This window comes from Enterobacter adelaidei, assembly GCF_041937165.1.
GTDB lineage: Bacteria > Pseudomonadota > Gammaproteobacteria > Enterobacterales > Enterobacteriaceae > Enterobacter > Enterobacter adelaidei.
The window spans coordinates 2,634,088-2,749,430 of the sequence record NZ_CP154353.1 but is presented as its reverse complement, the minus strand read 5'-3'; the positions used below and the strand labels follow the sequence as shown (position 1 = coordinate 2,749,430).

At 54.2% G+C, this 115,343-nt stretch carries 110 protein-coding genes, 2 pseudogenes and 1 riboswitch (2 of these 113 only partly in view); of the genes and pseudogenes, 68 read left to right on the top strand and 44 right to left on the bottom strand.

The features are described from left to right. The 4 genes in view from motA to cheW are tightly spaced (at most 19 nt apart) and all read left to right on the top strand, a layout consistent with a single transcriptional unit that may run on beyond the window. Nucleotides 1-761, top strand: partial view of a flagellar motor stator protein MotA gene (motA, locus tag AAHF05_RS13375; RefSeq protein ID WP_008500417.1) — the 3' portion only. It extends 127 nt beyond the left edge of the window; 761 of the gene's 888 nt are visible here — the last part of the coding sequence; its start codon lies beyond the left edge, outside the window; its stop codon occupies nt 759-761. After that, nucleotides 758-1,687, top strand: a complete 930-nt coding sequence (gene motB, locus AAHF05_RS13370; protein ID WP_028018604.1) for a flagellar motor protein MotB — start codon at nt 758-760, stop codon at nt 1,685-1,687. Before motA ends, motB begins: the two co-directional genes overlap by 4 nt. A 4-nt stretch (nt 1,688-1,691) precedes the next feature. After that, nucleotides 1,692-3,722 (top strand): chemotaxis protein CheA, encoded by a 2,031-nt coding sequence (gene cheA / locus AAHF05_RS13365; protein WP_028018605.1) that lies wholly within the window; start codon nt 1,692-1,694, stop codon nt 3,720-3,722. 19 nt (nt 3,723-3,741) lie between these two features. Beyond that, nucleotides 3,742-4,245 carry a chemotaxis protein CheW gene (cheW, locus tag AAHF05_RS13360; RefSeq protein ID WP_008500420.1) on the top strand — a complete coding sequence of 168 codons (504 nt, stop codon included), beginning with the start codon at nt 3,742-3,744 and terminating at the stop codon, nt 4,243-4,245. 96 nt (nt 4,246-4,341) lie between these two features. Here cheW and AAHF05_RS13355 read toward each other — a convergent pair whose 3' ends face one another. Beyond that, nucleotides 4,342-5,601, bottom strand: a complete 1,260-nt coding sequence (locus AAHF05_RS13355) for a dicarboxylate/amino acid:cation symporter (protein WP_028018606.1) — start codon at nt 5,599-5,601, stop codon at nt 4,342-4,344. A 429-nt stretch (nt 5,602-6,030) separates the two neighbouring features. Between AAHF05_RS13355 and AAHF05_RS13350 the strand changes: the two genes are divergently transcribed. From AAHF05_RS13350 to AAHF05_RS13285, 14 genes are all read left to right on the top strand, one after another. Beyond that, nucleotides 6,031-6,603, top strand: a complete 573-nt coding sequence (locus AAHF05_RS13350; RefSeq protein WP_028018607.1) for a spore coat protein U domain-containing protein — start codon at nt 6,031-6,033, stop codon at nt 6,601-6,603. Between the two features lie 12 nt (nt 6,604-6,615). Then, the gene (locus tag AAHF05_RS13345; RefSeq protein WP_129323363.1) at nt 6,616-7,164 is read left to right on the top strand and encodes a spore coat U domain-containing protein; all 549 of its coding nucleotides are present in this window, start codon (nt 6,616-6,618) and stop codon (nt 7,162-7,164) included. A gap of 16 nt (nt 7,165-7,180) precedes the next feature. After that, entirely contained in the window at nt 7,181-7,939 is a 759-nt protein-coding gene (locus tag AAHF05_RS13340) for a molecular chaperone (RefSeq protein ID WP_129323364.1), read from the top strand. Continuing rightward, the gene (locus tag AAHF05_RS13335; protein ID WP_028018610.1) at nt 7,915-10,299 is read left to right on the top strand and encodes a fimbria/pilus outer membrane usher protein; all 2,385 of its coding nucleotides are present in this window, start codon (nt 7,915-7,917) and stop codon (nt 10,297-10,299) included. The genes AAHF05_RS13340 and AAHF05_RS13335 overlap by 25 nt, the downstream gene beginning before the upstream one ends. After that, nucleotides 10,296-11,258, top strand: a complete 963-nt coding sequence (locus AAHF05_RS13330; RefSeq protein ID WP_049006620.1) for a spore coat U domain-containing protein — start codon at nt 10,296-10,298, stop codon at nt 11,256-11,258. The genes AAHF05_RS13335 and AAHF05_RS13330 overlap by 4 nt, the downstream gene beginning before the upstream one ends. An 84-nt stretch (nt 11,259-11,342) precedes the next feature. Next, a complete protein-coding gene (gene tar / locus AAHF05_RS13325; protein WP_129323365.1) occupies nt 11,343-13,010 on the top strand; it encodes a methyl-accepting chemotaxis protein II in 1,668 nt (555 codons plus the stop codon). A 44-nt stretch (nt 13,011-13,054) separates the two neighbouring features. Then, the gene (gene tap / locus AAHF05_RS13320) at nt 13,055-14,656 is read left to right on the top strand and encodes a methyl-accepting chemotaxis protein IV (RefSeq protein WP_129323366.1); all 1,602 of its coding nucleotides are present in this window, start codon (nt 13,055-13,057) and stop codon (nt 14,654-14,656) included. 19 nt (nt 14,657-14,675) lie between these two features. Continuing rightward, nucleotides 14,676-15,590, top strand: a complete 915-nt coding sequence (cheR, locus tag AAHF05_RS13315; RefSeq protein ID WP_374936340.1) for a protein-glutamate O-methyltransferase CheR — start codon at nt 14,676-14,678, stop codon at nt 15,588-15,590. Further along, on the top strand, nt 15,587-16,636 hold the full coding sequence (locus AAHF05_RS13310) for a chemotaxis response regulator protein-glutamate methylesterase (RefSeq protein WP_108089675.1): 1,050 nt from the start codon (nt 15,587-15,589) through the stop codon (nt 16,634-16,636). Before cheR ends, AAHF05_RS13310 begins: the two co-directional genes overlap by 4 nt. 17 nt (nt 16,637-16,653) lie before the next feature. Beyond that, complete coding sequence (gene cheY, locus AAHF05_RS13305; RefSeq protein ID WP_000763862.1) at nt 16,654-17,043, top strand: chemotaxis response regulator CheY; 390 nt, start codon at nt 16,654-16,656, stop codon at nt 17,041-17,043. Nucleotides 17,044-17,053: 10 nt separating this feature from the next. Beyond that, nucleotides 17,054-17,698: a protein phosphatase CheZ gene (gene cheZ / locus AAHF05_RS13300; RefSeq protein WP_008500432.1), complete on the top strand. Its 645-nt coding sequence runs from the start codon at nt 17,054-17,056 to the stop codon at nt 17,696-17,698. A gap of 148 nt (nt 17,699-17,846) precedes the next feature. After that, on the top strand, nt 17,847-18,995 hold the full coding sequence (flhB, locus tag AAHF05_RS13295; protein WP_028018616.1) for a flagellar biosynthesis protein FlhB: 1,149 nt from the start codon (nt 17,847-17,849) through the stop codon (nt 18,993-18,995). Continuing rightward, nucleotides 18,988-21,066, top strand: coding sequence for a flagellar biosynthesis protein FlhA (gene flhA / locus AAHF05_RS13290; RefSeq protein ID WP_028018617.1), 2,079 nt, complete (start codon nt 18,988-18,990; stop codon nt 21,064-21,066). Before flhB ends, flhA begins: the two co-directional genes overlap by 8 nt. After that, complete coding sequence (locus AAHF05_RS13285; protein ID WP_129323368.1) at nt 21,066-21,458, top strand: flagellar protein FlhE; 393 nt, start codon at nt 21,066-21,068, stop codon at nt 21,456-21,458. The genes flhA and AAHF05_RS13285 overlap by 1 nt, the downstream gene beginning before the upstream one ends. 42 nt (nt 21,459-21,500) lie before the next feature. On the opposite strand, the gene argS is transcribed toward AAHF05_RS13285, so the two are convergent. Then, the gene (gene argS, locus AAHF05_RS13280; RefSeq protein WP_129323369.1) at nt 21,501-23,234 is read right to left on the bottom strand and encodes an arginine--tRNA ligase; all 1,734 of its coding nucleotides are present in this window, start codon (nt 23,232-23,234) and stop codon (nt 21,501-21,503) included. 239 nt (nt 23,235-23,473) lie between these two features. Between argS and AAHF05_RS13275 the strand changes: the two genes are divergently transcribed. Together AAHF05_RS13275 and cutC are read left to right on the top strand one after the other, a co-directional pair. Beyond that, entirely contained in the window at nt 23,474-24,034 is a 561-nt protein-coding gene (locus AAHF05_RS13275) for a VOC family protein (RefSeq protein WP_129323370.1), read from the top strand. Nucleotides 24,035-24,112: 78 nt separating this feature from the next. Continuing rightward, nucleotides 24,113-24,856 (top strand): copper homeostasis protein CutC, encoded by a 744-nt coding sequence (cutC, locus tag AAHF05_RS13270; protein ID WP_049006637.1) that lies wholly within the window; start codon nt 24,113-24,115, stop codon nt 24,854-24,856. Between the two features lie 140 nt (nt 24,857-24,996). On the opposite strand, the gene cmoB is transcribed toward cutC, so the two are convergent. The 5 genes from cmoB to AAHF05_RS13245 are packed head-to-tail and all read right to left on the bottom strand — an operon-like array spanning nt 24,997 to nt 28,579. Further along, nucleotides 24,997-25,968, bottom strand: coding sequence for a tRNA 5-methoxyuridine(34)/uridine 5-oxyacetic acid(34) synthase CmoB (gene cmoB, locus AAHF05_RS13265; protein WP_028018622.1), 972 nt, complete (start codon nt 25,966-25,968; stop codon nt 24,997-24,999). Next, on the bottom strand, nt 25,965-26,708 hold the full coding sequence (gene cmoA, locus AAHF05_RS13260) for a carboxy-S-adenosyl-L-methionine synthase CmoA (protein WP_129323371.1): 744 nt from the start codon (nt 26,706-26,708) through the stop codon (nt 25,965-25,967). The genes cmoB and cmoA overlap by 4 nt, the downstream gene beginning before the upstream one ends. Before the next feature lie 41 nt (nt 26,709-26,749). Next, nucleotides 26,750-27,145 carry an MAPEG family protein gene (locus AAHF05_RS13255; protein ID WP_028018624.1) on the bottom strand — a complete coding sequence of 132 codons (396 nt, stop codon included), beginning with the start codon at nt 27,143-27,145 and terminating at the stop codon, nt 26,750-26,752. Nucleotides 27,146-27,197: 52 nt separating this feature from the next. Then, complete coding sequence (locus tag AAHF05_RS13250; protein WP_129323372.1) at nt 27,198-28,016, bottom strand: DUF72 domain-containing protein; 819 nt, start codon at nt 28,014-28,016, stop codon at nt 27,198-27,200. Beyond that, nucleotides 28,013-28,579, bottom strand: coding sequence for a hydrolase (locus tag AAHF05_RS13245; RefSeq protein WP_129323373.1), 567 nt, complete (start codon nt 28,577-28,579; stop codon nt 28,013-28,015). The genes AAHF05_RS13250 and AAHF05_RS13245 overlap by 4 nt, the downstream gene beginning before the upstream one ends. 264 nt (nt 28,580-28,843) lie before the next feature. Here AAHF05_RS13245 and aspS point away from each other — a divergent pair, with 264 nt between their 5' ends. From aspS to ruvB, 6 genes are all read left to right on the top strand, one after another. Beyond that, nucleotides 28,844-30,616, top strand: coding sequence for an aspartate--tRNA ligase (gene aspS, locus AAHF05_RS13240; protein ID WP_374936339.1), 1,773 nt, complete (start codon nt 28,844-28,846; stop codon nt 30,614-30,616). Nucleotide 30,617: 1 nt separating this feature from the next. Continuing rightward, on the top strand, nt 30,618-31,061 hold the full coding sequence (gene nudB / locus AAHF05_RS13235) for a dihydroneopterin triphosphate diphosphatase (protein ID WP_028018628.1): 444 nt from the start codon (nt 30,618-30,620) through the stop codon (nt 31,059-31,061). A gap of 27 nt (nt 31,062-31,088) precedes the next feature. Beyond that, on the top strand, nt 31,089-31,829 hold the full coding sequence (locus AAHF05_RS13230) for a YebC/PmpR family DNA-binding transcriptional regulator (RefSeq protein WP_028018629.1): 741 nt from the start codon (nt 31,089-31,091) through the stop codon (nt 31,827-31,829). Nucleotides 31,830-31,863: 34 nt separating this feature from the next. Continuing rightward, nucleotides 31,864-32,385, top strand: coding sequence for a crossover junction endodeoxyribonuclease RuvC (gene ruvC, locus AAHF05_RS13225; RefSeq protein WP_014832404.1), 522 nt, complete (start codon nt 31,864-31,866; stop codon nt 32,383-32,385). A 79-nt stretch (nt 32,386-32,464) separates the two neighbouring features. Further along, nucleotides 32,465-33,079, top strand: coding sequence for a Holliday junction branch migration protein RuvA (gene ruvA, locus AAHF05_RS13220; protein ID WP_048223742.1), 615 nt, complete (start codon nt 32,465-32,467; stop codon nt 33,077-33,079). 8 nt (nt 33,080-33,087) lie between these two features. Next, complete coding sequence (gene ruvB / locus AAHF05_RS13215; RefSeq protein WP_028018631.1) at nt 33,088-34,098, top strand: Holliday junction branch migration DNA helicase RuvB; 1,011 nt, start codon at nt 33,088-33,090, stop codon at nt 34,096-34,098. Nucleotides 34,099-34,145: 47 nt separating this feature from the next. Here the strand turns inward: ruvB and znuB are convergent, their stop codons facing one another. Next, nucleotides 34,146-34,931 (bottom strand): zinc ABC transporter permease subunit ZnuB, encoded by a 786-nt coding sequence (gene znuB, locus AAHF05_RS13210; protein WP_129323374.1) that lies wholly within the window; start codon nt 34,929-34,931, stop codon nt 34,146-34,148. Further along, nucleotides 34,928-35,683, bottom strand: a complete 756-nt coding sequence (gene znuC, locus AAHF05_RS13205; RefSeq protein WP_023312233.1) for a zinc ABC transporter ATP-binding protein ZnuC — start codon at nt 35,681-35,683, stop codon at nt 34,928-34,930. Before znuC ends, znuB begins: the two co-directional genes overlap by 4 nt. A 77-nt stretch (nt 35,684-35,760) precedes the next feature. On the opposite strand from znuC, the gene znuA reads away from it, so the two are divergent. The 3 genes from znuA (at nt 35,761) to lpxM (ending at nt 39,132) form a co-directional block, all read left to right on the top strand. Beyond that, a complete protein-coding gene (znuA, locus tag AAHF05_RS13200) occupies nt 35,761-36,705 on the top strand; it encodes a zinc ABC transporter substrate-binding protein ZnuA (protein WP_028018634.1) in 945 nt (314 codons plus the stop codon). A 15-nt stretch (nt 36,706-36,720) separates the two neighbouring features. Further along, complete coding sequence (gene mepM / locus AAHF05_RS13195) at nt 36,721-38,040, top strand: murein DD-endopeptidase MepM (RefSeq protein WP_028018635.1); 1,320 nt, start codon at nt 36,721-36,723, stop codon at nt 38,038-38,040. Nucleotides 38,041-38,160: 120 nt separating this feature from the next. Further along, on the top strand, nt 38,161-39,132 hold the full coding sequence (gene lpxM / locus AAHF05_RS13190) for a lauroyl-Kdo(2)-lipid IV(A) myristoyltransferase (protein WP_028018636.1): 972 nt from the start codon (nt 38,161-38,163) through the stop codon (nt 39,130-39,132). 45 nt (nt 39,133-39,177) lie between these two features. Here the strand turns inward: lpxM and pyk are convergent, their stop codons facing one another. Next, nucleotides 39,178-40,620, bottom strand: coding sequence for a pyruvate kinase (gene pyk / locus AAHF05_RS13185; protein ID WP_008500455.1), 1,443 nt, complete (start codon nt 40,618-40,620; stop codon nt 39,178-39,180). Nucleotides 40,621-40,759: 139 nt separating this feature from the next. After that, entirely contained in the window at nt 40,760-41,629 is an 870-nt protein-coding gene (locus AAHF05_RS13180; RefSeq protein WP_028018637.1) for a MurR/RpiR family transcriptional regulator, read from the bottom strand. A 357-nt stretch (nt 41,630-41,986) separates the two neighbouring features. Between AAHF05_RS13180 and zwf the strand changes: the two genes are divergently transcribed. The 3 genes from zwf to kdgA all read left to right on the top strand — a co-directional run bounded on the left by zwf (nt 41,987) and on the right by kdgA (nt 46,189). Continuing rightward, nucleotides 41,987-43,462 carry a glucose-6-phosphate dehydrogenase gene (gene zwf / locus AAHF05_RS13175; protein WP_028018638.1) on the top strand — a complete coding sequence of 492 codons (1,476 nt, stop codon included), beginning with the start codon at nt 41,987-41,989 and terminating at the stop codon, nt 43,460-43,462. Nucleotides 43,463-43,696: 234 nt separating this feature from the next. Next, on the top strand, nt 43,697-45,508 hold the full coding sequence (gene edd, locus AAHF05_RS13170) for a phosphogluconate dehydratase (RefSeq protein WP_028018639.1): 1,812 nt from the start codon (nt 43,697-43,699) through the stop codon (nt 45,506-45,508). A gap of 39 nt (nt 45,509-45,547) precedes the next feature. After that, a complete protein-coding gene (gene kdgA / locus AAHF05_RS13165; protein ID WP_108089680.1) occupies nt 45,548-46,189 on the top strand; it encodes a bifunctional 4-hydroxy-2-oxoglutarate aldolase/2-dehydro-3-deoxy-phosphogluconate aldolase in 642 nt (213 codons plus the stop codon). 41 nt (nt 46,190-46,230) lie between these two features. Here the strand turns inward: kdgA and purT are convergent, their stop codons facing one another. Continuing rightward, nucleotides 46,231-47,409, bottom strand: a complete 1,179-nt coding sequence (purT, locus tag AAHF05_RS13160) for a formate-dependent phosphoribosylglycinamide formyltransferase (protein WP_129323375.1) — start codon at nt 47,407-47,409, stop codon at nt 46,231-46,233. Between the two features lie 170 nt (nt 47,410-47,579). Here purT and AAHF05_RS13155 point away from each other — a divergent pair, with 170 nt between their 5' ends. Beyond that, the gene (locus AAHF05_RS13155) at nt 47,580-48,230 is read left to right on the top strand and encodes a tellurite resistance TerB family protein (RefSeq protein ID WP_128347524.1); all 651 of its coding nucleotides are present in this window, start codon (nt 47,580-47,582) and stop codon (nt 48,228-48,230) included. Nucleotides 48,231-48,314: 84 nt separating this feature from the next. Beyond that, nucleotides 48,315-50,375, top strand: a complete 2,061-nt coding sequence (gene ptrB / locus AAHF05_RS13150; protein WP_129323376.1) for an oligopeptidase B — start codon at nt 48,315-48,317, stop codon at nt 50,373-50,375. Here the strand turns inward: ptrB and exoX are convergent. The 3 genes from exoX to AAHF05_RS13135 form a co-directional block, all read right to left on the bottom strand. Next, nucleotides 50,372-51,034 (bottom strand): exodeoxyribonuclease X, encoded by a 663-nt coding sequence (gene exoX, locus AAHF05_RS13145; protein ID WP_028018644.1) that lies wholly within the window; start codon nt 51,032-51,034, stop codon nt 50,372-50,374. The two genes, ptrB and exoX, sit on opposite strands and share 4 nt — an antisense overlap. A 24-nt stretch (nt 51,035-51,058) precedes the next feature. Continuing rightward, entirely contained in the window at nt 51,059-51,709 is a 651-nt protein-coding gene (locus AAHF05_RS13140; protein ID WP_129323377.1) for a carbon-nitrogen hydrolase family protein, read from the bottom strand. A 111-nt stretch (nt 51,710-51,820) separates the two neighbouring features. Beyond that, nucleotides 51,821-52,051 (bottom strand): DNA polymerase III subunit theta, encoded by a 231-nt coding sequence (locus tag AAHF05_RS13135; RefSeq protein WP_028018646.1) that lies wholly within the window; start codon nt 52,049-52,051, stop codon nt 51,821-51,823. Between the two features lie 137 nt (nt 52,052-52,188). Here AAHF05_RS13135 and yobA point away from each other — a divergent pair, with 137 nt between their 5' ends. From yobA to AAHF05_RS13120, 3 genes and pseudogenes are all read left to right on the top strand, one after another. Further along, nucleotides 52,189-52,560: a CopC domain-containing protein YobA gene (gene yobA / locus AAHF05_RS13130; protein WP_129323378.1), complete on the top strand. Its 372-nt coding sequence runs from the start codon at nt 52,189-52,191 to the stop codon at nt 52,558-52,560. A 1-nt stretch (nt 52,561) separates the two neighbouring features. Next, nucleotides 52,562-53,431, top strand: a pseudogene (copD, locus tag AAHF05_RS13125) (copper homeostasis membrane protein CopD). A gap of 16 nt (nt 53,432-53,447) precedes the next feature. Then, the gene (locus AAHF05_RS13120) at nt 53,448-53,786 is read left to right on the top strand and encodes a YebY family protein (RefSeq protein ID WP_129323379.1); all 339 of its coding nucleotides are present in this window, start codon (nt 53,448-53,450) and stop codon (nt 53,784-53,786) included. A 407-nt stretch (nt 53,787-54,193) separates the two neighbouring features. Here AAHF05_RS13120 and AAHF05_RS13115 read toward each other — a convergent pair whose 3' ends face one another. After that, nucleotides 54,194-55,135, bottom strand: coding sequence for a VirK/YbjX family protein (locus tag AAHF05_RS13115; RefSeq protein ID WP_049008507.1), 942 nt, complete (start codon nt 55,133-55,135; stop codon nt 54,194-54,196). A 176-nt stretch (nt 55,136-55,311) separates the two neighbouring features. Here AAHF05_RS13115 and pphA point away from each other — a divergent pair, with 176 nt between their 5' ends. Further along, nucleotides 55,312-55,956 carry a protein-serine/threonine phosphatase gene (gene pphA, locus AAHF05_RS13110; protein WP_129323380.1) on the top strand — a complete coding sequence of 215 codons (645 nt, stop codon included), beginning with the start codon at nt 55,312-55,314 and terminating at the stop codon, nt 55,954-55,956. A gap of 34 nt (nt 55,957-55,990) precedes the next feature. Here pphA and AAHF05_RS13105 read toward each other — a convergent pair whose 3' ends face one another. The 4 genes from AAHF05_RS13105 to yebS all read right to left on the bottom strand — a co-directional run bounded on the left by AAHF05_RS13105 (nt 55,991) and on the right by yebS (nt 61,741). Then, a complete protein-coding gene (locus AAHF05_RS13105; RefSeq protein WP_028018652.1) occupies nt 55,991-56,230 on the bottom strand; it encodes a YebV family protein in 240 nt (79 codons plus the stop codon). Nucleotides 56,231-56,336: 106 nt separating this feature from the next. Next, nucleotides 56,337-57,779, bottom strand: coding sequence for a 16S rRNA (cytosine(1407)-C(5))-methyltransferase RsmF (gene rsmF / locus AAHF05_RS13100; protein WP_129323381.1), 1,443 nt, complete (start codon nt 57,777-57,779; stop codon nt 56,337-56,339). 76 nt (nt 57,780-57,855) lie between these two features. Beyond that, nucleotides 57,856-60,489: a PqiB family protein gene (locus AAHF05_RS13095; protein ID WP_049008513.1), complete on the bottom strand. Its 2,634-nt coding sequence runs from the start codon at nt 60,487-60,489 to the stop codon at nt 57,856-57,858. Then, nucleotides 60,458-61,741: a membrane integrity lipid transport subunit YebS gene (yebS, locus tag AAHF05_RS13090; RefSeq protein WP_014832380.1), complete on the bottom strand. Its 1,284-nt coding sequence runs from the start codon at nt 61,739-61,741 to the stop codon at nt 60,458-60,460. Before yebS ends, AAHF05_RS13095 begins: the two co-directional genes overlap by 32 nt. A gap of 132 nt (nt 61,742-61,873) precedes the next feature. Between yebS and AAHF05_RS13085 the strand changes: the two genes are divergently transcribed. From AAHF05_RS13085 to htpX, 4 genes are all read left to right on the top strand, one after another. Further along, nucleotides 61,874-62,371: a GAF domain-containing protein gene (locus AAHF05_RS13085; protein ID WP_028018655.1), complete on the top strand. Its 498-nt coding sequence runs from the start codon at nt 61,874-61,876 to the stop codon at nt 62,369-62,371. A gap of 96 nt (nt 62,372-62,467) precedes the next feature. Further along, a complete protein-coding gene (gene proQ / locus AAHF05_RS13080) occupies nt 62,468-63,154 on the top strand; it encodes an RNA chaperone ProQ (protein WP_028018656.1) in 687 nt (228 codons plus the stop codon). A 19-nt stretch (nt 63,155-63,173) separates the two neighbouring features. After that, on the top strand, nt 63,174-65,222 hold the full coding sequence (gene prc, locus AAHF05_RS13075; RefSeq protein WP_129323382.1) for a carboxy terminal-processing peptidase: 2,049 nt from the start codon (nt 63,174-63,176) through the stop codon (nt 65,220-65,222). Between the two features lie 193 nt (nt 65,223-65,415). Beyond that, nucleotides 65,416-66,297: a protease HtpX gene (gene htpX, locus AAHF05_RS13070; protein WP_028018658.1), complete on the top strand. Its 882-nt coding sequence runs from the start codon at nt 65,416-65,418 to the stop codon at nt 66,295-66,297. Between the two features lie 50 nt (nt 66,298-66,347). On the opposite strand, the gene AAHF05_RS13065 is transcribed toward htpX, so the two are convergent. Beyond that, nucleotides 66,348-67,721 (bottom strand): MFS transporter, encoded by a 1,374-nt coding sequence (locus tag AAHF05_RS13065; RefSeq protein ID WP_129323383.1) that lies wholly within the window; start codon nt 67,719-67,721, stop codon nt 66,348-66,350. Nucleotides 67,722-67,900: 179 nt separating this feature from the next. Between AAHF05_RS13065 and kdgR the strand changes: the two genes are divergently transcribed. After that, complete coding sequence (gene kdgR, locus AAHF05_RS13060; protein WP_129323384.1) at nt 67,901-68,692, top strand: DNA-binding transcriptional regulator KdgR; 792 nt, start codon at nt 67,901-67,903, stop codon at nt 68,690-68,692. Between the two features lie 60 nt (nt 68,693-68,752). On the opposite strand, the gene AAHF05_RS13055 is transcribed toward kdgR, so the two are convergent. Next, on the bottom strand, nt 68,753-68,992 hold the full coding sequence (locus AAHF05_RS13055) for a YobH family protein (protein WP_049008652.1): 240 nt from the start codon (nt 68,990-68,992) through the stop codon (nt 68,753-68,755). A gap of 169 nt (nt 68,993-69,161) precedes the next feature. On the opposite strand from AAHF05_RS13055, the gene mgrB reads away from it, so the two are divergent. The 7 genes and pseudogenes from mgrB (at nt 69,162) to rlmA (ending at nt 74,386) form a co-directional block, all read left to right on the top strand. Beyond that, nucleotides 69,162-69,296: a PhoP/PhoQ regulator MgrB gene (gene mgrB / locus AAHF05_RS13050; protein WP_374936470.1), complete on the top strand. Its 135-nt coding sequence runs from the start codon at nt 69,162-69,164 to the stop codon at nt 69,294-69,296. 74 nt (nt 69,297-69,370) lie between these two features. Beyond that, nucleotides 69,371-69,661 (top strand): YebO family protein, encoded by a 291-nt coding sequence (locus AAHF05_RS13045; RefSeq protein WP_028018662.1) that lies wholly within the window; start codon nt 69,371-69,373, stop codon nt 69,659-69,661. 23 nt (nt 69,662-69,684) lie between these two features. After that, nucleotides 69,685-70,674 carry an MBL fold metallo-hydrolase gene (locus tag AAHF05_RS13040; RefSeq protein WP_129323385.1) on the top strand — a complete coding sequence of 330 codons (990 nt, stop codon included), beginning with the start codon at nt 69,685-69,687 and terminating at the stop codon, nt 70,672-70,674. A 525-nt stretch (nt 70,675-71,199) separates the two neighbouring features. Then, nucleotides 71,200-71,344, top strand: a pseudogene (locus AAHF05_RS13035) (DUF2627 domain-containing protein). 12 nt (nt 71,345-71,356) lie between these two features. Continuing rightward, complete coding sequence (gene cspE / locus AAHF05_RS13030) at nt 71,357-71,566, top strand: transcription antiterminator/RNA stability regulator CspE (RefSeq protein ID WP_001062678.1); 210 nt, start codon at nt 71,357-71,359, stop codon at nt 71,564-71,566. A gap of 219 nt (nt 71,567-71,785) precedes the next feature. Then, on the top strand, nt 71,786-73,504 hold the full coding sequence (gene ftsI, locus AAHF05_RS13025) for a peptidoglycan glycosyltransferase FtsI (protein WP_129323386.1): 1,719 nt from the start codon (nt 71,786-71,788) through the stop codon (nt 73,502-73,504). Between the two features lie 66 nt (nt 73,505-73,570). Continuing rightward, complete coding sequence (gene rlmA, locus AAHF05_RS13020) at nt 73,571-74,386, top strand: 23S rRNA (guanine(745)-N(1))-methyltransferase (RefSeq protein WP_129323387.1); 816 nt, start codon at nt 73,571-73,573, stop codon at nt 74,384-74,386. On the opposite strand, the gene mntP is transcribed toward rlmA, so the two are convergent. The 5 genes from mntP to manX form a co-directional block, all read right to left on the bottom strand. Further along, nucleotides 74,383-74,949 carry a manganese efflux pump MntP gene (gene mntP, locus AAHF05_RS13015; RefSeq protein WP_126303775.1) on the bottom strand — a complete coding sequence of 189 codons (567 nt, stop codon included), beginning with the start codon at nt 74,947-74,949 and terminating at the stop codon, nt 74,383-74,385. The two genes, rlmA and mntP, sit on opposite strands and share 4 nt — an antisense overlap. Before the next feature lie 10 nt (nt 74,950-74,959). Further along, nucleotides 74,960-75,150: riboswitch (yybP-ykoY riboswitch) on the bottom strand. Between the two features lie 198 nt (nt 75,151-75,348). Then, complete coding sequence (locus AAHF05_RS13010) at nt 75,349-75,807, bottom strand: DUF986 family protein (RefSeq protein WP_028021357.1); 459 nt, start codon at nt 75,805-75,807, stop codon at nt 75,349-75,351. A gap of 62 nt (nt 75,808-75,869) precedes the next feature. Then, the gene (locus AAHF05_RS13005; RefSeq protein WP_028018668.1) at nt 75,870-76,721 is read right to left on the bottom strand and encodes a PTS mannose transporter subunit IID; all 852 of its coding nucleotides are present in this window, start codon (nt 76,719-76,721) and stop codon (nt 75,870-75,872) included. 12 nt (nt 76,722-76,733) lie between these two features. Next, nucleotides 76,734-77,534: a PTS mannose/fructose/sorbose transporter subunit IIC gene (locus AAHF05_RS13000; protein ID WP_028018669.1), complete on the bottom strand. Its 801-nt coding sequence runs from the start codon at nt 77,532-77,534 to the stop codon at nt 76,734-76,736. Between the two features lie 46 nt (nt 77,535-77,580). Beyond that, nucleotides 77,581-78,543 carry a PTS mannose transporter subunit IIAB gene (gene manX, locus AAHF05_RS12995; RefSeq protein ID WP_028018670.1) on the bottom strand — a complete coding sequence of 321 codons (963 nt, stop codon included), beginning with the start codon at nt 78,541-78,543 and terminating at the stop codon, nt 77,581-77,583. 264 nt (nt 78,544-78,807) lie between these two features. On the opposite strand from manX, the gene AAHF05_RS12990 reads away from it, so the two are divergent. Together AAHF05_RS12990 and yoaE are read left to right on the top strand one after the other, a co-directional pair. Beyond that, nucleotides 78,808-79,017, top strand: coding sequence for a hypothetical protein (locus tag AAHF05_RS12990; protein WP_374936338.1), 210 nt, complete (start codon nt 78,808-78,810; stop codon nt 79,015-79,017). Further along, the gene (yoaE, locus tag AAHF05_RS12985; protein WP_028018671.1) at nt 79,005-80,564 is read left to right on the top strand and encodes a CNNM family cation transport protein YoaE; all 1,560 of its coding nucleotides are present in this window, start codon (nt 79,005-79,007) and stop codon (nt 80,562-80,564) included. Before AAHF05_RS12990 ends, yoaE begins: the two co-directional genes overlap by 13 nt. Nucleotides 80,565-80,570: 6 nt before the next feature. Here the strand turns inward: yoaE and AAHF05_RS12980 are convergent, their stop codons facing one another. The 4 genes from AAHF05_RS12980 to pabB all read right to left on the bottom strand — a co-directional run bounded on the left by AAHF05_RS12980 (nt 80,571) and on the right by pabB (nt 85,761). Continuing rightward, the gene (locus AAHF05_RS12980; RefSeq protein WP_128347534.1) at nt 80,571-82,169 is read right to left on the bottom strand and encodes a cyclic diguanylate phosphodiesterase; all 1,599 of its coding nucleotides are present in this window, start codon (nt 82,167-82,169) and stop codon (nt 80,571-80,573) included. A gap of 131 nt (nt 82,170-82,300) precedes the next feature. Then, nucleotides 82,301-83,665 (bottom strand): L-serine ammonia-lyase, encoded by a 1,365-nt coding sequence (gene sdaA, locus AAHF05_RS12975; RefSeq protein ID WP_023336071.1) that lies wholly within the window; start codon nt 83,663-83,665, stop codon nt 82,301-82,303. Between the two features lie 185 nt (nt 83,666-83,850). Beyond that, entirely contained in the window at nt 83,851-84,429 is a 579-nt protein-coding gene (locus tag AAHF05_RS12970) for a CoA pyrophosphatase (RefSeq protein ID WP_129323388.1), read from the bottom strand. 6 nt (nt 84,430-84,435) lie between these two features. Further along, complete coding sequence (pabB, locus tag AAHF05_RS12965; RefSeq protein ID WP_129323389.1) at nt 84,436-85,761, bottom strand: aminodeoxychorismate synthase component 1; 1,326 nt, start codon at nt 85,759-85,761, stop codon at nt 84,436-84,438. Nucleotides 85,762-85,822: 61 nt separating this feature from the next. Between pabB and AAHF05_RS12960 the strand changes: the two genes are divergently transcribed. Beyond that, complete coding sequence (locus AAHF05_RS12960) at nt 85,823-86,005, top strand: YoaH family protein (protein WP_010432696.1); 183 nt, start codon at nt 85,823-85,825, stop codon at nt 86,003-86,005. A gap of 5 nt (nt 86,006-86,010) precedes the next feature. On the opposite strand, the gene AAHF05_RS12955 is transcribed toward AAHF05_RS12960, so the two are convergent. Beyond that, entirely contained in the window at nt 86,011-86,355 is a 345-nt protein-coding gene (locus AAHF05_RS12955) for a RidA family protein (RefSeq protein WP_008500498.1), read from the bottom strand. Nucleotides 86,356-86,488: 133 nt separating this feature from the next. On the opposite strand from AAHF05_RS12955, the gene AAHF05_RS12950 reads away from it, so the two are divergent. The 5 genes from AAHF05_RS12950 (at nt 86,489) to rnd (ending at nt 92,868) form a co-directional block, all read left to right on the top strand. After that, nucleotides 86,489-88,399: an ATP-dependent DNA helicase gene (locus tag AAHF05_RS12950; protein ID WP_129323390.1), complete on the top strand. Its 1,911-nt coding sequence runs from the start codon at nt 86,489-86,491 to the stop codon at nt 88,397-88,399. A gap of 66 nt (nt 88,400-88,465) precedes the next feature. Beyond that, entirely contained in the window at nt 88,466-89,161 is a 696-nt protein-coding gene (gene tsaB, locus AAHF05_RS12945) for a tRNA (adenosine(37)-N6)-threonylcarbamoyltransferase complex dimerization subunit type 1 TsaB (RefSeq protein WP_129323391.1), read from the top strand. Between the two features lie 37 nt (nt 89,162-89,198). Further along, the gene (locus AAHF05_RS12940) at nt 89,199-89,780 is read left to right on the top strand and encodes a Slp family lipoprotein (protein WP_028018678.1); all 582 of its coding nucleotides are present in this window, start codon (nt 89,199-89,201) and stop codon (nt 89,778-89,780) included. Between the two features lie 203 nt (nt 89,781-89,983). Continuing rightward, the gene (gene fadD / locus AAHF05_RS12935) at nt 89,984-91,669 is read left to right on the top strand and encodes a long-chain-fatty-acid--CoA ligase FadD (RefSeq protein ID WP_129323392.1); all 1,686 of its coding nucleotides are present in this window, start codon (nt 89,984-89,986) and stop codon (nt 91,667-91,669) included. 71 nt (nt 91,670-91,740) lie between these two features. After that, nucleotides 91,741-92,868, top strand: coding sequence for a ribonuclease D (gene rnd, locus AAHF05_RS12930; protein WP_129323472.1), 1,128 nt, complete (start codon nt 91,741-91,743; stop codon nt 92,866-92,868). A gap of 73 nt (nt 92,869-92,941) precedes the next feature. Here rnd and minE read toward each other — a convergent pair whose 3' ends face one another. From minE to minC, 3 genes are read right to left on the bottom strand one after another with little or no spacing between them, the layout of a single operon-like run. Continuing rightward, nucleotides 92,942-93,211, bottom strand: a complete 270-nt coding sequence (gene minE / locus AAHF05_RS12925) for a cell division topological specificity factor MinE (protein ID WP_008500504.1) — start codon at nt 93,209-93,211, stop codon at nt 92,942-92,944. Between the two features lie 3 nt (nt 93,212-93,214). Continuing rightward, the gene (minD, locus tag AAHF05_RS12920) at nt 93,215-94,027 is read right to left on the bottom strand and encodes a septum site-determining protein MinD (protein WP_023312187.1); all 813 of its coding nucleotides are present in this window, start codon (nt 94,025-94,027) and stop codon (nt 93,215-93,217) included. 23 nt (nt 94,028-94,050) lie between these two features. Then, complete coding sequence (gene minC / locus AAHF05_RS12915) at nt 94,051-94,758, bottom strand: septum site-determining protein MinC (RefSeq protein ID WP_049008555.1); 708 nt, start codon at nt 94,756-94,758, stop codon at nt 94,051-94,053. Between the two features lie 123 nt (nt 94,759-94,881). Between minC and AAHF05_RS12910 the strand changes: the two genes are divergently transcribed. The 3 genes from AAHF05_RS12910 (at nt 94,882) to AAHF05_RS12900 (ending at nt 96,398) form a co-directional block, all read left to right on the top strand. Further along, nucleotides 94,882-95,157, top strand: coding sequence for a YcgL domain-containing protein (locus AAHF05_RS12910; protein ID WP_028018682.1), 276 nt, complete (start codon nt 94,882-94,884; stop codon nt 95,155-95,157). A gap of 47 nt (nt 95,158-95,204) precedes the next feature. Next, nucleotides 95,205-95,864 (top strand): fumarylacetoacetate hydrolase family protein, encoded by a 660-nt coding sequence (locus tag AAHF05_RS12905; RefSeq protein ID WP_028018683.1) that lies wholly within the window; start codon nt 95,205-95,207, stop codon nt 95,862-95,864. 93 nt (nt 95,865-95,957) lie between these two features. Continuing rightward, nucleotides 95,958-96,398, top strand: a complete 441-nt coding sequence (locus AAHF05_RS12900) for a YcgN family cysteine cluster protein (RefSeq protein ID WP_049008556.1) — start codon at nt 95,958-95,960, stop codon at nt 96,396-96,398. A gap of 65 nt (nt 96,399-96,463) precedes the next feature. Here AAHF05_RS12900 and dsbB read toward each other — a convergent pair whose 3' ends face one another. Together dsbB and nhaB are read right to left on the bottom strand one after the other, a co-directional pair. Further along, on the bottom strand, nt 96,464-96,994 hold the full coding sequence (dsbB, locus tag AAHF05_RS12895; protein WP_028018685.1) for a disulfide bond formation protein DsbB: 531 nt from the start codon (nt 96,992-96,994) through the stop codon (nt 96,464-96,466). A gap of 143 nt (nt 96,995-97,137) precedes the next feature. After that, nucleotides 97,138-98,676, bottom strand: a complete 1,539-nt coding sequence (gene nhaB / locus AAHF05_RS12890; RefSeq protein WP_129323393.1) for a Na(+)/H(+) antiporter NhaB — start codon at nt 98,674-98,676, stop codon at nt 97,138-97,140. 201 nt (nt 98,677-98,877) lie between these two features. Between nhaB and fadR the strand changes: the two genes are divergently transcribed. Then, complete coding sequence (gene fadR, locus AAHF05_RS12885) at nt 98,878-99,597, top strand: fatty acid metabolism transcriptional regulator FadR (protein ID WP_028018687.1); 720 nt, start codon at nt 98,878-98,880, stop codon at nt 99,595-99,597. A gap of 115 nt (nt 99,598-99,712) precedes the next feature. Here the strand turns inward: fadR and AAHF05_RS12880 are convergent, their stop codons facing one another. Further along, complete coding sequence (locus tag AAHF05_RS12880) at nt 99,713-101,245, bottom strand: SpoVR family protein (RefSeq protein WP_024909810.1); 1,533 nt, start codon at nt 101,243-101,245, stop codon at nt 99,713-99,715. A 321-nt stretch (nt 101,246-101,566) separates the two neighbouring features. Between AAHF05_RS12880 and AAHF05_RS12875 the strand changes: the two genes are divergently transcribed. Next, a complete protein-coding gene (locus AAHF05_RS12875) occupies nt 101,567-102,865 on the top strand; it encodes a D-amino acid dehydrogenase (RefSeq protein WP_028018688.1) in 1,299 nt (432 codons plus the stop codon). 9 nt (nt 102,866-102,874) lie between these two features. Next, on the top strand, nt 102,875-103,945 hold the full coding sequence (gene dadX / locus AAHF05_RS12870; RefSeq protein WP_108089702.1) for a catabolic alanine racemase DadX: 1,071 nt from the start codon (nt 102,875-102,877) through the stop codon (nt 103,943-103,945). A 46-nt stretch (nt 103,946-103,991) separates the two neighbouring features. On the opposite strand, the gene AAHF05_RS12865 is transcribed toward dadX, so the two are convergent. Beyond that, entirely contained in the window at nt 103,992-105,725 is a 1,734-nt protein-coding gene (locus AAHF05_RS12865; RefSeq protein ID WP_129323394.1) for a potassium/proton antiporter, read from the bottom strand. A gap of 97 nt (nt 105,726-105,822) precedes the next feature. Beyond that, entirely contained in the window at nt 105,823-106,737 is a 915-nt protein-coding gene (gene ldcA, locus AAHF05_RS12860) for a muramoyltetrapeptide carboxypeptidase (protein ID WP_129323395.1), read from the bottom strand. A gap of 107 nt (nt 106,738-106,844) precedes the next feature. Between ldcA and emtA the strand changes: the two genes are divergently transcribed. Next, on the top strand, nt 106,845-107,456 hold the full coding sequence (gene emtA / locus AAHF05_RS12855) for a membrane-bound lytic murein transglycosylase EmtA (RefSeq protein WP_028018692.1): 612 nt from the start codon (nt 106,845-106,847) through the stop codon (nt 107,454-107,456). 38 nt (nt 107,457-107,494) lie between these two features. Here the strand turns inward: emtA and AAHF05_RS12850 are convergent, their stop codons facing one another. Continuing rightward, the gene (locus AAHF05_RS12850; RefSeq protein ID WP_028018693.1) at nt 107,495-108,226 is read right to left on the bottom strand and encodes a flagellar brake protein; all 732 of its coding nucleotides are present in this window, start codon (nt 108,224-108,226) and stop codon (nt 107,495-107,497) included. 208 nt (nt 108,227-108,434) lie between these two features. Here AAHF05_RS12850 and AAHF05_RS12845 point away from each other — a divergent pair, with 208 nt between their 5' ends. Both AAHF05_RS12845 and AAHF05_RS12840 read left to right on the top strand, forming a co-directional pair. Then, nucleotides 108,435-108,689, top strand: a complete 255-nt coding sequence (locus tag AAHF05_RS12845) for a GlsB/YeaQ/YmgE family stress response membrane protein (protein WP_049008565.1) — start codon at nt 108,435-108,437, stop codon at nt 108,687-108,689. Between the two features lie 112 nt (nt 108,690-108,801). Continuing rightward, nucleotides 108,802-110,904 carry a TonB-dependent siderophore receptor gene (locus AAHF05_RS12840; RefSeq protein ID WP_129323396.1) on the top strand — a complete coding sequence of 701 codons (2,103 nt, stop codon included), beginning with the start codon at nt 108,802-108,804 and terminating at the stop codon, nt 110,902-110,904. Between the two features lie 64 nt (nt 110,905-110,968). Here the strand turns inward: AAHF05_RS12840 and AAHF05_RS12835 are convergent, their stop codons facing one another. Next, nucleotides 110,969-112,654 carry an alpha,alpha-trehalase gene (locus AAHF05_RS12835; protein WP_129323397.1) on the bottom strand — a complete coding sequence of 562 codons (1,686 nt, stop codon included), beginning with the start codon at nt 112,652-112,654 and terminating at the stop codon, nt 110,969-110,971. Between the two features lie 102 nt (nt 112,655-112,756). Continuing rightward, entirely contained in the window at nt 112,757-113,713 is a 957-nt protein-coding gene (locus tag AAHF05_RS12830) for an AraC family transcriptional regulator (protein WP_129323398.1), read from the bottom strand. 115 nt (nt 113,714-113,828) lie between these two features. On the opposite strand from AAHF05_RS12830, the gene AAHF05_RS12825 reads away from it, so the two are divergent. Next, nucleotides 113,829-115,016 carry an MFS transporter gene (locus AAHF05_RS12825; RefSeq protein ID WP_129323399.1) on the top strand — a complete coding sequence of 396 codons (1,188 nt, stop codon included), beginning with the start codon at nt 113,829-113,831 and terminating at the stop codon, nt 115,014-115,016. Nucleotides 115,017-115,064: 48 nt separating this feature from the next. Here the strand turns inward: AAHF05_RS12825 and AAHF05_RS12820 are convergent, their stop codons facing one another. After that, nucleotides 115,065-115,343, bottom strand: the 3' portion of a protein-coding gene (locus tag AAHF05_RS12820) for a type VI secretion system tube protein TssD (protein ID WP_129323400.1). 201 nt of this gene lie beyond the right edge of the window; the window shows 279 of its 480 coding nt (coding positions 202-480); its start codon lies beyond the right edge, outside the window; the stop codon is at nt 115,065-115,067.

Genomic DNA, 115,343 nt, shown 5'->3' with positions numbered 1-115,343 from the left:
GGGCTTTTATCGTTGGTAACAACGGTAAATCGATCAAGGGCACGCTGAAAGCGATTCCATTGCTGTTCCGTCGCTCGAAATACACCAAAAGCATGTATATGGACCTGCTGGCGCTGCTTTATCGCCTGATGGCGAAGTCACGTCAACAGGGGATGTTCTCTCTTGAACGCGATATCGAAAACCCGAAAGAGAGTGAAATTTTTGCCAGCTATCCGCGCATTCTTGCCGACGCCATGATGCTGGATTTCATCGTCGACTACCTGCGACTCATCATCAGCGGCAATATGAACACCTTCGAAATTGAAGCGCTGATGGACGAAGAGATCGAAACCCACGAAAGTGAATCCGAAGTGCCGGCCAACAGCCTGGCGCTGGTGGGCGACTCCCTTCCTGCGTTCGGTATCGTTGCCGCTGTCATGGGGGTTGTTCACGCCCTGGCCTCGGCGGATCGTCCTGCCGCTGAGCTGGGCGCACTGATCGCCCATGCGATGGTGGGTACTTTCCTCGGTATTTTGCTGGCGTATGGCTTCATCTCTCCGCTGGCAAGCGTTCTGCGCCAGAAGAGCGCGGAAACGACTAAAATGATGCAGTGCGTGAAGATCACGCTGCTCTCTAACCTCAACGGTTATGCGCCACCGATCGCGGTTGAGTTTGGCCGTAAAACGCTTTACTCCAGCGAGCGTCCGTCGTTTATCGAGCTTGAAGAACACGTGCGTGCGGTGAAAAACCCAAACCAACAGACGACAACTGAGGACGCATGAAAAACCAGTCCCATCCGATCGTCATCGTAAAAAAACGCAAGCATAAGGGCGGCGGGCATGGCGCACACGGCTCGTGGAAAATTGCGTACGCCGATTTTATGACTGCAATGATGGCGTTCTTTCTGGTGATGTGGCTTATCTCCATCTCCAGCCCGAAAGAACTGATCCAGATTGCGGAATATTTCCGAACGCCGCTGGCGACGGCGGTGGCCGGTGGGCCGCGCATCTCTAACAGCGACAGCCCAATTCCGGGCGGTGGCGATGATTACACCCAGCAGAAGGGTGAGGTGAAAAAAGAGCCAAACATCGACGAGCTGAAAAGAAAGATGGAGCAGGCGCGCCTGAAGAAACTGCGTGGCGATCTCGATCAGCTGATTGAAGCAGATCCAAAACTGCGCGCGCTGCGTCCGCATCTGAAAATCGATCTGGTACAGGAAGGGTTACGTATCCAGATTATTGATAGCCAGAACCGCCCAATGTTTAAGACCGGGAGTGCGGAAGTTGAGCCGTACATGCGCGATATTTTGCGTGCTATTGCGCCGGTGCTGAACGGCATTCCTAACCGAATCAGCCTGTCAGGACACACGGATGATTTCCCGTATGCCAGTGGAGAGAAGGGATACAGCAACTGGGAGCTTTCTGCCGATCGTGCCAACGCCTCGCGTCGCGAGCTGGTGGCCGGTGGGCTTGATGATGGCAAGGTACTGCGCGTGGTCGGCATGGCAGCAACCATGCGTGTCTCCGACCGCGGGCCGGATGACGCCATCAACCGTCGTATCAGTCTTTTAGTGCTGAACCAGCAGGCGGAGCAGGCCATCCTGCATGAAAACGCCGAAAGTCAGAATGAGTCACTGGACGATTTAAAACAGCCTGGGGCCGTTCCTTCGGCTGCCGTTCCAACATCGCCACCAGCCAATCCGAGGTGATAGCGTGAGCATGGATATTAGCGATTTTTACCAGACATTCTTTGATGAAGCCGACGAGTTGTTGGCCGATATGGAGCAACACTTGCTCGATTTGGTGCCTGAAGCACCAGACTCTGAGCAGCTTAATGCCATCTTCCGTGCGGCGCACTCCATTAAAGGCGGAGCCGGAACGTTTGGATTTACCATCCTGCAGGAAACGACCCATTTGATGGAAAACCTGCTTGATGAAGCACGACGCGGTGAGATGCAGCTCAATACCGATATTATCAACCTGTTTTTGGAAACCAAAGATATTATGCAGGAACAGCTCGACGCCTATAAAAGCTCAGCAGAGCCTGATGCCGCCAGCTTTGAATACATCTGCAATGCGCTGCGCCAGCTCGCGCTGGAAGCAAAAGGTGAGGTTGCCGCAGCCGTTGTTCCGGCCGCAAAACTGAGCGTTGTCGATGCCGTTGCCGCCCAGGAGTCTGCCCCAGCCGAAGCACAAGCGGGCAAATTGCGCGTTGTGCTGTCACGCCTGAAAGAGAATGAAGTTAACCTGCTGGAAGAAGAGCTGGGTAATCTGGCGACATTAAGCAATGTGGTAAAAGGCAAAGACAGTCTTGCTGCGACGCTTGATGACGGCATTGGCCAGGACGATATCGTGGCGGTGTTGTGCTTCGTCATTGAAGCCGATCAGATTGCCTTCGAAACCGAAACGGCCGTTGTCGAAACGCCAGCAGAAGAGGTCGCTGTTGTTGCTCAGACTACTGCACCGGCCGTTGTGCCTGCGGCTCCGGCGCTGAAAGCCGTGCCAAAAGAGGCTGCGGCGCCCGGCCGTGGTGAAAAACCGGCTGCGCGTTCCAGTGAATCCACCAGCATCCGTGTTGCTGTTGAGAAGGTTGACCAGCTGATTAACCTGGTGGGCGAACTGGTGATCACTCAGTCAATGCTGGCACAACGTTCAAACGAACTGGACCCGGTCACGCACGGCGATCTGATTACCAGCATGGGGCAATTACAGCGTAATGCCCGCGATCTGCAGGAATCGGTCATGTCCATCCGAATGATGCCGATGGAATATGTCTTCAGCCGATTCCCGCGTCTGGTCCGCGACCTTGCCAGCAAACTGAATAAACAGATTGAACTGACCCTGATGGGCAGCTCAACCGAACTGGATAAGAGCCTGATCGAGCGCATCATTGACCCGTTAACGCACCTGGTGCGTAACAGCCTCGACCACGGTATCGAACTGCCGGAAAACCGCATTGCCGCCGGGAAATCTCCGGTCGGCAACCTGATCCTCTCTGCGGAACACCAGGGTGGGAACATCTGCATCGAAGTGACCGATGACGGTGCGGGCCTTAACCGTGAACGCATCCTGGCAAAAGCGATTTCGCAGGGGATGGCGGTCAATGAAAACATGACCGACGAAGAAGTGGGCATGTTGATCTTTGCGCCAGGCTTCTCGACTGCGGAACAAGTGACCGACGTGTCCGGGCGCGGTGTGGGCATGGACGTGGTGAAACGTAACATCCAGGAGATGGGCGGCCACGTTGAGATCCAGTCTAAGCAGGGCTCTGGCACCACCATTCGCATCCTGCTGCCGCTGACGCTGGCAATTCTGGACGGTATGTCAGTCAAAGTGGCAGACGAAGTCTTTATTCTGCCGCTGAACGCCGTGATGGAATCGCTGCAGCCGCGTGAGGAAGATCTGCATCCGCTGGCGGGTGGCGAGCGTGTTCTCGAAGTGCGCGGTGAGTATCTGCCGCTGGTGGAACTGTGGAAAGTGTTTGAAGTGGACGGGGCGAAGACAGAGGCCACGCAGGGTATCGTTGTGATCCTGCAAAGTGCGGGCCGTCGCTACGCGCTGCTGGTTGATCAGCTGATTGGTCAGCACCAGGTGGTGGTGAAAAACCTCGAAAGCAACTACCGCAAGGTACCTGGTATTTCTGCCGCGACCATTCTGGGTGATGGTAGCGTGGCGCTGATCGTCGACGTATCGGCGCTTCAGGGATTAAATCGTGAACAACGTGTGGCGTACACAGCCGCCTGATTAAGTAGAAGGTAATAACATGACCGGTATGAGTAATGTAACGAAACTGGCGGGCGAGCCATCAGGGCAGGAATTCCTGGTTTTCACTTTAGGTGACGAAGAGTACGGTATCGACATTCTGAAAGTGCAGGAAATCCGTGGTTACGACCAGGTTACCCGCATCGCTAATACGCCTGCTTTTATTAAAGGTGTCACCAACCTGCGCGGTGTGATTGTGCCAATCGTTGACCTGCGCGTGAAGTTCAGCCAGGGCGACGTTGACTACAACGATAACACCGTGGTGATTGTTCTGAACCTGGGGCAGCGCGTGGTGGGCATCGTGGTGGATGGCGTGTCTGATGTGCTTTCCCTGACCTCTGACCAAATCCGTCCTGCACCGGAGTTTGCCGTCACCCTGTCGACGGAATACCTGACCGGTCTGGGCGCGCTCGGCGAGCGAATGCTGATTCTGGTGAACATTGAGAAGCTGCTGAACAGCGATGAGATGGCTCTGCTGGATATCGCCGCGAGTCACGTAGCATAAAACAAAGCCGGGTAGCACTGACGCTTACCCGGCCTACGTGTTCGAACCATTAGTAGGCCGGGTAAGGCGAAGCCGCCACCCGGCTTTTTCATACCCTTATGCTTCCTGCTCCACCAGCTCAGCTTCCGCTTCCCGCGCCCCTTCATTCTGCGACAGCATCGCGGTCGCGATACCATTCCCCAGAACGTTAATTGCAGAGCGACCCATATCCAGGAAGTGATCAATTCCCATCAGCAGCAGAATACCGGCCACCGGAATATTGAAGCTTGGAATAGTTGCCGCCAGAACGACCAGCGATGAACGCGGTACGCCCGCAATCCCTTTTGAAGCGAGCATCAGGGTCAGCATCAATACCGTCACTTCAGAGAAGCTCAGGTGAATGTTGTACGCCTGGGCGATAAACATCGAGGCGAAAGAGCAGTACACCATCGAACCTACCAGGTTGAAGGAGTAGCCAATCGGCAGGACGAAAGAGGCAATGTTGCGCGAGCAGCCAAAACGCTCCAGCTGTTCCAGCGTTTTTGGATAGGCCGCTTCAGAGCTGCTGGTGGTAAACGCTACCAGTACCGGGTCTTTCAGCATACTGACCAGGCGAAACACCTCTTTTTTCAGCACCATGTAACCCACGGCCAGCAGCACCATGCAGGTGAGAAGAATGGCAACATAGTAGCCACCAATAAAGGAGGCGTAGTTCAACAGAATGCCCAGACCCTGAGTGGCAATAACGGATGAAATCGCCGCGAAAATGGCCAGTGGCGCAACGTACATCACGTAACCCGTCACCTTCAGCATGATATGGGAAACCACATCCAGCGCAGCTACCAGAGGCGCGTTGAATTTCTGTCCCAGCGACGCGCCGCCGATGCCGAAGAACATCGAGAACACCACAATCTGCAGGATCTCATTGTTCGACATCGCCCCTGCGATACTGGTTGGAATGGTGTGAGACAGGAAGGCTTTCAGCGTCATGCCACCAACGGCCAGACCGGTATCGACGGCTTCGGTTGGGATCGTCAGGTTCAGACCGCTTCCCGGATGCTCGAGCGTGACGATAAACAGCCCCACCAGAATAGACAGCACGGATGAGCTGATAAACCACACCATCGCTTTGCCGCCAACGCGGCCAATGGTGGAGGTTTCACCCAGTTTCATGATGCCGACGGTTAACGTGCTGAAGACCAAAGGTGCAATCACCATTTTGATCAGGCGAAGGAAGATATCGGTCAGAAGGGTAATATTATCCGACCAGGCTTTAATAGCATCCGCGGATGCGTACTCATGAATTGCTGCCCCTGAAAGAATACCCGCCAGCATGAAAATCACGATGAAGAGTGTGAGTTTGTTTGCACTTGCCACGAAAAAAGACCCTCTATGCGCTTTAGATGTAGCCCGAGTCGATACATATAAATTTTTTATTACGACGCGGGAAATTATTCGGCACATAAATTGACGCAAAGTGTAGGGGGATACAACTCCTTTTTAAGTTTTATTAATTTTGTTGTTAATTCACTGACGATATATTGTGATCGATATCACATTATTGCGGATATATTCTCTGTGGATAAAATAAAATCTCTGCTTTTTAGAGTTCAACTGACTGTTATTTATAGAAATACATCGTCAATAAGACATTCGGCTTATGCGTCATGGGGCAGGTGGTAGAAGCGATATCCATAAACTAAATTCTCAATAACCCCCTCAAAGGAACCTTAAGCGGGGCTAACATCTTGAACGACAAAAATAAAATGCGGCAAGGGAACGGAGACGTCTTCTGGAGGGTGGTAAATGAAAAGAAAACTCCTTTTGATCTGCGCAGGCAGCTTACTGACTGCAACAACGGCCCATCAGGCGCTGGCCGTTACCAGCAGCGGCACCATCGGCGCGACGCTGACGCTGACAAACGGTTGTTTGATAAACGGATCGCCCGCGCAAAGTGGCATTAACTTCGGTACGCTCGATTTCGGTACCCATCCGGCTACCTTTTCCACTCTTACGACGCAGCTGAGCGGCGCCAGCGGCGGAAACACCTTCACCATTCAATGTACGACCGCAAGCTATACGGTCGCGATCACCGGTAATACCCACTCCACCGCGCCCGGCTCCGTTGTCGGTTCGCCGGGTACGCCTGAACGCTATCTGGTTAATACAGCCAACGCGGCACAGGGCGTGGCTTATAGCCTGTACAGCGACAGCGGGTTTAACACCGTGATTGCCAATAACGCCGCGTTGCCGATCGCCTCTACGGCCGGAGGCGTGGATAGCTACACCCTCTACGGGCGTATTACCGGCGGTGGTAACAGCGTGACGGTCGTCCCGGGAACCTACACCGACACGATTAACGTCAGCGTCACCTATTAGTCCCGAACCGCCATGAAGGCAACTCTCACAGGTCTGCGCAAACGCGCAGAGGGACGCGTGCAGCCTTTTTTCGCGCTGATTGTCGGATTGCTCGTGATGCCCTCTGCGGACGCGGTGACATCACAGTCCTTTAAGGTCAGCGCGACGATAGTACCGGGATGTGCGGTGGCCGCCAGTAGCGGAGGGCTTCTCGGTACGCTGGATTTTGGCACCCATAACGGCGTCGAGAGCGCGCCGGTCAGCACCAGCTTTGTGCCAAACGGGGCGTTGTCTATCGCCTGTACGCCGGGCGTGGCGCTGAGCATGAGCATTAATGGCGGTCAAAATTATTCATCCGTGCGTCGGATGAAGCGGTCCGGTGGAACAGAACTGGTGCCGTACCGGCTCTACAGCAGCAGCTCGCTGGCCGCGAACAGCGAAATTGGCGTAAACCAGGCGATACCGGTGACGTATACCAACAGCAATAACATCGCGCTGCCGCTTTTTGGCGTGGCGCTACTGACCGGATTTAGCCCGGCAGGAACCTATTCCGATCAGCTCACCGTGACCTTGTCATGGTAATAAAGGGAGAGTGTTGATGAAGCCATTTTTCAGACCAGTATGTCTGGCGGGTGCGTTGGGTATGGCTGCGGTAACCGGCCAGGTGCAGGCGGCGGCGACTATTCTGCTCTGGCCGATCGATCCGTGGCTTGCTGCAGACGCCAACGCCACGGAACTGTGGATCCAGAATCAGGGAAACAGCGCCACGACGATGCAGGTCCGCATCGTGCGCTGGAAGCAGGAGGACGGACACGAGCGTTATACCTCGCAGCAGGATGTGGTCGCCAGCCCGCCCATCGTCACGATTGGTACTGGCAGCAAGCAGCTTATTCGCCTTATCAAACAGGCTTCCGTTCCCGCTGGTGTCGAACAGGCTTACCGCATTATCGTAGATGAAATCCCTCAGCCTGATACCAAAGCCGAACCTGCCATCGGCCTCAAATTGCAGATGCGTTACTCCATCCCTTTGTTTGTGTATGGACAGGGGATCCCGACCATCAAAGAAGGCGCGCATCACGCGCTGGCGGAAACCCAAAACCTGAGCTGGCGGGTGACGCGCGCGGAGGGGCAGCCTGCGCTGGAGGTCAGAAATCGGGGTGATGTCCATGTCAGGCTGAGCCAGGTGGCGCTGGAGCAGGGAGGTCGGAAACACACGATAGCGGATGGACTACTGGGTTACGTTCTCCCCGGCAGCACCCGCAGTTGGCCAATACCCGCCGGGGTTCGCCAGCCAGACCGGATGAGTGCGCAAATTAATGCCAGGGACGCACAATGGCAGTCGACGCCCGTCAACTGAAACCGGCGATGATGATACTGCTTTGCGTCAGTACCACTTCCTGGGCTGAAACCGGCGACGACAGTTTACCGCCGCCCCCCCAGGCTCAGGCGATCAATGATGAGGCGGTCTTCCAGCTCGCCCTCGTGCTGAACCACTACGATACCGGTCTGGTGGTGCCTGTGACGCAACGTAAAGGCGCTTTCTATATCTCCAGCGCAGATTTGTTACGCGCAGGGCTTCCCCCTGAGCATGTACCAACCGGGGACGTTAATCTCTCTTCGCTTTCTCAGGTTAGGGTGGAGTATGACAGCGCTGCGCAACGGTTATTGCTGACCGTTCCCCGCGACTGGGTCACGACCCGCGTGACGCCGTTCAGCACACAAACGGCGCAGAGCAAACCGCACTTCGGACGCGGGGCATTGCTGAATTATGATCTCTACACCAACCACACGGAACATCTTGGTGGTCAGGCGTCGCTCTGGCACGAATTCCGCTACTTTAACGAGAACGGCTCGTTTTCCTCTACCGGCTACGCCCGGGAAAATTTCACCGGGAATAATGGTCAGCAGGAAGGATATGTCCGCTATGACACCACTCTGCTGTTCACCAATGAGGATGAGGCGATTTCCTGGAGTGCCGGGGATGTGATCAGCGACGCCCTGAGCTGGAGTACCAGCGTACGTATGGGCGGGATAAGTTACGGACGGGATTTCTCCCTGCGTCCGGACCTGGTCACATGGCCGCTACCCGAATTTTCGGGAGAAGCCGCGGTACCCACCTCGGTTGATCTCTTTATTAATGGCTATCGGTCCGGCTCAACTCAGCTCCAGCCGGGGCCATTTACGCTGACTAATCTGCCCTATATCAACGGTGCTGGGGATGCGGTGCTGGTCACCACCGATGCATTGGGTCGTCAGGTAAGTACCACGCTACCGTTTTATGTCACCAGTGATTTGTTAAAACAAGGCCTGAGCGACGGGGCCGTGACGCTCGGAAGCCTGCGGCGTAATTATGGCATCAGGAATTTTGACTACGGCCCTGCGGCAGGCAGCGGTTCATATCGCTATGGTTTGACGGACTGGCTCACGCTGGAGGGGCATGCGGAAGGGGCACAAGAGCTGGCGTTAGGGGGAGCTGGCACTGTGGTTAAACTCGGACAGTTTGGCGTGGTGAATACCTCTTACTCGCAAAGCCGCATGCGCGGTGATGCAGGCGGGCAAATCAACTGGGGTTACCAGTACAGCACCAGCGAGTTTAGCGTGGCAACCCAGCACACGCGGCGCGATCGCGGCTTTGGCAATCTGGCTCTCTACGACCAGCCGACGGTCTATGACGAAAATGACAAACCCATCGCCAGTTTTAGTCGCAATACGGATCAGTATTCTCTCACCTTTAATCTGGGGCAGTACGGCAATATTGGCGCAGCCTGGATCGGCGTAGAGAGCTTCGACAGTCAAAAAACCGAGCTGCTGAATCTCTCCTGGAGCCGTAATCTGTGGGGTGCGAGCAGTATTTATCTGGCGGCAAGCCGGGATCAGCAGCGGGGAGACTGGACGGTGGCGCTGTCGCTGCAGGTGCCGCTGGGGGCGCGTGACAGCGCCGCCGTCACTTTCGAAAACACCCCGGATGCGGGCAGCACGCAGCGCATCAACTATAACCACTCGATGCCTTCCGACGGCGGGTTTAGCTGGAACATGGCATGGGCTAACCAGTCGAAAGCCAGTGACTATCAGCAGGGAACGCTGGGCTGGCGCAATAACAACATTGAGCTACAGGGAGGCGGTTATGGTGAAAAGGACAACATGACCTGGTGGGGCGAGGCGATGGGGGCGATTGTTCTGATGGACGGCGAGCTGTTTGCGGCCAACAAGATCAACGATGCCTTTGTGGTCATCAGTACCGATGGTCACCCGGATGTCCCGGTCAGCTACGAGAACCAGCCCGTCGGTAAAACCAATAACAACGGTTATCTGCTGGTGAGCGGGGTGTCGGCGTATTATCCGGCCAGTTACCGGATTGATACGCTGAATTTGCCTGCGGATACCCGGCTGAAAGAGACCGAACGCCGGATTGCGATCCGCCGCCATAGCGGCTACCTGGTCGATTTCCCGATGGAACAGGAGCGGGTGGCGAGCGTTATTCTGCATGATGCGCAGGGACAGGCTATTCCGGTGGGAAGCCAGGTCCGACGCGCATCGCGTAGTAATGCGGTGGTAGGGTATGACGGTATCGCCTGGCTGGAAAATCTCAGTGATGTGAACCCGCTCGACGTTATCACCCCTGACGGAAAGCACTGCTCGGTCACGCTGACGGTGAGTGCCAATCCGCAACACAAACTGCAAACCTACGGTCCTCTGGTTTGTCGGGAGGGACAGTGAAACGCTTGCTGCTGTTGATGTTGCTGCTGTTCTCTGGCAGCGGCTGGGCGGCGTGTAACATCAGCACGGTCAATGCGTCGTTTGGTAGCGTTACCTCGTTCGCACTCAGCGGAAGCGGAGAGGTCGAAACCACGGGCACGCTGGTGGTGGCGTGCGATGCCATACTGAATCTGTTGACCAGCGACTCCGTGACGCTGACCTATAGCTCGGCATCGGTCTCGGGCAGCAGTCGGGCCACCATGAAACGGACGGATAATGCGACCATTACGGACGTGATCCCCACGCGATTGTGCGGTCTATCGGGGTGCGCAAGCAGCAGCGAGGTACAGATAAGTAAATCGTATACCTGGAGTGGGAATACCTTGCTGGGGCTGCTGGGGTCAAAGCAGTACAACATTCCGCTCTATTTTCGCACCGTCGCCGGGCAAAACGTCACTGCCGGGCCATATCAGGTGCAGTTAACCTTCAGCATTAACTACAGCGTGTGCTCCGTGGGCGCGCTCGGCATTTGCACAATCAATCAGACGGGAACCTCGACAACCACCATCCTGTTAGATATGACCGTCACCAATGACTGCAGCGCGATGACCACGCCGGACGTGAGCTTCAACAGCGCGCCGCTGGTACAAAGTTTCCCCACCGTCTCACAGGCGATTGCCGTCACCTGTACCAAAGGAAGTTCGTATACCATCGGCATCAATAACGGTGCCAACGCGCTGAACAACGTGCGGCGTATGGTGAATGGTAGCAACTTTATGAGCTACGACATCTATAAAGAAGCCACCAGTAACCGCTGGGGGGGAAGCGGCAGCGAGCGCTGGTCCAGCGCGGTATCGTCGCAGGTCAGTACTGATGGTTTACTGCGCACCTACAACTACACCGCGAAAGTCCTGACCAATCAGGCCACGCCCCCCGCCGGAACCTACACCGATACGCTGATTGTCGACGTGGCGTTTTAACCCCGCGCTTTTCCCTTTCTCAAATGTAAAGTTCCTGTGGGCAGTGCCGATAACACCGTTAATAAATCTATGAGAAGGTGTTGTATGTTGAACCGTATCCGCGTTGTCACAATGCTCATGATGGTGCTGGTCATTTTCGCACTTCTTCAGCTCATCTCCGGCGGGCTTTTTTTCTCGTCATTAAAACAGAACCAGGACAGTTTCGCGGCCTCGAACGATCTCCGCCTGCAGCAGAGTGAACTCACGTCGACGTGGGATCTGATGCTGCAAACGCGTATCAATCTGAGCCGCTCGTCCGCGCGCATGATGATGGATCCGAATAATCAGCAGAGCAGCGCGAAAACCGATCTGTTGAAAAATGCCCGTGCTACTCTCGCTGACGCCGCAAAACATTACGACGCCTTCAAAAAGATCACCCCGCAGCCTGCTATGGAGCAGGTGAGCCAGAATATTGACGAAAAATACAACGCCTACAATGCCGGTCTGACGGAGCTGATTCAGTTCCTGGAAAGCGGCAACATGGACGCCTATTTCGCACAGCCAACGCAAGGGATGCAAAACGCACTCGGCGCGGCGCTGGGGGAATATGCGAAGGTCAGTAGCGATCTGTATCACTCGGCCTTTACCGAAAGCCAGAATGACTATCGCTTTGCGAAATGGCAGATGGCCGTGATGGCGCTGGCGCTGGTCATTGTGCTGGTCGCGGTATGGTATGGCATTCGCCATATCCTGCTTAATCCTCTTGGTCGCGTCATTGGTCATATCCGTGAAATTGCCGGTGGTGACCTGACCAAAACGCTGACCGTAACCGGGCGCAATGAGATAACCGAACTGGCCAACAGCGTCGACCATATGCAGCGTTCGTTGATCGAGACTGTCGCCAACGTACGTAATGGATCAGAGGCCATCTATACCGGCACCAGCGAAATTGCGCTGGGTAATAACGATCTCTCTTCCCGTACTGAAGAGCAGGCATCCGCCCTGGAAGAGACGGCCGCCAGCATGGAACAACTTACTGCGACCGTGAAGCAGAACGCCGATAACGCCCGTCAGGCCTCTCAACTGGCTGAAAGTGCCTCTGAGACGGCGCAACGTGGTGGTCGCGTGGTGGATGGCGTGGTGAAAACCATGCACGAAATTGCCGACAGCTCGAAGAAAATCGCCGACATCATTAGCGTCATCGATGGCATTGCTTTCCAGACCAACATCCTTGCGCTGAACGCCGCCGTGGAAGCGGCACGTGCGGGCGAGCAGGGGCGTGGGTTTGCCGTGGTCGCGGGTGAAGTACGTAACCTCGCCAGTCGCAGTGCCAACGCGGCGAAAGAGATCAAAGCGTTGATTGAAGATTCCGTTTCCCGCGTGGATACCGGCTCCGTGCTGGTAGAAAGTGCCGGGGAAACCATGAATGACATCGTGAATGCTGTTACTCGCGTAACGGACATCATGGGTGAAATCGCCTCTGCATCTGACGAGCAGAGTCGTGGTATCGACCAGGTTGCTCTGGCGGTATCGGAAATGGATCGCGTGACACAACAAAACGCCGCGCTGGTGCAGGAGTCCGCTGCGGCGGCCGCTGCCCTGGAAGACCAGGCGAGCCGTCTGAAGATGGCCGTCTCGGCGTTTCGTCTCGCTTCACTCGCTGGAAACACGGTCACCCCGCAAGCCACCTATCGTGTGCCCGCTGCAGAATCAGCGGCAACCCGTACCCGTGCTGCGACGACCGGACAAGATGAAAACTGGGAAACATTTTGACTGACAATTAAACCGCGGCTGCTTGCCGCTTGATGGGAGCGTGGATGTTAAATCGTATTCGTATCTCGACCACACTGTTTTTGATTCTGATCCTTTGCGGTGTGTTGCAGGTTGGCAGTAACGGGTTGTCTTTTTGGGCGTTTCGCGATGGCTATCAGAATTTGCAGGAAGTTGAGGCGAGTAATCAGCAGCGCTCCGCACTGGCACAAACACGTGCCGTGCTGTTGCAGGCAAGCACTGCGCTGAACAAGGCGGGAACCTTAACCGCGCTAAGTTATCCGCCGGATGACATCAAAGCGCTGATGGCGACCGCGCGTGACAGTCTGAAACAGGCAGACGGGCAGTTTAAAGCCTTTACGGCGCAGGAAGCCGTTAGCGAGAAAGAGAAAACGCTAAAGGCTGCCATGAAAAAGAACTTTGAACAGTGGTACAGCGATCTGGACCACCAGGCAACCTGGCTTGAGAACAACCAGCTGTCAGATTTTATGACCGCACCGGTTCAGGCGTCTCAGGCGGCGTTTGATGGCAGCTTTAACGCGTGGCAGCAGGATATTAACCAGTTTGTTCAACGTGCAGAGGAAGACAGCAAAATGAGCTACCACATGTCCGGCGTGATTTTTGCCGTGGTGGTGATTTTGGCGGCGCTTCTGACCGGCGGGGCACTGATCTGGTCTCGCAAAATGATTGTGCAGCCGCTGGCGATTATCAGCAGCCACTTCGACAGTATTGCGAAGGGGAATCTGGCGCGTCCGGTGGCGGTTTATGGCAAGAACGAAATTTCGGCGATCTTTGCCAGCCTGAAGGCGATGCAGGGATCGCTGCGGGAAACGGTATCCGATGTGCGTCAGGGCAGTTATGCCATGCACACCGGGATTTCAGAGATTGCGGCAGGTAATAACGATCTCTCGTCCCGTACCGAGCAGCAGGCGGCCTCGCTGGCGCAGACGGCAGCCAGTATGGAGCAACTGACTGCGACGGTAAGTCAGAACGCCGATAACGCGCGTCAGGCGTCTGACCTGTCGAAACAGGCAGCAATGACGGCGAAAAAGGGTGGGGATCAGGCGTCTCATGTTGCGAGCACCATGCAGGAGATTGCCACCAGTTCGCAGAAAATTGGTGACATCATCAGCGTGATCGACGGTATCGCGTTCCAGACCAACATTCTGGCGCTCAATGCCGCTGTCGAAGCGGCGCGCGCCGGTGAACAGGGTCGTGGTTTTGCGGTGGTGGCGGGTGAAGTGCGTAACCTGGCAAGCCGAAGTGCCAACGCGGCGAAAGAGATTAAGGTGCTGATAGAAGAGTCGGTTTCACGCGTCCAGCAGGGCTCTACGCTGGTCGATACGGCGGCACAAACCATGCACGAGATCGTCACCTCTGTCACGCGGGTGAACGACATCATGGGCGAAATTGCCTCGGCGTCGGACGAACAGCGTCGCGGGATTGAGCAGGTTGCTCAGGCAGTCAGTCAGATGGATCAGGTCACGCAACAGAACGCCTCGTTAGTTGAGGAAGCGGCAGCGGCAACCGATCAGCTGGCCAGCCAGGCGGATCATCTCACCGGACTGGTCGCGGTATTTAATGTGAAAGAGCACGTTGAAGCAGTAACAGAAGTCGGGCGGTCGCAGGCCGTGCCAGTTGTATCCTGAATGTAATTAAGAAGGCGCTATGACATCACCAATGCCCTCCGGGCAAACGTCATTATTGTTGCAGATGACACAGCGCCTCGCGCTGTCCGACGCGCATTTCCGTCGGATATGTCAGTTAATCTACCAGCGTGCGGGGATCGTGCTTGCGGATCATAAGCGAGACATGGTTTACAACCGTCTGGTGCGGCGCTTGCGTACGCTGGGGCTGGATGACTTTGGTCGCTATCTGAGCATGCTCGAAGCGAACCAGAACAGCGCCGAGAGGCAGGCTTTTATTAACTCATTAACCACGAACCTGACGGCGTTTTTCCGTGAAGCGCACCACTTCCCGGTCCTGGCAGAGCACGCGCGTCGCCGCACCGGGGAGTATCGCGTCTGGAGCGCGGCAGCCTCGACGGGTGAAGAGCCTTACTCGCTGGCAATCACCCTTGCCGATACCCTGGGCATGGCACCCGGACGCTGGAAAGTCTACGCCAGCGATATCGACACCGAGGTACTGGAGAAGGCGCGTAACGGTGTTTATCGCCAGGATGAGTTGAAAACGCTGTCACCGCAACAGCTGCAGCGTTATTTCATGCGTGGAACCGGTCCACATGAAGGCCTGGTACGCGTACGCCAGGAACTGGCGAACTGCGTCGAATTTGCGCCCGTTAACCTGCTGGATAAGCAGTACAACGTGCCGGGACCTTTTGACGCTATTTTTTGCCGTAACGTCATGATCTATTTTGATAAAACGACGCAACAGGACATTCTGCGTCGGTTTGTTCCGTTGCTCAAGCCTGACGGTTTACTGTTTGCCGGGCACTCGGAAAACTTCAGCAACCTCGTGCGTGAGTTTAGCCTGCGTGGGCACTCGGAAAACTTCAGCAACCTCGTGCGTGAGTTTAGCCTGCGTGGGCAAACGGTATATGCGCTGAGTAAGGAAAAAGCATGAGTAAAATCAGGGTATTGTCTGTCGATGATTCGGCGCTGATGCGCCAGATCATGACTGAAATCATCAATAGCCACAGCGACATGGAGATGGTGGCAACAGCGCCGGATCCGCTGGTAGCGCGGGATTTAATTAAAAAATATAACCCCGATGTGCTAACGCTGGATGTCGAGATGCCGCGCATGGATGGCATAGATTTCCTGGAAAAATTAATGCGACTGCGCCCGATGCCGGTGGTGATGGTCTCCTCCCTGACGGGAAAAGGATCGGAAATCACGCTGCGCGCGCTGGAGTTAGGGGCGGTGGATTTTGTCACCAAACCGCAGCTCGGCATTCGTGAAGGAATGCTGGCCTACAGCGAGATGATCGCTGAGAAGATCCGTACCGCATCGCGAGCGAAACTCGCCGCTCACAAACCGATGGTTGCACCGACAACGTTGAAGGCGGGTCCATTACTCAGCTCGGAAAAACTGCTGGTGATTGGGGCGTCAACCGGGGGAACAGAGGCAATTCGTCATGTACTCCAGCCATTGCCGCTTTCAAGTCCGGGTATTCTGATCACTCAGCATATGCCGCCTGGCTTTACCCGCTCGTTCGCTGAACGTCTGAACAAGCTGTGTCAGATCAGCGTGAAAGAGGCGGAAGACGGCGAACGCGTGCTCCCGGGGCATGCGTATATTGCGCCGGGTGACAAACATATGGAGCTGGCGCGCAGCGGCGCTAACTATCAAATCAAAATTCATGACGGGCCGCCGGTCAACCGGCACCGTCCGTCGGTGGATGTGCTGTTTCATTCGGTGGCGAAACATGCGGGGCGCAACGCCGTTGGGGTGATCCTGACGGGGATGGGCAACGATGGTGCCGCCGGAATGCTTGCAATGCACCAGGCTGGCGCCTGGACGATTGCGCAGAATGAAGCAAGTTGTGTGGTGTTCGGCATGCCGCGCGAGGCCATCAATATGGGTGGCGTGAGCGAAGTGGTCGATCTTAGCCAGGTAAGCCAGCAGATGTTGGCGAAAATCAGTGCCGGACAGGCAATACGTATTTGACTCAGGAGTAGAATTAGATGGCGGATAAAGAGCTTAAGTTTTTGGTTGTGGATGACTTTTCCACCATGCGTCGCATTGTACGCAACCTGCTGAAGGAGCTGGGCTTCAACAACGTTGAAGAAGCAGAAGATGGCGTTGATGCGCTGAACAAGCTGCAGGCGGGTGGGTTTGGTTTTGTTATCTCCGACTGGAACATGCCAAACATGGATGGTCTGGAACTGCTGAAAACCATTCGTGCAGATGCGGGCATGGCGTCTCTGCCGGTTCTGATGGTCACTGCAGAAGCGAAAAAAGAGAACATCATTGCCGCTGCACAGGCGGGCGCAAGCGGCTACGTGGTGAAGCCATTCACTGCTGCGACCCTGGAAGAGAAGCTCGGCAAGATCTTCGAGAAACTCGGCATGTGAGGTGTTGGTTATGATGCAACCTGCTATGAAACCCGTTGAAGAACACTCGCCGAGCGATATCATCGTACGCATCGGCAGCCTGACGCGCATGCTGCGTGACAGCCTGCGTGAACTGGGGCTGGATCAGGCGATTGCCGAAGCGGCGGAAGCCATTCCTGATGCGCGCGATCGCCTGGACTATGTCGTGCAGATGACTGCTCAGGCGGCTGAACGTGCGCTGAACAGCGTTGAAGCGTCACAACCGCACCAGGACGCGATGGAAAAGGGCGCGAAAGCGCTGACAAAACGCTGGGATGAGTGGTTTGAGAATCCGATCGAACTGGCGGACGCCCGTGAACTGGTTACCGATACCCGTCAGTTCCTGGGGGATGTTCCTGGCCATACCAGCTTCACCAACGCACAACTGCTGGACATCATGATGGCGCAGGATTTCCAGGACCTGACCGGTCAGGTTATCAAGCGCATGATGGATGTTATCCAGGAGATTGAACGTCAGTTGCTGATGGTGCTGCTGGAGAATATTCCAGAGCCTGCAGCCCGCCCAAAACGCGAGAACGAAAGCCTGCTCAATGGTCCACAGCTCGACGCCAGCAAAGCGGGCGTGGTAGCAAGCCAGGACCAGGTGGACGATCTGCTCGACAGCCTCGGCTTCTGATTGTCCATTCCGCCTCAGAGGGTTAACACCGTCTGAGGCGGTTTACGACAAAATCACTGAAAAGAGCCCGAATAAACGGGCTTTTCCCGCCATTGGATTTTCGCTGCACTGGCATGATACCCGTGACTTAATAGGTTGGGCATGCACTGTGGCAGAAGAGAACGACGACAAAACGGAAGCCCCCACACCCCACCGACTAGAAAAGGCGCGTGAGGAAGGGCAGATACCCCGATCCCGAGAACTGACTTCCCTGCTGATCCTTATCGTAGGGGTGTGCATTATCTGGTGGGGTGGGGAGTCGCTCGCCCGCAAGCTGGCGGGAATGTTGTCTACTGGCTTACGTTTTGACCACAGCATGGTCAATGACCCGAATCTGATCCTCAGCCAGATTATCCAGCTAATAAAAGGGGCGATGGTTGCACTGCTGCCGCTGATTACAGGGGTTGTGCTGGTCGCGCTGGTTTCGCCGGTGATGCTGGGTGGTCTGGTCTTTAGTGCCAAATCGCTGCAGCCGAAATTTTCCAAACTGAACCCGCTGCCGGGCATTGCGAAAATGTTCTCTGCGCAGACCGGGGCGGAGTTGCTCAAAGCCATTCTCAAATCGGTGCTGATGGGGAGTTCAGCGGGGTTTTACCTCTGGTACCACTGGCCGGAAATGATGCGTCTTATCAGTGAATCCCCCCTCACCGCAATGAGCAATGCGCTGAACCTGGTCGGGCTCTGTGCGCTGCTGGTGGTGCTCAGCATTATTCCGATGGTGGGTTTTGACGTGATCTTCCAGCTTTATACCCACTTCAAGAAACTGCGCATGTCACGCCAGGATATCCGTGACGAATACAAACAGATGGAAGGTGACCCGCATGTCAAAGGGCGTATCCGCCAGATGCAGCGCGCCGCTGCCCGTCGACGCATGATGGAAGACGTGCCAAAAGCTGACGTAATCGTCACCAACCCGACACACTATTCCGTTGCGCTGCGCTATGACGAAAACAAAATGAGCGCGCCGAAAGTGGTGGCGAAAGGGGCGGGTCTGATAGCACTTCGCATTCGTGAGATTGGTACTGAACACCGTGTACCTATCCTGGAAGCCCCTCCGCTGGCGCGTGCCTTATACCGCCATGCGGAAATTGGACAACAGATCCCCGGACAACTCTACGCCGCCGTGGCGGAAGTGTTGGCCTGGGTATGGCAGTTGAAGCGCTGGCGTCTGGCTGGCGGACAACGACCTGTGAAACCTGAGAACCTTCCGGTGCCTGAAGCGCTGGATTTTTTGAACGAGAAGGACACTGATGGCTAATCTGGTGGCAATGTTGCGCCTGCCCGGCAACCTGAAATCGACCCAATGGCAGATCCTTGCCGGGCCGATTCTCATCCTGCTAATTCTGTCGATGATGGTACTGCCGCTCCCGGCATTCATCCTCGATTTGCTTTTCACATTCAACATTGCGTTGTCCATCATGGTGCTGCTGGTGGCGATGTTCACCCAGCGTACCCTTGAGTTCGCGGCGTTCCCGACCATTCTGCTGTTTACCACCTTGCTGCGACTGGCGCTGAACGTGGCCTCCACGCGTATCATTCTGATGGAAGGTCATACGGGTGCGGCTGCGGCGGGTAAAGTGGTTGAGGCCTTCGGCCACTTCCTGGTAGGCGGTAATTTCGCCATCGGTATCGTGGTGTTTGTGATCCTCGTAATCATCAACTTTATGGTTATCACCAAGGGTGCAGGGCGTATCGCGGAAGTGGGCGCGCGCTTTGTGCTGGACGGGATGCCAGGCAAGCAGATGGCGATCGACGCCGACCTGAACGCCGGTCTTATCGCGGAAGATGAAGCGAAAAAACGCCGTGCGGAAGTGACGCAGGAAGCGGACTTCTACGGCTCCATGGACGGTGCGAGTAAGTTTGTGCGCGGTGACGCCATCGCGGGCATTCTGATCATGGTGATCAACGTGGTGGGGGGCCTGCTGGTCGGTGTTCTGCAACATGGCATGGACATGGGCCACGCGGCAGAAAGTTATACGCTGCTGACCATCGGTGACGGTCTGGTCGCGCAGATCCCGGCGCTGGTTATCTCTACGGCGGCGGGCGTGATTGTGACCCGCGTGAGTACCGATCAGGACGTTGGCGAGCAGATGGTCGGCCAGCTCTTCAGTAACCCGCGCGTCATGCTATTGGCCGCTGCGGTACTGGGGTTACTCGGTCTGGTCCCAGGTATGCCAAACCTCGTGTTCCTGCTGTTCACTGCGGCACTGCTGGGTCTTGCCTGGTGGATGCGAGGGCGTGAAACCCAACCGGCAGCCGAGCCTGTTGCGGTTAAAATGCCGGAGAACACCCAGGCTGTCGAAGCGACCTGGAACGACGTTCAGCTGGAAGATTCGCTGGGTATGGAAGTTGGGTATCGCCTGATCCCGATGGTCGATTTCCAGCAGGATGGCGAACTGCTTGGCCGCATCCGCAGTATCCGTAAAAAATTCGCCCAGGACATGGGCTTCCTGCCTCCGGTGGTACACATCCGCGACAATATGGACCTGCCGCCCGCGCGCTATCGCATCCTGATGAAAGGCGTTGAAATCGGCAGCGGCGATGCCTATCCGGGACGCTGGCTGGCGATTAACCCCGGCACCGCCGCAGGCACATTGCCAGGCGAGCAAACCATCGATCCGGCATTTGGTCTGGCCGCGATCTGGATTGAAAGTGCGCTAAAAGAGCAGGCGCAAATTCAGGGGTATACGGTAGTCGAAGCCAGTACCGTGGTGGCAACCCATCTTAATCACCTGATTGGCCAATTCTCGGCAGAGCTGTTTGGGCGTCAGGAAGCGCAGCAGCTCCTTGACCGCGTCACGCAGGAGATGCCGAAGCTGACGGAAGATCTGGTGCCGGGCGTGCTGACGTTGACTACCCTGCACAAAGTGTTGCAAAACCTGCTCGACGAGAAAGTACCGATCCGCGATATGCGTACCATTCTGGAAACCCTTGCCGAACATGCGCCGTTACAAAACGATCCGCATGAGCTCACCGCGGTGGTGCGCGTGGCGCTGGGGCGCGCGATTACCCAGCAGTGGTTCCCTGGAACCGGAGAAGTGCAGGTTATTGGTCTCGATACGCCGCTTGAACGTCTGCTGCTGCAAGCCTTGCAGGGTGGCGGCGGGCTGGAACCGGGTCTGGCGGACCGCCTGCTGGCGCAAACGCAGGAGGCGCTGGCACGTCAGGAGATGCTGGGGGCGCCGCCAGTGCTGCTGGTTAACCATGCGCTGCGTCCGCTGCTGTCGCGCTTCCTGCGTCGTAGCCTGAACCAACTGGTCGTGCTGTCAAATATGGAGCTGTCGGATAACCGTCATATCCGCATGACCGCGACGATTGGAGGAAAATAATGCGTAAGTGGTTATGGTTCTTATTCTTCCCGCTGGTGGCGCAGGCTGCCGGGGAAGGGACCTGGCAGGCGAGCAGCATGGGCGTGACCCTCAGCAATCGCGGGGTTGCCATGTCATCAAACCCGTTATCGCCCTCTGAGCCGGTTTCCGGCCAGATGGGGCTTGTGGTGTGGAACTATAGGCTGATTGGCCCAACGCCAGCAGGGTTGCGGGTACGTCTCTGCTCTCAGACTCGCTGCACGGAAATTGACGGAGAGAACGGCACCACACAGGCATTTAATGGCGTGCCGGCCATCGAACCTTTGCGTTTTATCTGGGAAGTGCCGGGTGGAGGGCGTTTGATCCCGGCGCTGAAAGTTCAGAGTAACGCTGTCATCGTTAACTATCGTTAACGGTGTGAAAAAAGAAACCCGGCGCTTGCCGGGTTTTTTGTATTACATGCGTTCTACGGTTTCGATACCCAGGGTATCCAGACCCAGCTTCAGGGTCTTCGCCGTGAGCTGCGCCAGCTTCAGGCGGCTGTTACGTACCGCGTCACTTTCCGCAGACAGGATAGGGCAGTGCTCGTAGAAGCCGGAGAACAGGCCTGCCAAATCGTACAGGTAAGCACACATCACGTGCGGTGTTCCGTCTCGCGCCACAACCGTCAGTGTCTCTTCAAACTGCAGCAGACGCGCTGCCAGCTGCGCTTCGCGATCTTCAGTGATGGTCACGGCAGCATTCGCCAGTACGCTTTCGTCGATATTGGCTTTACGGAATACAGAGAGCACACGGGTGTAGGCATACTGCATGTACGGCGCGGTGTTGCCTTCAAACGCCAGCATGTTATCCCAGTCGAAGATATAGTCGGTGGTACGGTTCTTGGAAAGATCCGCGTATTTAACCGCACCGATACCCACGGCATTCGCCAGTTTTTCCAGTTCATCGGCAGGCATATCCGGGTTCTTCTCCGCCACCAGGCGACGGGCGCGTTCCAGCGCTTCGTCCAGCAGGTCGGACAGCTTCACGGTACCGCCCGCACGGGTTTTGAACGGCTTGCCGTCTTTACCGAGCATCATGCCGAACATATGGTGTTCCAGCGGAACGCAATCCGGCACGTAACCGGCTTTACGCACGATGGTCCACGCCTGCATCAGGTGCTGGTGCTGACGGGAGTCGATGTAGTACAGCACGCGATCGGCATGCAGCGTTTCGTAACGGTATTTTGCACAGGCGATATCGGTAGTGGTGTAGAGATAGCCGCCATCCTTTTTCTGGATGATCACGCCCATCGGTTCACCTTCCTTGTTTTTATACTCATCAAGGAACACGACCGTTGCGCCTTCGCTCTCAACTGCCAGATTTTTGGCCTTCAGGTCAGCCACAATGCCCGGCAGCATTGGGTTATAGAGACTTTCACCCATCACATCGTCACGGGTGAGGGTGACGTTCAGACGGTTATAGGTGAGTTGGTTCTGAGACATCGTAATGTCAACCAGCTTGCGCCACATCTCAAGGAAGTATTGATCGCCGCCCTGCAGTTTAACCACGTAGCTGCGCGCGCGCTCGGCAAAAGCTTCGTCTTCGTCGTAGTGTTTTTTGGCTTCGCGGTAGAACCCTTCGAGATCGGCCAGCGCCATTTCACCCGCGTTTTCCTGCTGCTGTTTTTCCAGGTAAGCAATCAGCATACCGAATTGAGTACCCCAATCGCCCACGTGGTTTGCGCGGATCACCTTGTGACCGAGGAATTCGAGGGTACGTACGGCAGCATCACCAATGATGGTGGAGCGCAGGTGACCCACGTGCATCTCTTTCGCCACGTTCGGGGCAGAGTAGTCGATCACAATGGTCTGCGCTTCCGGCTGGGAGACACCCAGACGGTCAGATTTCAGCGCCGCGTCAACGTGGCTTGCCAGGAAAGCAGGTTCCAGGAAGATGTTGATAAAGCCCGGACCGGCGATTTCGGTTTTGCTGGCGATACCGGTGAGATCCAGATGCGTCAGTACCTGCTCAGCGAGTTGTCGCGGCGGCATGCCCAGTTTTTTAGCCACTGCCATCACGCCATTAGCCTGATAGTCGCCAAACTGTACTTTTGCTGACTGACGAACCTGCGGTTCGCAATCCGCAGGTGCACCTGCGGCAATCAGTGCCTGACTGACTTTTTCGGAGAGAAGAGCCTGAATATTCACCTGGATACCTTACTTTTTTGATGCGGGCTCACAACCACCCGCGCCAGTTATAGAATTTAGGGCGGGAGTATACTGCAAATGCCCTCTGGCGTCAGCATTGCGCGGGCCGAAGATTGTTCAGAATCCAGGCTAAGAAGGCGTGCATAATCATGCAGTCATAAAAAGCCGTATTCTGCGGTTGGTCAAAACTGGGCAACAGAGTAAATTAGCGGCTTTGCGACATGAAAAGAGACTGACTTATGGCGAACTGGCATTTCATTGACGAACTGCATGATATTTCCGCAGATTTACCGCGCTTCACCCAGGCGTTCACAGAACTTGCCACCCGCCTTGGTCTGGATATCGCACCGCTTGAAGCGGATCACATCTCTTTGCGCTGTCATCAAAATGCGACCGCCGAGCGCTGGCGTCGAGGTTTTGAACAGTGCGGTGAGCTGCTCTCTGAGAACATCATTAACGGTCGCCCAATATGCCTGTTTAAACTGCATGAACCCGTGAAGGTAGCGCACTGGCAATTCACCGTTGTCGAACTGCCGTGGCCGGGGGAAAAACGTTATCCGCACGAAGGCTGGGAGCATATCGAAATTGTTCTGCCGGGTGAGCCAGAAACACTGAACGCGCGCGCACTGGCCTTGTTATCTGATGAAGGCTTAAGCAAGCCGGGGATTTTTGTCAAAACGAGTTCACCCAAAGGCGAACGCGAGCGTTTACCTAACCCGACGCTGGCCGTCACGGACGGACAGGTCACCGTGAAGTTTCACCCGTGGACCATTGAGCAGATTGTTGCCAGTGAAGCGTGAGAGTTGTGAGTTAACGCCGGGACTAAAAACGGGCGGCGTGTCATGATGATTTGTTTAGTGGGATTTCAGGAGGATTAAATGGCACTGCTGGAGATTTGTTGTTACAGCGTGGAGTGTGCCGTGACTGCGCAAAAACACGGTGCTGATCGCATCGAACTGTGCGCGGCACCCAAAGAGGGTGGGCTGACGCCATCCTACGGCATGTTGAAGTCTGCCCGTCAGGCCGTCACCATTCCCGTTCACCCGATTATTCGTCCTCGCGGCGGTGATTTTTGTTACACGTCGGGCGAGTTCAGTGCCATGCTTGAAGATATCACTCTGGTTCGTGAACTGGGATTTCCCGGGTTGGTTATCGGGTTGCTTGATGAAGACGGTCAGGTCGATATGCCACGTATGCGCCAGGTCATGGATGCCGCGAAAGGGATGGCAGTGACTTTCCATCGCGCATTTGATATGTGCAAAGACCCCCTGCAAGCATTTGATTCGCTTGCTGAACTGGGCGTGGCACGCATTCTGACATCGGGGCAGCAGTCCTCTGCGGAAAAAGGTCTGCAATTAATTACGGAACTAAAAGCCCATTCTGGTGTTCCAATAATAATGGCGGGTGCGGGTGTCCGTGCCAGCAATCTGGAACGGTTTTTAAACGCCGGGGTAGAGGAGCTTCACAGCTCGGCAGGCAAGTGGATGCCGTCTCCCATGCGTTATCGCAATACAGGGTTGTCAATGTCGACAGATGCTGAAGCGGATGAGTATTCACGCTACGGTGTAGAGGGAGAGTCGGTTGCGGAAATGAAGTCGCTGATTGAGCGTCATCACGTGTAGCAACGTACCGATTTTTACCGCGCATCATGTCGCCCAATATGATGCTTGCTTGTACCAGGCCCCTGCAATTTCAACAGGGGCCTTTTTTTATCCTTCATATTTCAAGCCGCAGCTGCGTTGGTCACCACCCGGCTAAAAGGCTACGGCTTCGTGGCAATCAACACCGCACGCATCGGTGCAGGATAGCCTTCAACGGTTTTGCTGTGATCGGCCGGGTCAAGGAATTGCTCCAGCGATTCGGTAATCATCCAGTCGGTGCGGCGCTGTTCTTCGATTGACGTCACGCAGACATCTGCAATGCGTACATCCACAAACCCGCACTTCTCAAGCCAGTTTTTCAGTGCCAGCGCGGAAGGGATGAAGTAGACATTTCGCATTTGCGCGTAACGGTCACCCGGCACCAGAACCGCATTCTCATCACCTTCGATAACCAGCGTTTCCAGCACCAGTTCGCCACCGCTAACCAGCTGATCTTTAAGCTGCCATAGATGCTCCAGCGGGGAACGGCGGTGGTACAGCACGCCCATGGAAAACACGGTATCAAAGGCTTTAAGGGCTGGCAGTTGCTCAATACCCAGCGGCAGCAGGTGTGCGCGCTGGTCGTTACCCAGCAATTTACGCACTGCCTCAAACTGGCACAGGAACAGCTGCATCGGATCAATGCCCACTGCCAGATGCGCACCTGCGCCAATCATGCGCCACATGTGGTAACCGCTGCCGCAGCCGACATCCAGAATGGTACGTCCGGTCAGATCGGACAGATGCGGCAAAACGCGATCCCATTTCCAGTCTGAGCGCCATTCGGTATTGATGTTCACACCGTAAAGTGAAAACGGTCCTTTGCGCCATGGCATCAGGTTTCGCATCAACGTTTCGATGCGGTTAGTCTGCCCGGCGGAAAGAGGCTCTGCGCTTTCTGCGGTCACGCTATGCAGCAGATCCAGACGGTGAGGTGTCAGTTCAGGCAGAAACTCCACTGCATTTGACCACTGCTTTAACAGGCCGTGCTGCTGATCGCGCTGCCAGGTGGCAATCTGCGCCGGCAGGGTTTCCAGCCAGTGGGAAAGGTGGTTTTTCGCAATCAGCTGATAGAAGTTGCCGAACTCAATCATGCAGGAACCCCCGCTTTCAGTGCCACCAGGGAGCCAAAGTTGAAACACTGGAACCACAGTTCGCTATGCTCAAATCCTGCCTGACGCAGACGCGCTTTATGGGTCTCCACGGAGTCCGTGAGCATCACGTTTTCGAGCATGCTGCGCTTCTGACTGATCTCCAGCTCGCTGTAACCGTTCGCACGTTTGAAATCGTGGTGCATATTGAACAGCAGTTCGCCAACCTCGGCGTCTTCAAAGCTGAATTTTTCGGAAAGGACCAGCGCACCGCCAGGGTTCAGCCCTTTATAAATTTTGTCCAGCAGTCGCTGACGGTCTTCAGGCACCAGGAACTGCAGGGTAAAATTCAGCACCACCATCGACGCGTTATTGATCTCAATCTCACGGATATCACCTTCTACGACGTCCACCGGGGTAGGGGCTTTGTAAGCATCAATATGGCGACGGCAGCGTTCAACCATTGCCGGGGAATTATCCACGGCAATGATCCGGCAGCCTTCGTGGTGAACGTTACGACGTACCGACAGCGTTGCCGCGCCAAGCGAACAGCCCAGGTCATAGACCTTTGTGCCGGGTTGAACGAAGCGCTCAGCCAGCATGCCGATCATAGAGACAATATTGGAATAACCGGGAACAGAGCGCTGGATCATATCCGGGAAGACTTCGGCTACCCGTTCATCGAAGGTCCAGTCGCCCAGGCTGGCGATAGGCGCGGAAAAAAGCGTGTCGCGATCTGACATAACGTAAAAAATCCGGGAAAAATAAAGTGGCGTATTGTGCGCTAATGGAAGGAGAAAACCAACTCCCACGGCATATACCAAAGGTTAGCCAGCACCATCAGCAAAAGTGAACACCACGTCGCACTCATGCCGGAACGACGCCAGCGAAACAGGCGGTGGTGAAAACCGTAATAATGCATTAGTCGGCCGGCAAGCAGAAGCAGGCCACAGATGTGCACCATCCAGGTTTCTGCGCCATTCATCTCCATAAACAGCAGCAAAATTAACGCCACCGGGATGTATTCGACCGCATTGCCGTGAACGCGGATAGCGCTTTGTAGCTCGGAAAATCCGCCGTCACCGTAAGAGACGCGGTACTGCATTCTGAGGCGCACAACATCAAATGAAAATTTAATCAGTAGCAATGCACCTAATACCGCATACAGCGCGCTGACCATACAAACTCCCTGTTTTTTGGCAGATGGCACTTTACTATGATAGGGGGTGATATCAGAAAAGAGAAGATTGTTGTGGGATGACGGGGGCGCTGCCCACGGACGGTACCGCAGCCTGCAAGGCCTGCCAGAGAGCATCGACCAGTTCAGGTGCCTGCGCGATATCCGGGGTGTGCAGGAAGAGATATGGCGTGGTGGTCTGTTCCCACGTCGCTAATTTTTGCAGCCAGACGGCGAACATCTCCTGATTTTGCTTCATGTTATCGCTGCCGATAAACCTGACCATAGGGTGATGAGCCGTCACGATGGCATGAACAGGCACTTTGGGCTTTTTGCGTTGCGCATCAATGATGGCTTCGCTATGCGGAATGGCGCTATGCACCGGACGGCTGTCGAGGATCACACGGTTGACAGAGCGCTCAAGCAGACCGCGATTGAGCGCTTTCTCTTCTTCACCTTTGGCAAAAAATGCAGGATGCCTGACTTCTACGCCATAGGTAAATTCCCGGGGTAGTGTATCCAGAAACTGCCAAAGCGCGGGCAGATCGCGTGGGCCAAAGACGGCGGGAAGCTGCAGCCAGTACTGACCTATGCGGTTTGCCAGAGGCGACATTCTGTTCAAGAACTCGGCGGTCAAATCATCGCAGTGACGCAGGGCCGCGTTATGGGAGATGGTTGCCGGAAACTTAAAGCAGAAGCGGAAATCATCGGTTGTTTGCTCACGCCAGCGTTCAACAATCTCTGCTTTGGGTAGTGCATACAGCGTGGTGTTACCCTCGACGCAATTGAAGTGTCGGGCATACTCCTCAAGGCTGGTGATGCCAAGGCGCACCCATTTCGGGTGCGACCATTGGGGCAGACCCACATACATCATAACGCGTTTAAGATCTCGTCAGTGCTGCGCACACGGCCAATGCGCGGGAAGATGTGAGTCATACTACCCTGGTGCTGTTCTGCGGAGGCCGCGCTGCAGGCATCTTCGGCAATCACAAGGTTAAAGCCCAGTTCCCACGCGTTGCGGGCGGTAGATTCCACGCCGATGTTGGTGGAAATGCCACAAAGAATGATGGTGTCGATTCCGCGACGGCGCAGCTGCAGCTCCAGATCGGTACCGTAAAACGCGCCCCACTGGCGTTTAGTCACTTCGATATCACTGTCACGTTTGCCGAGTGAGACCGGATACGTCCACCAGTTTTCCGGTAGCGAATGCGCCGCAATCTGCGCATCGACGGGCTGTTTTAAGGCTTCGGCAAAATCGGCGGACCAGCCGACGCGCACCATGACAACAGGCGCTCCGCTTGTGCGGCATTTTTCCGCCAGGCGAGCGGCGCGGCTGACCACATCATTTGCGGTGTGGGGGCCTCCGGCAAAGGGCAGGATGCCTTCCTGTAAATCAATGACGATAAGCGCGGTTTTGCTGGTATCGAGTGTTAACATAGTCACTCCAGTTAAATTAATCACTTCCGCTACACCATACGACGTGATGGCCTGTTACCGGTCGGATAATTTTGTTAATTTTTGTGAGAATGCGCAATAAGAGTGCAGCAAACGACCGTCAGGCCGTGGTTCGCTCTTATCGTCCGGCGGAATTTCCAGTATAATAGCCGCCTTTTTTCATCCAGTTGTGACATACAGAAAGCTGCGACATAGTAGCCTGCATACCAGGCGACATTTAGCCTGCGGCTAATTAAGGGATATCTCATGCGTACAGAATATTGCGGGCAGCTGCGTCAGTCCCACGTTGGACAGCAGGTAACCCTGTGTGGTTGGGTCAACCGCCGTCGTGATCTTGGTAGCCTTATCTTCATTGATATGCGTGACCGCGAAGGTATCGTTCAGGTGTTCTTCGATCCGGATCGCGCAGATGCGTTGAAACTGGCTTCTGAGCTGCGTAATGAGTTCTGCATTCAGGTCACCGGCACTGTTCGTGCGCGTGACGAGAAAAACGTCAACGCAGACATGGCGACCGGCGCAATTGAAGTGCTGGCGTCCGATCTGGTGATCATTAACCGTGCTGAAGCGCTGCCGCTGGACTCTAACCACGTCAACACTGAAGAAGCGCGTCTGAAGTACCGCTATCTGGATCTGCGTCGCCCGGAAATGGCACAGCGCCTGAAAACCCGCGCGAAAATCACCAGTCTGGTGCGTCGCTTTATGGATGACCACGGTTTCCTGGATATCGAAACCCCGATGCTGACCAAAGCCACGCCGGAAGGCGCGCGCGATTACCTGGTCCCATCCCGCGTGCATAAAGGTAAATTCTACGCACTGCCACAGTCTCCACAGCTGTTCAAACAGTTGCTGATGATGTCCGGCTTCGATCGCTACTATCAGATCGTAAAATGCTTCCGTGACGAAGACCTGCGTGCTGACCGCCAGCCAGAATTTACCCAGATTGATGTGGAAACCTCCTTCATGACCGCTGAACAGGTGCGTGAAGTGATGGAAGCTCTGGTGCGTAGCCTGTGGAACGACGTGAAAGGCGTTGAACTGGGCGATTTCCCAATTATGACCTTCGCTGAAGCTGAGCGTCGCTACGGTTCTGACAAACCTGACCTGCGTAACCCGATGGAGCTGGTGGACGTTGCTGATCTGGTTAAATCCGTTGAGTTCGTGGTATTTGCTGGCCCGGCTAACGATGCTAAAGGCCGCGTAGCTGCGCTGCGTGTACCTGGCGGTGCGGCACTGAGCCGTAAGCAGATTGACGACTACGGTAACTTCATCAAGATCTACGGCGCGAAAGGTCTGGCCTATATTAAAGTCACCGAGCGTGCAAAAGGTCTGGAAGGTATCACCAGCCCGGTCGCGAAATTCCTGAACGCGGACATCGTGGAAGCGATCCTTGAGCGCACTGGCGCGCAGGACGGCGACATGATCTTCTTCGGCGCGGACAACAAGAAAGTGGTTGCCGATGCGATGGGCGCCCTGCGTCTGAAACTCGGTAAAGACCTGAACCTGACCGACGAGAACAAATGGGCACCGCTGTGGGTTATCGACTTCCCAATGTTTGAAGACGACGGTGAAGGTGGTCTGACCGCAATGCACCACCCGTTCACCTCGCCGAAAGACATGACGGCCGCAGAGTTGAAAGCTGCACCGGAAGACGCGGTGGCGAACGCCTACGATATGGTCATCAACGGCTACGAAGTGGGCGGTGGTTCCGTGCGTATTCACAGTGGTGACATGCAGCAGACCGTGTTCGGCATTCTGGGCATCAATGAGCAGGAGCAGCGCGAGAAATTCGGCTTCCTGCTGGACGCCCTGAAATACGGTACGCCTCCTCACGCGGGTCTGGCCTTCGGTCTTGACCGTCTGACCATGCTGCTGACCGGTACCGATAACATTCGTGATGTTATTGCCTTCCCGAAAACCACTGCCGCGGCGTGTCTGATGACCGAAGCACCAAGTTTTGCTAACCCGGCCTCTCTGGCCGAGCTGGGCATTGAAGTGGTGAAGAAGGAAGAGAAAAACTGATATGACATATAAGCTGCCCGTTTCGGTCCTGGTGGTCATCTATGCAGAAGACACGAAGCGGGTGCTGATGTTGCAGCGGCGCGATGACCCTGATTTCTGGCAGTCGGTAACTGGCAGTCTGGAAGAGGGGGAGACCGCGCTGCAGGCCGCCGCGCGTGAAGTAAAGGAAGAGGTCACCATTGATGTTGCCCGCGAGCAACTGACCCTGAAGGACTGTCAGCGCACGGTGGAGTTTGAAATTTTTAGCCATTTACGTCATCGCTATGCGCCGGGTACCGAGCGGAATACGGAATCGTGGTTCTGTCTTGCACTCCCCCACGAACGTGAGGTTGTGTTTACCGAACACCTGACCTACCGCTGGGTAAGTGCGGCGGATGCCGCCGCTCTGACCAAGTCGTGGAGCAACCGGCAGGCGATTGAAGAATTTGTAATTAACGCAGCCTGAGAAGGCGCGATTTTTGGAGAACTTTTTATGGCAGGTCATAGTAAGTGGGCCAACACCAAACACCGTAAAGCGGCACAGGATGCCAAACGCGGTAAAATCTTTACCAAAATCATTCGTGAACTGGTAACAGCGGCACGTCTGGGCGGCGGCGATCCGGCTTCTAACCCGCGCTTGCGCGCGGCGGTTGATAAAGCGCTGTCTAATAACATGACGCGTGACACCCTGAACCGTGCAATCGCACGTGGCGTGGGCGGTGATGAAGACGCGAACATGGAAACCATCATTTATGAAGGTTACGGCCCTGGCGGTACTGCGGTCATGGTTGAGTGTCTGTCCGACAACCGTAACCGTACCGTAGCCGAAGTGCGTCACGCGTTTACCAAAACCGGTGGTAACCTTGGAACTGATGGTTCCGTTTCTTATCTGTTCAGCAAGAAAGGCGTGATCTCCTTCGAGAAAGGCGACGAAGATGTGATCATGGAAGCGGCACTGGAAGCCGGTGCAGAAGACGTTGTGACCTTCGATGATGGCGCAATCGACGTCTACACCGCGTGGGAAGAGATGGGTGCGGTACGTGACGCGCTGGAAGCGGCGGGTCTGAAAGCAGACAACGCTGAAGTGTCTATGATCCCATCAACCAAAGCGGACATGGATGCGGAAACTGCACCGAAACTTCTGCGCCTGATCGATATGCTCGAAGACTGCGACGACGTGCAGGAAGTGTATCACAACGGTGAAATCTCTGATGAGGTTGCAGCGACTCTCTGATGAGAGCGTGTAAACCGTTAACGGGAGACGCGTGATGTCGATTATCCTTGGGATTGACCCCGGCTCACGCGTCACCGGCTATGGCGTTATCCGTCAGGTGGGACGCCAGCTAACCTACCTCGGCAGCGGGTGTATTCGCACCAAAGTGGACGATCTGCCGTCACGCCTGAAACTGATCTACGCAGGTGTGACAGAAATTATCACCCAGTTCCAGCCAGACTATTTCGCCATCGAACAGGTCTTTATGGCCAAAAACGCTGATTCGGCATTAAAGCTCGGTCAGGCGCGCGGTGTGGCCATTGTTGCAGCCGTAAACCAGGATTTACCTGTGTTCGAATATGCGGCAAGGCAGGTCAAGCAGACGGTGGTGGGGATTGGCAGCGCGGAGAAAAGCCAGGTACAACATATGGTGCGCACCTTGTTGAAGCTCCCCGCGAACCCCCAGGCGGACGCCGCGGATGCGCTGGCTATCGCGATTACCCACTGTCACGTCAGCCAGAACGCGATGCAAATGAGCGAGTCGCGGCTCAATCTGGCGCGAGGCAGGTTACGATAATGAAAAATCAGGCTGGATGTTTATCCAGCCTTTTTTTATTATGTCGGCAGTTAATTTTTCCAGAACGCAGGAGCGTCACGTGATAGGCAGACTCAGAGGCATCATCATTGAAAAACAACCCCCGTTAGTGCTGCTGGAAGTGGGTGGCGTGGGCTATGAAGTCCATATGCCGATGACCTGCTTCTACGAGCTGCCGGACGCGGGTAAAGAGGCGATTGTCTTTACTCAGTTTGTGGTGCGTGAAGATGCTCAACTGCTGTACGGCTTCAACAACAAACAGGAACGTACCCTGTTCCGCGAGCTGATTAAAACTAATGGTGTCGGGCCGAAGCTGGCGCTGGCAATTCTCTCCGGTATGTCAGCTCCACAGTTTGTGAATGCTGTTGAGCGCGAAGATCCCGCAGCGCTGATTAAGCTTCCGGGTATCGGCAAGAAAACCGCCGAGCGTCTGATTGTCGAAATGAAAGATCGCTTCAAAGGGCTGCATGGCGATCTCTTTACCCCTGCGACCGATCTGGTGCTGACCTCGCCTGGCGCGCCAGCGACGGATGATGACGCCGAGCAGGAAGCGGTTGCTGCGCTGGTGGCACTGGGCTATAAACCTCAGGAGGCCAGCCGTATGGTGAGTAAAATCGCCAAACCGGATGCCAGCAGTGAAACTCTGATTCGTGAAGCGCTGCGCGCTGCATTGTGAGGTAAAGGATGATTGAAGCAGATCGCCTGGTATCGGCAGGCTCCCTTCAGGCTGAAGACGTGGTGGATCGTGCGATCCGACCGAAGCTGCTTGATGAGTACATTGGCCAGCCGCAGGTACGTTCCCAGATGGAGATTTTCATCCAGGCGGCAAAACTGCGCGGCGATGCACTCGATCACCTGCTGATTTTTGGTCCTCCGGGGCTGGGGAAAACCACGCTGGCGAATATCGTCGCCAATGAAATGGGGGTCAACCTGCGTACTACCTCCGGTCCGGTGTTGGAGAAAGCAGGCGATCTGGCGGCGATGCTGACCAACCTTGAACCCCATGACGTGCTGTTTATCGATGAGATTCACCGCCTGTCGCCGGTGGTGGAAGAGGTGCTCTATCCGGCGATGGAAGATTACCAGCTGGATATCATGATCGGTGAAGGCCCGGCTGCGCGCTCTATCAAGATCGATCTGCCACCGTTTACCCTGATTGGCGCAACAACCCGCGCCGGGTCGTTGACCTCTCCACTGCGCGACCGTTTCGGTATCGTACAGCGTCTTGAGTTTTACCAGGTGGCGGACCTCCAGCACATCGTTGGCCGTAGCGCCCGCTATATGGGGCTGGAGATGAGCGAAGAGGGCGCGTTTGAAGTGGCGAAGCGATCTCGCGGTACACCGCGTATTGCCAACCGCCTGCTGCGCCGCGTGCGTGACTTTGCCGAAGTGAAGCATGATGGTTCCATTTCCGCCGAGATTGCTGCTCAGGCGCTGGATATGCTGAATGTCGATGCTGAAGGTTTTGACTACATGGACCGCAAGCTGCTACTGGCGGTGCTGGACAAATTCTTTGGCGGGCCAGTCGGGCTGGATAACCTGGCGGCGGCAATTGGGGAAGAGCGCGAGACAATTGAAGATGTGCTCGAACCGTATTTGATCCAGCAGGGCTTCCTGCAACGTACTCCGCGTGGACGCATGGCCACGGTGCGGGCGTGGAATCACTTCGGGATTACCCCACCGGCAATGCCATAATGTTTAATTCCCTCTCCCACAGGGAGAGGGCATCAGCGCCCTCGATGTCAACTTGCCGTCTTCTTCATCATACTGAAAATAAACAGCACCGCTGCACACAGCACCACAGACGGCCCTGCAGGCGTGTCATAAAACGCCGAGAAGGTTAACCCACCTGTTACCGCAACCATCCCAATGAGAACGGCCACACCGGCCATCTGTTCTGGCGTGCGGGCAAAGCGGCGCGCTGTTGCTGCAGGAATGATCAGCAGGGAGGTAATAATCAGCGCTCCAACAAACTTCATCGCCACACCAATGGTCAACGCTGTTACCAGCATCAGCAGCAACTTCACGCGCTGCAATTTCACGCCGTCAACAAACGCCAGATCCGGACTTACGGTCATCGCCAGCAAATTACGCCACTGCCAGAGCAGAATGCAGAGCACCACGACGACACCAATGGCGATAGAGATCAGATCTTCTGGTGTCACGGCCAGCAGGTCGCCGAACAGGTAGGCCATCAGGTCGACGCGAATGTTCGACATCAGGCTCACGACGACCAGACCCAGCGACAGGGCACTGTGCGCCATGATGCCAAGCAGTGTATCAATGGCCAGGTGTGGGCGTTTTTCCAGCCAGACCAGACCCCCGGCAAGGAGCAGCGTGACCACAATCACCGCATAGAAAGGGTTGACGTTCAGTAACAGACCAAAAGCGACGCCCAGCAGAGAGGCATGCGCCAGGGTATCGCCAAAATAGGACATTCTGCGCCAGACAACAAACGAGCCGAGTGGGCCCGCGGCGCAGGCAAGCATAATCCCGGCTAACCAGCCGGGCAGTAACAGTTCAATCATGAGTGTCCATTTCCCCGGCGCAGGACAATTCGTCCCTGTAAATCATGGCGATGATTATGATGATGGCGATAAATGCCCAGTTGCTCAGCACCGCGAGGGCCAAACATGGAGATAAACTCCGGATGCATTGACACCACTTCAGGCGTGCCGGAGCAGCAAATATGGTGGTTGAGACACAGCACTTCGTCAGTTTTTGCCATGACCAGATGCAGGTCATGGGACACCATCAGCACTGCGCAATCAAGCTCTCGACGTAGCTGGTCGATCAAATCATAAAGCGCAACCTGACCATTCACATCCACACCCTGAGTCGGCTCATCCAGTACCAGCAGCTGCGGGCTGCTCAGCAGCGCGCGGGCGAGTAAAACTCGCTGCGTTTCACCGCCGGACAGTTTTTGCAGAGGCGCATCGACAAGATGACCCGCCTGCACGCGTTTCAGTGCCGGGAGAATATCGGCTTTACGGGTGCCGGGGCGCAGACGCAGGAAACGGCTGACCGTCAGCGGCAGCGTGGCGTCGAGGTGAAGTTTTTGCGGCACATAGCCAATACGCAATTTTTCCTCGCGCTTGATCACGCCTTCATCGGGTGCGACCAGACCCAGCACCACGCGCACCAGGGTTGATTTGCCGGCGCCATTGGGACCGAGCAGCGTCAGAATTTTGCCGGGCTTCAGATCCAGCGACACGTCAGAGAGGACGCGGCGTTGCCCGAATGAGACCGAAATATTTTCAAGAGAAACCAATGTCGTCATGTCATTTTAAGCTTGAAGAAGTCAACGAATGTTATAATATCACATTCCACGCATTCACTACGATGATTAGTCGCATTATGTTACATAAAAATACGCTTCTTTTCGCAGCATTATCCGCTGCCCTTTGGGGTACAACCGCACAAGATGTTAACGCTGCGGTTGTCGCTTCGCTTAAACCGCTTGGATTCATCGCATCTGCCATTGCCGACGGGGTAACGGAAACCCAGGTTCTGCTCCCTGATGGTGCATCCGAGCATGACTATTCCCTGCGCCCGTCAGATGTAAAGCGCTTACAAAACGCGGACTTAGTCGTCTGGATTGGTCCGGAAATGGAAGCGTTTATGCAGAAGTCAGCGAAACAGATTGTTGACGAAAAACAGGTCGCGATTGCCGAACTCCCTGGCGTGAAACCGTTGCTCATGAAAGGGTCGGATGACGACGGCGACGAACATGACCATCATGCTGCAGACGGCGAAAAAGGTGATGGAGATCACCATCACGGCGAGTACAACATGCATCTTTGGTTATCCCCAGAGATAGCGCGGCTTTCAGCGGTTGCAATCCATGACAAATTAGTGGAACTTATGCCGCAAAGTCGAGCCAAACTAGACGCCAACCTGAAGGATTTTGAGGCACAATTAGCCGCAACCGATAAGCAGGTAGGTACTGAGCTCGCACCGTTGAAAGGAAAAGGGTATTTCGTTTTTCATGACGCCTATGGCTATTACGAAAAACACTACGGCCTGACCCCTCTGGGTCATTTTACCGTCAACCCTGAAATTCAACCTGGTGCGCAGCGTTTACATGAAATCAGAACACAGTTGGTTGAGCAAAAAGCGACATGCGTTTTTGCTGAGCCACAGTTCAGGCCAGCGGTCGTAGAAGCCGTGGCCAGGGGGACATCCGTGCGCATGGGGACCCTTGACCCGCTAGGAACGAATATCCAGTTGAGCAAAGCGAGCTATTCGCAGTTTCTCAGCCAACTGGCGAACCAGTATGCGAGCTGCCTGAAAGGAGATTAACGAGGAAGTGAATACGTGCAACAGATAGCCCGCTCTGTCGCCCTGGCATTTAACAATCTGCCTCGACCCCATCGCGTTATGCTGGGGTCGCTTACAGTTCTCACTTTAGCGGTCGCCGTCTGGCGGCCCTATGTTTACCACCCGAGTTCTGCCCCTATCATCAAAACCATCGAGCTCGAAAAGAGCGAAATCCGTTCTTTGCTGCCTGAAGCCAGTGAGCCTATCGATCAGGCGGCTCAGGAAGATGAAGCTATCCCACAAGATGAACTGGACGATAAAACCGAGAGCGACGCAGGGACCCACGAATACGTTGTTTCTACCGGTGATACGCTGAGTAGCGTACTGAACCAGTACGGCATCGACATGGGCAATATCAGCCAGCTGGCGGCTGCAGATAAAGATCTCCGTAATTTGAAAATAGGGCAACAGCTCTCATGGACATTAACGGCCGATGGCGATCTGCAGAGTTTGACCTGGGAAATGTCTCGCCGCGAAACCCGCACCTACGAACGCACTGCAAACGGTTTCAAAATGACCAGCGAAATGCAGAAGGGCGACTGGGTCAATAGCGTTATGAAAGGGACTGTGGGCGCAAGCTTTGTTTCCAGTGCCCGAGATGCAGGGTTGACCAGCGCTGAAATCAGTTCTGTCATCAAAGCCATGCAGTGGCAGATGGATTTCCGCAAGCTGAAGAAAGGTGATGAGTTTTCCGTTCTGATGTCCCGCGAAATGCTGGAGGGTAAGCGCGAGCAGAGCCAACTGCTGGGCGTGCGTTTGCGCTCAGAGGGCAAAGATTACTACGCGATTCGTGCTGAAGACGGCAAGTTCTATGACCGCAGCGGTACAGGTCTTGCGAAAGGCTTCATGCGCTTCCCGACGGCGAAACAGTTCCGCGTTTCCTCTAACTTCAATCCGCGCCGTCTGAACCCGGTCACCGGGCGTGTTGCACCGCATCGTGGCGTTGATTTCGCTATGCCGCAGGGTACACCGGTACTGGCTGTGGGTGATGGTGAAGTGGTCATGGCCAAACGCAGCGGAGCAGCCGGATATTATGTTGCTGTGCGCCATGGTCGTACTTACACGACTCGCTATATGCACCTGCGCAAGTTGTTGGTCAAACCGGGTCAGAAAGTGAAACGTGGTGACCGTATCGCGCTGTCAGGCAATACCGGACGTTCTACCGGCCCGCACCTGCACTATGAAGTATGGATCAACCAGCAAGCCGTGAACCCGCTGACGGCGAAACTGCCGCGCACCGAAGGCCTGACAGGTAAAGATCGTTCGGATTACCTGGCGCAGGTGAAAGAGGTGGTGCCGCAGCTGAGCTTAGACTAAGCCTTCTGTGTTGTTTAATAAGCCGGTGTCAGTGTGCGCCGGCTTTTTCTTTTGTGCGTGGGCGACTGCCTCGCTACACTATCTGAATAAAATTTTGCGTCATCAGACCCTGGATCCAGCATGGAAACCCAAAAAAACAATATTGAATACATTCCCGAGTTTGAAAAATCTTTCCGTCACCCGCGTAACTGGGGTGCCTGGCTTGGCGTTTATGCATTTGCGGGTATTGCGATGTTACCAGCTTCTGTACGCGATCCTGTGCTGGGCAAAATAGGTCGCCTGGCCGGACGCTTAGGTAAAAGTGCCCGTCGCCGCGCGCAGATTAATCTTTACTACTGTTTCCCGGAAAAGAGCGACGCAGAGCGGGAGGCCATTATTGATGCCATGTATACCACTGCGCCACAGGCGATGGCGATGATGGCTGAACTGGCGCTGAAAGGGCCGGAAAAAGTCATGGATCGCGTTGACTGGAAAGGTCTGGAAATCATTGATGAGATGCGTCGCAACAACGAGAAGGTCATTTTTCTCGTTCCGCACGGCTGGGGCGTTGATATTCCAGCTATGCTGATGGCGTCGCAGGGACAAAAAATGGCGGCAATGTTCCATAATCAGGGTAACAAGATCTTTGATTACGTGTGGAATACGGTACGTCGCCGTTTTGGTGGTCGCCTTCATGCGCGTAATGATGGTATCAAGCCGTTTATTCAGTCCGTACGTCAGGGCTACTGGGGCTACTATTTGCCGGATCAGGATCACGGCCCGGAACACAGTGAGTTTGTGGATTTCTTCGCGACTTACAAAGCGACACTACCTGCGATTGGCCGTCTGATGAAGGTGTGCCGTGCCCGTGTTATTCCGCTTTTCCCGGTCTACGACGGTAATACCCATCGTCTGAGCATTGAAGTTCGCCCGCCGATGGATGATCTGCTCACTGCAGACGATAACACCATTGCGCGTCGAATGAACGAAGAGGTGGAAATACTGGTGGGACCGCATGCGGAGCAGTATACGTGGATACTGAAACTGCTTAAAACGCGTAAGCCAGGCGAAAAAGAGCCGTATAAACGCAAAGAGCTTTTTCCAACGAAATAAAAAAAGCCCTCTCTGAAAGGAGAGGGCTTTTTAACAGAGACTGACTTACTCGACTGTCATAACGCGAGTGGTGTTGGTTGAGCCGATGGTGCTCATCACATCACCCTGGGTCACGATGACGATATCACCGGATACCAGATAGCCTTTGTCACGCAGAAGGTTTACGGCGTCGTGTGCCGCAGCCACGCCGTCATTGGTGCTATCGAAGTGAACAGGGGTAACACCGCGATACAGCGCCGTCAGGTTCAGCGTACGCTCGTGCCGGGACATGGCGAAGATAGGTAAGCCGGAACTGATACGGGAGGTCATCAGCGCGGTACGGCCAGATTCGGTCATGGTGATGATTGCGGTTACGCCCTTCAGGTGGTTGGCAGCGTACATGGCGGACATCGCAATCGCTTCTTCCACATTGTCGAACTGAACGTCCAGACGGTGTTTAGAGACGTTAATGCTTGGGATCTTCTCAGCACCCAGACAAACGCGCGCCATGGCGGCCACGGTTTCTGCAGGATACTGGCCTGCCGCGGTTTCCGCTGAAAGCATTACCGCATCGGTACCGTCCAGCACGGCGTTGGCCACGTCCATGACTTCCGCACGGGTAGGCATTGGGTTGGTGATCATGGATTCCATCATCTGAGTGGCGGTGATCACCGCGCGGTTCAGCTGACGTGCGCGGCGAATCAGCGCTTTCTGGATACCCACCAGCTCAGGGTCGCCGATTTCCACGCCCAGGTCGCCACGGGCAACCATCACCACGTCAGAGGCGAGAATCACGTCGTCCATGGCGTCCTGATCGCAAACGGCTTCCGCGCGTTCAACTTTAGCGACGATTTTGGCATCACAGCCAGCATCACGTGCCAGTCGGCGCGCATAGTTCAGGTCTTCACCGCAGCGTGGGAAGGAGACGGCCAGGTAGTCAACGCCGATCAGCGCAGCGGTAACGATATCCGCTTTGTCTTTATCGGTAAGCGCTTCTGCAGAGAGGCCGCCACCCAGTTTGTTAATACCTTTGTTGTTGGAGAGCGGGCCGCCGACGGTGACTTCGGTGAACACTTTCATGCCCTGAACTTCCAGCACTTTCAGCTGTACGCGACCGTCGTCGAGCAGCAGGATATCGCCAGGTACCACGTCAGCCGGCAGGCCTTTATAGTCAATCCCGACCTTCTCTTTATCGCCTTCACCTTTGCCGAGATTGGCATCAAGCAGGAATTTGTCGCCGATATTGAGGAAAACTTTTCCCTCTTTAAAGGTCGATACACGAATTTTAGGACCTTGCAGATCGCCGAGGATGGCAACATGGCGCCCCAGTTTTGCTGCGATTTCACGCACTTTATCGGCACGTAATTTATGATCTTCTGGCGTACCGTGAGAGAAGTTCATACGCACCACGTTGGCACCTGCGGCGATAATCTTTTCGAGATTATTATCGCGATCGGTGGCCGGGCCTAAGGTGGTTACGATCTTGGTTCTGCGAAGCCTTCTGGACATGTATTACTCCGTTGACTGAAACAACTTTGGTGTTGCGTGAACATTGAATCGGCCTTCATTTGCCGCAAGGCGGCAGAGAGTGGACCGAATGCCGTAAATCGTTACATCGTAATTATTCGTTACGTCTTGTTATCAACTATCAGGGAACATCGCTCTTTATAAGCAATTCTTTATCAAAACGCGATTCCTTAAGCGCTTCCTTGACACGCTTCAAGTTATCTCTGAATTTTGCTCCCCTTCGTAAGGTAAAACCGGTCGCCAGCACGTCAATCACCGTGAGCTGCGCCAGACGGGAGACCATCGGCATATAGATATCGGTGTCTTCCGGTACGTCGAGGGTAATAGCCAGCGTCGCTTCACGGGCCAGAGGTGTACCCGCCGTCGTAAGAGCGATCACCATGGCATCGTTTTCACGCGCCAGCTGGGCCAGTTCCACCTGGCTTTTGGTGCGTCCGGTGTGCGAAATCAGTACCACGACATCATCTTCACTGCAATTCATACAGCTCATGCGTTGCAACACAATGTCATCTGAATAAATAACAGGTACGTTGAAGCGGAAGAATTTGTTCATAGCATCGTGCGCCACAGCTGCCGATGAGCCAAGACCAAAGAATGCAATCCGCTTGGCCTGGGTGAGTAAATCCACCGCTCGATTCACCGAACTCATATCCAGACTCTGGCGGACATGGTCAAGTGTGGCCATGGCTGACTCAAATATTTTCGCTGTGTAGGCATCAACACTGTCGTCTTCATCCACATTACGATTAACATAAGGTGTGCCGTTAGCCAGACTTTGTGCCAGATGCAGTTTAAAATCAGGAAAGCCGCGCGTTTCCAGGCTACGGCAGAAGCGATTTACCGTTGGCTCGCTGACACTCGCTTCCTGCGCCAGAGCGGCGATGCTTGAATGAATCGCCTGAGCGGGAGACGCGAGAATAACTTCGGCCACTTTTCGCTCGGATTTGCTAAGGTGTTCCAGTTGAAACTGGATTTTTTCCAGCATGTTCATTGTTAACATGACGCTCATGGGTGTAAACGATTTCATAAATGGGTGAAATCGTGATTCGATTTAGCCGATATTACCCCTGTGGCTTCCATAAAGGGTAACAGTCGACAAGATAATGTTGTTGTTTTTTTTCATTACTTGATCGGCGTCGGGTTTTGCCGGGCCCTTGTTGCGCAAAGAATCGACGGTTGTTGCGTCATTGCACCTCCGAAAGCACCGGAATGGCGAAAAATCGCGGTAAAGCACGTGGCGATAAGCGCTAATGGTTTCGGGAATGACGTAAAAGCAGTACAGTGCATTGTAATAAAATTACAACGATACCTGGCAGAAGTACCAGGTGATCCAACTGAGGAGAATGACATGGCGGTAACGCAAACAGCCCAGGCATGTGACCTGGTCATTTTCGGCGCGAAAGGCGATCTTGCACGCCGGAAATTGCTGCCTTCCCTGTATCAACTGGAAAAAGCAGGCCAACTTCATCCAGATACCCGTATCCTGGGTGTAGGGCGCGCCGAATGGGACAAGGACGCTTATACCAAAGTCGTTCGTGAAGCGCTCGAAACGTTCATGAAAGAGAAAATCGATGAAAGTTTGTGGGATACGCTGAGCGGACGCCTTGATTTCTGTAACCTGGACGTGAACGACATCAGTGCGTTTTCCCGCCTGGGCGATATGCTGGATCAGAAAAATCGTGTCACCATTAACTATTTCGCCATGCCGCCAAGCACCTTTGGTGCCATCTGCAAAGGTCTGGGTGAAGCCAAACTGAACGCCAAGCCGGCGCGCGTGGTGATGGAGAAGCCGCTGGGTACGTCGCTGGCAACCTCCCGCGAAATTAACGATCAGGTAGGCGAGTTCTTTGAAGAGTGCCAGGTTTACCGTATTGACCACTATCTTGGTAAAGAGACGGTCCTGAACCTGCTGGCGCTGCGTTTTGCTAACTCCCTGTTTGTGAACAACTGGGACAACCGCACTATCGACCACGTGGAAATCACCGTGGCGGAAGAGGTGGGGATTGAAGGGCGCTGGGGTTACTTTGACCAGGCCGGTCAGATGCGCGACATGATCCAGAACCACCTGCTGCAAATTCTGTGCATGATTGCTATGTCTCCACCGTCTGACCTGACGGCTGACAGCATCCGTGACGCAAAAGTGAAAGTACTGAAGTCACTGCGCCGTATCGACCGCTCTAACGTACGTGAGAAGACCGTTCGTGGTCAGTACACCGCCGGGTTTGCGCAAGGCAAAAAAGTGCCTGGGTACCTGGAGGAAGAGGGCGCGAACAAGTCCAGCAACACCGAGACGTTTGTGGCGATCCGCGTGGATATCGACGACTGGCGCTGGGCGGGGGTTCCGTTCTATCTGCGTACCGGTAAACGTCTGCCAGCCAAATGCTCCGAAGTGGTTGTCTACTTCAAAAACCCGGAACTGAACCTGTTCAAAGAGTCCTGGCAGGAACTGCCTCAGAACAAACTCACCATTCGCCTGCAGCCGGACGAAGGGGTTGATATTCAGATCCTGAACAAAGTGCCGGGTCTTGACCACAAACACAACCTGCAGACCACCAAACTGGATCTGAGTTACTCCGAAACCTTCAACCAGACGCATCTTGCAGACGCGTATGAGCGCCTGCTGCTGGAAACCATGCGCGGTATCCAGGCGCTGTTTGTGCGCCGCGACGAAGTGGAGGAGGCCTGGAAATGGGTTGACTCCATTACCGAAGCCTGGGCAGCCGATCAGGATGCGCCTAAACCGTATCAGGCAGGCACCTGGGGGCCAGTCGCGTCGGTTGCGATGATCACCCGCGATGGCCGCTCCTGGAACGAGTTTGAGTAAGATCATCCTCTAGCTCGAAAGTGTTATTTTACCGGTAACATGATCTAACACAGCTAGTGGCATAATTTTTAAACTTTTAAGCTCCGTGTGGATTCACCCGCGGAGCTTTTTTTATTACACTGCCGGAAGTGATTTTGCCCCTGAGCTCCGGACAGCAAGCGTTTCAGCGTTGTTAACAACTGCCAGCGACTTTGTAAACTCCTGAGCACGGACAGATAAATTAGAGGAGCATTTATGAATCCGACATTGTTACGCGTAACACAACGCATTATTGAACGCTCGAAAGAGACCCGTTCGGCCTACCTCGCCCGGATTGAACAAGCTAAAAGTAACACCGTCCACCGCTCTCAGCTGGCATGCGGTAACCTGGCACACGGTTTCGCCGCCTGCCAACCCGATGATAAAGCCTCGCTGAAAAGCATGTTGCGTAACAACATCGCCATCATTACTTCCTATAACGATATGCTTTCCGCGCACCAGCCGTATGAGGTATATCCCAATATCATCCGTAAAGCGCTGCACAGCGTGAATGCCGTGGGCCAGGTGGCGGGCGGTGTTCCGGCGATGTGCGACGGCGTGACGCAGGGTCAGGACGGAATGGAGCTTTCCCTGCTGAGCCGCGAAGTGATTGCGATGTCTGCAGCGGTTGGCTTGTCACACAACATGTTCGATGGCGCGTTGTATCTCGGCGTGTGCGACAAGATTGTGCCGGGCCTAGTAATGGCTGCGCTGTCGTTTGGTCATCTGCCTGCGATCTTCGTGCCATCCGGCCCGATGGCAAGCGGCCTGCCAAACAAAGAGAAAGTGCGTATCCGTCAGCTGTATGCAGAAGGGAAAGCAGATCGTCAGGCGCTGCTGGAGGCAGAAGCCGCGTCCTACCATGCGCCGGGAACCTGTACTTTCTACGGTACGGCTAACACTAACCAGATGGTCGTAGAGTTCATGGGGATGCAGCTTCCGGGCTCGTCCTTTATCCAGCCGGATGCACCACTGCGCCAGGCGCTGACCGAAGCTGCTGCCCGTCAGGTGACGCGTTTGACCGGTAATGGCAACGAATGGATGCCAATGGGCAAAATGGTTGACGAGAAAGTCATCGTTAACGGTATCGTCGCGTTACTGGCAACGGGGGGGTCAACCAACCACACCATGCACCTGGTGGCCATGGCGCGTGCGGCGGGCATTCTGATTAACTGGGATGATTTCTCCGAGATCTCTTCTGTGGTGCCGCTGATGGCGCGCCTGTACCCGAACGGCCCGGCTGACATTAACCACTTCCAGGCCGCAGGTGGTGTGCCGCTGCTGATGCGCGAGCTGCTGAAAGGCGGTCTGCTGCATGAAGATGTAAATACCGTGGCGGGCTTTGGTCTGCAACGCTACACCCAGGAGCCGTGGCTGAATAACGGCGAGCTGGACTGGCGCGAAGGGGCGAATGCCTCTCTTGATGCACAGGTTATCGCCACCATCGACAAACCGTTCTCTCCTCATGGCGGTACCAAAGTGCTCAGCGGCAACCTCGGACGCGCGGTGATGAAGACATCTGCCGTACCGGAAGAGAATCAGATTATCGAAGCACCGGCGGTAGTGTTCGAAAGCCAGCACGACGTATTACCTGCCTTTGACGCCGGTCTTCTGGATAAAGACTGCGTGGTGGTCGTTCGCCATCAGGGGCCAAAGGCCAACGGGATGCCAGAATTACATAAACTTATGCCACCACTTGGTGTATTATTGGACCGCCGTTTCAAAATTGCTTTGGTGACGGATGGACGCCTCTCTGGCGCATCCGGTAAAGTGCCTTCAGCCATCCACGTGACACCTGAAGCTTACGACGGTGGTTTGCTGGCGAAAGTGCGTGACGGCGACATGATCCGCGTAAACGGTCAGACAGGTGAGTTAACCCTGCTGGTGGATGACGCAGAGCTCGCGGCACGTAAGCCACATATTCCTGACCTGAGCGCATCGCGCGTGGGGACAGGGCGCGAAATGTTTGGTGCGCTGCGTGAGAAACTCTCTGGTGCTGAGCAGGGCGCAACCTGTATTACGTTTTAAGACGACTTGATTTTAACGATCTGGCGAGAGAAGACACTGATGAAAAACTGGAAAACAAGTGCAGAAGCAATCATGACCACTGGCCCTGTCGTGCCGGTTATCGTGGTAAATAAACTGGAGCATGCGGTACCGATGGCGAAAGCGCTGGTTGCCGGTGGCGTTCGTGTTCTGGAAGTCACCCTGCGCACCGCCTGCGCTATGGATGCCATTCGCGCAATCGCTAAAGAAGTGCCGGACGCCATCGTCGGTGCGGGTACCGTTCTGAATGCACAGCAGCTGGCGGAAGTGACTGAAGCGGGCGCACAGTTTGCGATCAGCCCGGGCCTGACGGAGTCTCTGCTGAAAGCGGCAACCGAAGGTACCATTCCGCTGATCCCTGGCATTAGCACCGTATCTGAACTGATGTTGGGTATGGACTACGGTCTGAAAGAGTTCAAATTCTTCCCGGCAGAAGCGAACGGCGGCACCAAAGCGCTGCAGGCGATTGCGGGTCCATTCGCTCAGGTTCGTTTCTGCCCGACGGGTGGCATCTCTCCTGCTAACTACCGTGACTACCTGGCACTGAAAAGCGTGCTGTGCATCGGTGGTTCATGGCTGGTTCCGGCGGATGCGCTGGAAGCGGGCGACTGGGATCGCATTACTAAACTGGCTCGTGAAGCGGTTGAAGGTGCGCAGCAGTAAGTTATTCGCAGCATGAAAAGCGGGCCTTTCGGCCCGTTTTTTTATCCTGTTACGCTAACTGCTGCGGAGGCTGTTTTCGCTCTCGCCACGGCGTCTTCTACGTTATCCCCGGTGGCTAATGCTACGCCAAGACGACGCGTGCCGTCGATCTCCGGTTTACCGAACAAACGCACCTGTAACCCTGCACCTACTGCGCCGTCGACGTTATCAAACGTGACATTCTGGCTGGTTAATTGCGGCAGGATCACTGCGGAAGCGGCCGGGCCGTACTGACGGATGCCACCAACAGGCAATCCGAGGAACGCGCGCACGTGCAGGGCGAATTCGGAAAGATCCTGCGAAATGAGCGTGACCATGCCGGTGTCATGCGGGCGAGGTGAGACTTCGCTGAAAATAACCTCATCTCCGCAGACGAAAAGCTCTACGCCAAACAGGCCATAGCCGCCCAGCGCCAGTACGGTTTTACGGGCGATCGCCTGCGCACGTTCCAGTGCCAGGGCACTCATCTGCTGCGGCTGCCAGGATTCACGGTAATCGCCATCTTCCTGACGGTGGCCAATTGGGTCACAGAAATGGACGCCATCAATGGCGCTGACGGTCAACAGAGTGATCTCGAAATCAAATTTCACGACGCCTTCGACAATCACGCGACCCGCTCCGGCACGACCACCTTGCTGGGCATAATCCCACGCGTTATCCAGGGTGCTGCTGTCGCGAATAAAGCTCTGTCCTTTTCCGGAGGAGCTCATCACCGGCTTAACGATGCACGGGTAGCCAATCTCCTCGACGGCTTTCAGGAATGCGGCCTTATCGCCCGCAAACCGATAGCTCGACGTGGGGAGCCCCAGCTCTTCCGCTGCCAGACGACGAATACCTTCCCGGTTCATGGTCAGTTTTGCCGCTTTGGCACAGGGCACCACGCGCTGGCCTTCCTGTTCAAGAGCGATCAGCGTATCGGTGGCAATGGCTTCGATTTCCGGGACCACGAAATCGGGTTTCTCCTGCGTAATCAGTGCCCGCAGGGCATCGCCATCCAGCATGTTAATCACATAAGAACGATGGGCGACGTGCATGGCAGGAGCATCGGCGTAACGGTCTACGGCAATCACTTCCACACCTAAACGCTGACATTCAATGGCGACCTCTTTACCCAGTTCGCCCGATCCCAACAGCATCACACGCGTCGCTGCAGGTCGCAGCGCAGTGCCTAAACGAGTCATAACATTCCCCCTGAAAAAGATGCGCGCAGTATAAACGAAAACGTTTGCGTGTGTCTTGTGCAGGGCTAAGGGAGGGGGAAGAAATTTGCGCATCTTTAGCCCATCCAGACATTTCCTGACGCCTGCTCGCTTACGCTGTGAAATATGTTCACCGTTAAGTGAGGGAAACCATGTCAGGTTGGTTAAATCAGTTGCAATCGCTGTTAGGACAGAAAGCATCGTCGTCTGGCGAGCAGGGGCTCAGTAAACTATTGGTTCCCGGCGCACTTGGCGGGCTGGCAGGCCTTTTAGTCGCGAATAAATCCTCACGTAAGCTGCTGGCAAAATATGGTACTGGCGCGTTGCTGGCCGGTGGCGGGGCCATCGCAGGCACCGTACTATGGAATAAATACAAAGACAGGGTACGGGCTGCACACTGCGATGAACCGCATTATAGCGAGCACACCTCGCCGCTGGATCTGCGTACCGAACGATTGATCCTTGCGCTGGTCTTTGCCGCGAAGAGTGACGGGCATATTGACGATAAAGAACGATCGGCGATTGAGCAGCAGCTTCGCGAAGCCGGTGTTGAAGAGAAGGGCAGAGCCCTGGTGGCGCAGGCGATTGAACAGCCGCTCGATCCACAGCGTCTTGCGCAGAGTGTGAAGAATGAGGAAGAGGCGCTTGAACTCTATTTTCTCAGCTGTGCCGCCATTGATATCGACCACTTTATGGAACGTAGCTACCTCAATGCCCTCGGCGATGCGTTGAAGATCCCGCAGGATGTACGCGAGGGTATTGAGCAGGATATCCGGGAACAAAAAAAAGCGTTACAGGGATAGCGTCGCGGCTGCGACACTGTTTCGCTTGCATCATGCGTGGGTTTTGCCAACCTTATAGGGTGTAAAACTTAAAAGAATGATGACATGCCACCGAAAGCCCGACGTACTCCTTATGCGATCACCACGCATGGCGATACGCGTATAGACAATTATTACTGGCTACGGGACGATTCTCGCTCCCGGCCAGAGGTGCTCGACTACCTGCACGAGGAAAACGACTATGGCCGCAAGGTCATGTCCAGCCAGCAGGCACTTCAGGATCAACTGCTGAATGAAATGGTGCTGCGCATTCCTCAGCATGATATTTCCGCGCCCTGGACCAAAAATGGCTATCGCTATCGTCATATCTACGAGCCCGGCAACGAGTATCCCATCTACCAACGACAACCCGTGTTAAGTGCCGAATGGGATGAGTGGGAGATTTTGCTGGATGCCAACCAGCGCGCCGCCCACAGCGAATTTTATACGCTGGGCGGCATGTCCATTTCACCTGACAACACGATTATGGCGCTGGCTGAGGACTACCTCTCCCGCCGTCAGTATGGCCTGCGTTTTCGCAATCTGGACACCGGGAACTGGTATCCTGAAATGCTGGAAAACGTCTCCCCGGATTTTGTCTGGGCGAATGATTCCGAGACCGTCTACTACGTCAAAAAGCATGCGTCCACGCTACTGCCTTATCAGGTGTGGCGACATACCGTAGGGACGGGTTCTGCCGATGACGAACTGGTCTATGAAGAGAAAGACGAAACGTTTTATGTCAGCCTGCATAAAACCTCCTCACGCCACTATGTGATTATTTTCCTCTCCAGCGCGACGACGTCTGAGGTTTTGCTGCTGGACGCCGAACTACCTGATGCCCAGCCGCTCTGTTTTCTGCCGCGTCGCAAGGATCATGAGTACAGCCTGGATCACTTCCAGCACAGTTTTTATTTGCGCTCAAATCGCGAGGGCAAAAACTTTGGTCTCTATAAAACCAAAGTGCGCGATGAGCGCAAGTGGGAGGTGCTTATTCCCGCGCGGGAGCAAGTGATGCTGGAAGGGTTCACTCTGTTTACCGACTGGCTGGTGGTGGAAGAGCGTCAGCGCGGGCTGACCAGTATCCGGCAAATCAACCGTAAAACCCAGGAAGTGGTGGGGATTGCGTTCGACGACCCAGCGTATGTAACGTGGATTGGTTTCAATCCTGAGCCCGAGTCGTCTCGGTTGCGCTACGGTTACTCCTCAATGACCACGCCGGACACGTTGTTTGAGCTGGATATGGATACCGGGCAGCGTCAGGTGATTAAGCAGACCGAGGTCAAAGGGTTTGAGTCTGAGAACTACCGCAGCGAGCATCTGTGGGTCACTGTCCGCGATGGCGTGGAAGTTCCGGTCTCACTTGTTTACCACCAGGCGCATTTCCGGAAAGGGAAAAACCCACTGCTGGTTTACGGCTATGGTTCCTATGGCTCAAGCATGGATGCCGATTTCAGCAGCAGTAGGTTAAGTCTGCTCGATCGTGGCTTCGTTTTCGCTATCGCCCATGTGCGCGGCGGCGGTGAACTGGGGCAGCACTGGTATGAAGACGGGAAATTCCTGAAAAAGAAAAACACCTTCAATGACTATCTCGATGTTTGTGATGCGCTGATTGAGCAAGGCTACGGGGATCCGCATCTCTGCTTTGGGATGGGGGGCAGCGCGGGCGGCATGTTGATGGGGGCGGTGATCAACCAGCGTCCCGATCGCTTCAAAGGGATTGTCGCGCAGGTTCCGTTTGTCGATGTGGTCACGACCATGCTTGATGAATCCATTCCCCTGACGACGGGGGAGTTCGAAGAGTGGGGGAATCCTCAGGATGCGATCTACTATCGCTATATGAAAGAGTACAGCCCGTACGATAACGTGGAGGCAAAAGCCTATCCGCACATGCTGGTCACCACCGGGTTGCATGATTCGCAGGTGCAGTACTGGGAGCCGGCAAAATGGGTGGCAAAACTGCGGGAGCTAAAAACCGATGATAATCTGTTGCTGCTCTGTACCGATATGGATTCCGGGCATGGAGGAAAATCAGGGCGGTTCAAGACCTATGAAGGCGTCGCCCTGGAATATGCCTTCCTGATTGGCCTGGCGCAGGGAACGCTGCCAGGCGGTGAAGAGCCTTAAGCTTCGCCCAGGTAGTGCTTCAGCGTTAAGCGCAGTTCCGGGCTCATTTTGTCGAGGTTATTGTAAAGCCAGCGCAGATAGCCCGGATCTTTATCCGCAATATCAGACACCGCTCTACCGCGATATTTGCCAAAGGTAAAGGTGGTGAGAAGCGCAGGACGACCGGTGATCGTTGCCATATCATCCGGCGTCCAGCCAGAGATATTCATAATATCAATGAGTAACGCGGCGGTAATATAGCAGTCGTACAACGCGCGGTGATGGTGAAGCCCCTCAGGTGTACGGACGCTAAGCTTGCGGGACTTATACAGCGCCATATTACTGTATTTGATCCCCGGCCAGAGGCGACGCGCCAGCTTCATAGTACAAATCCATTCCCCTGGCATTTCGGGCAATACCCGGCGGTCAAAGCTGGCGTTATGTGCGACGTACCACGGGCTACCGTAATAGTGTGGAATAATTTCTTCTATCCACGGCTTATCCGCCACCATTGATTCGGTAATGCGATGGATTGCCATAGCCTGCGGGCTAATGGGGCGATCAGGGCGCACCAGATGGCTCATTGGGTTGACGATTTTACCGTCTACCACATCGACAGAGGCCACTTCCACAATTCCGCCCTGAAGATCGCAAGTTTCGGTATCGATGACGCGCAGCATTGAAAACTCCTGAGCTTAAAACGCTTAGCCTAAAGGAATGATATCGCCTTGCCAACCCTGTCTGCCGAGCGTGCCGGTCAGCAAGAGCTCGCCTTTATCCGCGCGGACAATCAACTGACCTCTTTCATCCCATAACGCGCTGCCGCCACACGCATTAGCCATTAACACGGCAATCGCATATTTATGTGCGAAGCGCTGCAGGGTGCTGATGGACTGCCGCCAGCGATAATCAACAACAGACTGACAGCTGGTAAACAGCGCCGCCTGTGAATCGAGATTGGGTGAATCGGTATGCGCATCAATGATGCTAAGTTGTTTATCCCCCGGAACCAGACTTGCACCGCTCCCCTGCGGGTAGCGCAGGATACCCTGGCTGGAAGGCGTAAACAGCGCGAGTCCTTTCTGGCGCTGACCATTCCGTTCAAGAGGGAGCCCGGCAATGAGGGTAATTTGGTAAAAATGTGCGGCGTCGAGCAGGGGTCCAAGCTGCGCATCACTGGGGGGAGGAGGTAATACCGTTGTGCCCGAACCCGTTAATGAAAGTTCAGGAAATACCAGCAAATCGCATTGCTGGCGTGCTGCTTCGGCGATGAAGCAGAGGTGGCGCGCAACATGGTCATCCACACTGTGATGCTGCCCGGTATACTGGGCTGCGGCAATATTCCATTGTGACATCGTGACTTCCTTATACACTGAGTCGCAGGGATTTTAAGAATACACCTAAATTAATCAGGGTTTTCTTATCCTGGCATATTCTGCGTAAGGAAGTGTAACGACTTTTTAAGCTTATTTAACTTTAGGCTCGTAGGGCAAACGAGAGAGGTTGACCGATGCGAGACGGTGGGCAATTAATCTTTCGCGAAACCAGTCGCGCAGATGAGCCGGTTGTTCACGTTCAACAACCTCAGCCACGATGGGCATGTTGTAACGCTCTTTAAACGCGACGCCTGCGGCAGCGAGATCGACATTCACTTTATCCATCTCGTCCTGAGGAAGGGTGGCCAGATTGATCTTCATTTCCTTCTCCTTATTATGCGGCGGCAACGTTACCGCGATTGCACGATGATGACAAGCGGAGGCGGGATGATCCTCGACTCGTTTATTATACAGCGTTATTCTTTAGCATACAGACATAACAAAAAGGAATGATTGCGATGGGACTAACCACTTCCCGCGCGGTATGCGCGCTTGCCTTTCTGGCATCATTGGTCATGACGCCTTCTGTGCTGGCGCATGCTCATCTTAAACAGCAAACCCCGGCGGCAGACAGCCAGGTGACACCACCCCAGGTCCTTACGTTGATTTTTTCGGAAGGTATCGAACCTGGTTTTAGTGGGGTCGTGGTCACGGATGCACAAAAGCAGGTTATGAAAACAGGTACGGTTAAACGAGACGAAAAGAACAACACTCAGCTGACGGTTCCGCTGGAACAACCGCTGACGCCCGGGACCTATCAGGTCGACTGGCATGTGGTCTCCGTAGACGGCCATAAAACCAAAGGCAGCTACCACTTTAGCGTGAAATAGCATGCTGGCCCTGTTTTATGTCGGGTTGCGATTTATCCATTTCGGGGCGCTGATGCTCATTTTTGGCAATGCGCTTTACAGCGTCTGGTTTGCTCCTTCCTCACTCCACCGCCTGATGTCCCGGCGTTTCCAGTTACAGCAGAAAGTGGCGTCTTTAATCAGCCTGGGTGCTGCACTCCTGATGTTTATGTTTCAGGGGGGATTGATGGGCAGTGGCTGGGGAGATGTCTTTTCCCCGGAGATCTGACGTAGCGTGCTGGCGACGCAGTTTGGCAGCGTCTGGCTGTGGCAAATGATTCTTGCTGCCATTACCGTCGGAGCTGCATGGCTCGCTCCCCTGAAAGGTTCACGGCTGTTATTGCTCGCAATGGGTCAGCTTATTCTGCTGGCAGGGGTAGGGCACGCGGCGATGAGCGACGGTCCGACAGGGGCTTTGCAGCGTCTTAATCACGCTTTTCACCTGCTGTGTGCCGCAACCTGGCTTGGCGGATTACTTCCGCTGCTGTTCTGCATGCGTCTGGCGAAAGGGCGCTGGCAAAATGCCGCTATCTACACCATGATGCGTTTCTCGCGTGTCGGCCATTATGCCGTTGCGGGTGTGCTGCTCACTGGCATTATCAACACGCTGTTTATCACTGGCATCCAGATCCCATGGCAGGCTGACTACGTGCGGTTTTTGTTGTTCAAATGTGCGCTGGTGGCGTTGATGGTAGCAATTGCACTGGCAAATCGGTATTTTCTGGTGCCACGGTTTCGTCCGGAGACCGGACAAGCGCAACAGATTTTTATCAGGATGACACAGGCAGAGGTGGTGCTGGGAACGCTGGTGCTGGCAACGGTCAGTCTGTTCGCTACCTGGGAACCCTTCTGATAAGGTTAAATAGCATATGAAAAAGAAAGTACTTTCTCTCTTATTACTGGCCTGCACGGGGAGTGCTCTGGCTGCACCGCAGGTGATTACCGTCAGCCGTTTTGAAGTGGGTAAAGACAAATGGGCTTTCAATCGCGAAGAGGTGATGCTGACTTGCCGTCCGGGTCATGCATTATATGCGATCAACCCAAGTACGCTGGTGCAATATCCGTTAAATGAGACCGCAGAGCAGCAGGTGGCTAGCGGTAAGAGCAGTGGCCAACCGATCAGTGTTATTCAGATTGATGACCCGGCTCATCCGGGACAGAAGATGAGTCTGGCACCGTTTATCGAGCGTGCCGACAAGCTCTGCTAATGCTCAGGTTTCCAATAAAAAACCGCAGATGCTTGCGAAAGCACTGCGGTTTTTTACTTTTTATGATGCTCTTACGCTTTTTTTCAGGCCGCTTTAGCTGTGGACTGGAAAACTCGGCGTCGTCATCTATTCTTAAAAGGCAAGGCGACTTAGCCTGCATTAATGCCAACTTTTAGCGCACGGCTCTCTCCCAAGAGCCATTTCCCTGGACCGAATACAGGAATCGTATTCGGTCTCTTTTTATCTGTATGAAAGTAAACGAATAAATCCAACGCCTTCTTTCTTTTACAGCGTGCACACTGTGTGTGTCTTGCTAAAACATAACACAACACAGCATGCGGAAGTCCAGCCCTTTTTGCCTGTTTTGTTAAATTTTTGTGCGCAGTCAGCGAAAGCCTATGCAGTGCTTAGAAGCGCGATTTAACAGATGCCTCAATTTCATCAAGGAGTTCAAAGCGACGGCGATATTCGGCACGTTTTTTACTGGCAATCTCCTCAAGGGATTTGCGTTCCATCTGCAAGGGCAGTTGCCAGCTGAATGTTGAGCGCTTTTGACCGTCGATAGAGGCCCAAAACTCATCGTAACTGGCGTGGAAATGACGGCCTTTACTCAGGCGATAACGCAGAGCACGGAAGATATGCCCTTCATCGCTGACGGCATAAATCGCTTTGATACCGGAGAGTGTTGCCAGCTGGAAAAGCACCTCCATTAATACTCGCTTAGGGAAAAGGCCGTGGCAGGCTCGTGTTGCCTGCTTGATCACATCACGGGATACGCTGCGGCGAGGTCCCTGAAGACCGCCAATCACCAGCACATATTCCCCGTTTTCCCGGGCGACGCAAAAGGTCACGCTCGCAAGCAGGGTATTTTCATTGTCTCGCAGCCACAGCGTACACTCGCCTTCGCGCTCCGCTTTACTGGCGTTCATGGCATTGACGTTATAGCTCACGCCATCTTTTGCATGAAACTCAACAATAGATTGCTCCTGGGGGCCAGTTAAAGCGTTGACCAGCCCGGCATCTTTCAGAGAGTCAATCCACTGATAATGACTAATGATAGCGTCGGCACGCGCGTTGGCATTCATGCCACGCATCAGATACTGACGATGGGTTTTACTTGGCAGCGTGATTTGCGAGGCCAGAAGTTGGTCAAAATCGTCGCGGCGGGCCAGCGCATCGAGCATTCGGTGCGTTGAAGACCAGAAAAGCAGCGAACGTAACAGAAATTTAAGTCGATACTCGCGTTTTTGCCAGATAGGGCCTGGGACGAGTTGACCTTTCACCAGTTCGGAAATGATATGGGTACGATGCGAATGTGCTGCATCGTCTTGCAGGCGCGTATTTGACACGGGAAAACCTCAAATTTTATGCATTGCATATTTTAGGGGGCATGCAAAACTGGATTAATACTGGTGAAATATTTATTTATCCTTAGTTTACTGTTTGTTTAGCTTTGTGGAAAGCACTGCTGGATTGCGTCTCTCCGGATAAGTCTGGTGCAACTATACTCGCTACAGGAGGTGTTATGTATCAGCGATTAGAAGGTGGGAGGTGGCGTCACGTCTGGGTTGTTAGCGACATTCATGGTTGTTACCAGTGGCTGATGGATGAACTGAAACGTCGTCATTTTAATCCATATGAGGATTTACTGATCTCCGTCGGGGATTTGATTGATCGTGGTCCTGACAGCGTTAAATGCCTGGCGCTAATCAATGAAAAATGGTTTCGCGCGGTGCGCGGCAACCATGAACAAATGGCAATCGACAGCCTGGATAATAATAATTTTGCGCTCTGGACGATGAATGGCGGAATGTGGTTTGCTCGCCTTGAACGTGACCAGCAACAGCTGGCGCTATCGCTGCTCAATGCCTGTCGCAGTTTGCCGCATATTATCGAGATCACCTGCGCAAATGGCCTGAATGTGATCGCCCATGCTGATTATCCTGCGGAGGAATACCGCTGGCAAAAACCGGTAAGCGCCCAGCGCGTATTATGGGATCGCGATCGGTTGATGGGGTTTATGGTGGGTAAAGGGCAGGGAATTCGCGGAGCGGATCATTTCTGGTTCGGACATACGCCTGTCGACCGAAGGTATGATTTTGATAATTTACACTATATCGACACGGGGGCTGTTTTTGACGGTTACTTTACGCTGGCACAACTGCAGTAATAAATAACCCGCCTTCGGGCGGGTTCTCTTTAGGTCAGGCAAGGCGCATGACCCAGGCATCAGTTTTGCTATCGTAATGCTCACGGTAAAGGACAGAGTGTTCGCCATCAAGAATTGCCGGGACGCTGATGTCCGCATCCCAGGCATCGAGTTGCATACACAAATCCGGGTCGGATTTGCAGGGAATACTTAACGTTCGATCGCCTTGTATTTCGCCGCGCAGTTCTGCGTCGTCGATCTCAAAAGCGCCAATACGCACGCTGGTTTTCGTCATATTGCTCTCCGGGTCGATTGTCAAAATCTGGTATGACCAGTACGGCCATCCATTTTTGATCGTAGACAAGGAGAGCGAAATCGCCAGTAAAAAAATGCGCTTTTTTTCAGGCGGTGCGATCGTTACCGGTAAACAGCCGACCATCTCGCACCAGTTCACGCGGATAGCTGTTCTTCAGTCGTGAGCCCACTTTTTTAGCCAGCCCCAACGGGTATCCCTGATACGTAACCACAATTTCATCATTCGATGGCGTACTGTCAGGATAAACATCGCGACCACGGTACCACTCTTCGGCTTCCTGATGTGTCAGGGCGAACGTATTCTCGTGTCCGGCGAGGGCGATAACGGCCTCATGCTGCCAGCGATAGCCTTTATTATGAACTTCCGCCAGGCGGATCCCGATACGGGAAAAACGTACTTTGCCAATAAGCGGTTCAATACTGGCGGGGAAAAGCCAAATCTCTTTCTCACGTAACCAGAGATGGTGCGTTTCATCCCAGGAAAGCCCGGCTTTTCTGGCGGCGAGGGTGACCTGCTCGGCCTCTCGGCCTTTCAGCGGTGTGAACGGGAAATTGCCGACCTTAAACGTTGGAGCGGGCAGGGGATCAACGGCGACAGCTTTACGCAGTCGGGCAACAAAAAAACCTTCACAGTCATAGATCTGCGGGAAAACATGCAGGAATCCTTCAGGCGTGATGGCCTCTTTTGCCGTGGGGAACAGATCGTTGAGCGGCAGAAACTCGACGGCATCGGGATATTGCGCCTTCAGCCACAGACAGACGTCTTCGTTTTCATCCCGGTTCAGTGTGCAGGTGGAGTAAATCAATGTGCCGCCTGGCCGCAGTGCATGAAATGCGCTGTCGATCAGCTCACGCTGGGTAGCAGCGATCTCAAGGTTGCTTTCAACAGACCAGTTCTTTAACGCATCAGGATCTTTACGCACCACACCTTCCCCGGAGCAGGGAGCATCCAGCAGAATAGCATCAAAGGCTTCCGGCAGGGCAGCACCGAACACGCGCCCGTCAAAGTGTGTCAGGGCAACATTATGAATACCGCAGCGGCTGATGTTGGCATGCAACACTTTGACGCGGCTGGCGGAATACTCATTGGCAAGAATTGCCCCCTGGTTACCCATCCGGGCGGCAATCTGCGTGGTTTTCGACCCGGGTGCCGCGGCCACATCCATCACCCGCTCAGGCGCGTTGTCATCGGCGAACAACGCGGCAACCGGCAGCATTGAACTGGCTTCCTGAATATAAAACAGCCCGCTCAGATGCTCGGCGGTACTTCCCAGCGGCACGGCATCTTCGTCATCACGCTCGATCCAGAACCCTTCAGCACACCATGGTACTGGCGTCAGTTGCCAGTTGTACGGGGATACCAGCGCGAGAAAATCGCCGACGCTGATTTTTAGCGTATTGACGCGAATACTTCGGCGCAACGGACGCTGACAGGCGGCGATAAAATCGTCTAACGACAGGTGAGAAGGAAGCGCCTCACGCATTTGCGCGAGGAATTGTTCAGGAAGAAATACGGAGTTTTGAGCCACGGGTACACCACAGGGAAAAGTTCAGGTGCGCAGTGTAGCATAAAGGCTCCGGTGCGTTGACACCGGAGCCCTGAGATTAACGCGGCAGAGCAGTTCCCCATTCACGCCACTCTTTCGGTTCACTTTCGAGCAGCAGGAAGTGTTTACCCGGTTGCGCTTTCGGTGCCAGCGGTGTGCCCGGTGGTGTGGCAAACGCAATCCCACCGCGAATAAACTGGTTGAAGGTACCAGTTTTCACGACCCCCCCCGTCAGGCCAAAGTCCAGCGAATAGCCGGAAGCCAGCCAGAATACCGAGTTATTTCGCACCAGATGCTGGTAACGTTCGCTGATCCGTAACGCCACCATCACGCGGTCGGAGAGCGTCCCGAGTGTCAGACCGGTCACTGTGCCCACCTCAATACCGCGGAACAGTACTGGCGTGCCGATGCTGAGCGAACCAGCTTCTGGTACCTCCACCACAATGCTCAGACCATCAAGATAGCGCGAATCAGTGATTGTGGCTTCCTGCAGCTCAAAATCACGACGGGCATTGCCCTGGCCAGGCTCGACGTTGATATACGGCTGCAGGATGGTGTCGAGGTGCTCAACGCCTGCGGCCGAGATTTGCGGCGTCACCACCGAGAAGCGCGAACCGGTGCGGGCGAACGTCTGTACATATTCCGGGTAGAGCACGGCGGTGGCCTGCACCTCGTTACGCGAGGTGATCAGCGTCAGCTTCTGGATCTGCCCGATATCAATACCCAGGTAACGGATTGGCATCCCTTCAGCCAGTTTTCCCGCATCAAAAGCGTGCAGGGTAATCTGCCCGCCAACGGCACGTGCTGCGGTTTCGGACGGGAAGAGAATACGCTTATCCCCTTTGCGCAGATTCGCACCTGCACCGCTGAGGTTATCGAAACTAATTGCCCCACGCAGCGCGCGTGAAAGCGGGGAGGCCTGCACCGTCAGCCCGTTACCGTTGAGCTGAACTTTTGCACCGCCTTCAGCCCAGAAGACGCTGTTTGGCGTCAACAGCTTGCGATACTCCGGCTTGATATGCAGCTCGATATCAAATGCGTCCGCGCGAGGGCGAACGGTGATCACTTCCCCGACCTCAAATTTGCGATACAGCACAACGGAGCCTGCCTGAACGTCCGGCAATGTTTCGGCGCTTAATGTCAGCGTAGTGGTAGGAAGATCGCTCAGGCTGTTTTCAATCGCTTTATCCAGGTTGGCATACAGCGGGTAGCTGTCACGCACAGGGCCTTTATCGCCCGGCAGAATGCGGATCCCGCCGTTGACCCATTCGCTGGCGCTGGCGCCAAGGAACTCCACCCCGTCCAGACCTACTTTCACGTCGACACGACTGTTAACCACAAACTTACTGTCGCCATGGACCAGGTTGCTGTATTGCGGGTCAATGGCGACCGAGAAGCTCACGCCGTTCTCGGTAAGCGTACGCTCAAGAACTTGTCCTACCTGAACACCGTGCAAAATCAACGGCTGGCCGGCTTCAATACCGTAGCTTTCTGGCGCATTCAGCGTGACCGTCACGACACCCGGCTTTTGCAACAAGGCTTTGTCGGCCGGGGCAATCACAAAGCTATTGCTGGGCTGACCTTCACCGGGCACCAGCTCAAACGTATTTCCCGTCAGCAGACTACTGATACTGGCATCGTTGAGTGATAGCTTTGGACTGCGCATTTCAATACGCGTCTTCTCGCGCAGAAGATCGACCACGCTCGGATCAACGGTCATTTCGCCGGTGACCGAGCCGCCCGGGTTGAGCGTCATTTTGGTAAGCTGACCGACCTGCAACCCTTGATACATCAGCGGTGTTGAACCGGCTTTAAGCCCCTTCGCATCGGGCAGGACGAGTTTGATAATCACTCCGCGCTGGCTGTGCGCCAGGTCAGCGTACAATCCGAACGAGTCATCAGCGGTGGCAGGGCTTGAGTTTTCAGGGGAATCAAAGGCAATGGCGCCATTCACCAGCGCAGCCAGACTCTCCAGTTTCACCTTTGCACCGCTCAGGCTGAGATCGGCATCCACGCCGGATACGTTCCAGAAGCGGCTGCCCTTTTTAACCAGATTGGTAAAGCGGCGCTCGATCAGCACATCAATGGTGACACCCTGTTTATTCGGGTTGATGGCGTAATCGTAAACGCGACCCACCGGGATTTTACGGAAATAAACCAGTGAGCCACTGTTCAGAGAGCCGAGATCCGGCGCCTGCAGATGGATCATCAAATCGCCGTTGTTAAGGCGGTACTTGGGCTGTGTATCCAGGGCAACAAAGTGATCCTGCGGTTCACCTTTACCTGGCATCATACCGATATAGTTACCGCCCACCAGCGCATCCAGACCGGAAACACCCGCCAGAGAGGCCTTCGGCGTGACCAGCCAGAATTGCGTTTCGCTGCGCAGGGCATCCTGCATGTCTGATTTAATACTGACCCGCACCTGAATCTTGTTCAGCCCTTTTCCAAGGGAGATGTCCTGAACCGTACCTACTTCAACCCCCTGGAAGCGAACGGGTGTTCGCCCGGCGACGATACCGTCGGCGGTCTGGAAATCAATGGTGACCGTACTCCCGCGATCTTGATAGCTCGTCCAGATAAGCCAGCCCGCAATCATCAGGGCGATGACAGGCAGCAGCCAGAATGGCGAAATGCGGCGTTTTGTTTTAATTCTCGCTTCAGTCGGCGAAGCGGGGGTTTCCTGACTCATGTGCATCCCAAAGTAAGCGGCTATCCAGCCATTCCACAGCAAGAATAGTCAATATCACCGCTGAGCCGAAATAAAAAGCCGCGGGTCCCATTGTAAAAGCAAGTAACTGGTCACGATTAATCAGCGACATCATCAACGAAATCACGAACAGATCCAACATCGACCAGCGACCAATCCAGGTGACGAACCGCAAAAGCAGGATACGGGTACGTAGCCCCTGCTCACATTTAAAGTGAATGCTGATAAGTAACGTAAACATCACCACCACTTTGGTAAACGGCACCAGGATACTGGCAATAAAGACGATGGCAGCCACCCCCACATTGCTGTGCGCAAGGGAAATAATGCCTGAGAGGATGGTATCTTCCTGGCGTGCACCATTCACGTAAATAATGGAAATCGGTAGCATATTGGCCGGGATCAGAAACACCAGGGAGGCAATCAGCGCCGCCCAGCATTTTTGCAGGCTGTTGTTGCGCCGCAGTCTCAAAGGAATATGGCAGCGTGGACAGCGGCCACGCGCGTCGGGCAGCCCGGTGTAGTGGCAACCCAGACAGACACGGAGGTTCTCATCCGGGCGTGTGGCTGGGCGCTGAGGATAAAAACGCTCCCAAAGCTGTTCGACGTTCAGGTGGATGAGCGTCAGGATACTGAGCAATACCAGGCAGATAAAAGCAAAGAGTCCGACGCCTGGCTGCAGAAACGCGTAGTCCTGCACTTTAATTGACGCCACGCCAACACCCACAAGATAGATATCCAGCATGACCCACTCTTTGAGTTTATCCAGCATCAGCAACACCGGTCGCAGGTTCATACCCAGAATGTTGCCGAGCCATAAATACGCAATCGCCGCGACCAGGACCAGCGGCGCGCCAACGGTGCAAAAAAGCACCATCGCTGCAGTTACCGGATCACCCTGCCGGGTCATCTGCCAGATACCCTGTAGAACGTTGGCATCAATGCGTACACCAAGCAGATAGAGTTTGAGGAGCGGTTCGCTCCACGCGAAAGGCATCAGAAGCAGCATCGTGACGGCCATGGCGGCGAGGCGGGTCAAAGACCAGTCGCGGCCGTCACGAATTTTGGCATCGCAGCGGGGGCAAAAGGCACTTTGGTGCGATTTCATCTTCGGCAACATAAAAAGCGTATCGCACTGGGGGCAACGCTGATAATGTGCACGAGGCAAAGCTTCGCTTACCGTATGGACAGTTATCTTTTTTGTCGGCGTAATTTTGGTTGTTTTTAAGGCCATCAGCTGTGCACAAATAAGTATTGTTGAAAGTTATAATAACTCATGAACTGATTCATCTTGAGCATGAGCGCATTTAATGCTTATTTTAATAGGCTATGCGGTAATTATGTAAGACAACTAAGTGATTGAATAATGAACAAAACAGAATTCTACGCGGATCTGAACCGCGATTTTAAGGCATTGATGGCGGGCGAGACCAGCTTCTTAGCCACTCTGGCAAATACTAGCGCATTGCTGTTTGAACGTCTCAGTGACGTTAACTGGGCTGGATTTTACCTTCTGGAAGGTGAAACACTGGTGCTGGGGCCATTCCAGGGCAAGCTGGCCTGCGTACGTATCCCGGTAGGGCGCGGTGTGTGTGGTACCGCGGTCGCCGAGAATCAGGTACAGCGTGTGGAAGACGTTCATGCGTTTGACGGACATATTGCCTGCGACGCTGCAAGTAATTCTGAAATCGTTCTGCCACTGGTGGTAAAAAATCAGATTATTGGCGTTCTGGATATCGACAGTACGGTCTTCAGTCGCTTTACAGCCGAGGACGAACAGGGACTGCGCGAGCTGGTGGCAAACCTGGAAAACGTTCTCGCTGCAACCGATTATCAAAAATTCTTTGCGAGCGTCGCAGGATAATCAACGGATAACGTAGCATTTACTGATAGCGTCATTATAATGACGCCTGTTCATGCCTGCGCTTGTTGGCAACGTCCGTTGTAATCAGGAAATTTCATGGAAAATCAACCTAAGTTGAATAGCAGTAAAGAAGTTATCGCATTTCTGGCCGAGCGTTTCCCACAGTGCTTCAGTGCTGAAGGTGAAGCTCGTCCCCTGAAAGTCGGTATTTTTCAGGATCTGGTGGCACGTGTTGAGGGGGAAATGAACCTCAGCAAAACTCAGCTGCGTTCCGCCTTACGTCTTTATACTTCGAGCTGGCGTTACCTGTACGGTATCAAACCGGGCGCGACTCGCGTGGATCTCGATGGCAACCCTTGTGGTGAGCTGGATGAGCAGCACGTTGAACACGCGCGTAAACAGCTGGAAGAAGCCAAAGCACGCGTTCAGGCACAACGTGCTGAACAGCAAGCGAAAAAACGCGAAGCCGCAGCGGCAAACGGCCAGGAAGAAGCGCCTCGTCGTGAGCGTAAACCACGCCCTGCACCGCGTCGTAATGATAATAACGATCGCAAACCGCGTGCTGACAAACCTGCAGCGAAAGCCCCGCGCGCCCCTCGTGAAGAGCCGCGTCATACCCCGGTTTCAGACATTAACGCCCTGAGCGTTGGTCAGGCGCTGAAGGTAAAAGCGGGTAACAATGCTATGGACGCCACTGTACTGGAAATCACCAAAGATGGCGTTCGTGTACAGCTGACTTCTGGTATGTCAATGATTGTACGCGCAGAACACTTGTTGTTCTGAAACGGAGGCCAAGCCTGGCATGAACACTTTTTTTAAGCTCACCGCGTTGGCGGGCCTGTTTGCCATAACAGGTCACGCTTTCGCAGTGGACGATATCACGCGTGTTGATCAAATTCCGGTTCTTAAGGAAGAGACGCAGCACGCAACGGTGAGCGAGCGCGTAACCTCACGTTTCACCCGTTCGCACTATCGTCAGTTCGATCTCGATCAGGCCTTTTCGGCCAAAATCTTTGACCGCTATCTGAACTTGCTGGATTACAGCCATAACGTTTTGCTCGCCAGCGATGTCGAGCAGTTCGCTAAGCGTAAATCTGATGTGGGTGACGAGTTGCGTTCAGGCAAGCTGGATCTGTTCTACGATCTCTATAACCTGTCGCAAAAGCGCCGCTTTGAACGCTACCAGTACGCGCTGAAAGTGCTGGAACGTCCGATGGACTTCACCGGCAATGACACCTTTAATCTGGATCGCAGTAAAGCACCCTGGCCGAAAGATGAAGCCGAGTTGAATGCGCTGTGGGACGGAAAAGTTAAATATGACGAACTGAGCCTTAAGCTCACCGGCAAAGATGAAAAAGAGATCCGTGACACGCTGACGCGTCGTTACAAATTTGCTATTCGTCGTCTGGCACAGACCAACAGTGAGGATGTCTTCTCACTGGCAATGACTGCCTTTGCTCACGAAATCGATCCGCATACCAACTATCTCTCCCCGCGTAACACCGAGCAGTTCAATACTGAAATGAGCCTGTCTCTCGAAGGTATCGGCGCGGTGCTGCAGATGGATGATGATTATACCGTGATCAATTCGATGGTCGCGGGTGGCCCGGCATCCAAAAGCAAAGCGATAAGCGTAGGCGATCGCATTGTGGGTGTGGGACAAACCGGTCAGAACATGGTTGATGTGATCGGCTGGCGTCTTGATGATGTGGTGGCGCTGATTAAAGGCCCGAAAGGCAGCAAGGTTCGTCTGGAAGTTCTGCCAGCAGGAAAAGGCACTAAAACCCGTATTGTTACCCTGACCCGTGAGCGTATCCGTCTGGAAGACCGCGCGGTGAAAATGTCGGTGAAAACCGTGGGTAAAGAGAAGGTGGGTGTCCTGGATATCCCGGGCTTCTACGTAGGGCTGACCGACGATGTGAAAGTGCAGCTGCAGAAGCTTGAGAAGCAGAACGTTAGCAGCATTATCATCGACCTGCGCAGTAACGGCGGCGGTGCGCTGACGGAAGCGGTTTCGCTCTCTGGCCTGTTTATTCCATCTGGTCCTGTGGTTCAGGTGCGCGATAACAACGGTAAAGTCCGTGAAGATGCCGACAACGATGGTGTGGTTTACTACAAAGGCCCGCTGGTGGTCTTAGTGGACCGCTTCAGTGCTTCAGCGTCTGAGATCTTTGCTGCCGCAATGCAGGACTATGGCCGTGCGTTGATCGTGGGTGAACCGACGTTCGGTAAAGGCACCGTTCAACAGTATCGCTCTCTGAATCGTATTTACGATCAGATGCTGCGCCCTGAATGGCCTGCGCTGGGTTCGGTTCAGTACACTATTCAGAAGTTCTACCGCGTGAACGGTGGCAGTACGCAGCGTAAAGGCGTGACGCCGGATATCATGATGCCGACAGGCACGGAAGAGACGGAAACCGGCGAGAAGTTTGAAGATAACGCGTTACCGTGGGACAGCATCAACGCGGCGACCTACGTGAAAGCGGGTGATATGACGCAGTTTGGTCCTGAACTGCTGAAAGCGCATAATGACCGTATTGCGAAAGATGCGGAATTCCAGTACATCATGAAGGACATTGCACGTTTCAATGCTCTGAAAGATAAACGGAATATTGTTTCTCTGAACTACGCTCAGCGTGAAAAAGAGAACAACGAAGACGATGCAACGCGTCTGGCGCGTATCAACGATCGCTTCAAACGGGAAGGTAAGCCTCTGCTCAAGAAACTGGACGATCTGCCAAAAGATTACAAGGAGCCAGATCCTTATCTGGATGAGACGGTGCATATTGCACTCGACCTTGCGAATCTTGAGAAAGAGAAGCCTGCTGTCCAACCTGCTCCGGCAAAATAATCTCCCAACAGGCACAAGAAATTGTGCCTGTTTCTTTTTGTTCTGCATCCTTCCGTCAGGCTGGTTTCCAATTGTGTAAAGTTGTGTCTTTCTGGTGACTTACGCCCACCTGATGCTTGAAAATAGCCACAATACCCATACGATGTGGGTAATCGCATAGTGCGTTTTGTTAAACTGAGGTTAAAAGAAAATTATGATGCGAATCGCGCTCTTCCTGCTCACCAACCTTGCGGTCATGGTGGTTTTCGGGCTCGTGCTAAGCCTGACAGGAATTCAGTCGAGCAGCGTTCAGGGTCTGTTGATTATGGCGCTGCTGTTTGGTTTTGGTGGCTCTTTTATTTCACTGTTGATGTCGAAGTGGATGGCACTGAAATCGGTAGGTGGTGAGGTTATTGAACAGCCGCGTAACGATATGGAACAGTGGCTGATGAATACGGTTGCTCAGCAATCCCGTCAGGCTGGGATTGCCATGCCGCAGGTCGCTATTTATCACGCGCCGGATATTAATGCGTTCGCTACGGGTGCTCGTCGTGATGCATCCCTGGTTGCCGTCAGCACCGGGTTATTACAGAACATGAGCCGTGATGAAGCCGAAGCGGTTATCGCTCACGAAATCAGCCATATCGCAAATGGTGACATGGTGACCATGACCCTGATTCAGGGCGTGGTGAACACTTTCGTTATCTTTATCTCCCGTATTCTGGCGCAGATTGCTGCAGGCTTTATGGGTGGCAACCGCGACGAAGGTGAAGAGAGCAACGGTAATCCGCTGATCTACTTCGCAGTTTCCATGGTACTGGAGCTGGTGTTCGGTATTCTGGCAAGCATTATCACCATGTGGTTCTCCCGTCACCGCGAATTCCACGCGGATGCCGGTTCCGCAAAACTGGTTGGGCGTGAGAAAATGATTGCTGCGCTGCAGCGTCTGAAAACCAGTTACGAGCCGCAGGAAGCGAACAGCATGATGGCCTTCTGTATTAACGGTAAATCGAAGTCACTGAGTGAAATGTTTATGTCTCACCCGCCGCTGGATAAACGTATCGAAGCGCTGCGTAGTGGGGAATACATGAAGTAACGCGAAGAACCGCAATAAGCCGGGCAGGAGAAGACTCCGCCCGGCTTTTTTTATGCCTGGGCTCTGGGCTGGGTAATGCGCAGACCGCTGACGATAGCCGCGAGGGTAGCAAGGGCTCCAGCGCTAAGGAGCGCAATGTGATTACCGTTTTGCCCGGCAAGGTTAAACATCAGAGCGACCAGAGCTGCACCGCTGCTTTGCCCTAACAGACGCGCGGTGCCTAACATACCGCTGGCCCCTCCACTGCGATGACGCGGCGCTGAGGTAATAATGGTGTGATTGTTAGGCGACTGGAACAGGCCAAACCCGGCTCCGCACAGGATCATGCGCCAGATGATATCGAGATCGGAAGGCGATGACGGCAGCAGTGCCAGCGCGAAAAGGCCTGTTGCCATCACAGCCAGCCCCAGAGCACCTAATAAACCGGCATGGACGCGTTCAATCAAGTAACCCGCCAGCGGTGCCATTACCATCGTAGCCAGCGGCCATGGGGTTAACAACAGCCCGGTCTCCACTTCAGAGCGTCCCACTACGCTTTGCAGGAAGAAAGGTAGAGAGACCAGGGCCAGCATCTGGGCGCAGAATGAGCAGACAGATGTGCAAATGGAGAGCGAAAAGAGGGGAATGCGCAACAGGTCAACTGGCAGTAACGGCACAGGAAGCGTGAGCTGACGGCGAACAAAGAAGAAACCTGTCGCCAGCAAGACGATGAGTTCCGCGCCGGTAAGCATCAGGGATTGTCCCTGTGCAAAACCGCTCAGGGCAGTAATCAGCAGACCAAAGGTGAGGGCATTCATTATCGCGCTCACGACGTCGAAGCGCGGCATTGTACTTCTGGGGCCGTTAGCGGGAAGAAAGCGTAGGGCAAAGAAGATAGCCACGATGCCCAGCGGCACGTTTATGGCGAACAGCCATTGCCAGGACGCGACGGAAAGAATGGCTGCTGCAATGGTTGGCCCGGCGGCAGAAGAGACCGCAACAATAAACGAGTTTATCCCCATGCCGCGTCCCAGATGACGCTGCGGATAAATTAAGCGGATCAACGCTGTGTTAACACTCATGAGCGCTGCACCGCCAAAACCTTGTGCAATACGTGCAAGTGTCAGGGTATGCAGCGAATCAGAAAGGGCACATAACAATGAGGTGAAGGTGAAAACCACCAGACCGCATTGATAAACCCGACGGTAGCCAAACATATCGCCCAGAAAAGAGAACGAGAGCAGGGAAATCACAATTGCAATCTGATAGGCGTTAACTATCCATATCGAACTGGCAGGGGAGGCATGCAGGTCGCTGGCGATGGTTGGCAGGGCCACATTCGCAATTGCGCCGTCAAGGACGGCCATTGAGATACCGATAATGATGGTCGCTATAGCGCCATACCGCTGGGGTAAAGGCAGGCCATCGGAAAAGGTCTTTTCCATTAGGATTAAAAAAGCTCAGCGTGAAATTATTCTCAGGGTAACTATTTTAGCATTGTTACAGCCGCGATATGTCGCAGATTTGTAACGAAGTAAACGCGGATTGATTGCAGGTGACATGACGGGAACTTATAATAAAAACCGATTCTGATTTTTATAAAACACTCTCTATGAGGTGGTAAATGGCAATTGCGGATTTGGATAAACAGCCAGATTCTGTTTCTTCCGTGCTGAAGGTGTTTGGCATCTTACAGGCGCTTGGGGAAAAGCGTGAAATTGGTATTACAGAGTTGTCGCAGCGTGTGATGATGTCGAAAAGCACCGTTTATCGTTTTTTGCAAACCATGAAGTCACTGGGCTACGTTGCGCAGGAAGGCGAGTCTGAAAAATACTCTCTGACGCTGAAACTCTTCGAACTGGGTGCCCGTGCGCTGCAAAATGTTGACCTGATCCGCAGCGCGGATATTCAGATGCGTGAAATCTCCCGTCTGACCAAAGAGACCATCCACCTGGGGGCACTGGATGAAGACAGTATTGTTTACATCCATAAAATCGACTCCATGTACAACCTGCGTATGTATTCACGTATTGGCCGCCGTAACCCACTCTATAGTACTGCCATTGGTAAGGTTCTGCTGGCGTGGCGCGATCGAGAAGAAGTGAAACAGATCCTTGATGGCGTGGAGTACAAACGCAGTACGGCACGAACCATTACCAGCACGGATGCGCTGTTAACCGTGCTCGACAAGGTGCGTGAGCAAGGCTATGGCGAAGATAACGAAGAGCAGGAAGAGGGGCTGCGCTGTATTGGTGTTCCGGTATTTGACCGCTTTGGCGTCGTGATTGCGGGGCTTAGTATTTCCTTCCCGACGTTGCGCTTCTCTGAGGAGCGACTGCACGAGTATGTGGCTATTCTGCACACCGCAGCACGTAAGATTTCCGAGCAGATGGGGTATCACGACTATCCGTTTTAATCCTCGTTAGCATAAAAAACGCCGCGAGTGTTGCGGCGCTTTTGCAGTTAACCTGGCTGATTAGCCATTATCGATCACGACGGATGTTTTACGCAGTACCGGGCAATTAGTCAGGCCAATGATTCCGCTGTCAGTATGCAGATACTGCGCGGTGCTTACTCCTTGTGCTGTTAAATATTTACACTGAATGCCTAATCCTGCTGCGTTTTCAGTGCTTCCCACCAGCACACCATAACCGGTTAACAGAAGGCCAATCCAGACGATGGCCAGTACAACAATTGTTCGAATGATTAAGCGCATCAATGCCTCTTTATCGTTGTTATCATTAAGCAAGCGTAAACGGTTTACGTAATGAAACAAGTGCATGATTCTGAAAAAGGCTTGATGTCGGTACAGTTAGCCCTTGTTTAAGATAACCGTGATAACCTGGTTACATCAGGTCTTTTGACGGAGTGTGGAGTGAAAAAAAATATGCTGGGTAATTCTGATTATCGTGCTGGTAGCGTGCGTGGTGCTATGGACGCAGACCATCAATGTGATGTGCGATCAGGATGTACAGTTCTTTAGCGGCGTTTGCGCAATAAATAAGTTTATTCCGTGGTAACACGCATTTTTTCTCAAGGTGATTTCCTTCCTTCGCGCCAGTGGTAAAATAGACGTTTTTATTGAGGTGGTGAAATGGGTGAGTTACTGAATTCAGGGCTGCTGAATGTGGCATCCTTGATGATTTCTTTGGTCGTTCTGCTTGTGGGGCTGGTCATTTGGTTTTTCGTTAACCGGGCCAGTTCACGTACTAACGAGCAGATCGAACTGCTGGAAGCGCTGCTCGATCAGCAAAAACGTCAAAATGCGTTGTTACGCCGTCTGTGTGAGGCTAACGAACCGGAAGAGAAAGACGCGCCGAAAGACGCTGTCGCTGAAGACGACAAAGACGAAGACGACTTTATCCGCCTGGTGGCTGAGCGTTAATCTTTTTGTCCTGGGAGGTGGCTGTGGTCTGGAAAAATCCCTGGTATGACCCCTCCCTGAAACATCACACACCGAATGGTTTCCGTAATACCCGTCCTGTCGGGCATCAGCCCGGTGACCTTGAGCGCTGGCGAAAAGCGCGTAAAGAGGCCGGTTTGCCCAGACCGCCCACACTCGGTTATGAGGATTTTATACGTCAGTGGTGGCAACCGGTTGATCTTATGCAACCTCATGAGGATGGGGTATGGTGGCTGGGACACGCGAGTGTGCTGCTGCAGATAGACGGCAATATTCTCCTCACTGACCCGGTTTTCTCACAGCGTGCCTCTCCGTTCTCATTTCTGGGACCACAACGTAAAACCCCTCCGGTACTTTCTGTCGATCAACTTCATCAGCTTGATGCCGTCGTTATCTCCCATAATCATTACGATCATCTTGATGACGCAACTATCCGTCGGATCCTTAAACGCTTCCCTGACGTGAGTCTGTTTGTACCTTTAGGTCTGGCCGACTGGTTTCGCCGCCGGGGAGCAAGACGTGTGGTTGAGCTCGACTGGTGGCAGAGTTTCACCTGGCAAGGGATGACCTTGAGTGCTGTTCCGGCACAGCACTGGAGTATGCGAACACCCTGGAATCGAAATCGCACCTTGTGGTGCGGCTGGGTCTTTGAGGGGCGGCATCACCGTTTCTGGTTCAGCGGTGATACAGGTTATTCGCCTGAGCTGCTATTGATACCGGAGCGTTTGGGGAGAATTGACGCTGCTGCATTACCTATCGGAGCTTATGCCCCACGATGGTTCATGGCTGTACATCATATGGACCCTCAATCTGCCGTTGCGTTATGGCAACAGTTGGGCTGCCCTCTGGCGTTTCCTATTCACTGGGGCGTGTTTGAACTGGCAGATGATGCGCTGGATGACCCAGTGAGGGAGTTAACGGTTGCGCTAGATAATTTAGCACCAGTTGATAGTTCTTTAAGGATACTGAAAATTGGTGAATATTTATCCTTATAAACGAAGCGATAAATTGTTGCATATATTCTGTATGTGAACGCGATAATGAATATTTTATTTTTATCGAAACGTTTTGCTTGCCTTGTTTTGATGCAGAGTCATAAAAATTTCATTATTTTGGTGCATAACACGGCTTATTAGCTGATGAATTTTAATACAGTCAACTGCAGGTTATTAACATTGTATTTTCTGCGAAACAATGCCGTGTCGTTACAATGATTTAAGCATAAGTTTTCACAAATTGTTCTAACTCAATCAATTTTGAAGATTTCTTTTCCCGGCTGCTGGACGCACTGGAATGATTGAGCTATGTTAAAAAAGTCTTAGATTACAGCGACTGCGAAAGCAACGTTGAGTCTCTGTAACGAAGTAGAATTGCCTGTATGTTATGCGCATAATTGTGCAAAACCTGACAGGCAGTGTTCGAATTTGTGCGGCGGATCGAGACATGTTTAAAAATGGCTTGCCATATTAAACATTGTGTGTGATAACACGTTTTGGGTCAAACGAGGTACAGTTCTGTTTATGTGTGGCATTTTCAGTAAAGAAGTCCTGAGTAAACACGTTGTCGTTGAATACCGCTTCTCTGCCGAACCTTATATTAGTGCCTCATGCAGTAATGTCTCAGTTTTATCTCAGTTAATGCCTGCGGGCTAAGAAAACACTCTAAGGAATTTTGCAAATGGCAAAGATTAAAGGTCAAGTTAAGTGGTTCAACGAGTCTAAAGGTTTTGGTTTCATTACTCCTGCTGACGGCAGCAAAGACGTGTTCGTACACTTCTCTGCAATCCAGGGTAACGGCTTCAAAACTCTGGCTGAAGGCCAGAACGTTGAGTTCGAAATTCAGGACGGCCAGAAAGGCCCAGCTGCAGTTAACGTAACTGCTATCTGATCGAACCACTGCTGACTGAAGCGCTTAGCACTTCACTCTCAGACATAAAGCCTCGCATAACGCGGGGCTTTTTTATGCCCTTTATCTTTCAAAATATTACCATCCCCGTACTTGTTAGTAACTTGTTGCAAAGCTGCGAGGTTAGTAGCACTGTTTCGGCTCCTTCTGCCCGGCTTTTCCCGTTAAATCAGGGCGTTGTTAAATTGTCCTGGGGTTCAGGTGAAGAAGAAGATACTTACGACAGCCGGAAATTTCACTCCGGCGCGTTTTGCGCTGCTCTGTTTTGCCATTTTTTGTAGTCTGGCTTTTTTACTGGGTCGTGTTGCGTGGCTGCAAATCATCAAGCCAGACAATCTGGTGAAGCAAGAGGATATGCGGTCACTCCGGGAACTGCCGATTGATGCTCCACGCGGCATGATCAAGGATCGTGAAGGAAGACCACTGGCGGTCAGTGTGCCAGTCAGGGCCGTATGGGCCGATCCAAAAACGGTACTGGCGAAAGGGGGAGTCGGCTTTGATCAGCGCTGGCAAGCGCTGGCGAATGCGCTACATCTCTCTTTGGCTACGCTCTCGACACGCATCAACGCGAATCCACAGGGACGTTTCATTTACCTTGCCCGCCAGGTTGACCCGGCACAGGCAAAGTGGATCGATAAACTGAATTTGCCGGGTATCAATTTACGTGATGAGTCTCGTCGTTTTTATCCCGCCGGGCATGTGGCGGCAAATCTGATTGGTTTCACCAATATTGACGGGCAGGGTATTGAAGGTGTGGAAAAAAGCTTCAACGCTCAGTTAACGGGGAAGGCCGGGGTCCGGCAGGTAAGAGAGGATCGCTACGGGCGTGTGGTAGAAAACCTGACAGAAGTTGCTCCTGCACCGGCGCATAACATCCAGTTGAGCATCGACGAGCGGCTGCAAACCATTACCGAAGATGCGCTTGATAATGCCGTGGCCTGGAATAAGGCCGAATCCGGGGCATCGGTGTTAATTAATATCCCAACCGGGGAAATACTCGCCATGGCGAGCTATCCGGATTTCAACCCCAATAATCGCGAAGGCGCAACAATAAACGATTTTCGTAACCGTGCGATCAGCGATACGTTTGAACCTGGTTCTACCGTCAAACCGCTGGTGCTGATGACTGCATTGCAGCAGGGGCTGGTCCAGCCGGACAGCGTGATTGACACCCATCCGTATACTCTCGACGGGCATCGTATCCGCGATGTGGGTTACTACCCTGAACTGACCATGACCGGGATCCTGCAAAAATCGAGCGATACAGGCGTATCCCGCCTCTCGCTGGCGATGCCGATCCAGCATCTTATTGATACTTACCGGAACTTTGGTTTTGGTACAAATACGGGGCTTGGCTTAACGGGGGAGAGTGCGGGACTACTGCCACAGCGTAAATTCTGGAGCCAGCTCGACAGGGCGACGTTTGCCTTTGGCTACGGGCTGATGGTGACACCGCTCCAGCTGGCACATGTTTACGCCACCATTGGCGGCTACGGGCTTGAGCGTCCTCTCTCAATCACGCGTATCGATCCACCCGTAATTGGACAACGCGTCATGCCAGAGGAAATCGCTCATGAAGTGGAGCACATGATGGAGAGTGTGGCACTGCCTGGTGGGGGAGGCGTTAAGGCAGCAGTGCGTGACTACCGCGTGGCGGTGAAAACCGGTACGGCGAAGAAAATTGATGATAGCGGGAAGTATGTCGATAAATACGTCGCCTACACTGCAGGTGTTGCACCCGCTAGCTATCCACGTTTTGCGCTCGTAGTCGTGATTAACGATCCTCAAAATGGGGCATACTACGGCGGTGCCGTCTCCGCGCCCGTTTTCAGCGAGATTATGGGAAACGTGCTGCGTCTGGAGAATGTGAAACCCGATGGTTTACCGGCGGGTTCAGATCACCTTATCGTCATGCGTTAACCCGGGCGTTTATAACCAGGGCGAATAGCGGTACACTTCGCCCTTTGAATATGCTCCGGAGTCACCATGACCTTCAGCTGTCCCCTTTGCCACGCCCCCCTGACACACTCAGATAAAAGTTATACCTGTCCGCAGGGGCATCAGTTTGATATGGCAAAAGAAGGCTACGTGAATCTTCTGCCGGTGCAGCATAAGCGCTCCCGCGATCCCGGCGACAGTGCAGAGATGATGCAGGCGCGTCGCGCGTTTCTGAATGCCGGGCACTATCTGCCGCTGCGGGAGACCGTCGCGCAGAGGCTGAATGACATTCTGCCGGATTCTGCCACCGCCATGCTCGATATCGGCTGCGGGGAAGGGTACTACACCGCACGGTTTGCCGAGATTGCCCGTGAGAAGGGCGCGCTGACATTCGGTCTGGACGTGTCGAAAGTGGCCATTCGCGCAGCGGCAAAGCGTTACGCGGACGTGACGTTCTGCGTGGCATCCAGCCACCGTTTGCCGTTTGACGATGCCAGCATGGACGCTGTTATCCGCATTTACGCGCCCTGCAAGGCGGAAGAGCTGGCTCGCGTGGTGAAGCCGGGCGGATGGGTAGTCACCGTGACGCCGGGCCCGCGTCATCTTATGGAGCTGAAAGGGCTGATCTACGACGAAGTGCGTCTCCATGCCCCTCATTCTGAACAGCTGGCCGGTTTTAGCCTGAAGCAGGAGCAAAGCGTGGCGTATGAAATGACGCTTAAAGGAGGAGAGGCCACCGCGTTGCTGCAGATGACGCCGTTCGCGTGGCGGGCAAAACCGGAAGTATGGGAAGCGCTAGCTGCACACTCAACATTTCGCTGCCAGACGGATTTCAGTATCCACGTCTGGCAGCGCGAAGATTAACCGGCGAAGTGTGCCCAGAGTATCTGGGCTCCGATGCCAATCAACACAATTCCCCCCAGGATCTCGGCGCGTTTACCCAGCAGCGGGCCGATAAACCGACCGACCATCATGCCCAGTGTGGACATAATTAGCGTTGCGCAGCCAATGGCCAGCGCGGTGGCGATAATATTAACCTGCAGGAAAGCCAGACCGACACCGACGGCCATCGCATCAAGGCTGGTAGCAATGGCTGTGGTAACCAGTAACCAGAAACCGTGACGGTGTTGAGGCTCCTCGTCTTCATCGTCACTGCCGCGAAAACCTTCAATGACCATTCGGCCACCAAGAAACACCAGAAGCACGAACGCAATCCAGTGGTTCCATTCCAGCACAAACTGGCTGGCGAGCATGCCAAGACCCCAGCCGATAAGCGGTGTCAGCGTTTCAATCGCGCCAAAGATAAGACCGGTGCGTAATGCTTCAGAGAATTTTGGTTTGTGGAGCGTGGCACCTTTACCAATGGAGGCGGCAAACGCGTCCATGGACATGCCGAAAGCAAGAAGGATGGTAGCGGAGATATTCATAACAGCGTCCAGACCGGGAGATATCCATATGACACATCACTGCCCCCAGTAAACAGCAGTTGATGTATCTATGGTCTCGCCTGATCACAACGCACATAAGATGTGCAGAAAGCGATCCGTACGCGCCACGTTTTTCAACGAGTATGTTGACACGTACATTTCCTGAGAACAGGAAATCGGCTACTCCCCAACGACGGGCGCAACCTTAACATATTTTGAGAATATAAAACAACAATGGAGAGGCATTATTTCAAACTCTTGTTGATAACGATTTTCATTTTTATTTAAGGGTGAATGTATCGTTAAGAAATATAGGTAGAAAGAAAAAGAGTAATATAGCTTCGGCTATGTTTATTGCGTAAAATACACACAAAATATAGCCGATGCTATATATCTAACTTATTGAGTTTTAACGAGTAATTTGTATATTTTTTCCAGATCGTCAATATTTTTAACACGAATAAGCAGGCGGCGTTGCTCTAATTGCATGACCAGTACACCATCTTCCGATAAATTCATCTCTTTAATACGGTTATATTCTATCCAGACATTGGCAAAGAAAAATCCACGGGATTTAAAAATGATTTTTGGCGTGCGGATCCAGAACAGATAAATCGCCATTAATGCCAGCGCACATAATAACCATGTGGTTAATATTGCACCATGGCTGGTGATGTTGTTGTAAATAAGGATAACGATGAGACCCGTGAAGATAAACGCATCTACGCGTCCGCGTCGCAGAAGAGGAAGGGAGAGCAGCGTCTCGCCGTGGCGGCGAGGCATGATGAACTCGTCATAGATCGCGTAAGCCAGAAGGGCAGCAATAAATAAAACCAATACGATGTCCGTGACAGTCATTCATCCTCCGAAGAACAGATAAAAAAACCGGGGGCAAGCCCCCGGCGTCTAACGTTATTGCTTTACAGGCCCAGCAGGCCGACAGCGTAACCCGCGATACCGATGATAAAGAAGCCAACGATGATCCACAGTGGGTTAACTTTCTTACGCAGCAACCACATGCAGGCGAAGGTTAACAGCAGCGGCACCAGGCCAGGCATAAGCTGATCCAGGATAGTCTGCACGGTGGTGACACGGGTCTGACCATCCTGCCCGGTGATGGTGGAAACCACCAGCGGAATGTTCACATGTGTCCACTTGTTAACCAATGCCCCCATAACAAACAGGCCGAGGATAGACGCCCCCTCAGTCAGTTTTTGCAGGAAGCCGCCACCCATGTCCTTAACGATGTCCACCCCTTTACGGTAACCGTATGCCACACCGTAGTAGCGGGTCAGGAGACGCACGGCGTTGAACAGGATGAAGAACAGCAGCGGGCCAAGCAGGCTGCCGCTCATCGCGATACCAGCCCCTAGTGCCGCGAAGACCGGACGAACGGTACCCCAGAAGATAGGGTCACCGACACCTGCTAACGGACCCATCAGACCGACTTTGATACCGTTGATGGCACCATCGTCAATCTCTGCGCCGTTCGCACGCTGCTCTTCCATCGCCAGCGTTACACCCAGAACGGGAGCCGCCACATATGGATGGGTATTAAAGAATTCCAGGTGACGCTTAATCGCCTGACGGCGCGCTTCGTTGTTTTCCGGATAAAGGCGTTTGATTGCCGGCACCATAGAGAAACAGAAGCCCAGCGCCTGCATACGTTCGAAGTTCCATGAACCCTGAAACAGGTTAGAACGGATGAACACGCCACGAATATCACCCGGAGTGAGTTTTTTCTCGGTGGTAGTTTTTGTCATATCAACCATTTCGCTCACCTGCTAGTCCAGTTCGTTATCGAGATCGTTGTTACCAGCAGCCTGCACTGGGGCACCCGCAACGCGGTTGTATTTCGGGCTCAGCTGGATATAGAGAATCGCCATCACTGCACCAATTACACCCAGCGCAACCAGGTTGAAGTTGGTGAAGGCAGCGGTCACGAAGCCGAGGTAGAAGAACGGCATCAGGTAGCCTGCGCGCATCATGTTGATGACCATTGCGTAACCGACTACCACGATCATACCGCCCGCGATGTTCAGGCCGCCGGTGACCACTTCTGGAATGGCGTTCAGCATGCTCTGGACTTCACTGGTACCGACAGAAATCGCGACGATGACCGCCGGAATAGCGATACGCATCGCCTGCAGGAACAGGGATGAAACGTGGATCCAGGACAGCGCCGTGAGGTTGCCATTTTCGGCCGCCTTATCCGCTGCGTGCTGGAAAGCAACCGTGATGGTACGAACGATGATGGTCAGTACCTGGCCTGCTGCTGCCAGCGGGATCGCCAGGGCGATACCTGCACCAATACTCTGGTGACCGGCAATAACCAGAACGGTAGAAATGATGGAAGCCAACGCGGCATCAGGCGCAACCGCCGCACCGATGTTCATCCAGCCCAGGGCGATCATTTCAAGGGTACCACCGATGATGATACCGGTTTTCATGTCACCCAGAACGGCACCAATCAGCGTACAGGCCACCAGAGGACGGTGGAACTGAAATTCATCAAGTACGGATTCCATACCCGCAATACATGCGACGACGAACACCAGCACAATCTGAAGAGTGGTAATCTCCATTGCACTTCTCCTATTACATAAGCGTTATGTGAAAACCGGCGCGGGCTTATTTCCCAACTTTACCGATCAAATCCATCATTTTCAGTTTCTGATCCGTGGAAACCTTACGGGCTTCCAGCTCAATACCGCGGGCATTCAGTTTGTTAAATGCCTCGATATCTTTCGCATCAACCGAAATGGCGTTGTTGACCTGCGTTTTGCCCTGACGGAATGCCATACCCCCGATGTTCACGGAGGTGATTTTCACGCCGCCTTCAACAATGCGCTCAACGTCTGTCGGGTTAGTGAACAGTAGCATCACGCGTTCACCCGCATATTTCGGGTTGTTATAAACGCGGATCATCTTGGCGACATCCACCACGTGCGCGGTAACGCCAGGAGGAGCAACCTGAGTCAGAAGGGTTTTACGTACAGTATCGGCGGCAACCTCATCACTGACGACGATAATGCGTCGAACGTTGGTCTCTTTGGTCCAGCGCGTAGCGACCTGACCGTGGATTAAGCGGTCATCAATACGTGCAAGGCCAATAACCATGTAATCATTCGGGCCCATCGGTTTTGCCGGTGCAGCAGCTTTTGGCGCTGCGACAGCCGGTGCGGGTTTCTCGACTGGTTGTGCTTTCAGCGCTTTCACGCCTTCGCGGCCGGTTTCCACAGCGAGTGCAACCAACTCATCGAAAGAGGGATTGTCGTCGCGCGCCATGAAGGTTTCCACCAGCATCGGGATATTCACCCCGGCGACAACTTCGTAGTGCTCTTTATCGACGACAATGCGGCTGGCAGCATTGAACGGACTGCCTCCCCATGTATCAACGAGAAACAGCACGCCTTTGCTGGTATCCAGCTTCGCGAGTTGGGCGTTGTACTTCTCAATCAGCGTCTCGGCATTTTCACCGGGAACGAAATCGATCCAGCCGACGTTTTCCTGCTCGCCCAACAGCATCTCTGCTGTTTTGAGTAGCTGCTCAGCAGCCCAACCATGTGTGCCTATGACAATAGCAATGGTCACTTGCTACCTCCTTTTATTATCATTAATACGCCTGCCAGGCAGTCGTACTGAGAATCGTATTGGCGAACCGAATCGATTCAGATAAGGGTTAGAGTTCAAAAAACTAAGACTTCCGCGAATTATTTTAGATAGTGAAAAAATAATTTATGTGATGAAGATCCGTAATTTAGCTTTCGCAATCGAGAAATTACTCGTCAAGAATTAAGTCTTATCGAATTTTTGCAAAGGAACGTAAATCTTTGCTAAACAGATATTGTCTCTGATATGTTTAGCCTCCGTTTAATTGTTCAGGAGTATAGGGCTACAGCCCACTATATGGACCGTCACCGACGTCAGTCATCTACCAGGCCACCTCGCGCCTATTTCACCGGCGATCCTCGCCACGTATCGACTCTGTTTGCCTCTGTTTTGCCCACATTGAGTGGGGCACCGTTTCGTCATTCCTTGTGCAGGAGCTTGTCATGGAATTCTTAATGGACCCGTCAATCTGGGTGGGATTGCTCACGCTGGTGGTGCTGGAGATTGTTCTCGGCATTGATAACCTGGTGTTTATCGCCATCCTTGCGGACAAACTGCCGCCAAAACAGCGTGATAAAGCGCGCCTGATTGGTTTGTCGCTGGCGCTGGTCATGCGCCTGGCACTGCTGTCCGTCATCTCGTGGATGGTAACGCTGACAAAACCGCTCTTTTCCGTCATGGATTTCACCTTCTCCGGCCGTGATTTGATCATGCTATTAGGGGGGATATTCCTGCTGTTTAAAGCGACGACAGAGCTGCATGAGCGGCTGGAAAACCGTCAGCACGATGATGGACACGGTAAAGGCTATGCCAGCTTCTGGGTTGTCGTGATGCAGATCGTGGTGCTTGATGCAGTCTTCTCGCTGGATGCGGTGATCACGGCCGTCGGTATGGTGAACCATCTCCCGGTGATGATGGCGGCTGTTGTTATTGCGATGGCAGTTATGCTACTGGCCTCGAAACCGCTGACGCGTTTCGTGAATCAGCATCCGACGGTAGTGGTACTGTGTCTGAGCTTCCTGCTGATGATTGGTCTGAGCCTGGTGGCGGAAGGCTTCGGTTTCCATATTCCGAAAGGCTACCTGTATGCAGCCATTGGCTTCTCAATTCTGATTGAGCTGTTTAACCAGATTGCACGCCGTAACTTTATTAAACAGCAGTCGAATCAGCCGCTTCGCGCCCGTACTGCAGACGCCATTCTGCGTCTGATGGGGGGGCGTCGACAGGTCAACGTCCAGTCTGACTCCGAAAACCGTCACCCGGTTCCGGTCCCTGAAGGGGCGTTTGTGGAAGAAGAGCGCTACATGATTAACGGCGTACTCTCCCTGGCCTCGCGTTCACTGCGTGGGATCATGACGCCGCGCGGCGAAATCAGCTGGGTTGATGCTAACCTGAGCGTGGATGAAATTCGTCGGCAGTTGCTCTCGTCACCACACAGCCTGTTCCCGGTTTGCCGTGGTGAGCTGGATGAGATCATCGGTGTCGTCCGTGCGAAAGAGATGCTGGTGGCTCTGGAAGAGGGTGTCAACGTCGAAGCCATCGCTGCTGCTTCACCTGCGATTGTGGTGCCGGAAACGTTAGATCCAATCAACCTGCTGGGCGTGCTACGCCGTGCTCGCGGTAGCTTTGTGATCGTCACTAACGAATTTGGCGTAGTACAGGGGCTGGTGACGCCGCTGGACGTGCTTGAAGCGATCGCCGGTGAGTTCCCGGATGCAGACGAAACACCTGAGATCGTGGCTGACGGCGAAGGCTGGCTGGTTAAAGGTACAACTGACCTGCATGCACTCTCGCACACCCTGGGGCTGGAAAACGTGGTCAACGATGAAGAAGACATTGCCACCGTGGCGGGTCTGGTCATCGCGGTTAACGGGCAAATCCCACGAGTGGGGGATGTTATCGAACTGCCGCCGTTGCACATTTCCATCGTTGAAGCCAACGACTATCGCGTTGATATGGTTCGTATTGTTAAAGAACACTCTGTCCACGATGAAGATGAGTAAGTCTGCTTAACGTAACGGCATTAAAGGCACGATGTGTCCGTTATGGTGTGCTGGCGGGGGGGCGCTTCCCGCCAGCCATTGCGGAAAATCTCGCAGTGGCATAGGCCGCGCATAGAAAAACCCCTGCAGGACAGGTACCCCATGACGGCGTAAATACCGCGCCTGCTCCTCTGTCTCGACTCCTTCAGCAACCAGTTCGATATTCAGCCGCTGACCCAGAGCAATAATGATGTCTGTCACCGTTGAATTTACTGCATCAGTTCCAATTGCAGTGGTAAACGACCGATCAATTTTCAGAACGTCCGGGTGCAGTTTTTCAAGCCAGGAGAGGGAACTGTTCCCGGTGCCAAAATCGTCGATAGCGAGTTTCACCCCCTTACGATGGAGCTCACGCACAGTGCGATAATCCGCATCCAGCAACGCATCTCGTTCCGTTAATTCAATCACCAGTTGCTGGCGCGGGTGTGCGCTGAACCAGAAGTGGTTCAGATCCTGTATCAACACAGCGCGACGGAAATGGCTGGCGGCGACGTTAATCCCAATGTGGAAACCTGCGCTGGAAGGAAAGTAACCTATCTGGCGCACAGTTTCGGCGATGACGTAACGGGTCAGGGGAACAATCAGGTTGTGTTCTTCTGCCAGAGGAATAAACACTTCCGGGGAGATCCACCCCTGACGAGGGTTATTCCAGCGCAGCAGGATCTCAACGCCGGAGCACTCCTGAGTACGGGCATTCACCAGCGGCTGACAGAAAAGCTCAAATTCCCGCGCCGCAATCCCCATATCAATCTCCCATGTGAAGCTCATCCGGTTTGCCGTAGCGAGCCAGGCGAGATATCCCAGCAACAGGCTCAGCATTAACCCCAGCGGCAGTTGGGCTGGCAGGCTCTTTAAGGCGAGTTGTCCAGGACCCGGCCCGCTTACTGTAATGGAGAAAGGATTACGGATTGATGACTGCTGGAAAATAGCGCCATCTTCATCAAATGTCAGGCTATCAGTGACGCGTTGACCATAACGCAGAAAGCGATCCCCCACGGTCAGCGCCACGTCATCGATCAGCGGGCGCTGGGGTTCCAGTATCATTTTGGTGATCAGATCAATATTGATGATTTCAATAACGCCATCTTCACCGTCACCGGAAACAGGGTACCACTGGATCAAAATAGGGCTGCCCTTAAGCAGCCACTGGTCGGTCGATAAAATCAACTTCGTCGTATTGGCGGGTAATTCTTTCAGAAAATCACGAACCGGCACATCGCGGCTACCGAAAATACTGGAGCAATAGAGAATACCGTCTTTAATCAGGGCAATGGAGCGCACGGTCTGCAAAATGGCTGCCTGCTTTCGCAGAGCAAGGTGCACCTGAGGGCAGGGTTGACCCACGAGGGACTGCAGCACCTTGCGACGGTTTTCTAATGAAAGCAGTATGTTATCAAGGGAGCGAACGGTATGGCTGGTAAAATCGAGGATCCGCTGTTGGTTGACGTTCCGCTGCGAAATAAAGCGAATACCTAATGTCAGGATGAGCGTGAGGAGCGCGACCGTCACACAGACGATAACGCGTTTTCGGCGATAGTTTTTAATGATCGTTTGTGCTGTTTGCATGAACGGTCGCCTGATAAGCCACCAGCCACAAAAGCCGGACGCAACAGTACAAAGTGTAGTGGTGAAAGCAGAAGGAGACGAGAAACAGGAGGGAAATTCGCCCATCCGTTGCAGATGGGCGAAAGAGAGTATTAGTCGCACTGCACCTTAATAGCCAGGCCACCACGGGACGTTTCACGGTATTTCGCGTTCATGTCTTTACCCGTTTCGTACATGGTTTCAATCACCTTATCCAGCGATACGCGAGGTTCGCTGGTACGGCGCATCGCCATGCGCGAGGCGTTGATGGCTTTCACCGAGGCAATCGCGTTACGCTCGATGCACGGCACCTGCACCTGGCCCGCGACCGGGTCACAGGTCAGACCGAGGTTATGCTCCATACCGATTTCAGCCGCCACACAGACCTGCTCAGGGCTTGCTCCTAACAGCTCTGCCAGACCGGCTGCCGCCATCGAACAGGCCACGCCTACTTCACCCTGACAACCGACTTCAGCGCCAGAAATGGAGGCGTTCATTTTGTACAGCGCACCGATGGCACCTGCCGCCAGGAAATAACGGATGTAGATGTCCGGGGTCACGGGCTCAATAAAGTGATCGTAGTAGGCCAGCACCGCCGGAACGATGCCGCACGCGCCGTTGGTTGGCGCAGTCACGACACGACCCCCTGCGGCGTTTTCTTCGTTAACCGCCAGGGCAAACATGTTTACCCAGTCGACCACGTTCATCGGGTCGTTGGAGAACTTGTCCGTGGTCACCAGCATACGGCGCAGGGCGGATGCACGACGCGGCACGCGGAGCGGACCCGGCAGAACGCCTTCGGTGTTCATCCCGCGATCGATACAGGCGCGCATGGTTTGCCACACGTTCGCAAAATAGTCTTCAATCTCTTTTTTGCTGTGCAGTGCCAGTTCGTTCTGCATCACCATACCGGACAGTGAAAGACCGGTCTCTTTGCAGTAACCCAGCATTTCGGTAGCCGATTTGAACGGGTACGGTACGTTGACGTCGCCGACGCTGTCTTTACCAAAATGCTCTTCATCGACGATAAAGCCACCGCCGATGGAGTAGTAGGTTTTGCTGTAAATCTCTTTTTCACCGCTATAAGCGTGAATGGTCATGCCGTTTTCATGCAGCGGCAGGTTGTCGCTACGAAAACGCATGCCATCATCCTGCGGGAAATCGACTTCCTGCTGGCCGTTTGCCAGCAGCAGGCGGCCACGTGTTTCCACGTCGCGAATGAATGCCGGGATGGCATCAATATCAACGGTATCTGGCATATTGCCTGCCAGACCCATAATAATGGCGATATCGGTGTGGTGGCCTTTACCCGTTAATGACAGTGAGCCGTAAACATCCACGGCGACACGGGTAACGCTTTCCAGTAATCCTTTTTCGACCAGATCATCGACGAACTGTTTACCGGCCTTCATCGGGCCAACAGTATGGGAAGACGAAGGGCCAATTCCCACTTTGAACATGTCGAATATACTAATCACTTTCACACTCCTGACAGGGTTACCGGGGTTCCAGTAACGATGTTATAACTGCGCATAGTGTAAGAGGGAACACCGACCTCGGCTTAACTATTCACATGAATTAAACTAATGGTTAACGATGGGTTTTGCTAATAGCGCGACGCAGATCGCAAACCTGGCAGAAGAGGGCGGAATGTAAAGTATAGTCAAGGCTTCAGGCCGATTTGCAACGCCAGCTCACGAATAATCCCCGCCGTCATGCCCCAGACAAAATAATGCTGATACCAGGACAACCAGACCCGATGGTCATGTCCGCGACGCTGAATATCCAGCGGGTGATAACGACTCAGTCGAAGGGCTTCATCCAGCGGCATTTCAAACACCGCGGAAACTTCATCAACGCTGGCGTGATACTGCAGGCCCGGCGGGATAATGCCAACCACTGGCGTGACCTGAAACCCGGTGACACTGTCGACGGGCGGCAGCACGCCGATAACCTCCACCGCCTCTGGCGGAATGGCAACCTCTTCCTGCGCCTCCCGCAGCGCGGCGGCAATCAGCGAGGCGTCGGAACTGTCGACTGCGCCTCCTGGAAAGGCGACCTGACCCGCGTGCTTACGTAAATGGGGAGAACGCTGGGTGAGCAGCAGGCCCGGCTGCGCGCGACGCACGACCGGGATCAGTACGGCTGCCTGACGCTGATTAAGCGCTTCGCGGTTGACCTGCGGTCGTAATAGCTGAAAACGTGATAAAAAGTCATCCAGCGTCAGGTCCTCTTTTTCCACCCGTGATTACTCCAGTTGTTTCAGGATACGGTTAACTTTATCAAAGGTTTCCTGATATTCCGCATCGACCTGGCTATCAGCAACAATGCCGCCTCCGGCCGAACAGTAAAGATTTCCGTTGCAGGCCGTCAGCGTGCGGATCGTGATGCTGGTATCCAGCGTGCCACAGAGGCTGATATAGCCAATGCTACCGCACCAGGCGTTGCGGCGGTGCGGTTCCAGTTCGTCGATGATTTCCATGGCGCGAATTTTTGGCGCACCTGTGATGGATCCGCCAGGAAACGCGGCGCGGAGCAGATCGCAAGCGGTGCGAGAAGTGGGCAGACGCGCGGTAATGGTACTGACCAGATGATGCACCGCCGGGAAAGGTTCGACGACAAACAGTTCCGGCACGCGTACGCTGCCCGGAACGGCCACCCGGCCTATATCGTTACGCATGAGATCAACAATCATCAGGTTTTCGGCGCGGTCCTTCGGTGAGGTGGCCAGTTTTTCGGCCTGCTGACGATCGGCGTCGGGATCGGTAAGACGCGGCAATGTGCCTTTAATCGGACGGGTTTGAATCGTCCCTTCTGCCAGATGAATAAAGCGCTCAGGTGACAAGCTGAGTATTGCCCCCTGTTTCAGGCGAATAAACGCGCTGAACGGTGCCCGGTTAGTGGCATTGAGTCGGGTAAATGCCTGCCATTCATCGCCTTCATAAGTCGCCTGGAAACGCTGGGCAAGGTTAACCTGGTAGCAGTCACCGCTTTGCAGATACGCCTGAACACGCGAGAATTTTTCGGCATAATCCGCGGCGCTCATATTCGAGCGCCAGTCGGAGGTCAGCATGAACGTCTCTGCGGGTGCAGCCTGTTGCGCCTCTAGCCAGTCCAGACGCGCCTGCACGTCACGATGGCTCAGCAGGGAAACCGTTTTTTTCTGGTGATCAACAATTAACGCCCAGTCATACAGCCCCACGGCCATGTCGGGCAGGGGAATATCAGCTTGCGCATGCTTAGGCAGCGTTTCGTAACGACGACCCAGATCGTAGCCAAACAGGCCCAGCGCGCCACCCTGAAAAGGAAGGTCCGGGTTGGGGGTGGCAGATAAGCCCAGCGCGTTAATTTCTTGCTGAAGCTGCATCAGCGGATCGTCCGTTAACGGCAGGTCATCGGTTGTCAGCGTCTTGACGGGGTCGGCGACCAGAATATCGAAGCGGCTGTACGGGTGGTCCGCATAGCCGGAGTGCAGCAGCATCGCAAACGGAAGATGGCTCAAGCGAGCAAACCAGAATTCAGCGGCGTCCGTTCGCCAGGGCAGGGTAATAACAGTGGGGAAGCGCATGTTCATGTGTGGCATACTACCGGGCAGCGTGAAATAATTAGCGCCAATAATTTAGCAGGAGTTGACGATGTTTGCAGGTTTACCTTCTCTGAGCCATGAACAGCAGCAGAAAGCGGTTGAGCGAATTCAGGAGTTAATGTCCCAGGGGATGAGCAGCGGGCAGGCGATTGCCCAGGTGGCGGAGGAACTGCGCGCCACCCATACCGGCGAGCGGATCGTGGCGCGTTTTGAGGATGAAGATGAAGAATAACCGGCTTACACTGCCGCGATAATCTTAATCTCAACCTTGTATTCCGGTTTCATCAGCGTGGCCTGTACGGTGCAGCGTACAGGCGCGTGACCCGCCACAACCCACGCATCCCAGGCTTTGTTCATCGCCGCAAAATCGTCTTTGTTTGCCAGGAAAATGGTCGCATCCAGAATGCGGGATTTGTCACTGCCCTGTTTTTCCAGCACCGCGTCAATCTGCGCCAGGGTATTTGCCGTCTGCTCGAACGCATCTGCGTCAAGGTTAGCGGGTACGCCGGTGTAATAGAGCGTCTGGTTATGGATCACCACATCAGACCAGCGGGCTTCGGCATCAATGCGCACAATTGTCATAAACGTTTCCTCGTTATTTTTCGTCATCAGGCGGCAAGACTGCCATATTGTTCCGCTGACGTCACTATTTGGGGTGGCACTGGAGAGAAGGGGCTGACATAATCCCTGTGCAAAAATACAGTGAGAGAACACCGTGGCAGACGATTTTTCCCCTGAAGGTCAATTAGCACAGGCCATCCCTGGCTTCAAACCGCGTGAACCACAGCGGCAGATGGCGCATGCCGTTGCACGCGCCATCGACAAGGCGCAACCGCTGGTGGTCGAAGCCGGAACCGGCACGGGGAAAACGTATGCTTACCTTGCACCGGCGCTGCGCGCGAAAAAGAAGGTAATTATTTCCACCGGGTCGAAAGCGCTGCAGGATCAGCTGTACAGCCGCGATTTGCCCACGGTGGCAAAAGCGCTGAAATACAAAGGTCGTCTGGCCTTGCTGAAGGGGCGCTCCAACTATCTCTGTCTGGAACGTCTTGAGCAGCAGGCGCTGGCGGGTGGCGATCTGCCGGTGCAAACTCTGAGCGACGTCATTATTCTTCGCACCTGGGCGAACCAGACCGAAGAAGGGGATATCAGCACCTGCGCGAGCGTGCCGGAAGATTCTCCAGCCTGGCCACTGGTGACCAGTACTAACGATAACTGTATTGGCAGCGACTGCCCGCTGTATAAAGACTGCTTTGTGGTGAAAGCGCGCAAAACGGCGATGGATGCCGACGTGGTGGTGGTTAACCACCATCTGTTTCTCGCCGATATGGTGGTCAAAGACAGCGGTTTCGGCGAGCTGATCCCCGAGGCGGACGTCATGATCTTCGATGAAGCCCACCAGTTACCGGATATCGCCAGCCAGTATTTCGGTCAGTCGCTCTCCAGCCGTCAGCTACTGGATCTGGCCAAAGATTTCACTATTGCTTACCGTACTGAATTAAAAGATACCCAGCAGCTACAGAAATGTGCCGACCGTCTGGCGCAAAGCGCGCAGGATTTTCGCTTACAGCTAGGCGAGCCGGGCTATCGTGGCAACCTGCGTGAATTGCTGGCTGACAAAAATATCCAGCGCGCACTGCTGCTGCTGGATGATGCCCTTGAGCTCTGTTACGACGTGGCGAAACTGTCGCTCGGACGCTCCGCGTTGCTGGATGCCGCCTTCGAGCGCGCCACGCTCTATCGCGGGCGGCTTAAACGGCTGAAAGAGATTAACCAGCCGGGTTTCAGCTACTGGTATGAGTGTACCTCACGTCATTTCACCCTCGCCCTGACACCGCTTACCGTAGCGGATAAATTCAAAGAGGTGATGGCGCAAAAACCGGGAAGCTGGATCTTCACCTCGGCAACGCTTTCGGTGAATGACGATTTGCACCACTTTACCGAGCGTCTGGGTATCGAACAGGCGGAGTCAATGCTGCTGCCAAGCCCGTTCGATTACGAAAAACAGGCGCTGCTCTGCGTGCCGCGCAATTTGCCATTACCGAATCAGCCCGGTGCAGCCCGTCACCTGGCGGCGATGTTAAAACCGATGATTGAGGCCAACAATGGCCGCTGCTTTATGCTCTGCACTTCTCACGCCATGATGAGAGACCTGGCTGAGCAGTTCCGTGCCACCATGACCTTGCCAGTGCTGTTACAGGGTGAAACCAGCAAAGGACAGTTACTGCAGCAGTTTGTCAGCGCTGGTAATGCCCTCCTTGTGGCCACCAGCAGTTTCTGGGAAGGGGTAGATGTGCGCGGGGACACGCTCTCGCTGGTGATTATTGATAAACTGCCGTTTACCTCTCCGGACGATCCGCTGCTGAAAGCGCGCATGGAAGATTGCCGCCTGCGCGGAGGCGATCCGTTTGATGAAGTCCAGCTGCCGGATGCGGTTATCACCCTTAAGCAAGGGGTAGGGCGATTGATCCGCGACGTGACCGACCGCGGTGTGCTGGTCATTTGCGATAACCGGCTGGTGATGCGCCCGTATGGTGCCACTTTCCTTGCAAGCCTGCCGCCCGCGCCACGTACGCGGGACATAAAACGCGCGGTGCGTTTCCTCGCAAACCCAACGGCGGAGTAATTTGCCCCGGAGTGTGCTAAGATGCGCGCCATTTTGTGACTGACCCTTGCGAGAGCGCGACAACTGATGCGAATTCTGGCTATTGATACCGCTACAGAGGCTTGTTCCGTTGCCCTGTGGAACGACGGTACTATCTCTGCCCATTTCGAAGAGTGCCCACGGGAACACACCCAACGCATTCTGCCCCTGGTAAAAGCGATTTTAACCCAGGGCAACACCTCCTTAACCGACCTCGATGCGCTGGCCTTTGGCCGTGGCCCTGGCAGCTTTACGGGCGTACGTATCGGGATTGGCATTGCGCAGGGGCTGGCGTTGGGCGCTGCGCTGCCGATGATCGGCGTCTCTACTCTCGCCACCATGGCGCAGGGTGCATGGCGCATGACTGGAGCAACGCGCGTGCTGGCCGCGATTGATGCCCGCATGGGTGAAGTCTACTGGGCCGAATATACGCGCGATGAAAACGGCGTGTGGCACGGTGAAGAGACGGAAGCCGTGCTTAAGCCGGAAGCGGTCACCGAAAGACTGCAACAGTTGTCCGGTGAATGGGCGACCGTTGGCACCGGCTGGCCTGCGTGGCCGGAGATGGCGAGTGGCACCGGGGTGACGCTGGTAGACGGCAACATGCTGCTGCCGGCTGCGGAAGATATGCTTCCGATTGCCTGCCAGCTGCTCGCAGAAGGAAAAACCGTTGCCGTTGAACAGGCGGAGCCGGTTTATTTGCGAAACACCGTCGCGTGGAAGAAACTTCCGGGCCGCGAGTGAATCTCAGTAACAGGAACTGAGAAAAAGGAGTCGCATCATGGCGGTTCAGACCAAAGTAGTACGCCTTATTATGGCAGGCGCAGTTGCCATAGCACTGAGCGGATGCGTTTCCGTTCCTGATGCGATTAAGGGCAGCAGCCCGACGCCACAGCAGGATCTGGTTCGGGTGATGAATGCGCCTGAGCTGTACGTCGGCCAGGAAGCCCGCTTTGGCGGCAAGGTGATCGACGTGCAAAATCAGCAGGGGAAAACCCGTCTGGAGATCGCGACCGTCCCGCTGGACAGCGGTGCCCGGCCTGTTCTGGGTGAAGCCTCTCGCGGACGTATTTATGCGGACGTCAGTGGTTTCCTTGACCCGGTCGATTTTCGCGGGCAGCTGGTTACCGTCGTCGGGCCAATTACCGGTGCCGTGCAGGGCAAAATCGGCAACACGCCGTACAAATTCATGACCATGCAGGTTAACGGGTATAAACGCTGGCGGCTGGCACAGCAGGTGATCATGCCGCCTCAGCCGATCGACCCGTGGATGTGGGGGCCGCATCCTTATCGTTATGGCTACCCGGGTTGGGGTTGGTATAACCCAGGACCTGCACAGGTACAGACTATCGTTACTGAGTAACTTACTGTTATTGTTGGAAAAGAGACAGCGGCTCAGCCGCTGTCTCTGTTTTTTTACGGACAAGACGAAAAAAAAGAGTGACGCGCTTCGCAACCTTAAATCTGAACAATTAATAAACTGGTACGCTGAGTTAATATAATGTTAACAAACTGTTTATTATCGGGGTTGTGATGACGACGAACACTCATTTCAGAGGTGATGCATTGAAGAAGGTTTGGCTTAACCGTTATCCCGCAGATGTTCCTGCCGAGATCAATCCTGACCGTTATCAATCCCTGGTTGAATTATTTGAACACTCGGTAAGGCGTTATGCCGATCAACCCGCTTTCGTGAACATGGGCGAGGTGATGACGTTCCGTAAACTTGAGGAGCGTAGCCGGGCGTTTGCGGCGTATCTGCAGGAAGGGCTGGGGCTGCAAAAAGGGGACCGCGTCGCGCTGATGATGCCGAACCTGCTGCAATACCCGGTGGCGTTGTTCGGTATCCTGCGAGCCGGGATGATTGTCGTCAACGTTAACCCGTTGTACACGCCGCGTGAGCTGGAACACCAGCTGAACGACAGCGGCGCGGCGGCGATAGTGATTGTCTCTAACTTTGCCCACACGCTGGAAAAAGTGGTCGACAAAACCCAGGTTAAGCATGTCATCCTGACGCGTATGGGTGATCAACTCTCCACCGCCAAAGGCACGCTGGTTAACTTTGTCGTTAAATACGTCAAACGCCTGGTGCCAAAATACCATCTGCCGGATGCTATCTCCTTCCGCCGTGCGCTCCATGCGGGCTATCGTATGCAATACGTCAAGCCGGAAGTGGTGTCAGAAGACCTGGCCTTCCTGCAATACACTGGCGGCACTACCGGCGTGGCGAAAGGCGCGATGCTGACCCACCGTAACATGCTGGCTAACCTTGAACAGGTGAACGCCACTTACGGGCCGCTGCTGCATCCGGGCAAAGAGGTGGTGATCACCGCGCTTCCGCTGTATCACATCTTTGCGCTGACCATGAACTGCCTGCTGTTTATTGAGCTGGGTGGTCAGAACATCCTCATCACCAACCCGCGCGATATCCCGGGCCTGGTGAAAGAGCTGGCGAAATATCCGTTCACCGCCATGACCGGGGTGAATACCCTGTTTAACGCGCTGCTTAATAACAAAGAGTTCCAGCAGCTGGATTTCTCCACGCTGCATCTCTCTGCGGGCGGCGGCATGCCTGTTCAGCAGGCGGTCGCCGAGCGCTGGGTGAAGCTCACCGGTCAGTATTTGCTGGAAGGTTATGGCCTGACGGAGTGTGCGCCGCTGGTTAGCGTCAATCCACATGATATCGACTACCACAGCGGTAGCATTGGTCTGCCGGTTCCTTCCACCGAGGCCAAACTGGTCGATGATGACGATAACGAAGTTGCACCGGGTGAGCCGGGAGAACTGTGTGTTAAAGGGCCACAGGTGATGCTGGGTTACTGGCAGCGTCCTGATGCGACAGACGAAATCATCAAAGACGGCTGGCTGCACACGGGTGACATCGCAGTGATGGATGACGAGGGCTTCCTGCGCATCGTTGACCGTAAGAAAGATATGATCCTGGTGTCCGGGTTCAACGTCTATCCGAACGAGATCGAAGATGTCGTCATGCAGCACAGCGGCGTACTCGAAGTGGCGGCGGTAGGAGTTCCTTCCGGCAGCAGCGGTGAAGCGGTCAAAATTTTTGTGGTCAAGAAGGATCCCTCTCTCACCGAGGAGGAGCTGGTAACGTTCTGTCGTCGTCAACTGACGGGCTACAAGGTACCGAAGCTGGTTGAATTCCGCGATGAGTTGCCGAAATCCAACGTCGGAAAGATATTACGACGAGAATTACGTGACGAAGCCCGTGGCAAAGTAGACAATAAGGCTTGAGCTTCACGCTAATCGCCCAGACGCCGGTTAAGCCGGCGTTTTTTATGGGCGCAAACAAAAGAGAACCCGTTTTGAATTACCAGATGATCACGACCAATGACGAGCTGGCTTCGCTGTGCGAAGTGACGCGCGACTTTCCTGCCATTGCCCTGGATACCGAGTTTGTTCGTACCCGGACGTACTATCCGCAGCTGGGTTTGATTCAGATGTTCGACGGTAAACATGTGTCGCTGATCGATCCTCTCGGTATTACCGACTGGACGCCGATGCGTGACCTGCTGCTCGTTACTGCCGTGACGAAATACCTGCACGCAGGCAGTGAAGATCTGGAGGTATTTCTCAACACGTTTGGCATCATGCCACAGCCGTTGATTGATACGCAGATCCTGGCGGCATTCAGCAATCGTCCGCTCTCATGGGGCTTTGCTGCTATGGTAGAGGAGTATACGGGCCTGACGCTGGACAAAAGCGAATCCCGTACTGACTGGCTGGCGCGCCCTCTGACTGAGCGTCAGCTGGAATACGCTGCAGCCGACGTATTTTATCTGCTGCCTATTGCCGGACAGCTGATGAAAGAGGCTGAAACTTCAGGCTGGCTGGCTGCAGCCCTGGATGAGTGTCGTATGGCGCAGCAACGTCGTCAGGAAGTGGTTGACCCGAAAGACGCCTGGCGCGATATCAGTAATGCCTGGCAGTTGCGTACGCGTCAGCTGGCGTGCCTGCAGCTGTTAGCGGACTGGCGTCTGCGCAAAGCCCGCGAGCGCGATCTTGCCGTTAACTTTGTAGTCCGCGAAGAACATCTCTGGGCGGTCGCGCGCTATATGCCAGGCAGCATGGGCGAGCTGGACAGCATTGGGCTTTCGGGCAGCGAAATCCGTTTCCACGGCAAAACCCTGTTGGCGCTGGTCGCAAAAGCGCAGGAGCTGCCGGAAGATGCGTTGCCGGAACCGCTGCTGAATCTGATGGATATGCCGGGCTACCGTAAAGCGTTTAAGGATATCAAAGCGCTGGTGCAGGTCGTCGCAACGGAAAGCAAACTGAGTGCGGAACTGCTCGCCTCACGCCGACAGATTAACCAGCTGCTGAACTGGCACTGGAAGCTGAAACCGCAAAATGGTTTGCCGGAAATGGTGGCAGGATGGCGCGGAGAATTGATGGCCGATCGCCTGAATACGCTGCTGGAAGGGTATCCGCGCTAATAAATATGCCGGGTGAAATACCCGGCATATTCCCCCGGCGGCGCTGCGCTTACCGGGCTACAAAATCACAAACCTACGGACGTGACTCTTCCGCTTCCGGAAGCGTAACGTTCAGCTCCAGAATCGAAATATCCCCGTCTTTCTGCTCCAGCTGTACGGTGACCATCTCCGGGTCAATCTGCACATACTTACAGATCACTTCCAGGATATCCTTACGCAGCTGCGGCAGGTAATGAGGCTCGGCGTCGCTACGACGGCGCTCCGCCACGATAATTTGCAGACGTTCTTTAGCGATGTTGGCGGTGTTCTTTTTCCGCGAGAGAAAAAAGTCCAGTAATGCCATAACTTATCCTCCGAACAGGCGTTTGAGGAAACCTTTCTTCTCTTCTTCGATGAAGCGGAAAGGACGTTCTTCTCCCAGCAGACGGTCAACAGTATCAGCATACGCCTTACCTGCATCTGCCATTGTATCAAGGATCACTGGCTCGCCCTGGTTAGAAGCGCGTAACACGGACTGATCTTCCGGGATAACGCCTACCAGTTTGATGCGCAGGATCTCCAGCACGTCTTCCATGCTCAGCATGTCACCTTTGTTCACGCGGCCCGGATTGTAGCGGGTGAGCAGCAGGTGTTCTTTAATCGGGTCTTCGCCATTTTCCGCACGACGGGATTTAGAGGCGAGGATCCCCAGAATGCGGTCTGAGTCACGCACGGATGAAACTTCAGGGTTGGTGGTGATGATCGCTTCATCAGCGAAGTAGAGCGCCATCAGGGCACCGGTTTCGATGCCGGCAGGGGAGTCGCAGACAATGAAGTCGAAATCCATTTTTTTCAGATCGTCGAGCACCTTTTCCACCCCTTCACGGGTCAGCGCGTCTTTGTCACGCGTCTGAGAGGCCGGGAGAATGTAGAGGTTCTCGGTGCGCTTGTCTTTAATCATCGCCTGGTTCAGCGTGGCATCGCCCTGAATGACGTTCACGAAGTCATACACGACGCGACGCTCACATCCCATGATCAGGTCGAGGTTACGCAGACCGATATCGAAGTCGATAACGATGGTTTTCTTTCCCTTCTGGGCCAAACCAGTAGCGATGGCCGCGCTGGAGGTGGTCTTGCCAACGCCTCCTTTACCCGAAGTAACAACAATAATGCGTGCCATAGAAATTCCTTGTTAAAAAGGGATCAATTCAACGGTTGAACGGTCAACGCGTCGTCTGCCAGAAGCAGGCGAGCCGCTTTGCCATAAAATTCGGCTGGGATCTTGTCGCTCAGCCAATATTCACCTGCGATGGACACCAGTTCCGCCGTCAGGTGAGTACAAAATATTTGCGCATCCCGATCGCCACTTGCTCCCGCGAGCGCACGTCCACGCATCATACCGTAAACGTGAATATTGCCATCTGCAATCAGCTCTGCGCCAGCACTGACGTGGCTTGTAACAATCAGATCACAGTTTGGTGCATAAATGCGCTGACCGGAACGAACCGGTACATCAATCATTCGCGTTTTTGTGACGGGGGTAACGTTTTGCACCACGGGAGGGGGCGTCTGGACGGCAACAGGTGCTGTACGTGAGGCTTTTTCTTTGCCCTCGGTCAGAAGTGGCAGCCCCGCACGGTCAATTTCCGCTTTCAACTCAGCATCTTTGCAGCCGCTGATGCCCACAATACGCAGACCGGTCGAGGAGACGGCTTGCTGGAGAAGTTTCCAGTTAACCGGTGCTTCAAGCGCGCTGACATTGATAACAACAGGGGCATGTTTCAGAAAAGCGGGAGCCTGGGCGATTTTGTCTTCTAACGCCTGACGAATAACCTCGGGTTTTGCATCATGCAAATGTACCACTGATAAGGTGAAGCTACTGCCTTTAAGCTCGATGGGCGTGTTTGACATCCTGGCCTTACTCAATTTGCTATTAACCGCAACCACTCGCTGCGATATTCCGAAGAGTATCAGGCATGTTATAGTCAGGAGTATATTGAGGCAAGCAACCACCCATTAATTCAGAGTAAAAACATGTTTTGTGTGATCTACAGAAGTACAAGTCGTGACCAGACCTATCTTTATGTCGAAAAGAAAGACGATTTTTCCCGCGTGCCTGAAGAATTAATGAAAAGCTTTGGCCGACCGCAGCTGGCGATGCTGCTGCCGCTGGATGGTCGTAAGACGTTGGTGAATGCCGATCTGGAAAAAGTGAAAACGGCATTAACCGAGCAGGGCTATTATTTACAGCTTCCGCCGCCGCCTGAGAATTTATTAAAACAGCATCTTGAGGCGAACGGAAAAAAATAGTCTCAACTGTTTTTGGACACAACACATCAACCGTTTAGGGGTCGACCATGTATCAACATCATAACTGGCAAGGTGCATTACTGGATTATCCCGTCAGCAAAGTGGTCTGCGTGGGCAGCAACTATGCAAAACATATTCAGGAGATGGGCAGCGCGACGCCAGAAGAACCGGTTCTGTTCATTAAGCCAGAAACGGCGCTTTGTGATATCCGTCAGCCGCTGGCCTTACCGCAGGGGCTGGGTTCAGTCCACCACGAAGTTGAACTCGCCGTGCTGATCGGCGCGACGCTGCGTCAGGCCTCTGAAGAGCACGTGCAAAAAGCGATTGCTGGCTACGGCGTTGCGCTGGACCTCACGTTGCGTGATGTTCAGGGGAAAATGAAAAAAGCCGGGCAGCCGTGGGAGAAAGCCAAAGGCTTTGATAATTCCTGCCCGATCTCCGGTTTTGTGCCAGTGGGCGAGTTCACTGCTGACCCGCAGGATACGCCGCTTTCCCTGAAGGTTAATGGTGAATTCCGCCAGCAGGGAACCACCGCCGATATGATCCACAAGATCCTACCGCTGATTGCCTATATGAGCCGCTTCTTTACCCTGAAACCGGGTGATGTGATCCTGACAGGTACACCGGAAGGTGTTGGCCCGCTACTCAGCGGGGATGAGCTTGAGGTTGGTTTTAACGGCCTGTCGCTGAAAACCCGCGTGCTGTAACTGCATCTTGCCGCCTGAAGAGGGCGGCAAAACTTGCAACAACGTGCCAGACTCGTTATAAGGTGCGCTTTCTTTTGACGTGTGGACATCCTGATGAACGACATCCCTTTCTGGCAAAGCAAAACTCTTGATGACATGACTGACGCGGAATGGGAATCATTGTGCGACGGATGCGGGCAGTGCTGCCTGCACAAGCTGATGGATGAAGATTCTGACGAAATCTACTTCACCAACGTTGCCTGCAAACAGTTGAACATCAAAACCTGCCAGTGCCGTAACTATGAGCGTCGGTTCGAGTTTGAGCCGGACTGCATCAAATTAACCCGCGATAACCTGCCAACCTTCGAATGGCTGCCGCATACCTGTGCGTATCGCCTGCTGGCGGAAGGGAAAGGTTTACCAAACTGGCACCCGCTGCTGACGGGGTCGAAAGCGGCGATGCACGGTGAGCGCATTTCAGTGCGCCACATTGCGGTGAAAGAGTCTGAGGTTCGGGACTGGGAAGATCACATCATGAATCATCCCAACCGTTGAGTTGAAATAAAAAACCCGCCGAGGCGGGTTTTTTATTGTTTGCTGTATGTCGGGTCGCGCTGCGTTTACCTTCCAAACAAATCGCGTTTCTTCGGTTTGAATGGTTGAGCTATCAGCACCAGCAGTGCCACGACGAAGTAGGCCACAAAAATACCCACCAGCCACTGCGGCATCTCCAGGGTCAGGAATTCCCACTGACGAACGGAGCAGTCGCCGGAAGCAACAAACACCTGCGGCAGCCATTTATCCAGCGGTAGCCAGCTCGGGAAGCGGGCGGCGAAATCACAGGTCATAAATGGTGACGGATGCAGCTGCATCATGGTGTGCTGCCAGGAGAGTTCAATCCCTTTCCAGGCGCTGTACAACCAGATAGCGATTGCGGCATAGCGCAGCGGTGATTTCGGGGCAATCGCGCCCACCAGACCCGCCCCCATAATGCCAAACAATGCGCAGCGTTCGTAAATACAAAGCACGCAAGGCTTGAGTCCCATTACATGCTGGAACCACAGCGCGACCATTTCCAGCGCAAAGGCGGTCAGGGCCATTAACAACCACGCTCCGCGACCGCGGGAGCACTGGTTTAAAAATCTCAACATAATCATTTCCCTGGAACATGCTTAGAAAGCGCAGTGTAAACGAATTCGTTTTTCGCGCCACCTGTACCTGACGAAATAAAACGTAATTGGATGTTTATCGTGCGAAAAGGCAAACGGGCAGCGAACTGCCCGAGATGCATACTTTATTGCGCCGCAAGTATACCCGCTTGTATCAACCATTGCGTACAGGGAATGAGGGTAATTTTGACGCAAAGCAATCCCACAATCGTGAGCACCAGCGTATAGGGCAGGGCCATCCAGACCATCTTGCCATAAGAAAGTCGTATGAGTGGCGCCAGTGCAGAGGTCAACAGGAAGAGGAAAGCGGCTTGTCCGTTAGGGGTCGCAACCGATGGCAGGTTAGTGCCGGTGTTGATCGCCACAGCCAGCAGCTCAAACTGCCCCGGACTGATGACGCCTTGCTCCATGGCTGCTTTAGCTTCGTTGATGTAGACCGTCCCGACAAAGACGTTATCGGATATCGACGAAAGCAGGCCGTTAAACAGATAAAACAGCGAGAGCTGAGCATCCGGTGCAGCCTGTAAAACAAAGGCAATAATTGGCGCGAAGAGGTGTTGGTCAATAATTACCGCCACAACGGCAAAAAATACAGCTAACAGCGCGGTAAACGGCAAGGCTTCGGTAAACGCTTTGCCGATAGCATGTTCATCCGTTACGCCAGTAAACGTGGCAGCGAGGATAATGACCGAGAGACCAATCAACCCCACTTCAGCAAGATGAAACGCCAGCGCGGCAATAAGCCAGACACCGATGATCCCCTGCGCAATAAGACGCAGTGTCTCCTGGCGCGTCCGCTGGCTACGGCTTTGCAGATCGAATTTATGCAGTTCCTGGCGTACGGGGTCCGGAAGTAGAGCGCCATAGCCAAAGAGACGAAACTTCTCCACCAGCATGCAGGTCAACAGACCGCAGATCAGAACCGGTATACTCACCGGTGCCATTCTCAGGAAGAAATCACCAAAGTGCCAGCCTGCCGCTTTGGCAATGATCAGGTTTTGGGGTTCACCCACCATTGTCATCACGCCACCCAGGGCGGTGCCGACGCCAGCATGCATCATCAGGCTTCGCAGGAAGGCGCGAAATTGTTCCAGCACTTCCCGGTGGTAAGTATCAACCTGGCTGTCATCTAGCAGATCGTCACCGGGGCGCGAAGAGGCCACCCGGTGGTAAATGCCGTAAAATCCAACGGCAACGCTTATCACCACTGCAACGACCGTCAGGGCATCCAGGAAGGCCGAAAGAAACGCGGCAGCCACGCAGAAGGCCAGCGACAGAAGTGTTTTCGACGGAATGCTGAGCAGCAGGCGGGTAAAGATAAACAGCAGTAGCTGTTTCATGAAGTAGATACCGGCCACCATAAATATCAGCAGCAGAAGCACTTCCAGATTAGAGGCCAGTTCTGCTTTCACATGCTCTGCGCTGGTCATACCGATAACGACCGCTTCAAACGCCAGCAATCCGCCCGGCAGCAGGGGATAACATTTCAGCGCCATTGCCAGGGTAAAGATAAACTCGGCCACCAGCAACCAGCCGGCAATAAACGGGCTCACAATAAAAATGATGGGATTAACGACCAGGAACACCAGCAATAACAGTTTGTACCAGTCGGGTGACTGGCCTAAAAAATTGCGCCACACTGCGCGCCCAAAAGAAATTTCCACGACAGACGTCCTTCCCCGTCAACTCAGACAAAACATGAGTATACGCAAAAATCGCGGCCTGGAGGTGGATAAGTCAGTATTGTAAATTTCACAAAAATGAAACCGCGATCCCTCTTTTCTCTCTTTGCCGCGCTATCTGCTACAGCGTGCCTCTGGTATGATGAGTCCAATTTGCTAAAGCTGTGTAATGGAAATCTCACTATGGTCATTAAGGCGCAGAGCCCGGCGGGTTTCGCGGAAGAGTACATCATTGAAAGCATCTGGAATAATCGTTTTCCTGCGGGATCCATTCTTCCGGCTGAACGCGAACTCTCTGAACTGATTGGCGTCACTCGCACCACGCTGCGTGAAGTGCTCCAGCGACTGGCACGTGATGGTTGGTTGACGATTCAGCACGGCAAACCAACGAAAGTGAACAACTTCTGGGAAACTTCCGGGCTGAACATTCTTGAAACGCTGGCGCGCCTCGACCATGAAAGCGTGCCGCAGCTGATCGATAATCTGCTTTCCGTGCGTACCAACATTGCGACGATCTTTATTCGCACCGCTTTTCGTCAGCATCCGGAAGATGCGCTTGCCGTGCTGGCCAGTGCGAACGAAGTTGAAGATCACGCAGATGCGTTTGCAACCCTCGATTACAACGTCTTCCGTGGGCTGGCGTTTGCCTCTGGCAACCCAATTTACGGCCTTATTCTGAACGGTATGAAAGGGCTGTATACCCGCATTGGTCGCCACTACTTCGCTAATCCGGAAGCCCGCAGCCTGGCACTGGGTTTCTACCATAAGCTGAGCAAGCTCTGTTCTGAAGGCCTGCACGATCAGGTCTATGAAACCGTGCGTCGCTACGGCCACGACTCCGGTGAAATCTGGCACCGTATGCAGAAAACGCTACCGGGTGATTTAGCGATTCAAAGTCGTTAAATAAAAAACCTCTCATATGAGAGGTTTTTTTTCGTCGGGTGGCGGCTGCGCCTTACCCGACCTACGGGTTTGTAGGCCCGGTAAGCGTAGCGCCACCGGGCAAAAAAAAGCTGTACTACAGCGTATTCAACCGCGCCGGACAACGCTCAAGTAACTCCACGCTACCATCTTCATTCTGCTGCTCAAGTTGCACGTCAAAGCCCCACAGGCGATGCACATGCTTCAGCACTTCTTTACGCCCTTTATCCAGCGGCGCGCGGTTGTGCGGGATATAACGCAACGTCAGAGAGCGGTCACCGCGTAAATCAACGTTCCATACCTGAATATTGGGTTCAAGATTGCTCAGGTTGTACTGAGAAGAGAGGCGAGAGCGGATCTCACGGTACCCCTCTTCGTTATGGATCGCTGAAATCTCCAGATAATTATTCCGATCATCGTCCAGAACGGTAAAGAAGCGGAAATCACGCATGATCTTCGGCGACATAAACTGGCTGATAAAGCTCTCATCCTTAAAGTCGCGCATGGCGAAATGCAGCGTTTCCAGCCAGTCAGAACCGGCGATATCCGGGAACCAGTACTTGTCTTCTTCTGTGGGTGACTGACAGATACGTTTAATGTCCTGGAACATGGCAAAGCCAAGCGCGTACGGGTTAATCCCGCTGTACCACGGGCTGTTGTACGGCGGCTGGAACACCACATTGGTATGGCTATGCAGGAATTCCATCATAAACCGCTCGGTGACTTTTCCTTCGTCATACAGATGGTTGAGAATGGTGTAGTGCCAGAATGTCGCCCAGCCCTCGTTCATCACCTGGGTCTGTTTTTGCGGGTAGAAATACTGGCTTACCTTGCGCACGATGCGCAGTATTTCACGCTGCCATGGTTCCAGCAGCGGAGCATTCTTCTCCATAAAATAGAGCAGGTTTTCTTGGGGCTCGGACGGATAGCGACGCGCTTCGGCCACCGCTTTCTCTTCCTCACGCTTCGGCAGGGTACGCCACAGCATATTTACCTGGCTTTGCAGATACTCTTCGCGGCTTTTCTGCCGGGCTTTCTCCTCCTGCAGGGAGATTTTCTGCGGACGTTTGTAACGATCCACGCCGTAGTTCATCAGCGCATGGCAGGAGTCGAGCAGTTTTTCCACTTCATCCACGCCATAACGCTCTTCGCAGTCGGTAATGTACTTACGGGCGAAGATAAGGTAATCGACAATAGAACTGGCATCCGTCCAGCTGCGGAACAGGTAATTGTTCTTGAAAAAGGAGTTGTGTCCGTAGCAGGCATGCGCCATGACCAGCGCCTGCATGGTAATGGTGTTCTCTTCCATCAAATAAGCAATACACGGGTTGGAGTTGATGACAATCTCATACGCCAGCCCCTGCTGCCCGTGCTTATACAACCGTTCCGTTTCAATAAATTTTTTACCAAACGACCAGTGAGGATAGTTAATCGGCATCCCGACGCTGGAGTAGGCGTCCATCATCTGTTCGGACGTAATGACTTCAATCTGATGCGGATAAGTATCCAGGCGATACAGTTTTGCCACCCGGTCGATTTCGGCGAGGTAGACATCCAGCAGCTCGAAGGTCCAGTCGGGTCCATCGCTCAGACGTGTGTTGTCCTTGTTCAGGGAATCAATAGTAGCCATTAGCGCGCCCTCATTGTGGGTGCTCTCTCTGTCTGGAGAGCCTCCTTTCAAGCATAGATCAACGTGTTAAAAAGCGTGCTGGAGCAGAAATTTTTTCTTTGCGATTTCGCGTTTTTGATACGGCAAATAAACGGTGTCTCGCAGCATATTATGCTGGTTAAAAATAACGCGCAGCAGGAGATTCCAAATTAGCACCATCCCCTGATGCTGGGGGATGTGTGAGGTAAGTCACCATAAAAAAGTCATATGTTGAATAATATTTTCAACTAGGTTATCAATCTGTAATTAGAAGATTGTTCTTTTGCACATAATGGAGTGGCTATGCGTGTTGTCATACTGGGAAGTGGTGTCGTTGGCGTAACCAGCGCCTGGTATTTAAGTCAGGCGGGACATGACGTAACCGTTATCGATCGTGAATCCGGTCCAGCGCTTGAAACCAGCGCGGCAAACGCCGGGCAAATCTCTCCGGGCTATGCGGCGCCGTGGGCGGCACCCGGTGTTCCGCTGAAGGCGATTAAATGGATGTTCCAACGCCATGCGCCGCTGGCCATCAGCCTTGACGGCACCCAATTTCAGCTGAAGTGGATGTGGCAGATGCTGCGTAACTGCGACACCCGCCACTACATGGAAAACAAAGGGCGCATGGTGCGTCTGGCGGAGTACAGCCGTGATTGCCTGAAAGCCTTGCGCGCGTCGACCGGCATTGAGTACGAAGGTCGCCAGGGCGGGACGCTACAGCTGTTCCGTACAGAGCAACAGTACGAAAATGCGACCCGCGATATCGCTGTGCTGGAAGATGCCGGCGTACCGTACCAGCTGCTGGAAGCCAGCCAGCTTGGTCAGGTTGAACCGGCCCTGGCGGAGGTGGCGCATAAACTGACGGGCGGTCTGCGTCTGCCTAATGACGAAACCGGTGACTGCCAGCTCTTTACGCAACGTCTGGCGCAAATGTGCGAGCAGGCGGGAGTGAAATTCCGTTTTAACACCTCTGTCGACAAGCTGCTGTCGGAAGGGGAAAAGATTTACGGCGTGAAGTGCGGCGACGAAGTGATCAAAGCCGATGCTTACGTCATGGCGTTTGGCTCGTACTCTACTGCCATGCTGAAAGGCATTCTCGATATTCCGGTTTATCCGCTCAAGGGCTACTCGCTGACCATTCCGGTGAAAGAGGAGAGCGGCGCGCCCGTGTCGACCATCCTGGATGAAACCTACAAGATTGCGATTACGCGCTTCGATAACCGCATCCGCGTCGGCGGCATGGCGGAGATTGTCGGCTTCAACACCGAGCTGCTGAAGCCGCGTCGTGAAACGCTGGAGATGGTGGTGGGGGATCTCTTCCCGCGCGGGGGTTTTGTTGAGCAGGCGACGTTCTGGACCGGCCTGCGTCCAATGACTCCCGACGGCACACCGATAGTTGGGCGCACGCCGTTTAAAAATCTGTGGACCAATACCGGACACGGCACGCTTGGCTGGACGATGGCCTGCGGGTCTGGTCAACTGCTGAGCGACCTGATTTCCGGGCGCACGCCGGCCATTCCGTTTGACGATTTAAGCGCCGCACGCTATCAATCAGGGTTTACGCCGTCACGTCCACAGCACCTGCACGGCGCGCATAACTAAGGAGTCGTCATGTCCCGTCCTGTTCTGGCTCAGCTGGATCTGCAGGCCCTGAAGGATAACCTGCAAATTGTTCGCCGGGCAGCACCTGGTTCACGCGTCTGGTCGGTGGTCAAAGCGAATGCCTACGGCCACGGTATTGACCGTATCTGGAGCGCCCTCAGCGCCACCGACGGTTTTGCGTTACTGAATCTGGAAGAGGCCATTTTGCTGCGTGAGCGCGGCTGGAAAGGGCCCATCCTGTTGCTTGAGGGATTCTTCCACGCCGACGACCTGCCGTTGCTGGATAAATATCGGCTGACCACCAGCGTTCACAGCAACTGGCAGATTAAAGCCCTGCAGGATGCAAAACTGCATGCGCCGCTGGATATTTATCTCAAGGTCAACAGCGGCATGAACCGCCTGGGCTTCCAGCCTGAGCGGGTGCACACAGTCTGGCAACAGCTGCGTGCGCTGAAGAATGTGGGTGAAATGACGTTGATGGCGCACTTTGCCGATGCGGAAAAACCTGATGGCATTGCCGATGCCATGGTGCGTATTGAGCAGGCGGCTGAAGGGCTGGATTGTCCGCGCTCGCTGTCAAATTCAGCCGCTACGCTATGGCATCCTGAAGCCCACTATAACTGGGTACGACCGGGGATTGTCTTGTACGGCGCATCACCGTCAGGTCAGTGGCAGGATATCGCCAACAGCGGCCTGAAGCCGGTCATGACCCTGCGCAGTGAAATTATTGGCGTGCAGACGCTGAAGGCCGGTGACACGGTGGGCTACGGCAGCCGTTACCGGGCGAAGGGCGAGCAACGGATTGGTATTGTGGCGGGCGGCTATGCCGACGGTTACCCGCGCATCGCCCCGACCGGTACGCCAGTCCTGGTTGATGGTGTGCGCACCGGTACGGTGGGTACCATCTCTATGGATATGCTGGCCGTTGATTTGACGCCATGCCCGCAGGCGGGGATCGGTTCACCGGTTGAGCTGTGGGGTAACGAAATCAAAATTGACGATGTGGCTGCCGCGGCGGGAACGGTGGGGTACGAATTAATGTGCGCGCTGGCACCAAGAGTGCCGGTTGTGACGGTGTAACATATATTCGCCGGGTAGCGCTAGCGCTTACCCGGCAAAAAAACTACTACTCCGCTTCCTCGTCCATTGGCCTCACGCCAACTTTCCTGACCTCGTTATCTTCTTTCTCGGCCACCGTCCAGATCATCCCGGCAAACTCCACCTGGTCACCAACGACGGGGGCTGCACCCAGCATCTGCTGAATGATTTCACCCAGCGTTTGCTGTTTATCACGGTACTCCAGTCCCTCATCCAGACCGTAAATCAGCGCCACATCGGCAAACTTGGCGCTGGCTTCCAGAATAAAATCACCGAAGAAGCGCTGATCCAGCGCCACCGGTGGCGACTGACTGAACAGTTTGCCCAGTGCCGGCAGGTCGCGCTCGCGGCCAATGACACACAGGATATCGCCTTCGCGAAGGCGAGTGCTGCCGGTAGGATGCAGCAGAGCATTATCGCGGAACAGGGCGGCAATGCGCGTTTCGGACGGCATATGTAAATCGCGAAGCGATGCCCCCACGCACCATTTGTCGGCGCTCAGCTGATAGACGAATTGTTCCCATGGGTTCTCAGGGTGAATGTCCAGCCCCACGCGGGAAACCGGCCAGCCGACAGGAGGGACCACCACTTTGGCTTTTTTCGCCGCCCACCCGAGCGAGGTTCCCTGGAACAGCAGAGAGATCAGAACCACGAAGAACGCCACGTTAAAGAACAGACGCGCATTGTCCAGACCGGCCATCATCGGGAAAACGGCAAGAATAATCGGCACCGCACCGCGCAGCCCCACCCAGCTGATAAAGACCCGTTCACGCAGATTGAAGCCGCGAAACGGCAGCAGGCCCGCAAACACCGACAGCGGACGGGCGAAGAAGATCATCCACGCAGAAAGCAACAGCGCCGGAACGGCAATCGGCAACAGGTCTGACGGCGTGACCAGCAGACCCAGCACCAGGAACATGCCGATTTGCGCCAGCCATGCCAGACCGTCGAAATTCTGCAAAATGGCGTGACGGTTGCGAATCGGACGGTTGCCCATCAGGAATCCGCAGAGATAAACCGCCAGAATGCCGCTGCCGTCCAGCGCCGTGGTAACGGCAAAAATCAGAATGCCGCCGCTCAGCGCCAGCAGAGGGTAAAGCCCCAGAGGAAGCGAGATACGGTTGATCATCTGCTGTAACAGATATCCTCCCGCCAGACCGATGAAAATACCCAGACCGAACTGCTGCAGAATATGCCAGGCAAACATCCAGCTCAGCCCGTTTTCGTGCTGCTGAATCATCTCGATTAACGTGATGGTGAGAAACACCGCCATCGGATCGTTACTGCCGGATTCAATCTCAAGCGTGGAACCGACACGTTCGTTAAGCCCCTTTCCGCCGAGCAGGGAAAACACGGCAGCGGCATCGGTTGAGCCAACGATAGCGCCAATCAGCAAACCTTCCATGATATTGAGATGGAAAAGCCACGCGGCCATCATCCCGGTCAGTCCAGAGGTAATCAACACACCGATCGTCGCGAGAGACAGTGCAGGCCCTAAGGCCACGCGGAACGAACTCGCCTGGGTGCGCATCCCGCCGTCCAGCAGGATCACCGCCAGCGCGAGGTTACTCACCATGTAAGCGAAAGGGTAGTTATCGAATGGGATACCGCCGATGCCATCAATGCCAGCCAGCATGCCGATGGCAAGGAAAATAACAAGAATAGGTATGCCGAGACGCGATGAAAATGAACTTAATAAAATACTGCTGGTTACAAGCACAGAACCCAGAATGAAAAGGCTGATTATCGCTGCGGCATCCAATGTTGTCTTTCTCCCACCTCAATGTTAACGCTGTTACTAAAACCCTAACATATTAACGGTGGCAACAGCGTTTTATTAAGGGGGTTAAACGGTTTTTTTATGCCTTTATGACAGGATGGCCGCTGATGGTTAGTCGACTGCCTGAATCATCATGAATCAGGGCGGCGTGTGCGCCCAGCGCCAGGGTCACAGTCTGCTGCTCATGGCCAAAATCCAGCCCCGTAATAACCGGAATATCCAGCCGCGAGCGAATGAAATCGACCATGGTTTCAAGAGAGTAACCTGCGTCATAATCATTCGGTGCCGAGCCGCTAAAGCTGCCCAGTACAATCGCGGACTGACGTTCGAGGATCCCGGCGTGATAAAGCTGCAATAACATACGCTCAACGCGGAACGGATGTTCGTTGATATCTTCCAGCACCAGAATGCCGTCCTCAATTTGCGGCAGCCACGGCGTACCAATCAGCGAGACCAGCATCGCCAGGTTGCCGCCCCAGAGCTGGCCTTCACATTCCCAGTACGGCCCATTGCCTTGCCACTCCACGCTGTAGGTGGGATTACGCAGCGCGCGCCAGAAATGCTCCTGGGTGAAGGGGTCCAGCTCCGGCGCACCGAAATTACCCGCCAGCATCGGGCCGCTGAAGGTGATGACGTTATGCAAGGCCAGCAGCCCAAGCTGGATCGCCGTGAAATCGCTGTGTCCGCAGATCAGCAGCGGATCCTGCAGCTGGCGCTGCGCCAGCCCTTGCCAGTCAATGCTCTCCAGCAACCGGCTCGCACCGTATCCCCCGCGTACCGCGAGCACAATCTGGTTTTCGCCCTTCAGGTTCACCAGACTATTGATATCATTCAGCCTCTGCGCTTCCGTTCCGGCAAAGCGCTGAAGACGGCGGGGGATAATCGTCTGATTTTCTACCTGATGGTCGGATTCCAGCAAGCGCTGAACGCCCCGTTGTGCCGCGTCCTGGTTAATGCAGTAGCCCGACGGCGCGATAAGATGAAACTGAGACATGGCAATTCCTTGCTGAATGAGAAACTAATTGTCTATATCATGCCGCTTATACGCCGCCTGCTTCAAGAGGCGGCGCACCGCGATGACCGGCTATAAGGATAGATGACGTGAAATTGAGATGGTTTGCTTTTTTGATTGTGTTGCTTGCTGGCTGTAGTTCAAAACATGATTATCAAAACCCGCCCTGGAACCCTGAAGTGCCCGTAAAACGGGCCATGCAGTGGATGCCGATCAGTGAACAAGCCGGAAAGGCCTGGGGCGTTAGTCCACGACTGATCACGGCGATTATTGCGGTGGAGTCCGGCGGTAATCCAACGCTCGTCAGCAAATCCAACGCGGTGGGGCTGATGCAGCTTAAAGCGTCAACGGCGGGAAAAGAGGTCTACCGTTACATGGGCTGGAGCGGGCAGCCGTCGACCAGTGAGCTGAAGAACCCGGAACGCAACATTTCGATGGGGACCGCCTACCTGAGCATTATGGAGCATGGGGTGCTGAAGGGGATTCAGGACCCGGAAGTGATGCAGTATGCGCTGGTGGTGTCTTATGTAAACGGTGCCGGCGCGTTGCTCAGAACCTTCTCCTCTGACCGGAAAGAGGCGATAGCAGAAATTAATGGCATGGACAAAGATGAGTTCTTTGAGCATGTAGCTAAGAATCACCCGGCACCACAGGCACCTCGTTATATCTGGAAAGTTCAGAAAGCGATGGATGCCATGTAATGCCGTACACGGGCGGCGGTTACGCTGCCCGACTTTTCTCACAGAACTTTATTGGCGCGTTGCCGCGCTTCCCGCTCCAGTGAATAGATAATACGCTGAAGCTCGCGCTCTGCGCCGGGCCCCACGTTAAGGAAACGGAAGCTCAGGCGTGGCGTAGTGATAGTCTCGTTTTTGCTGTCTACGACTTTGCGATCGCTGATGGCAATCAGCTGTGCATCAAAATAAAAGCGACCCCAGCCTCCCATATCCAGTTCTATCTGGGTAAAGCGCATGCCTTCAACCAATCCCTCAGGAGTCGCGGTATCCATCAGCGCGCCCATACCGCCCAGAGACAGATCGAAGAGGCGGAAACGGATCTCTTTTTTGTCAGGCATTTTGGCCTTACAAAAATAGGCTGGCTGAAGTGGAGCGCTGATGCGGAAATACTCACGACGCTGGACAAACCAGAGATTGGTGGGAAGAGGCGTAACAAAAGCAGGAAGCCCCTGGTATTCACTCAGTTCCAGTCGTGGCAGCACAAACTCAACTTTCGCACCCTGCGTTTCGGCCATCACTGCGATATTTTCCGCTTTCAGTGCGGCACGGTTTTCATACTCCTGACTGCCCAGGTCGATAACCAGCCGCTCCTGCGAGGCATCAAGGATCTTGCTGATGAACTGATTATTCGACCAACTGATGCGCAGCGGCACTTCGCCTTTTTGCAGGTCGCGTAATACCCCTAATACAGCCAGCGGATTTTGCTTGAGGAACTGCTCACTGTAATGACTCACGCCGGATGGCTCCTTGAAAGATGACAGACTGTCTTAGCGTTATCGGCAATCAACAATGAAACTTAATACAAACCGGTGAGTTTTTTTTGCCTGTTTAAGCAAAGATAAGTCGGTGAGATGAAAATGGTTTTCCGGCGATGACCTATACTTAAGTTAGCTGTGCAGAAGGTTTTCTGCGCACGCGTTAAACCTGCAAGAGGGCATCGCTATGGGTATCATCGCCTGGATTATCTTTGGTCTAATTGCCGGCGCTATTGCCAAACTGATCATGCCGGGGCGTGATGGTGGCGGTTTTATTTTGACCTGTGTACTCGGGGTCGTTGGTGCGGTTGTGGGCGGCTGGCTGGCGACGATGTTTGGCTTTGGAGGCAACATAAGTGGTTTCGACCTGCACAGTTTTCTGGTCGCTGTCGTGGGTGCCATTGTGGTGCTGGTCATATTCAGGTTACTGCGACGAGCATAAATTGACATAAACGGCTCTCTGCGGAGGGCCGTTTTTTTACCGGAGTATTGATTTGCTAATCTAAATGATAATAATTGTCGTTCCTAATTGTATCTAACAACAAGACGACATTATGAATACCTCACGTTTTGCGCTGTGCGCCCTGGCAGGTTCCGTCACGCTGGCATTACAGGCCCAGGCGATTGCCGAAGAATCCACCATCGTTGTTACGGGCTCAGAGCAGGGCAGCGCGCTACCGGCCTGGACGAACAGCGCCACGAAATCGGCCGTTGCTGAAAGTAAAACGCCGCAGGTCATCACGACCCTCTCTGCGCCGGAAATAGAAAAGCGTCACGCGAATTCGGTGAATGAAATCCTGCGCTATGCCCCGGGCGTCTCAACGGAGGTACGGGGGAATACCTCCTATATGAGCGAATATAAAATTCGTGGCTTTACCGTTGACCAGGAGTTCTACAACGGGCTGCAACTACCCTATAACGTCACCGGAAACACCAAGGCGCGCATCGATCCGCTGTTAATAGACAGCGTTGATATCCTGAAAGGTCCCTCATCGGTCCTATACGGCGGCGGTTCGCCGGGCGGGCTGGTGAATATTCAAAGTAAAAAGCCGCAGCGAGAAGCCCGAACTGAGGTCGGTTTTAACACCGGGAACCGTAATCTGAAAGAGGGCTATCTCGACTCAACCGGACAAATTGCCGGCAGCGACTGGAGTTATCGTCTGCTGGGTAAAGCGACGGAAAATGACGATCAGCCGCACACTACCCGGTATGAAAACTACCTGATTGCCCCATCTGTCACCTGGCAACCGGACAGTAAAACCCGCCTCACCCTGGATGCCCTGGCGCAAAATACCCCGAGCCTGACGCCGTCTAATCCGTTGCCGCTCGCTTACCTGCGCTCGAAATACGCGGGCAAACGCGATTACGCCGGAGATGAGTGGAATGGATTTAAGCAGCGTCAGTGGATGTTGGGCTACAGCTTCGAACACGAATTTGACAGCGGCTGGGGCTTTAATCAGAAAGCGCGCTATTTCGACGTTGATACCCACCAGCGCAGCGCCTACGCGACAGGGACAGGAAGCGAGGTATACCAGCTCAACCGCTTTGCCTACACCACCGATGAAGACCTTAAGAGCTTTAACATCGATAACCAGGTGACCAAAACCGTTACGCTGGGTGACTGGAAACACCATCTGCTGGCCGGGTTTGACTATCAGAAGCTGAACTCCCATTTCCACTATCGCTACGCGTCGGCCACGCCGGGTATGGATATGCGTCATCCTGACTATTCGCAGATCCAGGAAAGCGCGCTGGGGCTCTACACCGCCCAGAAAAACCGTCTCAGCTACCAGCAAAACGGTTATTACCTGCAGGATCAGATGGAATTTGGCGGCCTCAACCTGCTGGGCAGCTTGCGCTACGACGATTACCGCTCCGTCACCACCAACTATCTGCAAAACGGCGATAAAGCCTGGGTATCGCAGGACCGCGTTACCAAACGCCTGGGGGCGCTTTACGCCTTCGACAACGGGATTTCGCCATTTATCAGCTACTCAGAAGGTTTTGCGCCGGTGTCACCGCAGGGAACGCTCGTGGCGAAAGACGTCAAACCGACCACCAGCAAGCAGGTGGAAGGCGGGGTAAAATATCTGCTGGCCGACTACGCCACCACCTTTACCGCCTCGGTGTTTAACATCCGTCAGAAAAACGTCGTCACCTCCGATCCGGGCTTCCTGAACTATCGTCAGACCGGGGAAGTGGAATCAAAAGGGGCAGAACTGTCCGCCATCAGCCGTCCGATGGAAAACCTTACGCTGATTGCTAACTATGCCTACACCCACGCGATCAATACGGAAGATGACAAGTACAAAGGGAAACGTCCAACGCAGGTGCCGGAAAATGCCTTTAATCTCTGGGGGGATTACACCTTTGAGAACACGGCGTTGAAAGGGTTGATGCTGGGTGCGGGCGCACGCTACACCGGGCCGATGGAAATCTCTCCGGCTAACTATGCGGGTAAACTGGGTGGTGCAACGCAGTACGATCTGGCGGCTTCGTACCGGATGGGGGAAATTATGCCTTCGCTGGCAGGGCTGACGCTTAAGGCCAGCGCACAGAACATCACCAACAAAGAGACGCTAACCTGCTACGACGCGACCAACTGCTGGATTGGGCGTGACAGGACGTATCAGCTAGGGGCGAGTTACAGTTTCTAAGCAAAGCCCGGTGAGTACAAAACGTAGGCCGGGTAAGGCGTAGCCGCCACCCGGCAATACTCACTTACTGCGCCGTCGCTTTCACCGGTGCCACCTCATCATTTGCCGCAGGCTGATTTTCCGGCACGCTGTCACACGGTTTCGCTTTCGGACACACCCGATCCAGCATTTTCAATGTCACACCGTTACTCCAGCCGAAGCCGTCCTGCAGCGGATACTCGCCTCCGCCGCCACCGGTCCCGGTTGTCGACACGTCATATTTCTCGACCAGTTTCTTTTCGCGGTCGTAAGTATGCTGAACGTTCTTCAGGAAGCGCCAGGTTACCTCCATCGAGACCTTCTCTTGCCCGTAATTCTGCAGACCTTCCGCGGCCACCCACTGCAGCGGGGCCCAGCCGTTTGGCGCATCCCACTGCTGACCACTGTTGATGGTGGTGGTGGAAATCCCGCCCGGTTTCAACAAGCGAGACGAGGTTGCTGCTGCCACTTTGTCGGCCCGATCCTGTGCCGCCGCCTTCACGTAAAGTGGGAACAGGGCTGCCGCCGTGAGTTGATTACGCACCTTTTTGCTCTTGAGATCGTAATCGGCGTACCAGCCCTCTTTATCATTCCACATATGGCTCTCAATGGCTTTCTGACGCGCGGTTGCCAGCGTTTCGTATTTGCTTGCGCTGGCGGCATCGCCACTCTCCTGGCTTGCCCGCGCCAGCAGTTTTTCCATCTTAAACATCAGGGCATTCAGATCGACGGGCACAATGCTGGTGGTCCGGATCGTGCCGAGCTTTTGCGGATCGTCCATCCAGCGGGAGCTAAAATCCCAGCCCGAAGCCGCAGCGGAACGCAAATCACGGTAGATCTCCGTCGCGGGACGGTTAGGGTTACTTTTGGCGGTATTCACATCGTCAAGCCAGGACTCCGGGCGCGGAGTATCGCGGTCATCCCAGTAGCGGTTGAGAATAGTGCCATCGTCCAGTTTCACCACCCGTTTACTGGCTTGCCCCGGCTGAAGGGCATCTACGCCATCCATCCAGTAAGCGTACTCTTTCTCCATCTGCGGACGATATTTCTTCAGCGCATCGCTGTCATGGGTTGCCAGCAGCTCAACCATCATTGAGAAAAACGGTGGCTGGGAGCGGCTCAGGTAGTAGCTACGGTTGCCGTTGGGAATGTGGCCGAAGGTGTCAATCTCATACGCAAAGTTATCCACCATGTTGCTGATTTTGTCCCAATGATTGCTTTCCGCCAGGCCCAGCATGGTGAAATAGCTGTCCCAGTAGTAGACCTCACGGAAACGCCCGCCGGGCACCACGTAAGGTTTGGGTAACGGCAGAAGGGAATCCCATTTGTTGCTGGCTTTATCCGTGGTGCGCGTCAGTACGGGCCAGAGATCGTCAATGTGCTCACGTAAACTTTGTCCAGCAGGCGGAACATATTTTTCCCCTTCCGCAGGGAGCGTGAAGTTCATCTCGACAAAGTGGCGTAAGTCAAAGCTGGACTGCGTGTGCTGCATCCGATAATCCGCCAGAATCATTAGCGGGTCGCTTTTGGGGACGGCATCAGCGAAGGTTTTCTGATCGGGAAACAGTTTGGCACTTTGCACATCATTGAAAAGAGGGCCCAGCAAAATATCAGGTGAGGTTGTCTGGGTCGCGGGGCTATCGTCGGCATAACCCAATGTCGTTACGCCGAGCAGCGCGCCGCCTAACGCAAGGGGCAAGAACGCAGGGCGTAGTGTATGAGGTCTTATCATTAGTTCGTCTCCTGTCTTCACTAAACAGCGTGACCGCTGTTGTCAATCACCTGAAAACCTTAGACGAATATTGCCTGCTTCGCGTTAAATATTGCTGTTCACTCAGGCCTCTTCCGGCGTCTGGCTGGTTTCCCGCAGCGTGCCCGGCGCATGTCCAATAATGCGCTTAAATGCCCGGCTAAATGCCGCCAGAGAGCCGTATCCCAGCCGCAGCGCGACGGTTTCAATCGGCTGATTTTCGTGTCGAATGTACTGAATGGCCAGCCTCATCCTCAGCTCGCTGAGATATTTTGCCGGCGTAGTTCCCGTCGCCGCCAGAAACCGTTCTGCGAATACAGAACGGGAAGTCCCCGCTTCTTTTGCCAGGTCTGCCACGCTCCAGTTCAGGCCAGGCTGCTGGTGCATAGCGTAAATGGCGCGGCTCAGGCGTGGGTCGCGCAGTACCTGCACCCAGCCGGTGGCTTTGCCACAGCCGCCTTCAACCCAGCCACGCACGATTAACGCTGCTACTACGTCGGCCAGCCGCGCAAGGATCCCTGCGTACCCGGCCTGACGCGCCACGGATTCCCGCTCCATCGCCGCCAGCAACGGATGGATCTCCGGCCAGGTGGACATCAACCGGCTGACCATCATCACTTCCGGCATCGCCTTGATCAGCGGCTGCATCCCGCCCAGCTCAAAATCCATGCACCCGCTAAAGATGATGGTGTTCTCGTTTTCCGGGCAGGGCTCGCAGGTGATGGCACACACCGAGCTGCAGATGGGCTCGCTGGGAAAGGCGTTAATGGGCGTAATGGTCGCCTGCTCGTCTGAGAGCAGGGCATGGGAATTGCCGGCAGGAATAAAAAGGGCGTCACCACTGCTCAGTTCGAACGTTGTACCGCTCTCCATTCGCAGCAGGGCGCTACCGTGGCTTACAAAATGAAACTGCGCCCTACCGGGTGCCTGATGGAACGCGACGCCAAACGGTGCACTGGCCTGGATGCGCCGGTATTTCACACCTGACAGGCGCATGCCGCGTAAAAGTTCGCTGATCAGATCGGGTGACTGTACGGTCATGGCGCAACTCCGGACGAATAATCAATAAGTGGAGATTATATGTCATAGATCGTCCAGGGTGAACCTTCTATGCTTTTGCGACAGTAGTCACATTTTCATAACGGGAGAACAACAGATGAATTCATGTGTCGCGGCGAGAGAGGCCATCGCGCCTGCAAAACCCGCCTGGCGAGCGGTCTATTCACTGGGGCTGGGAGTGTTTGGGTTGATTACGGCAGAATTTCTGCCCGCCAGTTTGCTGACGCCGATGGCTGCGAGCCTGGGGGTAAGTGAGGGGATGGCCGGTCAGGCCGTAACCGCCACCGCACTGGTGGCGCTGGTCACGGGATTGCTGATCACGCCGGCCACCAAGAACATCGACCGCCGCTGGGTATTGATGTTTTTCTCCGTGCTGCAAATCATCTCCAGCCTGCTGGTGGCTTTTGCGCCCAACCTGCACGTCCTGCTGATGGGGCGCTTGCTGCTGGGGGTTGCCATCGGCGGATTCTGGGCGATGTCGACGGCCACGACGATGCGTCTGGTTCCTGCGGATAAAGTGCCGAAAGCGCTGGCGGTGATCTTCTCCAGTGTATCAATTGCCACCGTAGTTGCTGCACCACTGGGAAGCTATCTGGGTAGCCTGATCGGCTGGCGTAACGTCTTTATTCTCTGCATTCTGCCAAGTATGCTGGCGCTGCTGTGGCAGCTCTGGGTGCTGCCTTCCATGAAACCGGAGAGCAGCGGTAGCCTGAGTACGCTGTTCCGCGTGCTGCGTCGTCCGGGGATGATCGGCGGCATGCTGGCGACCATTCTGATCTTCAGCGGCCACTTTGCCTTCTTTACCTACCTGCGTCCGTTCCTGGAAACAGTAGGGCAGGTAAGCGTTGAGAGTATTTCACTGATCCTGCTGGGTTTTGGACTCGCCAATTTTGTGGGCACCTCTGTCGCCGGGCACCTGCTGGCACGTAATCTGCGCCTGACGCTGGCGCTGGTACCGTTTGCGATGGGCGTACTCGCCCTCACGATGGTGGCGTTTGGTCATCTGGCGATGCTGGACGGGTTCCTGGTTGCGTTGTGGGGCTTTGCGTTTGGTCTGGTTCCGGCGGGCTGGTCAACCTGGCTTGCTACCACCGTTCCGGATGAAGCCGAAAGTGCAGGGGGGTTGCTGGTGGCCTCAATTCAGCTGGCAATCAGTGCGGGTGCGGCCGGGGGCGGGGCGGTATTTGACCTCAACGGTGCCAGCGGCGTATTTGCCGGAAGTGGTTTCCTGCTGGTGACGGCGATGGTGATTGTGTTTATGGGTGTAAAAGTTAAAGCAGAGTGAGTGCTTTCCCTCTCCTTTGGGAGAGGGACTTATCGGGTGTCCATCGTTCTATGCTGTCGCTCTTTCATTCCAGGTGTCTTTAAACATGATGTTCCCTTCGCAATATTTCCATTCAATTGATTCATAGCGGAGTTCGACTTCTTCCATGTGCGCACTCGCGATACCTAATGGATGCAATACTGGCGAAATCCTCGTTATCTTGACGTTTTCCAAAGTGATATGGAAGTATTCGCGCTCAATACCGGCGTCATCAATTTTATACATTTTTATTAATGCAGATTTGAATGTTTTGCCTGTGCATACAGCACGACATAAATAGGGTGTGAT

What these genes read in the sequence shown, in the direction of transcription:
- motB (WP_028018604.1), top strand. Translation starts at nt 758, where the DNA reads ATGAAAAACCAGTCCCATCCGATCGTCATCGTAAAAAAACGCAAGCAT.
- cheW (WP_008500420.1), top strand. Translation starts at nt 3,742, where the DNA reads ATGACCGGTATGAGTAATGTAACGAAACTGGCGGGCGAGCCATCAGGG.
- AAHF05_RS13350 (WP_028018607.1), top strand. Translation starts at nt 6,031, where the DNA reads ATGAAAAGAAAACTCCTTTTGATCTGCGCAGGCAGCTTACTGACTGCA.
- AAHF05_RS13345 (WP_129323363.1), top strand. Translation starts at nt 6,616, where the DNA reads ATGAAGGCAACTCTCACAGGTCTGCGCAAACGCGCAGAGGGACGCGTG.
- AAHF05_RS13340 (WP_129323364.1), top strand. Translation starts at nt 7,181, where the DNA reads ATGAAGCCATTTTTCAGACCAGTATGTCTGGCGGGTGCGTTGGGTATG.
- AAHF05_RS13335 (WP_028018610.1), top strand. Translation starts at nt 7,915, where the DNA reads ATGGCAGTCGACGCCCGTCAACTGAAACCGGCGATGATGATACTGCTT.
- tar (WP_129323365.1), top strand. Translation starts at nt 11,343, where the DNA reads ATGTTGAACCGTATCCGCGTTGTCACAATGCTCATGATGGTGCTGGTC.
- tap (WP_129323366.1), top strand. Translation starts at nt 13,055, where the DNA reads ATGTTAAATCGTATTCGTATCTCGACCACACTGTTTTTGATTCTGATC.
- cheR (WP_374936340.1), top strand. Translation starts at nt 14,676, where the DNA reads ATGACATCACCAATGCCCTCCGGGCAAACGTCATTATTGTTGCAGATG.
- AAHF05_RS13310 (WP_108089675.1), top strand. Translation starts at nt 15,587, where the DNA reads ATGAGTAAAATCAGGGTATTGTCTGTCGATGATTCGGCGCTGATGCGC.
- cheY (WP_000763862.1), top strand. Translation starts at nt 16,654, where the DNA reads ATGGCGGATAAAGAGCTTAAGTTTTTGGTTGTGGATGACTTTTCCACC.
- cheZ (WP_008500432.1), top strand. Translation starts at nt 17,054, where the DNA reads ATGATGCAACCTGCTATGAAACCCGTTGAAGAACACTCGCCGAGCGAT.
- flhA (WP_028018617.1), top strand. Translation starts at nt 18,988, where the DNA reads ATGGCTAATCTGGTGGCAATGTTGCGCCTGCCCGGCAACCTGAAATCG.
- AAHF05_RS13285 (WP_129323368.1), top strand. Translation starts at nt 21,066, where the DNA reads ATGCGTAAGTGGTTATGGTTCTTATTCTTCCCGCTGGTGGCGCAGGCT.
- AAHF05_RS13275 (WP_129323370.1), top strand. Translation starts at nt 23,474, where the DNA reads ATGGCGAACTGGCATTTCATTGACGAACTGCATGATATTTCCGCAGAT.
- cutC (WP_049006637.1), top strand. Translation starts at nt 24,113, where the DNA reads ATGGCACTGCTGGAGATTTGTTGTTACAGCGTGGAGTGTGCCGTGACT.
- cmoB (WP_028018622.1), bottom strand. Translation starts at nt 25,968, where the DNA reads ATGATTGAGTTCGGCAACTTCTATCAGCTGATTGCGAAAAACCACCTT.
- cmoA (WP_129323371.1), bottom strand. Translation starts at nt 26,708, where the DNA reads ATGTCAGATCGCGACACGCTTTTTTCCGCGCCTATCGCCAGCCTGGGC.
- AAHF05_RS13255 (WP_028018624.1), bottom strand. Translation starts at nt 27,145, where the DNA reads ATGGTCAGCGCGCTGTATGCGGTATTAGGTGCATTGCTACTGATTAAA.
- AAHF05_RS13250 (WP_129323372.1), bottom strand. Translation starts at nt 28,016, where the DNA reads ATGATGTATGTGGGTCTGCCCCAATGGTCGCACCCGAAATGGGTGCGC.
- AAHF05_RS13245 (WP_129323373.1), bottom strand. Translation starts at nt 28,579, where the DNA reads ATGTTAACACTCGATACCAGCAAAACCGCGCTTATCGTCATTGATTTA.
- aspS (WP_374936339.1), top strand. Translation starts at nt 28,844, where the DNA reads ATGCGTACAGAATATTGCGGGCAGCTGCGTCAGTCCCACGTTGGACAG.
- nudB (WP_028018628.1), top strand. Translation starts at nt 30,618, where the DNA reads ATGACATATAAGCTGCCCGTTTCGGTCCTGGTGGTCATCTATGCAGAA.
- AAHF05_RS13230 (WP_028018629.1), top strand. Translation starts at nt 31,089, where the DNA reads ATGGCAGGTCATAGTAAGTGGGCCAACACCAAACACCGTAAAGCGGCA.
- ruvC (WP_014832404.1), top strand. Translation starts at nt 31,864, where the DNA reads ATGTCGATTATCCTTGGGATTGACCCCGGCTCACGCGTCACCGGCTAT.
- ruvB (WP_028018631.1), top strand. Translation starts at nt 33,088, where the DNA reads ATGATTGAAGCAGATCGCCTGGTATCGGCAGGCTCCCTTCAGGCTGAA.
- znuB (WP_129323374.1), bottom strand. Translation starts at nt 34,931, where the DNA reads ATGATTGAACTGTTACTGCCCGGCTGGTTAGCCGGGATTATGCTTGCC.
- znuC (WP_023312233.1), bottom strand. Translation starts at nt 35,683, where the DNA reads ATGACGACATTGGTTTCTCTTGAAAATATTTCGGTCTCATTCGGGCAA.
- znuA (WP_028018634.1), top strand. Translation starts at nt 35,761, where the DNA reads ATGTTACATAAAAATACGCTTCTTTTCGCAGCATTATCCGCTGCCCTT.
- lpxM (WP_028018636.1), top strand. Translation starts at nt 38,161, where the DNA reads ATGGAAACCCAAAAAAACAATATTGAATACATTCCCGAGTTTGAAAAA.
- pyk (WP_008500455.1), bottom strand. Translation starts at nt 40,620, where the DNA reads ATGTCCAGAAGGCTTCGCAGAACCAAGATCGTAACCACCTTAGGCCCG.
- AAHF05_RS13180 (WP_028018637.1), bottom strand. Translation starts at nt 41,629, where the DNA reads ATGAACATGCTGGAAAAAATCCAGTTTCAACTGGAACACCTTAGCAAA.
- zwf (WP_028018638.1), top strand. Translation starts at nt 41,987, where the DNA reads ATGGCGGTAACGCAAACAGCCCAGGCATGTGACCTGGTCATTTTCGGC.
- edd (WP_028018639.1), top strand. Translation starts at nt 43,697, where the DNA reads ATGAATCCGACATTGTTACGCGTAACACAACGCATTATTGAACGCTCG.
- kdgA (WP_108089680.1), top strand. Translation starts at nt 45,548, where the DNA reads ATGAAAAACTGGAAAACAAGTGCAGAAGCAATCATGACCACTGGCCCT.
- purT (WP_129323375.1), bottom strand. Translation starts at nt 47,409, where the DNA reads ATGACTCGTTTAGGCACTGCGCTGCGACCTGCAGCGACGCGTGTGATG.
- AAHF05_RS13155 (WP_128347524.1), top strand. Translation starts at nt 47,580, where the DNA reads ATGTCAGGTTGGTTAAATCAGTTGCAATCGCTGTTAGGACAGAAAGCA.
- ptrB (WP_129323376.1), top strand. Translation starts at nt 48,315, where the DNA reads ATGCCACCGAAAGCCCGACGTACTCCTTATGCGATCACCACGCATGGC.
- exoX (WP_028018644.1), bottom strand. Translation starts at nt 51,034, where the DNA reads ATGCTGCGCGTCATCGATACCGAAACTTGCGATCTTCAGGGCGGAATT.
- AAHF05_RS13140 (WP_129323377.1), bottom strand. Translation starts at nt 51,709, where the DNA reads ATGTCACAATGGAATATTGCCGCAGCCCAGTATACCGGGCAGCATCAC.
- AAHF05_RS13135 (WP_028018646.1), bottom strand. Translation starts at nt 52,051, where the DNA reads ATGAAGATCAATCTGGCCACCCTTCCTCAGGACGAGATGGATAAAGTG.
- yobA (WP_129323378.1), top strand. Translation starts at nt 52,189, where the DNA reads ATGGGACTAACCACTTCCCGCGCGGTATGCGCGCTTGCCTTTCTGGCA.
- AAHF05_RS13120 (WP_129323379.1), top strand. Translation starts at nt 53,448, where the DNA reads ATGAAAAAGAAAGTACTTTCTCTCTTATTACTGGCCTGCACGGGGAGT.
- pphA (WP_129323380.1), top strand. Translation starts at nt 55,312, where the DNA reads ATGTATCAGCGATTAGAAGGTGGGAGGTGGCGTCACGTCTGGGTTGTT.
- AAHF05_RS13105 (WP_028018652.1), bottom strand. Translation starts at nt 56,230, where the DNA reads ATGACGAAAACCAGCGTGCGTATTGGCGCTTTTGAGATCGACGACGCA.
- AAHF05_RS13095 (WP_049008513.1), bottom strand. Translation starts at nt 60,489, where the DNA reads ATGAGTCAGGAAACCCCCGCTTCGCCGACTGAAGCGAGAATTAAAACA.
- yebS (WP_014832380.1), bottom strand. Translation starts at nt 61,741, where the DNA reads ATGGCCTTAAAAACAACCAAAATTACGCCGACAAAAAAGATAACTGTC.
- AAHF05_RS13085 (WP_028018655.1), top strand. Translation starts at nt 61,874, where the DNA reads ATGAACAAAACAGAATTCTACGCGGATCTGAACCGCGATTTTAAGGCA.
- proQ (WP_028018656.1), top strand. Translation starts at nt 62,468, where the DNA reads ATGGAAAATCAACCTAAGTTGAATAGCAGTAAAGAAGTTATCGCATTT.
- prc (WP_129323382.1), top strand. Translation starts at nt 63,174, where the DNA reads ATGAACACTTTTTTTAAGCTCACCGCGTTGGCGGGCCTGTTTGCCATA.
- htpX (WP_028018658.1), top strand. Translation starts at nt 65,416, where the DNA reads ATGATGCGAATCGCGCTCTTCCTGCTCACCAACCTTGCGGTCATGGTG.
- AAHF05_RS13065 (WP_129323383.1), bottom strand. Translation starts at nt 67,721, where the DNA reads ATGGAAAAGACCTTTTCCGATGGCCTGCCTTTACCCCAGCGGTATGGC.
- kdgR (WP_129323384.1), top strand. Translation starts at nt 67,901, where the DNA reads ATGGCAATTGCGGATTTGGATAAACAGCCAGATTCTGTTTCTTCCGTG.
- AAHF05_RS13055 (WP_049008652.1), bottom strand. Translation starts at nt 68,992, where the DNA reads ATGCGCTTAATCATTCGAACAATTGTTGTACTGGCCATCGTCTGGATT.
- AAHF05_RS13045 (WP_028018662.1), top strand. Translation starts at nt 69,371, where the DNA reads ATGGGTGAGTTACTGAATTCAGGGCTGCTGAATGTGGCATCCTTGATG.
- cspE (WP_001062678.1), top strand. Translation starts at nt 71,357, where the DNA reads ATGGCAAAGATTAAAGGTCAAGTTAAGTGGTTCAACGAGTCTAAAGGT.
- rlmA (WP_129323387.1), top strand. Translation starts at nt 73,571, where the DNA reads ATGACCTTCAGCTGTCCCCTTTGCCACGCCCCCCTGACACACTCAGAT.
- mntP (WP_126303775.1), bottom strand. Translation starts at nt 74,949, where the DNA reads ATGAATATCTCCGCTACCATCCTTCTTGCTTTCGGCATGTCCATGGAC.
- AAHF05_RS13010 (WP_028021357.1), bottom strand. Translation starts at nt 75,807, where the DNA reads ATGACTGTCACGGACATCGTATTGGTTTTATTTATTGCTGCCCTTCTG.
- AAHF05_RS13005 (WP_028018668.1), bottom strand. Translation starts at nt 76,721, where the DNA reads ATGGTTGATATGACAAAAACTACCACCGAGAAAAAACTCACTCCGGGT.
- AAHF05_RS13000 (WP_028018669.1), bottom strand. Translation starts at nt 77,534, where the DNA reads ATGGAGATTACCACTCTTCAGATTGTGCTGGTGTTCGTCGTCGCATGT.
- AAHF05_RS12990 (WP_374936338.1), top strand. Translation starts at nt 78,808, where the DNA reads ATGTTTAGCCTCCGTTTAATTGTTCAGGAGTATAGGGCTACAGCCCAC.
- yoaE (WP_028018671.1), top strand. Translation starts at nt 79,005, where the DNA reads ATGGAATTCTTAATGGACCCGTCAATCTGGGTGGGATTGCTCACGCTG.
- AAHF05_RS12980 (WP_128347534.1), bottom strand. Translation starts at nt 82,169, where the DNA reads ATGCAAACAGCACAAACGATCATTAAAAACTATCGCCGAAAACGCGTT.
- pabB (WP_129323389.1), bottom strand. Translation starts at nt 85,761, where the DNA reads ATGAACATGCGCTTCCCCACTGTTATTACCCTGCCCTGGCGAACGGAC.
- AAHF05_RS12960 (WP_010432696.1), top strand. Translation starts at nt 85,823, where the DNA reads ATGTTTGCAGGTTTACCTTCTCTGAGCCATGAACAGCAGCAGAAAGCG.
- AAHF05_RS12955 (WP_008500498.1), bottom strand. Translation starts at nt 86,355, where the DNA reads ATGACAATTGTGCGCATTGATGCCGAAGCCCGCTGGTCTGATGTGGTG.
- tsaB (WP_129323391.1), top strand. Translation starts at nt 88,466, where the DNA reads ATGCGAATTCTGGCTATTGATACCGCTACAGAGGCTTGTTCCGTTGCC.
- AAHF05_RS12940 (WP_028018678.1), top strand. Translation starts at nt 89,199, where the DNA reads ATGGCGGTTCAGACCAAAGTAGTACGCCTTATTATGGCAGGCGCAGTT.
- minE (WP_008500504.1), bottom strand. Translation starts at nt 93,211, where the DNA reads ATGGCATTACTGGACTTTTTTCTCTCGCGGAAAAAGAACACCGCCAAC.
- minD (WP_023312187.1), bottom strand. Translation starts at nt 94,027, where the DNA reads ATGGCACGCATTATTGTTGTTACTTCGGGTAAAGGAGGCGTTGGCAAG.
- minC (WP_049008555.1), bottom strand. Translation starts at nt 94,758, where the DNA reads ATGTCAAACACGCCCATCGAGCTTAAAGGCAGTAGCTTCACCTTATCA.
- AAHF05_RS12910 (WP_028018682.1), top strand. Translation starts at nt 94,882, where the DNA reads ATGTTTTGTGTGATCTACAGAAGTACAAGTCGTGACCAGACCTATCTT.
- AAHF05_RS12905 (WP_028018683.1), top strand. Translation starts at nt 95,205, where the DNA reads ATGTATCAACATCATAACTGGCAAGGTGCATTACTGGATTATCCCGTC.
- AAHF05_RS12900 (WP_049008556.1), top strand. Translation starts at nt 95,958, where the DNA reads ATGAACGACATCCCTTTCTGGCAAAGCAAAACTCTTGATGACATGACT.
- dsbB (WP_028018685.1), bottom strand. Translation starts at nt 96,994, where the DNA reads ATGTTGAGATTTTTAAACCAGTGCTCCCGCGGTCGCGGAGCGTGGTTG.
- fadR (WP_028018687.1), top strand. Translation starts at nt 98,878, where the DNA reads ATGGTCATTAAGGCGCAGAGCCCGGCGGGTTTCGCGGAAGAGTACATC.
- AAHF05_RS12880 (WP_024909810.1), bottom strand. Translation starts at nt 101,245, where the DNA reads ATGGCTACTATTGATTCCCTGAACAAGGACAACACACGTCTGAGCGAT.
- AAHF05_RS12875 (WP_028018688.1), top strand. Translation starts at nt 101,567, where the DNA reads ATGCGTGTTGTCATACTGGGAAGTGGTGTCGTTGGCGTAACCAGCGCC.
- dadX (WP_108089702.1), top strand. Translation starts at nt 102,875, where the DNA reads ATGTCCCGTCCTGTTCTGGCTCAGCTGGATCTGCAGGCCCTGAAGGAT.
- ldcA (WP_129323395.1), bottom strand. Translation starts at nt 106,737, where the DNA reads ATGTCTCAGTTTCATCTTATCGCGCCGTCGGGCTACTGCATTAACCAG.
- AAHF05_RS12845 (WP_049008565.1), top strand. Translation starts at nt 108,435, where the DNA reads ATGGGTATCATCGCCTGGATTATCTTTGGTCTAATTGCCGGCGCTATT.
- AAHF05_RS12840 (WP_129323396.1), top strand. Translation starts at nt 108,802, where the DNA reads ATGAATACCTCACGTTTTGCGCTGTGCGCCCTGGCAGGTTCCGTCACG.
- AAHF05_RS12835 (WP_129323397.1), bottom strand. Translation starts at nt 112,654, where the DNA reads ATGATAAGACCTCATACACTACGCCCTGCGTTCTTGCCCCTTGCGTTA.
- AAHF05_RS12830 (WP_129323398.1), bottom strand. Translation starts at nt 113,713, where the DNA reads ATGACCGTACAGTCACCCGATCTGATCAGCGAACTTTTACGCGGCATG.
- AAHF05_RS12825 (WP_129323399.1), top strand. Translation starts at nt 113,829, where the DNA reads ATGAATTCATGTGTCGCGGCGAGAGAGGCCATCGCGCCTGCAAAACCC.